General features: G+C 68.8%; 107 protein-coding genes, 3 tRNA genes, 1 other RNA gene and 3 pseudogenes. 58 read left to right on the forward strand and 56 right to left on the reverse strand.

Features of this window, described 5'->3' with window-relative positions:
* Window positions 1-24: 24 nt before the first annotated feature.
* Window positions 25-993: a prephenate dehydrogenase gene (locus tag ACRXBZ_RS20935; protein WP_433880535.1), complete on the reverse strand. Its 969-nt coding sequence runs from the start codon at window positions 991-993 to the stop codon at window positions 25-27.
* A gap of 122 nt (window positions 994-1115) precedes the next feature.
* Here ACRXBZ_RS20935 and ACRXBZ_RS20940 point away from each other — a divergent pair, with 122 nt between their 5' ends.
* The 5 genes from ACRXBZ_RS20940 to ACRXBZ_RS20960 all read left to right on the forward strand — a co-directional run bounded on the left by ACRXBZ_RS20940 (window position 1116) and on the right by ACRXBZ_RS20960 (window position 3611).
* A complete protein-coding gene (locus ACRXBZ_RS20940) occupies window positions 1116-1604 on the forward strand; it encodes a tRNA adenosine deaminase-associated protein (RefSeq protein WP_010307658.1) in 489 nt (162 codons plus the stop codon).
* Window positions 1601-2077 (forward strand): nucleoside deaminase, encoded by a 477-nt coding sequence (locus tag ACRXBZ_RS20945; protein ID WP_433880536.1) that lies wholly within the window; start codon window positions 1601-1603, stop codon window positions 2075-2077. The genes ACRXBZ_RS20940 and ACRXBZ_RS20945 overlap by 4 nt, the downstream gene beginning before the upstream one ends.
* On the forward strand, window positions 2073-2327 hold the full coding sequence (locus tag ACRXBZ_RS20950; RefSeq protein ID WP_433883931.1) for a zinc ribbon domain-containing protein: 255 nt from the start codon (window positions 2073-2075) through the stop codon (window positions 2325-2327). The genes ACRXBZ_RS20945 and ACRXBZ_RS20950 overlap by 5 nt, the downstream gene beginning before the upstream one ends.
* Window positions 2328-2473: 146 nt before the next feature.
* Entirely contained in the window at window positions 2474-3481 is a 1008-nt protein-coding gene (locus ACRXBZ_RS20955) for an RNA polymerase sigma factor (protein WP_433880537.1), read from the forward strand.
* A gap of 44 nt (window positions 3482-3525) precedes the next feature.
* A tRNA-Ser gene (locus tag ACRXBZ_RS20960) sits at window positions 3526-3611 on the forward strand.
* 218 nt (window positions 3612-3829) lie between these two features.
* Here the strand turns inward: ACRXBZ_RS20960 and ACRXBZ_RS20965 are convergent.
* The gene (locus ACRXBZ_RS20965) at window positions 3830-4360 is read right to left on the reverse strand and encodes a hypothetical protein (RefSeq protein ID WP_433880538.1); all 531 of its coding nucleotides are present in this window, start codon (window positions 4358-4360) and stop codon (window positions 3830-3832) included.
* A gap of 379 nt (window positions 4361-4739) precedes the next feature.
* Here ACRXBZ_RS20965 and ACRXBZ_RS20970 point away from each other — a divergent pair, with 379 nt between their 5' ends.
* Window positions 4740-6479, forward strand: a complete 1740-nt coding sequence (locus ACRXBZ_RS20970; protein WP_433883932.1) for a DUF8508 domain-containing protein — start codon at window positions 4740-4742, stop codon at window positions 6477-6479.
* A gap of 208 nt (window positions 6480-6687) precedes the next feature.
* On the opposite strand, the gene ACRXBZ_RS20975 is transcribed toward ACRXBZ_RS20970, so the two are convergent.
* From ACRXBZ_RS20975 to istA, 5 genes are all read right to left on the reverse strand, one after another.
* The gene (locus tag ACRXBZ_RS20975; protein ID WP_433880539.1) at window positions 6688-8055 is read right to left on the reverse strand and encodes an FAD-binding oxidoreductase; all 1368 of its coding nucleotides are present in this window, start codon (window positions 8053-8055) and stop codon (window positions 6688-6690) included.
* Window positions 8056-8818: 763 nt separating this feature from the next.
* Window positions 8819-8904, reverse strand: a tRNA-Ser gene (locus ACRXBZ_RS20980).
* 551 nt (window positions 8905-9455) lie between these two features.
* On the reverse strand, window positions 9456-10229 hold the full coding sequence (gene istB / locus ACRXBZ_RS20985) for an IS21-like element helper ATPase IstB (RefSeq protein WP_433878885.1): 774 nt from the start codon (window positions 10227-10229) through the stop codon (window positions 9456-9458).
* Window positions 10226-10510 (reverse strand): hypothetical protein, encoded by a 285-nt coding sequence (locus tag ACRXBZ_RS20990; protein WP_433878884.1) that lies wholly within the window; start codon window positions 10508-10510, stop codon window positions 10226-10228. The genes istB and ACRXBZ_RS20990 overlap by 4 nt, the downstream gene beginning before the upstream one ends.
* Before the next feature lie 2 nt (window positions 10511-10512).
* Window positions 10513-12018 carry an IS21 family transposase gene (istA, locus tag ACRXBZ_RS20995; RefSeq protein WP_433878883.1) on the reverse strand — a complete coding sequence of 502 codons (1506 nt, stop codon included), beginning with the start codon at window positions 12016-12018 and terminating at the stop codon, window positions 10513-10515.
* A 247-nt stretch (window positions 12019-12265) separates the two neighbouring features.
* On the opposite strand from istA, the gene ltrA (ACRXBZ_RS21000) reads away from it, so the two are divergent.
* From ltrA (ACRXBZ_RS21000) to ACRXBZ_RS21010, 3 genes are all read left to right on the forward strand, one after another.
* Complete coding sequence (gene ltrA, locus ACRXBZ_RS21000; protein ID WP_433878466.1) at window positions 12266-13774, forward strand: group II intron reverse transcriptase/maturase; 1509 nt, start codon at window positions 12266-12268, stop codon at window positions 13772-13774.
* A gap of 657 nt (window positions 13775-14431) precedes the next feature.
* Window positions 14432-15706 (forward strand): group II intron reverse transcriptase/maturase, encoded by a 1275-nt coding sequence (gene ltrA, locus ACRXBZ_RS21005; protein WP_433878272.1) that lies wholly within the window; start codon window positions 14432-14434, stop codon window positions 15704-15706.
* 170 nt (window positions 15707-15876) lie between these two features.
* Window positions 15877-16338 carry a tyrosine-type recombinase/integrase gene (locus ACRXBZ_RS21010; RefSeq protein ID WP_433880540.1) on the forward strand — a complete coding sequence of 154 codons (462 nt, stop codon included), beginning with the start codon at window positions 15877-15879 and terminating at the stop codon, window positions 16336-16338.
* 781 nt (window positions 16339-17119) lie between these two features.
* Here ACRXBZ_RS21010 and ACRXBZ_RS21015 read toward each other — a convergent pair.
* Together ACRXBZ_RS21015 and ACRXBZ_RS21020 are read right to left on the reverse strand one after the other, a co-directional pair.
* Window positions 17120-17515 (reverse strand): Imm1 family immunity protein, encoded by a 396-nt coding sequence (locus ACRXBZ_RS21015; protein ID WP_433880541.1) that lies wholly within the window; start codon window positions 17513-17515, stop codon window positions 17120-17122.
* Between the two features lie 102 nt (window positions 17516-17617).
* The gene (locus ACRXBZ_RS21020; RefSeq protein WP_433880542.1) at window positions 17618-18250 is read right to left on the reverse strand and encodes a DddA-like double-stranded DNA deaminase toxin; all 633 of its coding nucleotides are present in this window, start codon (window positions 18248-18250) and stop codon (window positions 17618-17620) included.
* A 224-nt stretch (window positions 18251-18474) separates the two neighbouring features.
* Between ACRXBZ_RS21020 and lysX the strand changes: the two genes are divergently transcribed.
* The 3 genes from lysX (at window position 18475) to ACRXBZ_RS21035 (ending at window position 22887) form a co-directional block, all read left to right on the forward strand.
* Window positions 18475-19983 carry a bifunctional lysylphosphatidylglycerol synthetase/lysine--tRNA ligase LysX gene (gene lysX / locus ACRXBZ_RS21025; RefSeq protein WP_433880543.1) on the forward strand — a complete coding sequence of 503 codons (1509 nt, stop codon included), beginning with the start codon at window positions 18475-18477 and terminating at the stop codon, window positions 19981-19983.
* Window positions 19984-20480: 497 nt separating this feature from the next.
* Window positions 20481-20575: signal recognition particle sRNA small type (gene ffs, locus ACRXBZ_RS21030), an RNA gene on the forward strand.
* A gap of 95 nt (window positions 20576-20670) precedes the next feature.
* On the forward strand, window positions 20671-22887 hold the full coding sequence (locus ACRXBZ_RS21035; RefSeq protein WP_433880544.1) for a DNA polymerase III subunit gamma and tau: 2217 nt from the start codon (window positions 20671-20673) through the stop codon (window positions 22885-22887).
* Window positions 22888-22975: 88 nt separating this feature from the next.
* Here ACRXBZ_RS21035 and ACRXBZ_RS21040 read toward each other — a convergent pair whose 3' ends face one another.
* On the reverse strand, window positions 22976-24787 hold the full coding sequence (locus ACRXBZ_RS21040; protein WP_433880545.1) for an alpha/beta fold hydrolase: 1812 nt from the start codon (window positions 24785-24787) through the stop codon (window positions 22976-22978).
* 166 nt (window positions 24788-24953) lie between these two features.
* Between ACRXBZ_RS21040 and ACRXBZ_RS21045 the strand changes: the two genes are divergently transcribed.
* The 8 genes from ACRXBZ_RS21045 (at window position 24954) to ACRXBZ_RS21080 (ending at window position 32802) form a co-directional block, all read left to right on the forward strand.
* Window positions 24954-25277 (forward strand): YbaB/EbfC family nucleoid-associated protein, encoded by a 324-nt coding sequence (locus ACRXBZ_RS21045; protein ID WP_433883933.1) that lies wholly within the window; start codon window positions 24954-24956, stop codon window positions 25275-25277.
* An 89-nt stretch (window positions 25278-25366) separates the two neighbouring features.
* Window positions 25367-25963 carry a recombination mediator RecR gene (gene recR / locus ACRXBZ_RS21050; RefSeq protein ID WP_168586131.1) on the forward strand — a complete coding sequence of 199 codons (597 nt, stop codon included), beginning with the start codon at window positions 25367-25369 and terminating at the stop codon, window positions 25961-25963.
* 455 nt (window positions 25964-26418) lie between these two features.
* The gene (locus ACRXBZ_RS21055; protein WP_433880546.1) at window positions 26419-28119 is read left to right on the forward strand and encodes an ABC transporter substrate-binding protein; all 1701 of its coding nucleotides are present in this window, start codon (window positions 26419-26421) and stop codon (window positions 28117-28119) included.
* Between the two features lie 145 nt (window positions 28120-28264).
* Window positions 28265-29275, forward strand: coding sequence for an ABC transporter permease (locus ACRXBZ_RS21060; protein WP_433880547.1), 1011 nt, complete (start codon window positions 28265-28267; stop codon window positions 29273-29275).
* A gap of 4 nt (window positions 29276-29279) precedes the next feature.
* Entirely contained in the window at window positions 29280-30212 is a 933-nt protein-coding gene (locus ACRXBZ_RS21065; protein ID WP_190819501.1) for an ABC transporter permease, read from the forward strand.
* 14 nt (window positions 30213-30226) lie between these two features.
* Entirely contained in the window at window positions 30227-31225 is a 999-nt protein-coding gene (locus ACRXBZ_RS21070) for an ABC transporter ATP-binding protein (protein WP_433880548.1), read from the forward strand.
* 166 nt (window positions 31226-31391) lie between these two features.
* On the forward strand, window positions 31392-32504 hold the full coding sequence (locus ACRXBZ_RS21075) for an ABC transporter ATP-binding protein (protein WP_433880549.1): 1113 nt from the start codon (window positions 31392-31394) through the stop codon (window positions 32502-32504).
* A gap of 121 nt (window positions 32505-32625) precedes the next feature.
* The gene (locus ACRXBZ_RS21080; protein ID WP_168586137.1) at window positions 32626-32802 is read left to right on the forward strand and encodes a hypothetical protein; all 177 of its coding nucleotides are present in this window, start codon (window positions 32626-32628) and stop codon (window positions 32800-32802) included.
* 169 nt (window positions 32803-32971) lie between these two features.
* Here ACRXBZ_RS21080 and ACRXBZ_RS21085 read toward each other — a convergent pair whose 3' ends face one another.
* From ACRXBZ_RS21085 to ACRXBZ_RS21095, 3 genes are all read right to left on the reverse strand, one after another.
* On the reverse strand, window positions 32972-34612 hold the full coding sequence (locus ACRXBZ_RS21085) for an alpha-amylase family protein (protein WP_433880550.1): 1641 nt from the start codon (window positions 34610-34612) through the stop codon (window positions 32972-32974).
* Entirely contained in the window at window positions 34588-34842 is a 255-nt protein-coding gene (locus ACRXBZ_RS21090; protein ID WP_223839672.1) for a hypothetical protein, read from the reverse strand. Before ACRXBZ_RS21090 ends, ACRXBZ_RS21085 begins: the two co-directional genes overlap by 25 nt.
* 484 nt (window positions 34843-35326) lie before the next feature.
* Entirely contained in the window at window positions 35327-36496 is a 1170-nt protein-coding gene (locus ACRXBZ_RS21095) for a mandelate racemase/muconate lactonizing enzyme family protein (protein ID WP_433880551.1), read from the reverse strand.
* Window positions 36497-36710: 214 nt separating this feature from the next.
* Here ACRXBZ_RS21095 and ACRXBZ_RS21100 point away from each other — a divergent pair, with 214 nt between their 5' ends.
* Entirely contained in the window at window positions 36711-37406 is a 696-nt protein-coding gene (locus tag ACRXBZ_RS21100; RefSeq protein WP_433880552.1) for a DedA family protein, read from the forward strand.
* 223 nt (window positions 37407-37629) lie between these two features.
* Here ACRXBZ_RS21100 and leuA read toward each other — a convergent pair whose 3' ends face one another.
* On the reverse strand, window positions 37630-39423 hold the full coding sequence (gene leuA, locus ACRXBZ_RS21105; protein ID WP_433880553.1) for a 2-isopropylmalate synthase: 1794 nt from the start codon (window positions 39421-39423) through the stop codon (window positions 37630-37632).
* 306 nt (window positions 39424-39729) lie between these two features.
* Here leuA and ACRXBZ_RS21110 point away from each other — a divergent pair, with 306 nt between their 5' ends.
* The 3 genes from ACRXBZ_RS21110 to ACRXBZ_RS21120 all read left to right on the forward strand — a co-directional run bounded on the left by ACRXBZ_RS21110 (window position 39730) and on the right by ACRXBZ_RS21120 (window position 42459).
* Complete coding sequence (locus ACRXBZ_RS21110) at window positions 39730-40011, forward strand: hypothetical protein (protein WP_190819482.1); 282 nt, start codon at window positions 39730-39732, stop codon at window positions 40009-40011.
* A 40-nt stretch (window positions 40012-40051) separates the two neighbouring features.
* Window positions 40052-40390 carry a hypothetical protein gene (locus ACRXBZ_RS21115; RefSeq protein ID WP_246868984.1) on the forward strand — a complete coding sequence of 113 codons (339 nt, stop codon included), beginning with the start codon at window positions 40052-40054 and terminating at the stop codon, window positions 40388-40390.
* 275 nt (window positions 40391-40665) lie between these two features.
* Window positions 40666-42459 carry an FUSC family protein gene (locus ACRXBZ_RS21120; protein WP_433880554.1) on the forward strand — a complete coding sequence of 598 codons (1794 nt, stop codon included), beginning with the start codon at window positions 40666-40668 and terminating at the stop codon, window positions 42457-42459.
* Between the two features lie 157 nt (window positions 42460-42616).
* Here the strand turns inward: ACRXBZ_RS21120 and ACRXBZ_RS21125 are convergent, their stop codons facing one another.
* Complete coding sequence (locus ACRXBZ_RS21125; RefSeq protein ID WP_433880555.1) at window positions 42617-42847, reverse strand: hypothetical protein; 231 nt, start codon at window positions 42845-42847, stop codon at window positions 42617-42619.
* 53 nt (window positions 42848-42900) lie between these two features.
* On the opposite strand from ACRXBZ_RS21125, the gene ACRXBZ_RS21130 reads away from it, so the two are divergent.
* Together ACRXBZ_RS21130 and ACRXBZ_RS21135 are read left to right on the forward strand one after the other, a co-directional pair.
* Window positions 42901-43359, forward strand: a complete 459-nt coding sequence (locus ACRXBZ_RS21130) for a hypothetical protein (protein WP_433880556.1) — start codon at window positions 42901-42903, stop codon at window positions 43357-43359.
* On the forward strand, window positions 43275-43847 hold the full coding sequence (locus tag ACRXBZ_RS21135; RefSeq protein WP_433880557.1) for a TetR/AcrR family transcriptional regulator: 573 nt from the start codon (window positions 43275-43277) through the stop codon (window positions 43845-43847). The genes ACRXBZ_RS21130 and ACRXBZ_RS21135 overlap by 85 nt, the downstream gene beginning before the upstream one ends.
* 239 nt (window positions 43848-44086) lie before the next feature.
* On the opposite strand, the gene ACRXBZ_RS21140 is transcribed toward ACRXBZ_RS21135, so the two are convergent.
* The 3 genes and pseudogenes from ACRXBZ_RS21140 to ACRXBZ_RS21150 all read right to left on the reverse strand — a co-directional run bounded on the left by ACRXBZ_RS21140 (window position 44087) and on the right by ACRXBZ_RS21150 (window position 45737).
* Entirely contained in the window at window positions 44087-44359 is a 273-nt protein-coding gene (locus ACRXBZ_RS21140; RefSeq protein WP_433883934.1) for a kynureninase/PvdN C-terminal domain-containing protein, read from the reverse strand.
* Between the two features lie 995 nt (window positions 44360-45354).
* Window positions 45355-45615, reverse strand: a pseudogene (locus tag ACRXBZ_RS21145) (substrate-binding domain-containing protein); the annotation flags it as partial.
* Window positions 45600-45737, reverse strand: coding sequence for a hypothetical protein (locus tag ACRXBZ_RS21150; RefSeq protein ID WP_433880558.1), 138 nt, complete (start codon window positions 45735-45737; stop codon window positions 45600-45602). The pseudogene ACRXBZ_RS21145 and the gene ACRXBZ_RS21150, both read right to left, overlap by 16 nt.
* On the opposite strand from ACRXBZ_RS21150, the gene ACRXBZ_RS21155 reads away from it, so the two are divergent.
* The 4 genes from ACRXBZ_RS21155 (at window position 45736) to ACRXBZ_RS21170 (ending at window position 47184) form a co-directional block, all read left to right on the forward strand.
* Entirely contained in the window at window positions 45736-46110 is a 375-nt protein-coding gene (locus ACRXBZ_RS21155; protein ID WP_433880559.1) for an adenine deaminase C-terminal domain-containing protein, read from the forward strand. The two genes, ACRXBZ_RS21150 and ACRXBZ_RS21155, sit on opposite strands and share 2 nt — an antisense overlap.
* 405 nt (window positions 46111-46515) lie before the next feature.
* Window positions 46516-46713, forward strand: a complete 198-nt coding sequence (locus ACRXBZ_RS21160; RefSeq protein ID WP_433880560.1) for a YciI family protein — start codon at window positions 46516-46518, stop codon at window positions 46711-46713.
* Window positions 46656-46913, forward strand: a complete 258-nt coding sequence (locus tag ACRXBZ_RS21165; RefSeq protein ID WP_433880561.1) for a YciI family protein — start codon at window positions 46656-46658, stop codon at window positions 46911-46913. The genes ACRXBZ_RS21160 and ACRXBZ_RS21165 overlap by 58 nt, the downstream gene beginning before the upstream one ends.
* Before the next feature lie 118 nt (window positions 46914-47031).
* The gene (locus ACRXBZ_RS21170) at window positions 47032-47184 is read left to right on the forward strand and encodes a hypothetical protein (RefSeq protein ID WP_433880562.1); all 153 of its coding nucleotides are present in this window, start codon (window positions 47032-47034) and stop codon (window positions 47182-47184) included.
* Between the two features lie 249 nt (window positions 47185-47433).
* Here ACRXBZ_RS21170 and ACRXBZ_RS21175 read toward each other — a convergent pair whose 3' ends face one another.
* Both ACRXBZ_RS21175 and ACRXBZ_RS21180 read right to left on the reverse strand, forming a co-directional pair.
* Window positions 47434-47625 carry a DUF397 domain-containing protein gene (locus tag ACRXBZ_RS21175; RefSeq protein ID WP_433880563.1) on the reverse strand — a complete coding sequence of 64 codons (192 nt, stop codon included), beginning with the start codon at window positions 47623-47625 and terminating at the stop codon, window positions 47434-47436.
* A complete protein-coding gene (locus ACRXBZ_RS21180) occupies window positions 47622-48479 on the reverse strand; it encodes a helix-turn-helix domain-containing protein (protein WP_433880564.1) in 858 nt (285 codons plus the stop codon). Before ACRXBZ_RS21180 ends, ACRXBZ_RS21175 begins: the two co-directional genes overlap by 4 nt.
* Window positions 48480-48704: 225 nt before the next feature.
* Between ACRXBZ_RS21180 and ACRXBZ_RS21185 the strand changes: the two genes are divergently transcribed.
* On the forward strand, window positions 48705-48860 hold the full coding sequence (locus tag ACRXBZ_RS21185) for a hypothetical protein (protein WP_433880565.1): 156 nt from the start codon (window positions 48705-48707) through the stop codon (window positions 48858-48860).
* A 140-nt stretch (window positions 48861-49000) separates the two neighbouring features.
* On the opposite strand, the gene ACRXBZ_RS21190 is transcribed toward ACRXBZ_RS21185, so the two are convergent.
* The 7 genes from ACRXBZ_RS21190 to ACRXBZ_RS21220 form a co-directional block, all read right to left on the reverse strand.
* Window positions 49001-49318, reverse strand: a complete 318-nt coding sequence (locus tag ACRXBZ_RS21190) for a hypothetical protein (protein WP_433880566.1) — start codon at window positions 49316-49318, stop codon at window positions 49001-49003.
* 395 nt (window positions 49319-49713) lie between these two features.
* Window positions 49714-51036, reverse strand: coding sequence for a hypothetical protein (locus ACRXBZ_RS21195; RefSeq protein ID WP_433880567.1), 1323 nt, complete (start codon window positions 51034-51036; stop codon window positions 49714-49716).
* A 368-nt stretch (window positions 51037-51404) separates the two neighbouring features.
* Window positions 51405-52445 (reverse strand): IS630 family transposase, encoded by a 1041-nt coding sequence (locus tag ACRXBZ_RS21200; RefSeq protein WP_433880568.1) that lies wholly within the window; start codon window positions 52443-52445, stop codon window positions 51405-51407.
* Between the two features lie 234 nt (window positions 52446-52679).
* Window positions 52680-52919, reverse strand: a complete 240-nt coding sequence (locus tag ACRXBZ_RS21205) for a helix-turn-helix domain-containing protein (protein WP_433880569.1) — start codon at window positions 52917-52919, stop codon at window positions 52680-52682.
* The gene (locus tag ACRXBZ_RS21210; protein WP_433880570.1) at window positions 52919-53524 is read right to left on the reverse strand and encodes a hypothetical protein; all 606 of its coding nucleotides are present in this window, start codon (window positions 53522-53524) and stop codon (window positions 52919-52921) included. Before ACRXBZ_RS21210 ends, ACRXBZ_RS21205 begins: the two co-directional genes overlap by 1 nt.
* Window positions 53525-53595: 71 nt before the next feature.
* Window positions 53596-54219 carry a nitroreductase family protein gene (locus ACRXBZ_RS21215; RefSeq protein ID WP_433880571.1) on the reverse strand — a complete coding sequence of 208 codons (624 nt, stop codon included), beginning with the start codon at window positions 54217-54219 and terminating at the stop codon, window positions 53596-53598.
* A 112-nt stretch (window positions 54220-54331) separates the two neighbouring features.
* Entirely contained in the window at window positions 54332-55573 is a 1242-nt protein-coding gene (locus ACRXBZ_RS21220; protein ID WP_433880572.1) for a hypothetical protein, read from the reverse strand.
* 273 nt (window positions 55574-55846) lie between these two features.
* Between ACRXBZ_RS21220 and ACRXBZ_RS21225 the strand changes: the two genes are divergently transcribed.
* From ACRXBZ_RS21225 to ACRXBZ_RS21250, 6 genes and pseudogenes are all read left to right on the forward strand, one after another.
* Window positions 55847-57112, forward strand: coding sequence for an aspartate kinase (locus tag ACRXBZ_RS21225; protein WP_433880573.1), 1266 nt, complete (start codon window positions 55847-55849; stop codon window positions 57110-57112).
* Complete coding sequence (locus ACRXBZ_RS21230; protein ID WP_433880574.1) at window positions 57112-58179, forward strand: aspartate-semialdehyde dehydrogenase; 1068 nt, start codon at window positions 57112-57114, stop codon at window positions 58177-58179. Before ACRXBZ_RS21225 ends, ACRXBZ_RS21230 begins: the two co-directional genes overlap by 1 nt.
* Before the next feature lie 232 nt (window positions 58180-58411).
* Window positions 58412-60130, forward strand: coding sequence for a bifunctional metallophosphatase/5'-nucleotidase (locus ACRXBZ_RS21235; protein WP_433880575.1), 1719 nt, complete (start codon window positions 58412-58414; stop codon window positions 60128-60130).
* 161 nt (window positions 60131-60291) lie between these two features.
* Window positions 60292-60861, forward strand: a complete 570-nt coding sequence (locus ACRXBZ_RS21240) for a Uma2 family endonuclease (protein WP_433880576.1) — start codon at window positions 60292-60294, stop codon at window positions 60859-60861.
* A 49-nt stretch (window positions 60862-60910) separates the two neighbouring features.
* The gene (locus tag ACRXBZ_RS21245; RefSeq protein WP_433880577.1) at window positions 60911-61450 is read left to right on the forward strand and encodes a hypothetical protein; all 540 of its coding nucleotides are present in this window, start codon (window positions 60911-60913) and stop codon (window positions 61448-61450) included.
* A gap of 31 nt (window positions 61451-61481) precedes the next feature.
* A pseudogene (locus tag ACRXBZ_RS21250) lies at window positions 61482-61616 on the forward strand (IS982 family transposase); the annotation flags it as partial.
* 238 nt (window positions 61617-61854) lie between these two features.
* Here ACRXBZ_RS21250 and ACRXBZ_RS21255 read toward each other — a convergent pair.
* The 4 genes and pseudogenes from ACRXBZ_RS21255 to ACRXBZ_RS21270 all read right to left on the reverse strand — a co-directional run.
* A pseudogene (locus ACRXBZ_RS21255) lies at window positions 61855-61947 on the reverse strand (IS982 family transposase); the annotation flags it as partial.
* 325 nt (window positions 61948-62272) lie between these two features.
* Window positions 62273-63883, reverse strand: coding sequence for a dynamin family protein (locus tag ACRXBZ_RS21260; RefSeq protein WP_433880578.1), 1611 nt, complete (start codon window positions 63881-63883; stop codon window positions 62273-62275).
* Complete coding sequence (locus ACRXBZ_RS21265) at window positions 63880-65655, reverse strand: dynamin family protein (protein WP_433880579.1); 1776 nt, start codon at window positions 65653-65655, stop codon at window positions 63880-63882. Before ACRXBZ_RS21265 ends, ACRXBZ_RS21260 begins: the two co-directional genes overlap by 4 nt.
* A gap of 206 nt (window positions 65656-65861) precedes the next feature.
* Entirely contained in the window at window positions 65862-67031 is a 1170-nt protein-coding gene (locus ACRXBZ_RS21270) for an IniB N-terminal domain-containing protein (RefSeq protein ID WP_433880580.1), read from the reverse strand.
* A gap of 284 nt (window positions 67032-67315) precedes the next feature.
* Here ACRXBZ_RS21270 and ACRXBZ_RS21275 point away from each other — a divergent pair, with 284 nt between their 5' ends.
* The 5 genes from ACRXBZ_RS21275 (at window position 67316) to ACRXBZ_RS21295 (ending at window position 73092) form a co-directional block, all read left to right on the forward strand.
* Window positions 67316-68677 carry an Hsp70 family protein gene (locus ACRXBZ_RS21275; RefSeq protein WP_433880581.1) on the forward strand — a complete coding sequence of 454 codons (1362 nt, stop codon included), beginning with the start codon at window positions 67316-67318 and terminating at the stop codon, window positions 68675-68677.
* Between the two features lie 23 nt (window positions 68678-68700).
* Window positions 68701-71154, forward strand: a complete 2454-nt coding sequence (locus ACRXBZ_RS21280; RefSeq protein ID WP_433880582.1) for a LuxR C-terminal-related transcriptional regulator — start codon at window positions 68701-68703, stop codon at window positions 71152-71154.
* 425 nt (window positions 71155-71579) lie between these two features.
* On the forward strand, window positions 71580-72134 hold the full coding sequence (locus ACRXBZ_RS21285) for an NADPH-dependent FMN reductase (RefSeq protein ID WP_433880583.1): 555 nt from the start codon (window positions 71580-71582) through the stop codon (window positions 72132-72134).
* A 228-nt stretch (window positions 72135-72362) separates the two neighbouring features.
* Entirely contained in the window at window positions 72363-72863 is a 501-nt protein-coding gene (locus ACRXBZ_RS21290) for a Dps family protein (protein WP_433880584.1), read from the forward strand.
* Window positions 72864-72954: 91 nt separating this feature from the next.
* Window positions 72955-73092, forward strand: coding sequence for a hypothetical protein (locus ACRXBZ_RS21295; RefSeq protein ID WP_433880585.1), 138 nt, complete (start codon window positions 72955-72957; stop codon window positions 73090-73092).
* 333 nt (window positions 73093-73425) lie between these two features.
* Here the strand turns inward: ACRXBZ_RS21295 and ACRXBZ_RS21300 are convergent, their stop codons facing one another.
* Entirely contained in the window at window positions 73426-74499 is a 1074-nt protein-coding gene (locus ACRXBZ_RS21300; protein ID WP_433880586.1) for an NADH:flavin oxidoreductase/NADH oxidase, read from the reverse strand.
* Window positions 74487-75035, reverse strand: a complete 549-nt coding sequence (locus ACRXBZ_RS21305) for a hypothetical protein (protein WP_433883935.1) — start codon at window positions 75033-75035, stop codon at window positions 74487-74489. Before ACRXBZ_RS21305 ends, ACRXBZ_RS21300 begins: the two co-directional genes overlap by 13 nt.
* On the opposite strand from ACRXBZ_RS21305, the gene ACRXBZ_RS21310 reads away from it, so the two are divergent.
* From ACRXBZ_RS21310 to ACRXBZ_RS21320, 3 genes are read left to right on the forward strand one after another with little or no spacing between them, the layout of a single operon-like run.
* Entirely contained in the window at window positions 74964-75410 is a 447-nt protein-coding gene (locus ACRXBZ_RS21310; protein ID WP_433884155.1) for a hypothetical protein, read from the forward strand. The two genes, ACRXBZ_RS21305 and ACRXBZ_RS21310, sit on opposite strands and share 72 nt — an antisense overlap.
* Window positions 75365-76054 carry a class I SAM-dependent methyltransferase gene (locus ACRXBZ_RS21315; RefSeq protein ID WP_433880587.1) on the forward strand — a complete coding sequence of 230 codons (690 nt, stop codon included), beginning with the start codon at window positions 75365-75367 and terminating at the stop codon, window positions 76052-76054. Before ACRXBZ_RS21310 ends, ACRXBZ_RS21315 begins: the two co-directional genes overlap by 46 nt.
* A complete protein-coding gene (locus ACRXBZ_RS21320; protein ID WP_433880588.1) occupies window positions 76039-76527 on the forward strand; it encodes a DUF1059 domain-containing protein in 489 nt (162 codons plus the stop codon). Before ACRXBZ_RS21315 ends, ACRXBZ_RS21320 begins: the two co-directional genes overlap by 16 nt.
* A 138-nt stretch (window positions 76528-76665) precedes the next feature.
* Here ACRXBZ_RS21320 and ACRXBZ_RS21325 read toward each other — a convergent pair whose 3' ends face one another.
* The 4 genes from ACRXBZ_RS21325 to ACRXBZ_RS21340 all read right to left on the reverse strand — a co-directional run bounded on the left by ACRXBZ_RS21325 (window position 76666) and on the right by ACRXBZ_RS21340 (window position 79923).
* A complete protein-coding gene (locus ACRXBZ_RS21325; protein ID WP_433880589.1) occupies window positions 76666-78501 on the reverse strand; it encodes a S9 family peptidase in 1836 nt (611 codons plus the stop codon).
* On the reverse strand, window positions 78498-78821 hold the full coding sequence (locus tag ACRXBZ_RS21330; protein WP_433880590.1) for a hypothetical protein: 324 nt from the start codon (window positions 78819-78821) through the stop codon (window positions 78498-78500). The genes ACRXBZ_RS21325 and ACRXBZ_RS21330 overlap by 4 nt, the downstream gene beginning before the upstream one ends.
* Window positions 78822-78835: 14 nt before the next feature.
* A tRNA-Pro gene (locus tag ACRXBZ_RS21335) sits at window positions 78836-78909 on the reverse strand.
* A gap of 51 nt (window positions 78910-78960) precedes the next feature.
* Window positions 78961-79923 (reverse strand): metallophosphoesterase, encoded by a 963-nt coding sequence (locus tag ACRXBZ_RS21340; protein WP_433880591.1) that lies wholly within the window; start codon window positions 79921-79923, stop codon window positions 78961-78963.
* A 115-nt stretch (window positions 79924-80038) separates the two neighbouring features.
* Between ACRXBZ_RS21340 and ACRXBZ_RS21345 the strand changes: the two genes are divergently transcribed.
* Window positions 80039-80509 (forward strand): GatB/YqeY domain-containing protein, encoded by a 471-nt coding sequence (locus tag ACRXBZ_RS21345; RefSeq protein ID WP_433880592.1) that lies wholly within the window; start codon window positions 80039-80041, stop codon window positions 80507-80509.
* Window positions 80510-81174: 665 nt separating this feature from the next.
* Here ACRXBZ_RS21345 and ACRXBZ_RS21350 read toward each other — a convergent pair.
* Window positions 81175-81945, reverse strand: coding sequence for a siderophore-interacting protein (locus tag ACRXBZ_RS21350; protein ID WP_433880593.1), 771 nt, complete (start codon window positions 81943-81945; stop codon window positions 81175-81177).
* 146 nt (window positions 81946-82091) lie between these two features.
* Window positions 82092-84509: a penicillin-binding protein gene (locus ACRXBZ_RS21355; RefSeq protein ID WP_433883936.1), complete on the reverse strand. Its 2418-nt coding sequence runs from the start codon at window positions 84507-84509 to the stop codon at window positions 82092-82094.
* Between the two features lie 248 nt (window positions 84510-84757).
* Here ACRXBZ_RS21355 and ACRXBZ_RS21360 point away from each other — a divergent pair, with 248 nt between their 5' ends.
* Window positions 84758-85057: a WhiB family transcriptional regulator gene (locus tag ACRXBZ_RS21360; RefSeq protein ID WP_010307833.1), complete on the forward strand. Its 300-nt coding sequence runs from the start codon at window positions 84758-84760 to the stop codon at window positions 85055-85057.
* Window positions 85058-85114: 57 nt separating this feature from the next.
* Here the strand turns inward: ACRXBZ_RS21360 and bagB are convergent, their stop codons facing one another.
* Together bagB and bagA are read right to left on the reverse strand one after the other, a co-directional pair.
* Window positions 85115-86254 (reverse strand): ATPase BagB, encoded by a 1140-nt coding sequence (bagB, locus tag ACRXBZ_RS21365; protein WP_168586175.1) that lies wholly within the window; start codon window positions 86252-86254, stop codon window positions 85115-85117.
* Window positions 86251-87252, reverse strand: coding sequence for an ATPase BagA (gene bagA / locus ACRXBZ_RS21370; protein ID WP_433880594.1), 1002 nt, complete (start codon window positions 87250-87252; stop codon window positions 86251-86253). Before bagA ends, bagB begins: the two co-directional genes overlap by 4 nt.
* 295 nt (window positions 87253-87547) lie before the next feature.
* Here bagA and sp36 point away from each other — a divergent pair, with 295 nt between their 5' ends.
* From sp36 to ACRXBZ_RS21390, 4 genes are all read left to right on the forward strand, one after another.
* Window positions 87548-87706, forward strand: coding sequence for a Sp36 family protein (gene sp36 / locus ACRXBZ_RS21375; RefSeq protein WP_010307841.1), 159 nt, complete (start codon window positions 87548-87550; stop codon window positions 87704-87706).
* A 1-nt stretch (window position 87707) separates the two neighbouring features.
* Window positions 87708-88166, forward strand: coding sequence for a RidA family protein (locus ACRXBZ_RS21380; protein WP_433880595.1), 459 nt, complete (start codon window positions 87708-87710; stop codon window positions 88164-88166).
* 344 nt (window positions 88167-88510) lie between these two features.
* Window positions 88511-89125 carry a hypothetical protein gene (locus tag ACRXBZ_RS21385; RefSeq protein ID WP_433880596.1) on the forward strand — a complete coding sequence of 205 codons (615 nt, stop codon included), beginning with the start codon at window positions 88511-88513 and terminating at the stop codon, window positions 89123-89125.
* A gap of 28 nt (window positions 89126-89153) precedes the next feature.
* Window positions 89154-90275, forward strand: coding sequence for a hypothetical protein (locus ACRXBZ_RS21390; protein WP_433880597.1), 1122 nt, complete (start codon window positions 89154-89156; stop codon window positions 90273-90275).
* Window positions 90276-90637: 362 nt separating this feature from the next.
* On the opposite strand, the gene ACRXBZ_RS21395 is transcribed toward ACRXBZ_RS21390, so the two are convergent.
* Window positions 90638-91528, reverse strand: a complete 891-nt coding sequence (locus ACRXBZ_RS21395) for a Gfo/Idh/MocA family protein (protein ID WP_433880598.1) — start codon at window positions 91526-91528, stop codon at window positions 90638-90640.
* Between the two features lie 139 nt (window positions 91529-91667).
* On the opposite strand from ACRXBZ_RS21395, the gene ACRXBZ_RS21400 reads away from it, so the two are divergent.
* Together ACRXBZ_RS21400 and ACRXBZ_RS21405 are read left to right on the forward strand one after the other, a co-directional pair.
* The gene (locus ACRXBZ_RS21400) at window positions 91668-92498 is read left to right on the forward strand and encodes an NUDIX hydrolase (RefSeq protein WP_433880599.1); all 831 of its coding nucleotides are present in this window, start codon (window positions 91668-91670) and stop codon (window positions 92496-92498) included.
* Window positions 92498-93295, forward strand: coding sequence for an MBL fold metallo-hydrolase (locus tag ACRXBZ_RS21405; RefSeq protein ID WP_433880600.1), 798 nt, complete (start codon window positions 92498-92500; stop codon window positions 93293-93295). Before ACRXBZ_RS21400 ends, ACRXBZ_RS21405 begins: the two co-directional genes overlap by 1 nt.
* Before the next feature lie 33 nt (window positions 93296-93328).
* Here ACRXBZ_RS21405 and ACRXBZ_RS21410 read toward each other — a convergent pair whose 3' ends face one another.
* The 11 genes from ACRXBZ_RS21410 to ACRXBZ_RS21460 all read right to left on the reverse strand — a co-directional run bounded on the left by ACRXBZ_RS21410 (window position 93329) and on the right by ACRXBZ_RS21460 (window position 104005).
* Window positions 93329-93820 (reverse strand): Pycsar system effector family protein, encoded by a 492-nt coding sequence (locus ACRXBZ_RS21410; RefSeq protein ID WP_433880601.1) that lies wholly within the window; start codon window positions 93818-93820, stop codon window positions 93329-93331.
* Window positions 93821-93822: 2 nt separating this feature from the next.
* Entirely contained in the window at window positions 93823-95178 is a 1356-nt protein-coding gene (locus ACRXBZ_RS21415) for a DUF4407 domain-containing protein (RefSeq protein WP_433880602.1), read from the reverse strand.
* On the reverse strand, window positions 95171-96160 hold the full coding sequence (locus tag ACRXBZ_RS21420; RefSeq protein WP_433880603.1) for a hypothetical protein: 990 nt from the start codon (window positions 96158-96160) through the stop codon (window positions 95171-95173). The genes ACRXBZ_RS21415 and ACRXBZ_RS21420 overlap by 8 nt, the downstream gene beginning before the upstream one ends.
* Window positions 96161-96180: 20 nt before the next feature.
* Entirely contained in the window at window positions 96181-98199 is a 2019-nt protein-coding gene (locus ACRXBZ_RS21425) for a hypothetical protein (RefSeq protein WP_433880604.1), read from the reverse strand.
* A gap of 17 nt (window positions 98200-98216) precedes the next feature.
* Window positions 98217-98948, reverse strand: coding sequence for a hypothetical protein (locus ACRXBZ_RS21430; protein WP_433880605.1), 732 nt, complete (start codon window positions 98946-98948; stop codon window positions 98217-98219).
* A gap of 88 nt (window positions 98949-99036) precedes the next feature.
* A complete protein-coding gene (locus tag ACRXBZ_RS21435; protein ID WP_433880606.1) occupies window positions 99037-99891 on the reverse strand; it encodes a Crp/Fnr family transcriptional regulator in 855 nt (284 codons plus the stop codon).
* The gene (locus ACRXBZ_RS21440; RefSeq protein ID WP_433880607.1) at window positions 99863-100393 is read right to left on the reverse strand and encodes a hypothetical protein; all 531 of its coding nucleotides are present in this window, start codon (window positions 100391-100393) and stop codon (window positions 99863-99865) included. The genes ACRXBZ_RS21435 and ACRXBZ_RS21440 overlap by 29 nt, the downstream gene beginning before the upstream one ends.
* A gap of 167 nt (window positions 100394-100560) precedes the next feature.
* Window positions 100561-101796, reverse strand: coding sequence for an MFS transporter (locus ACRXBZ_RS21445; RefSeq protein ID WP_433880608.1), 1236 nt, complete (start codon window positions 101794-101796; stop codon window positions 100561-100563).
* A gap of 415 nt (window positions 101797-102211) precedes the next feature.
* Window positions 102212-102523 (reverse strand): hypothetical protein, encoded by a 312-nt coding sequence (locus ACRXBZ_RS21450; protein ID WP_433880609.1) that lies wholly within the window; start codon window positions 102521-102523, stop codon window positions 102212-102214.
* Window positions 102524-102982: 459 nt separating this feature from the next.
* Complete coding sequence (locus tag ACRXBZ_RS21455) at window positions 102983-103657, reverse strand: Crp/Fnr family transcriptional regulator (protein WP_168586181.1); 675 nt, start codon at window positions 103655-103657, stop codon at window positions 102983-102985.
* Window positions 103658-103750: 93 nt separating this feature from the next.
* Complete coding sequence (locus tag ACRXBZ_RS21460; RefSeq protein WP_029535541.1) at window positions 103751-104005, reverse strand: hypothetical protein; 255 nt, start codon at window positions 104003-104005, stop codon at window positions 103751-103753.
* A 336-nt stretch (window positions 104006-104341) separates the two neighbouring features.
* Between ACRXBZ_RS21460 and nth the strand changes: the two genes are divergently transcribed.
* The 4 genes from nth (at window position 104342) to ACRXBZ_RS21480 (ending at window position 107750) form a co-directional block, all read left to right on the forward strand.
* On the forward strand, window positions 104342-105079 hold the full coding sequence (nth, locus tag ACRXBZ_RS21465) for an endonuclease III (protein ID WP_371812893.1): 738 nt from the start codon (window positions 104342-104344) through the stop codon (window positions 105077-105079).
* On the forward strand, window positions 105076-105714 hold the full coding sequence (locus ACRXBZ_RS21470) for a TlpA family protein disulfide reductase (protein ID WP_433880610.1): 639 nt from the start codon (window positions 105076-105078) through the stop codon (window positions 105712-105714). The genes nth and ACRXBZ_RS21470 overlap by 4 nt, the downstream gene beginning before the upstream one ends.
* Complete coding sequence (locus ACRXBZ_RS21475; RefSeq protein ID WP_433880611.1) at window positions 105711-106421, forward strand: NUDIX hydrolase; 711 nt, start codon at window positions 105711-105713, stop codon at window positions 106419-106421. The genes ACRXBZ_RS21470 and ACRXBZ_RS21475 overlap by 4 nt, the downstream gene beginning before the upstream one ends.
* A gap of 144 nt (window positions 106422-106565) precedes the next feature.
* Window positions 106566-107750: a MarP family serine protease gene (locus ACRXBZ_RS21480; RefSeq protein ID WP_433880612.1), complete on the forward strand. Its 1185-nt coding sequence runs from the start codon at window positions 106566-106568 to the stop codon at window positions 107748-107750.
* A gap of 55 nt (window positions 107751-107805) precedes the next feature.
* On the opposite strand, the gene ACRXBZ_RS21485 is transcribed toward ACRXBZ_RS21480, so the two are convergent.
* From ACRXBZ_RS21485 to acs, 3 genes are all read right to left on the reverse strand, one after another.
* Window positions 107806-108309 carry a phage holin family protein gene (locus ACRXBZ_RS21485; protein WP_433880613.1) on the reverse strand — a complete coding sequence of 168 codons (504 nt, stop codon included), beginning with the start codon at window positions 108307-108309 and terminating at the stop codon, window positions 107806-107808.
* A 161-nt stretch (window positions 108310-108470) separates the two neighbouring features.
* Entirely contained in the window at window positions 108471-109706 is a 1236-nt protein-coding gene (gene nhaA, locus ACRXBZ_RS21490; protein WP_433880614.1) for a Na+/H+ antiporter NhaA, read from the reverse strand.
* A 244-nt stretch (window positions 109707-109950) separates the two neighbouring features.
* Window positions 109951-111933, reverse strand: a complete 1983-nt coding sequence (acs, locus tag ACRXBZ_RS21495) for an acetate--CoA ligase (RefSeq protein WP_433880615.1) — start codon at window positions 111931-111933, stop codon at window positions 109951-109953.
* A gap of 215 nt (window positions 111934-112148) precedes the next feature.
* Between acs and ACRXBZ_RS21500 the strand changes: the two genes are divergently transcribed.
* Complete coding sequence (locus ACRXBZ_RS21500; RefSeq protein ID WP_433880616.1) at window positions 112149-112895, forward strand: Fic family protein; 747 nt, start codon at window positions 112149-112151, stop codon at window positions 112893-112895.
* Window positions 112896-112985 lie beyond the last annotated feature (90 nt).

Raw genomic sequence — 112985 nt, forward strand, 5'->3', positions numbered from 1 at the left:
TGATTTCAATGGAAATTGCGGTGATCAGGCCACCGGGAGCTCCACGGCGGCGGCTTCCGCCGACAGCGCGACGACCCGTCCGCCGCGCTCGCCAAGCTCCCGCAGGCGCTCCAGCGCGGCGCCGTTGAGCTGCACGGTCGCGCTCGCGCGCGCCGTAGTCGCGAGTTCGTCGAGCGTCTGCCGCGCGTCGTGTCCCGCATCCACTGTGGACTTCAGGCCCCCGGTCGAGGCGAGCGACCCGCGGGCCGCGCCGAGCCGGCCGAGGGCGTCGTCCACGGCGTCGAGCAGCGCGATCCGGTTGCCTTCCGTCATGGCCCGCACCAGCTCCGGCGCGCTACCCGCGACCCGGGTGCCGTCGCGGAACGAGCCGGCGGCCAGCGAAAGCGCCAGCGGGCCGCCATCGGCCCCGACCGACGCGAGCACCGCGGCGAACACGTGCGGCAAGTGCGAGATGCGCGCGACCGCGAAGTCGTGCGAGGCGGCGGAGGTGGGCACCACCTGGGCGCCGCAGTCCAGCGCGAGCTGGGCGGCCTCCCGCCACGATGCGAGCGTCGTGTCCTCCTCAACGGTCACCGCCCAGGCGGCCCCGGCGAACAGCTCGCTAGACCCGACCGACCAGCCAGAACCCGACACCCCGGCCATCGGGTGGCCACCGGCGTACCGGGCGCCGGGCAGCAGGCTGCGGACCTCGGCGGCGACCGGGTCCTTGACGCTCACCACGTCGGTCAGCCAGGCCTCGGGGGCGTGCTCGGCGACCTTCCGCAGCACCTCGCGCACGGCGGTCAGCGGCGTCGCGACGACCACGAGCGCATCCTCATCGGCGGCTCGGCGCAGGGCCGGGTCGATGTCGAGGACGTCGAAACCGTCGGCCCGCGCGGCGGCGGCGTCCGCCTCCGACTTGGTGGTCCCCCAGGCGGGGCGTCCGGCGGCTTTGGCGGCTCGCAGCACCGAGCCACCGATGAGTCCCAGTCCGATCACGCACACGGCACGCATCGGTCCATCCTGCCCGACTTCCCGGCAGGCCACGCACCCGGTTGAGCGGCAAACAATGCCCGGAAGGTTACGAGCCCGCAATAGTGCTTTCGGGTGGCGTTCGTACGCTCTACGGTGTCCTCATGACGGTGCAGGAGCCGGTCGCTGGCTTCGCCGTCGCCGTGGTGCGGGAGGACGGGCGGTGGCGGTGTAGCACGATGGACAAATCGGTGCTGACCGGCCTGGACGCCTCGATCACGGCGTTGCGCGAGCTGCGTTCCACCGGCGCGGTGTTCGGTATGTGCAATGTGGACGACGAGTTCTTCGTGCTGATCAGACCGGTGCCCGGAGGGGTGGACCTGCTGCTGTCGGACGCCGCCGCGGCGCTGGACTACGACATCGCTGCGGACGTCCTCGACCTGCTGCGCATCGACCCGCCAGATGAGGACGACGAAGAGGTGTGGCCGGAAGGCAACCTGGCTATCCTGTCCGATCTCGGGCTGCCCGAGGGCGAGCTTCTGGTGATCATCGAAGAGGTCGACCTCTACCCGGACGAGCAGCTGGAGATGATCGCCCAGCGCTGCGGCTTCGGGGACAACTTCGCGAAAGTGCTGGAGAAGCTGGACCAGTGAGCACATCCGGTTCCCGCGCCGGGGACGCCGACCTGGTGCGGGCCGCGTTGCGAGTCGCCGCCGAAGCACCGTCCACTGGGGATGTTCCGATCGGCGCGGTCGTGATCGATCAGGAGGGTCGGCTCCTAGCCAGCGCGCACAACCAGCGCGAGGAGCTGCAGGACCCCACGGCGCACGCGGAGATCCTCGCGTTGCGGGCCGCAGCCGCCGCGCACGGCGACGGTTGGCGGCTGGAGGGTTGCACGCTGGCGGTCACGGTGGAGCCCTGCACGATGTGTGCGGGGGCATTGGTGCTGGCCAGAGTGGCCAGGGTGGTGTTCGGGGTGTGGGAACCCCGCACTGGCGCGGTGGGCTCGCTGTGGGACGTGGTGCGGGATCGCCGCCTGAACCACCGGCCGGAGGTGGTCGGCGGCGTGCTGGCCGACGAGTGCGCGGCGGTGCTCGAGGACTTCTTCGCCGGCCACCGCGATTAGGAACCCGCATCACCACGACCGACCCGCACCCGGCGGCCCCGTTTCAGCATCTTCAAGCGAGGAATCCACATCACAGATGTGCGCCGAGTGCGGGTACACGGACAAGAACAACCGTGTGTCGCAGGGGTCTTTCACTTGCCGGTCGTGCGGCCACGCTCAGCACGCCGACCGCAACGCTTCCCGCATCGCCCAGCGGGGCAATGCTGTGTGGAACGCGGGGCGTGAGTCACGCGTCCCGGTCGGCGCATAGCCGATCAAGATGCGGCAGCCTCAGCTAGCCGCAAGCTCGGCCCTTCAGGGCCGAGAAGTTGACCCGTCCTATTCGACCAAGGGGCGCGACGTCGACGCTGCCATAGCGGGCGGGGGAGCTTCTCGGCCCACGCGGTCGCGGCGTTGATGTCGACTGCATCGACGACGTACAGCCTGGCGACGACCGCCCCGGCGGGCTGGGCGACGCTGTCGTTCACGATCGCCGAGCCGTCCTGCACGCTCACCGTGCGGGCGGTGGTGGCGGGTGGTGGCGTCGTGGAAACGAGCCTCGTAGACGAAGGCGCTGGCGTCGCGGTGTTCGATCTCGATCACCAGAGCTCCCTTCTCGGCCGCCTCGCGCGCCAGATGCACGATAGGCAGTGCGGGAAAGCCGTAGTAAAAGGATGTTTGTGGGTATCCGCGGCCACATCCTCGTCGACTGCGCCGCCCGAACCCAAGGTGGGCGGCAGAGTGGATCTGGGAGCTTCCACCGGTTCGGGCGGCCTGTCCGCACCGCGATCGGTGTCCCGGCCTGTGACGATGAGCCCGTCCGCTTGCGACGGGCGGACTGATCGCGTTGCAGGGGAGTGTGACGTGGAGCCGACTGACGCAGTCCTGGCCACGCGCATCGCGACCGGCGACACCGGTGCCTTCGAGCTGGTGGTGCGCCGGTATTCCGACGGGATCTTCGGCATGGCGCTGCGGATGCTCGGCGACCGGGCCGAGGCGGAGGACGTGGCGCAGGACGCGTTCATCGCGGTGTGGCGGCGGGCCGGCGAACTCGCCGAACCGGCCGCCCTGCGGACCTGGTTGTTCAAGGTCGCCCACCGGAACTGCCTGATCGTGCTGCGCCGCCGGCGGACGCGCCGCACCGCTCCTGTCGGCGTGATTCCCGAGCACCGGACCGCGGTCGGGTCCGCCGCGCTGATCGCCGATCCGCAGCGGGCCGCGGAGGCGGAGGAGGGTGTGCTGGCGCTGCAGCGCGCGCTCGCGGTCCTGCCGAGCCGGCAGCGCGATGTCTGGCTGCTCGCGGAGGTCGACGGGCTGTCCTACGTCGAGATCGGCCAGCGCGTCGGGGCCGGTGAGCAGGCGGTGCGAGGTCGGCTTTCGCGGGCCAGGGCCAGCCTCGCCAGCATGATGCGGGCCTGGCGTTGACCCCCGCTGTCAAGCGCTGTCGGGTGACCGGTAGCCTAGCTGGCGGTAGCGTGTCCGAGCGGCCGAAGGAGCGCGCCTCGAAAGCGCGTGTGGTTAACAGCCACCGTGGGTTCGAATCCCACCGCTACCGCTCGCAAGGGCCGGTTCCCCGTGAAGACGGGGACCGGCCCTTGATTATGCGGTCTCGATTATGCGGTCTCGGTTGGTCTTGTTAGGCGGGCATCAGGGCACCGGTCACAACCCGGTCGGCTTGCGTGATGCCACTCAGGTAGATCAGCTCGTGCTCACCGGCCGGGAGCTAGCTCTACCTGCACGACACACGGCGGCACGAACCCCCGGCGGTTCTGGTCAGGGTTGGTACCGTGCGGCGATCTTGGTGACCTGGCCGTTTTCATCGAGCCAGATCTTGGCCGACTGGTTGCTCTGCCGGATGTAGTCGTCCAAGGTGACCGGCACTGCGCCCAGTCCCTCCGAGTCGATCTGCGGTGAGCCGGCCGGCGTGGCGCCTTCGAACGGGCTGAACAACTGGACATCCGGAGCGAGCGCGGCGACCTGAACCGGTCCGCCGGTGCTAACCGGGTGGGGCGCCGCCATGGAGGAGTCGTCCATCCTGCCTTCGACCCAGGAGACCATCCATTCCCCGTTGTTCTTGGCGAACTCCAGATCGACGGCAATGTCGACGGCGTGGTTGTTCGGGGCCACGGCGCCTGCCCCGGCGTCCGTCTCGGGGTTGGCAATGCTCGCGGCGCCTGCCGCGGATCCGGGTGGCGTCGGCGCCTGTGTCGCCTGTCCGGCCAGCGACGTGCACCCGCTCACGAACACCGCTGCAGCCAGCAGCCCGCCGGGGATCAGAACGGCCATGCGGCTGATCTTGCGCATCTGTTTCTCCTACCACCGGGTTGTTTCCGACTCTTCGATCAGACAGACGTGCCGGGACCGTGGCGGTTGTCAGCGGTCGGCAAAATCGATCACCCAAAGCGGTTCCACCACCCGAACGGGTGCCTAGATGGCCAGGATCGTGCGGAACAGTTGGCGGATCGCGGCCTTAGCCGCATCGGGGCAAGAAGGTCCCCTGGTGCGGAGAGTCTTAGTAGGGCAACGGCAGGTTGAGATACTGGCATGCTCACGTGATCGTGTTTTCCCGCTCGCTTTGCGGCGGTAGCTTCTCGTCGACCACGTCGCTTGGCGAGGGGAAGCCGAAGTGCGCATCACGTCGTTGCTGACCGCCACCGCAGTGGCGGTCCTGATCGCGCCGACCATGGCGGCCGCGGCGCCGCAGCAGCAGGCCCGCATCCACGACATCCAGGGGACCACGCGGGTTTCGCCGCTGGTCGGCCAGCGGTTGGCCGGGGTGCCAGGCGTGGTCACCGGCGTACGCGGTTTCGGCTCGGCCCGCGGGTTCTGGCTCCAAGACCCGGAACCCGACGCGGACCCGCGCACCAGCGAAGGGCTCTTTGTGTTCACCGGGAAGCAGACCCCGGCGGTGGCGGTCGGCGACGCGGTCGCGGTCTCCGGGCTGGTCGCGGAGTACTACCCGACGGCCGAGGGCGAGACGCCGGAGACCACGCCGAACCAGTCGGTCACCGAGCTCACCGAGGCGACCTGGCAGGCCACCGGCAAGGGCAGCGTCCCGGCCGAGGTGCTCCGGGCGGACACCGTCCCTGTCGAGTTCGCGCCGTTGGAGGGAAACATCGACAAGCGCGAGCTGGAGCCGCAGCGATTCGCGCTGGACTACTACGAGTCGCGCGAGGGGATGCTGCTGCGCGTCGACGACGTCCGGGTCGTCGGGCCGACCGATGCCTACCGGGCGCTGTGGATCAGCAGCAAGCCCGAGCAGAACGCGAACGACCGCGGCGGCACCACCTACACCGGCTACGCCGAAGCCAACGCCGGGCGGCTGAAGGTCGAGTCGCCGTCGGACGCGCCGTTTCCCACCGCGAACGTCGGCGACCGGCTGCGCGGCAGCACCGAAGGACCGCTGGACTACTCGCGCTTCGGTGGGTACGTGCTGGAGGCCGGGCGGCTGGGCGAGCACGTGCCGGGCGGCCTGCAGCCGGAGACGACGCGGCCGCAGGGACGCGACGAGCTCGCCGTCGCCACGTACAACGTCGAGAACCTCGCCCCGAGCACCGACCAGGCCAAGTTCGACCGGCTAGCCGAGGGCGTCGTCGACCGGCTTGCCGCGCCGGACATCATTGCGCTGGAAGAAGTCCAGGACAACTCCGGGCCTACCGACGACGGCGTGGTGGCCGCGGAGCAGACGCTGCAGCAGGTCACCGACGCGATCGTGGCGGCGGGCGGGCCGCGCTACCAGGGGCGGCAGATCGACCCGCAGAACAACGCCGACGGCGGGCAGCCCGGCGGGAACATCCGGGTGGCCTTCCTGTTCAACCCGGCCCGGGTGTCCTTTGTGGATCGTCCGGTTGGCGACGCGACCACGCCGGTGCATCCGGTGGCCCACGGCCCGCGGATCGCGCTGAGCGCATCGCCGGGGCGCATCGACCCGGCCAACGAGGCGTGGCGGGACAGCCGCAAGCCGCTGGCGGGCGAGTTCCTGTTCCGCGGCACGCCGGTGATCGTGGTGGCCAACCACTTCAACTCCAAGGGCGGTGACCAGCCGCTGCACGGTCGCCTCCAGCCGCAGGCGAGGTCGTCGGAGGAGCAGCGGGAGCGGCAGGCCCAGGCGGTTCGCACCTTCGTCGACGAGGCACGGGCGGTCAACGACGAGGCGGCGGTCGTGGTGCTCGGAGACCTCAACGACTACGGCTTCGCCCCGGCACTCGCGCCGCTGACCACCGGGGGAGCACTGGTGCCGCTGGCCGACTCGCTGCCGCCCGCCGAGCGCTACAGCTACGTCTACGAGGGCAATTCCCAGCAGCTGGACCACATCCTGGCAACCCCGTCGAGCACGGCGGAGTACGACGTCGTCCACATCAACGCGGAGTTCGCCGACCAGGCCAGCGACCACGACCCCCAGGTCGCCCGCCTCCGATTCTAGCGTGTTTCCAGGCTCGTTCCTGCCGGGCGGTTCCGGTTGCCGCCGCAGCGGGAGCGCCCTGGTTCTGCCTCGCAACCGCTGTGAGGCGAACGGACTGTTCACTTCAATAGGCGAGGCGAATGGTCCGTTCGCTTCATGCCGGCACCTTCCAAAGCAGCCTGTTCAGCACCCACGGGTGCTCACAGGCCGCCACCTGCGAATACGTAGTTCAAGGGCGGATGTTCTGGTTGAGGTGGAAGAGGTTTTGCGGGTCGTACTCGCGCTTCACCTGGACCAGCCGGTCGTAGTTCCCCTTGTAGTTCGCCTTGATCCGGTCCTGGTCGTCGCCGGCCATGAAGTTGACGTACCCACCCTCCTCACTGTGCGGCGCGGTCCCGGCGTAGTAGTCGCGCACCCAGGCGATGTTGGCTTCGTTGTCCGCCGGGTTGGGCCACATCCCGGCGATGACGGCCGCGAAGTTCGCATCCCGGTAGGCGAACGCCGTCGCATCCGCCGCGACCCGGTGGCAAGCGCCGTCGATCGGGTAGATGTGCACCGTCGAGTTCAACGCCGGCACCTTCGGGCCGAACCGGGCGTGCGCGGCGATCATCTCGTCGGTCAGCTCGACGACGAAGTTGGCCTTCCAGTAGTGCTGGAGACCAGGCGGAACGAGCGCGTCGAAAGCGCTGTTGAGCCGCGGATAAGGCGTCGGGCCCACGTGTTCGGCGACGATCGGCGCGATGTCGCGCAGCGGCTGGACGACGGCCGGGCCCGCGTCCATCGGCCCGGCCCAGCAGGCGACAATCGCGATCAGCACGTCGCCGTGCCGGTTCTCGGGGATGAACGGCAGCGGTGGCGCGATCTGGAAAGCGGGGAACGCGCTGAACTCTTCCGGGGCGCGGGTGATGATCTCGCGGAAGGCCCGCAGCACGTTCGGGGCCTGGTCCACCTCGAAGAAGATCAGACCGCCGTAGATGTCGCGCACCGGGGCGAGCCGGTACTCGAACGAGGTCACCACGCCGAAGTTGCCGCCACCGCCGCGCAACGCCCAGAAAAGGTCCTCGTGCTGCCGCTCGTCGGCCACGACCAGCTCACCGGCCGCGGTCACGACGTCCGCGGAGACCAGGTTGTCGCAGGACAGGCCCAGGCCGCGGGCGAGGTGCCCGATGCCGCCGCCGAGGGTGAGCCCGCCGATGCCGGTGGTGGAGATGAGGCCGCCGGTGGTGGCCAGCCCGAAAGCGTGAGTGGCGGCGTCGAGGTTGCCCCAGGTCGTGCCTCCTTCGGCCCGCGCGGTCCGGCCGCCCGGCGAAACCCGAACACCGTGCATCGGAGTCAGGTCGAGGACTACGCCGTCGTCGCAGGTCCCGAACCCCGGCACGCTGTGTCCACCGCCGCGCACGGCGAGGTCAAGCCCGTTCTCCCGCGCGTAGTCGACGGTGGCGACGGCGTCCCCGGCGTTGACGCACCGCACAACGACCTGCGGCCGACGGTCGATCATGGCGTTGTAAACGCTTCGGGCCTGCTCGAAACCGTTGTCCTGCCGGCTGATCACGGTCCCGCGAACCCGCTCCCGCAACGTCTCGATCGTCAAGTCCATCGGAGCCACCCCGCCCGGGAAATCAGTTTCATCGCCACCAACGGTGCGGCGAGCCGACCATGCAGGACAGGGACGTATGGCCCGCGAGCACACGAAAGAGCCCCGGTCGCGGTGTCGCGTCCGGGGCCCTGACCAGCGGAGGATACGGGATTCGAACCCGTGAGGGCTATCAACCCAACACGATTTCCAATTCCGATGGCGAGGTCAACAGGGGTGCCCAGCCGTGCGTTCGCACTGGTCAGCATTACAGAGGGAGTGGTTGGTGTGGGGACGAACCGAGACGGGAACTGAGACGGCTACCGCCTCTCCTCTGCCACGAGTGCCGAGACCACTCAGCACCCGTTCGACACCAGCCAACTACTGGTGGCCCGCTCGCCCTCGATCACTGGTCGGACCCACGACAGGCGGCGGTCCGGCGCGTACTTCGTGCTGCCCAGCGGCGTCCGCTTCGGATCACTTGAACTGCTCGGCCGTTTCGAAGAAGTCGCCTGATCGCAGCATCGGGCGGGATGCCTGACCGCAGGTCGAGGCTCGGCGAAGGTCGCCACCTGGCCGTGAGTGATTTTGGGTGCCATAGCACCGAAAAACGCTCACGGGCCTTGGTCCCGCGGCTGCCCGAGACGTCCCGACCGCTTCCGCCGGCGCCGTCGTCCCCGCGTAGCGCAGAGCGGGAGACCTCTCTCAACGGGGGCGACTGAGACGGAAACTGAGACTGGACGTAAAAGAGCCCCGGTCGCGGTGTCGCGTCCGGGGCCCTGACCGGCGGAGGATACGGGATTCGAACCCGTGAGGGCTATTAACCCAACACGATTTCCAATCGTGCGCCTTAGGCCGCTCGGCCAATCCTCCGTGCGGAAGCCTAGCAGGTGGGCTTCTGAGCAGGGGTTACGGGTCTTGACCTGGGGTGACGGGTGGACGTCGGGATCTTGCACAGCGCTCGGAGACAACACGATTCGAGGATTTGTGACATGTTGCGTCCACCAAGCTGCGTCGAGCTTGCGGGTGGGAGTCCCGTCCCGGTAGGTATCGGAGCGCCGGGTAGCAGGCCCCGGTTCGTCGTTGAGAAGCGGCGGGCTGAGCGGGGTGTCAAAAGCCTCTTTGGAGGGAGCAAGCGCGCGGGCCGTAGTGCCATCAGGTGCGAGTCCTGCAGCCTCGTCAGATTCACAATGGGAGAGCCGAGCCGCTCATGTCACGGTGAAGGCCATGCCCGCCAAGCCTCGTTCCGGGGTCAAGCTTGGTGGGTCTCTCCGGGGTACGGGGAGCGGCACGTGCGCATAGTTCGATGCGGAAGTGGAGAGGTGTCAAGGGACATGAGGATCTGCCCATAGACGGTCACGAAAGCTGCCCGGTGGTGGCCACGAGATCTGCCCGCTCGTGGCCACCAGATGTGCCCGGGCTGGCTAGTTCAACGCGATCACCCCTTGTCCGTTCATGGCTTGGGAGAGCCGGACGCTGTCGCCGTTGGTCTGGCAGACGTGGGCGTGGTGGAGCAGCCGGTCGACGGTGGCGGTGGCCAGCGTTTTGGGCATGAGCTCGTCGAAGCCGGCCGGGTGCAAATTTGATGAGACCGCGACGGCCCGCTTCTCGTAGGCGGCATCCACCAACCGGTAGAGCCCTTCGGCAGCGTCCGCGCCGACCGGGAGCAGCCCGATGTCGTCGACCATGACGATGTCGGCGCGCAGGATGCGGCCGATGGCCTTGGTGACGGTGTCATCGGCGCGGTGCCGCCGCACCAGCACCCCGAGCGATTCCAGGGTGAACCAGGCGACGTTCAGCCCTGTCTCGACGGCCTGCTGGCCGAGCGCTTCGAGCAGGAAAGTCTTGCCGGTGCCCGAGGGGCCGCAGACCACGAGGTTCTCCCGCCGGTGCACCCATTCCAGGGTGCGCAGCGCCTGTTGGGTGGGTGCCGGGATCGACGATAGCTTCTCATCCCAGGCGTCGAACGTCTTGCCGGTGGGGAACCCGGCCCGAGCGCGGCGGGTGGCCAGCGAGGACCGGTCCCGACCAGCGACCTCCTCGGCCAGCAGCGCTTTGAGCACCTCGGTCGGGTCCCAGCGTTGTGCCTTGGCGGTGGCCAGCACCTCCGGCGCGGCTTTGCGGATGTAGGGCAGCCGCATCCGCTTGAGTAGCCGTTCCAGCTCCGAATCCAGCGGCGGCGCGGTGGGGGCGGTCATGGTTGTCCCCGATCACCGTCGAGCAGGTTGCCGATGCGTTCGCTGATCATCGCCAGGAACAGCGTCACCTTCTCCGGGGCACGGAACCCGCCGAAGAACCGGTCGAAGTCCGCGCGGGTCGCCGGGTCGGAGTGGTCGAGCCAGTCGGCCAGCTCAGCCAGCAGCCAGTGCCACTCGAACAGTTCCCCGGCGGCGACGCCGACGAGCTGGTCAGGGTCGGCGGCGCCGTCGCGACTGCGCATGATCTGGGCGATCTTCGACGGGGAGTTGACGGTGCGCATGGTCAGTTCACCCCCTGCTCGCCGAGCCCGGCCCACCCGGCGGTGCCCTGGGCCAGGCTGTTGCCCTCACCGGCCCGCTGCACGCCTGCGTCACCGGCCGCGGTGACGCCGTGGGTGAGGATGGCGGCCAAGTCACCGTGCCCGAACCGGCCCGCGGTGGCCGCATGCCCCAGCGCCCAGTCCACGGCGGCCCGGCCGTGCAGCGCGGCCAGATCGACCGCCTCGGCCATCTTGACCCGCATCCGATGCGCGCCCGCTGCGGCGGCCTCAACCAGCCACAACCCGGCACCCTCACCCAGCGCGAGGAATTCCGCCTCCGCGACCGTCCTTGCGCGTGGCCTACGGTGTAGCGGACCCTCCGGCTGCGGCGGGAAATGCTCGTCCACCACTTGTGGGTTGCCGGGGGTGGTGCGGACGTGGCGGGCGACCTCGACCGGGCCGTCCACCCTGACGTGCACGATCACCACCTGATCGCCATGGGGCCGCACCCACACCGTCTCGCCGAGCAACTCGTGTGGCACCGAGTACTGGCAGGTGTCGAACGCGATCATCGGGGTGTTGGTCGGCACGGTGCGGGTCACCCCGAACGCCGCCGTGTACGGGTGTTCCGGCAACGGGTGCAGCCGCTGTTGTTCCTCGGCCAGCATCTCGGCCGGCGCACGCCGCGTGATGCGGTGCGGACGGGTGTTGACCTGCTCGCAAAACACCCGGCAGGCCTCTTCGAGTTCGGCGAAGCTGCCGTAGGCGGGCAGCAGGTTCGCGTCGGTGGGCACCAGATCGGCTTTGGCGATCTTGACCGCGTTCTCGCTGCCGCCCTTGCTGGCCGGGTCAGCTGGCACACACGTCGCGAAGGTCAGCCCGTAATGCTTGCCGAACTCCAGTATCTGCTGGTTGCGCACCGCGATCCCGGCCACATGCTCCACGGTGACGGTCTTCTCGTTGTCGGTCAGGGCGTAGGTCGGACAACCACCGAACGCCCGTAGGGCCTGGTCGATCGCGGCCATCACCGACGGCAGCGTCTTGTCCAGCAGCGGCAGCACCACCCGGAACCGGCACCACGCCAGCCACGCGCAAAACAGCTGCGTCGCCGTCCCAGCCACGAGTGGGCCGGTGCCGTAGTCATACTGAAACCACATACCCGGTTCCGGGACCCACGGCCGGTGCACCCGCCGGTGACCAGCCCGCCAGGACCGTTTCACCCGCTCCACCGCCCGACGGGTGGTGCGCTCCGAGCCCGCATAGCCCAGCGGCAGCAACCGCTCATGCACCACATCGGCGCGAACTTTGCCCTTCGACCGCTCGACCCACTCCTCGATCTTCGGCAGGAACGCATCGATCAGCATCGGCCGCGGCTGCGCCCGACCCGGCGTCAACCGGCCCTCCTCACGCGCCGCCACATACTGCGCGACCGTGTGATGCGAACACCCCGCCAACTCCGCCGCAGCGCGACACGAGCCGGTCAAGTCATACGCTTCCAAGATCTCCATGATCTCCTCGTCAGACTTCACGCATCCCTCCTCGGGAACGTGCTCGAACAACACAGACGAGGGCGAGCACACCCGAGGAGGGACCCCACACCCCGAAGGCGCGCGGGTAAATCAACAAGACATGGGCAGATCTCGTGACCGCCAACGAGCAGGTTTCATGACCGCCAGCGGGCAGTTAAATGGCCGTCACTGGGCAGTTTCTCGTGGCCGCCGACAGAGAGGCCCGTCTGGCCCGCCGACGTCCGGCAAAGACCCGAGGTATAAGCCGATGGTGAAATCCGAGGGAGGCCAGCGGGAGTCCGACGGGGTCGTAGTACCGCTGAGCGGCGTGAGGAACACGCCGGGAGGGAAGGACCCCGGCTTTGATCATGCTTGGGAAGTGGGTAAGCGTCAGGGCATGACCGGCTTGGTCCGGTCCAACAACCCCGGCCGGTCACAGCCGGTCGTAGCTGGGGAAGGGCCGCTGGAGCGGCCGTCGCCGGTGAAGGTGCGAGAACTGCAACGCAAGCTATGGGCTGCGGCCAAGCAGTCTTCGGGTCGGTGTTTCCACGCCCTGTTTGACCGTATCCACAGGGGTGACGTCCTGTGGGAGGCGTGGGAACGGGTGAAAGCGAACAAGGGCGCGGCCGGGGTCGATCGGATCACCCTGGACGTGGTGGAGGCCTATGGCGTGGACCGCATGTTGCGTGAGTTGCGTGATGACCTCCGGGCAGGTCGGTATCGTCCCGCGCCGGTGCGGCGTGTGGATATCCCGAAACCACAGGGCGGTAAACGGCCGTTGGGTATTCCCACGGTCCGGGACCGGGTGGCCCAGCAGGCGACCAAGATCGTGCTGGAACCAATCTTCGAGGCGGATTTTCTGCCGTGCTCGTATGGGTTCCGGCCGAAGCGGTCGGCCACGCAGGCGATGGAACGGTTGCGGACCGGGTTCATCGAGGGCCACGTGTTTGTTGCGGAGTTCGATATCCGTAACTTCTTCGGCGGGATCGACCATGAGCGGCTGCTCGCGGAGCTCGGCCGGAGAGTCTCGGATCGGCGGGTGCTCAAACTGCTGCGATTGTGGCTGCAAGCAGGAGTGATGCAGGCTGATGGGGCGCTGGAGCGGACGGTCGCGGGCACCCCGCAGGGCGGTGTGATTTCACCGTTGATGGCGAACGTCTTCCTGCACGTTCTGGACACCGAACTCACCCGCCGTGGGGTGGGTGAGCTGGTGCGCTACGCCGACGACGGCGTGGTGCTCTGCCGCGATGAGCGGCAGGCCAGGGCGGCCCTGAACGCGGTGGGAGAGATCCTCGGCGGACTGGGGTTGCAGCTGCATCCGGACAAGACGCGAGTAGTGGACCTCAGGCAGGGCCGCGAGGGCCTGGATTTCCTCGGCTGTCACTTCCGTGCCTGTATGTCGGGGCGGTTGTGGGAACGGAAGCGCATCGTGCGCTACTACCTGCACCGCTGGCCGGGTCAGCAGGCGATGAAGCGGCTAAGGGGCAAGGTTCGGGATCGCACCGGCCGCAACCGCGCAGGAACGGATATTCGCATCGTGATCGCGGATCTGAATCCGGTCCTGCGTGGCTGGGGCAACTACTTTCGCACCGGGAACGCCGCCAAGAAGTTCCGGCAGGTTGACAACTACGTGGTGACGCGGCTTCGTGGCCTCATGGTCAAGAAGCGGGGCCGAAACCTCCATGCAGGTCAGGCTGCGCAGTGGAACGAGGACTGGTTCAACGGGCACGGCCTGCACCGACTTCGCGGCACCATCCGTTATCCGAAGGCGGCGTAACCATGCCAAGAAGATCATCGGTAAGCCGTATGCGGGGTGTGTCCTGAAAGGGAAGTGGTGACGGTGTAGAAGATCGCCAGCATGATCCGTGCTGTGCCAGTGATGGAGGTAGGCCCTCCGGGATCGCCGTGCAGGCGGAGGTCCCAAACCGCCGCAGTGTCATGTCGGTCAAGAGCCGGGGTGGGAAGCGACTGCGGAAACGGCCCGTTATCAGCGGGTCAGGTAGGCGGCGAGAAGACGAACGTGTGTGAACCACTGCTGACGCGTCGAAAGGCTTCTGATGACATCGAAACCGGGAAGCCCGCATATCCCGGGATCAAGGAGCGCTCTTCGGGGTGTTCCCTCAGCCAGGGAGCTGCCTGCGTGTGGCCCTGGTGGTGTCCGGCGTATAGGTGGCGTGAGCTCGTTGCAGGCGCTGGCATGGAACAGGAGAACCTGTCGTCTCGATACCGACGGCCAGTTGACAGGGCCGCTATCCGGCCTCTGGCGGTCGACAGGGAGGACCGCGAGCGGCGACAACCGCGAGCGGCAGAGTACCGATGCGAGGCACAGGGGCGGGCCGACTCGTAGTAGTGATGAAGGTCCTGTAATGGGACTAGAGCGAAGGGATCGGGCAGATCAGGTCGCCCAACGGTCAACCTTTCGGGGGATGAGCCGATGAGTGGACCACAGTTGACGGTGAAGTCGTTTGACATTTCGAAGCGCCTCGTATTCGAGGCGTGGGAGAAGGTTCGGGTCAATCAGGGTGCGCCGGGTGTGGATGCTGTCAGCATCACCGAGTTCGCCAGTAACGAGAAGCCTAACCTCTACAAGCTGTGGAACCGGATGAGTTCGGGAAGTTACTTTCCTGGGCCTGTGCGGGCGGTGGAGATACCAAAGGATCATGGGGCGGGTGTCAGGGTGTTAGGCGTGCCCAACGTGGGCGACCGAATCGCTCAGACCGCAGCGGCGATGCTGCTGGAAGAAAAGCTGGAGCCGATCTTCCATCCTGACAGCTACGGCTATCGTCCGGGGCGTTCGGCCCACGACGCGCTGGCCGCGGCGAGAAAGCGCTGTTGGAAGCAGGACTGGATTGTCGATCTCGATATTCGGGCCTTCTTCGACAGTGTTCCGCATGATCTGTTGCTCAAAGCTGTGGCCCACCATACAGACGAGCGTTGGGTCCTGCTCTGCATCCGACGGTGGTTGAGCGCCCCTATGCAGATGCCGGACGGGACTCTCGTGCGAAGGGAGAAAGGAACCCCGCAAGGTTCCCCGATCTCGCCCCTGCTGGCCAACTTGTTCATGCACTATGCGTTCGATCGTTGGATGGGCCAGGAGTATCCTGGCTGCCCCTTCGAGCGCTACGCTGACGATATTGTTGCCCACTGCAACACCGAGAGGCAAGCCCGGAATCTGAGGGCTGCTATCGCTACCCGGCTCGGGGCTCTTGGCCTTGAACTGCACCCCGACAAGACGAAGGTCGTGTATTGCAAAGACGGCCGCCGTCGAGGGATGGCAGAGCACACCAGCTTTGACTTCCTCGGCTATACCTTCCGGGCGCGCTGCTCCCATGGTCGGCAAGGGTTCTTTGTGGGCTTTCTGCCGGCCATGAGTCAAAAGGCGAGGAGAGCGGTTGGCCAGAAGATCAGGGCATGGCATCTTAACCGTCGTAGTGGCACGGACCTGTCCAGTCTTGCCCGGGAAATCAACGCCCAGGTGAGAGGCTGGATCAATTATTATGGGGCCTTCTATCGCTCCGAGTTGTACTCCCTCGTAATGCGCATCAACGAGCACATCGTTCGGTGGGCAATGCAGAAGTTCAAGCGATTGAGGGGGCAGCCGGCCAGGGCATGGGCATGGTTGGACGCTGTTCGACAGTACCGGCCTCGGCTTTTCGCGCACTGGTACATGCTCCCGTTCATCAACAGCCGATCTGTGGGGGCCGGATGACGGGAGACTGTCACGTCCGGTCCTGCGAGAGCGGGAGGGTGAGATTCCCTCCCGCTACTCACCAAAACCGCACGTACGGATTGAAAGGGGGATGGGGAAACGGGCCGGCAACGGCACCGCGCCCCTGACTACCAATGGGGACGACGAATACGACAGCCGCGGTCTGGGACATGCTGGCGCAGCACTGGCGCAAGACGATCAAGGCCACGAACCTCTCGGCGAACACGGAGCGTGGCTACCTCTACACCGCACAGCGGTGGGCCGAGTGGCTCACCGAGCAGGGGCTCGACTTCGAACCGGACCGGGTCAAGCCGCACCACGTCGACGACTTCATCGTCGACATCATCGAGGCGACCAGCGCCGCCAACGGCGCACACCACTACCGCAACCTCCGCGTGTTCTTCGGCTGGCTGGTCAAGCGGGACGAGATGCCGTCGAATCCGATGGACAAGACCGAGCCGCCCCAGGTGCCGGAGAAGATCACGCCGCTGCTGTCCGACGAGGAACACGCTCGGGTGCTCGCGGTGTGCCGCGGTCGTGACTTCGCTTCGCGGCGAGACACCGCGATCATCCTGCTGTTCATTGACACGGGGCTGAGGGTGTCAGAGGTGGCCCCGCTGAAACTTTTCTGAAGTCGATTCTTCAGACGCGCCGGATTCAAGTCCGGGGCAAGGGAGACAAGGTTCGTGTTGTCGGGTTCGGCAATAGCGCCGGGCTCGCGCTCGCTCGCTATCTCAAGGAGCGGGAGAAGCATTCGCACGGGAACTCGCCTGCGCTGTGGCTATCCGCGCGCCGCGATCTTGCACTCAAGGCAGACGGCATCAAGAATCGCAGCAAGCTCGTGATGGTGTCGCGGGTCAGCGGGTGGCGGCGAGCTTGCCCGGGTGCCACCTCGCGGGCAGCTAGGAGCGCGTCGAGGGCGTGCTCAGGGCGGTTCATCCATCGGAAGGCGCGAGCAAGATCGAGATAGTGACCCGGTAGCCGGGCGGCCTCAGCCGCCCGGCACCCGAACCACAACACGCCCACGCGGCGCAGGCGGGTGGTTCGCGTCACGGATGTGGGCCAGCAACTGTTCGTCAGGGGCCAAGCCATGCTGCTCCAGGTAGCCGGTCGGCGGTTGCGGCCATGCTTGCTGAATGCGGGATAGACGTTGCGACTTGGCACAAGCAGTTCTAGGTCACCATGCTGACGCGGCGATGGCTGACGATGGTCGCTGACCGGTACATGACGCTACTGCGGCGGTACTCCGACGAAGAGATCGCCAAAGGCATCGCAGAGATCCGCAGATGTCATCCCGAGGACCAGGTCAGCTTCCAGGATCGCTACGCCTTCATAGTGGCAAAGGCGCCCGGCCCGACCGACAATCACCGGCCCGAGTATTCACAGGCCAGGCAACGGAAAGGGATCGGGTTGTCACTCCACGACCGTCGGCCGCTGTGCAGTCCGCAGAAATTCCTCCAGCGCGCGCTCGACAACGTTGCGGGACACCCAGGCGTCGGCAGGAGGCGCGATGTTCTCGTCTTCCCAGCCTTCGACAGCGGGACCGCTGCCTCGGCTGTAGTGTCGCGCTGTTTCCCCGTCCCAGTACGACAAAGCAGCCCGCCCGTCCGTGCCGAACGCCACCACAAGCTCGTGGTCGGGGCCCTGCTCGTTCCATCTGGGGCGGTCCTGGTGCGTGATGATCGCGGACCCGGTGTCCTCGGCGGCGAGCTGGTCGATGAGCGCGGGCAACTGGTCGACGTGCTCTACGACGGCATGTCGTTCGTGTCCACCTTCAGAAAAGACGCGGACCGAGACGTCAAGCTTCATTGCGCTGCTCTCCCTGGTATGTGTAGGTCTCCCGGCGCTGGTGATCACGGTAAGTTCGGCCCCCGGCGGCAGAAACCGAGGTAGCTGCCGATGGCACCGTAATCACTCCTGGTCTGCCAGTCCGCACGGCGGCCGGTCGATCACAATCGTCTCGCGTTGACCGGCCCGCATTTGCACCGCCATCTTGATCTCGACATGTCCCGCTAGCCTTGGCGGCGCGGTCGGTGGCACAAGTTTGAGCTCCCAGGCCCGCCGTGCGGCGGCGACGAACGCTGGGTCGTACTCGCCGTTGCTCAGTCGCTCGCCGCTGCGGATCGGTTCGTCATGGCCGTCTGAACGAAGCCGCCAGCCCTCTGTCCGGGCACCGGGCTTGGCCTTCGGCAGTGCGTCGCGCGCTCGGCGTACTCGGGTCTGCATGGTCGTGGTCGATGATGTTTGTTGCGAAGGCGACGCCGTTTCCAGCGGATCGCCCGCCGCACCGATGCTGACGAGATAGTGCTGGCAGATATCGCGGATGCGGGTGCACAGCTGCCATGCCAGGTCGATCTCTTCCCGTGCACTCCCCATCGCTGCGATCGCTTCGGCCAGTTCGGCATCGTTGGTCTCCTCGGCGAGCGGATATAGCACCGTACCCGCCTCATCCAGGCATTCCCCGGCCTGTTGTAACGCGGCAGGCGGCATCGTTGCTATTGCCGCACGGATCTTCGCGGCAACCGCCGCGACGTCATCGCCCACGCGAGCTGATACTCAGCACGACCACGACAAAATCTCGGCACAGCGGCAGACCGTCACCGAACCGGACGAGCAAAATCGCCCGAACAGCCCCGAGAGCACAGGGTCGTGTTACGCCGCGTTGTCGCGCCGCTTTCGACCCGGTGTGTGAGCAGTGCCCCTTCGTTTGTCCGGGCGGGCGGTGCTCATGAATCGGAGGTTTTCGCAGGCTGGATACACTGGCCGCCGTGACTGACGCGCCTGACGACAACGCGGACCTGGCGGACCTTCCCGAGCAGATTCGAGTCCGCCGCGAGAAGCTCGACCGGCTCCGGGCCGCCGGGGCCGACCCCTTCATGGAGCGGTCGCCCCGCACGGTCTCGATCGCTGACGTCCGCGAAAAACACGGCCACCTCGACCCGGACCAGGCCACCGGCGAACGGGTCGGCGTCGCCGGTCGCGTCATGCTTTACCGCACCGGCGGCAAGCTGTGCTTCGCCACGATCCGCGACGTCACCGGCGATCTTCAGATCATGCTGTCGCTCGACCGGCTCGGCGAGGAGTCGCTCGCCGCGTGGAAGTCCGACGTCGACCTCGGCGACCACGTCGGCATCGAGGGCGAGATCATCACCTCGCGCCGCGGCGAGCTGTCGATTCTGGCCGAGCGGTGGGTGCTGACCGCGAAGTCGCTGCGCCCACTACCCGAGAAGCACAAGGGCCTCACCGACCCCGAGGCGCGGGTTCGGCGCCGCTACGTCGACCTGATCGTCAATCCCGAGGCGCGCGAGATGGCGTTGCAGCGCTCGGCAGCGGTGCGCGCGATGCGCGACGGCTTGCACGATCAGGGGTTCGTCGAGGTCGAAACACCGATGTTGCAGCAGGTGCACGGCGGCGCGACGGCACGGCCGTTCACCACGCACATCAACGCCTACGACCTCGATCTGTATCTGCGGATCGCGCCCGAGCTATACCTCAAGCGCCTAGTCGTCGGCGGACTAGAAAAAGTATTCGAGATTAACCGGAACTTCCGCAACGAGGGCGCGGACAGCACGCACAACCCCGAGTTCACGATGCTGGAGTTCTACCAGGCGCACGCCGACTACGACGAGGTCGCGCGAGTCACGCAGGAACTCATCCAGAAGGTGGCGCGGGCCGTCCTCGGGGGCACGGTGATCGAGCGCGACGGCACCGAAGTCGACATCGGCGGCGACTGGCCTTCGATCACGCTGTACGGCTCCGTGTCCGAAGCACTCGGCGAGGAGGTCACCCCGCACACCTCGGTCGAAGCCCTCGCCAAGCTCGCCGATGCCCGCGGCCTGCCGCATGATCCGCGCTGGGGCAACGGCAAGTTCACCGAGTACCTGTTCGAGGAACTCGTCGAGCACGCCATTGTCCACCCGACGTTCGTGCGGGACTTCCCGACGGAGACCTCCCCGCTGACCCGACAGCACCCCGACGAGCCGCTGCTCACCGAGAAATGGGATCTCATCGGGTGGGGCATGGAACTCGGCACCGGCTTCACCGAGCTGACCGACCCGCTCGAACAGCGCCGCCGACTCACCGAGCAATCCCTGCTCGCCGCCGGTGGCGATGCCGAAGCCATGCAGCTTGACGAGGATTTCCTCGAAGCGCTGGAGTACGGCATGCCCCCCACCGGTGGGGTCGGAGTCGGGATCGACCGGCTGCTCATGGCCTTCACCGACAAGGGCATCCGCGACACGATCCTGTTCCCAATCGTCAAGCCCCAGCAGCAGTAAAAGCCCCACAACGACGACAGCGCCCCCGCTCCCGGTCAGTCCGGGAGCGGGGGCGCTTCGTATAGCGGTGCGGCGCGGTTACCGGCGAGCCCGCCGGTTGTCGAGCCATCCACGGCAGTCCTTGCCATCAGACCCTGCATGCTTCGTGGGACGGTAATCCTTCGTATCGTCCACCCGTTTGCCACAGGGCGGGTACGGGCAACGGATGCCCCATTTCTTGCCATCGGCGATGGTCACAGCTGACGGCATAGAGCCTTCTGGTGTGGCGCCCCTACAGTTCAGCATTGTGCCGCTGCTCGACGGCGTCGCGAATCAGCCGGTGCCGGGTTTGGGTCGTGACTCGGTGCCCTCGTCCGCCGGTTGTCCGGAGGTTCGGAAGATCGAGGTGGCGGATCTGGTTGAGCGTGCTGAACAGGTCGAACGGCGTGCTGTGGGCGCGTGGAAACGTTGCGGCGGGGTCGCGTTCCGGGGCTATCGGGGCTTCGGGTTACACTGAATACGGACCTCGTGCGGCGTCCATCCTGTGAACTCCCCCAGGGCCGGAAGGCAGCAAGGGTAAGCGGGCTCTGGCGGGTGCGCGGGGTCCCCTTATTTTTTCCGGGGACCGCTCTCCCGGCTGGACCGGCAGGTCCGGGCGGGTTTCAGGCCGTGTTCGGGCTGTCGTGCTCACCGCGTAGGGTTTCCACCGTGGCGCTCGCCCTTTACCGCAAGTACCGGCCGGCGACCTTTGCTGAGGTCGTCGGGCAAGACCACGTCACCGAGCCGCTGCGGACCGCGCTGTCCGCCGGCCGGATCAACCACGCGTACCTGTTCTCCGGGCCGCGCGGTTGCGGCAAGACCTCCAGCGCACGCATCCTCGCCCGCTCGCTGAACTGCGCGCAGGGCCCGACCGCCGACCCGTGCGGCGAATGCGACTCGTGCGTCGCGCTCGCGCCGGAAGGCGGCGGCAGCGTCGACGTCGTCGAACTCGACGCGGCCAGTCACGGTGGCGTCGACGACACCCGCGAGCTGCGCGATCGGGCTTTCTTCGCGCCCGCCCAGTCGCGGTACCGGATCTTCATCATCGACGAGGCCCACATGGTCACCACGCAGGGCTTCAACGCCCTGCTGAAGATCGTCGAGGAACCGCCGGAACACCTGATCTTCGTCTTCGCCACCACCGAACCGGACAAGGTGCTCACCACCATCCGGTCCCGGACCCACCACTACCCGTTCCGGCTGATGCCGCCGGGCGTGATGCGCGAGCTGATCGACCGCATCTGCCGCGACGAAGGCGTGCAGGTCGAGCCCGCGGTGTACCCGCTGGTGATCCGGGCCGGTGGCGGGTCCGCCCGCGACACGCTGAGCGTGCTCGACCAGCTGCTCGCCGGGGCGGGGCCCGACGGCGTCACCTACGAGCGCGCGATGGCGCTGCTGGGGGTCACCGACGTCGCGCTGATCGACGACATGGTCGACGCGCTCGCCGCGGGCGACGGCGCCGCCGTGTACGGCACGGTCGACCGGCTCGTGGAAGCCGGGCACGATCCGCGCCGGTTCGGCTCCGACCTGCTCGACCGGCTGCGCGACCTGGTGCTGCTCAACTCGGTGCCGGACGCCGCGCAGCGCGGACTGGTGGAGGCCACCGGGGACGAGCTCGCCCGGATGCAGAGCCAGGCCGAACAGCTCGGCGCGGCAACGCTTTCCCGGTTCTCCGAGATCGTCCACACCGGACTTTCCGAGATGCGCGGCGCCACCGCGCCCCGGCTGCTGCTCGAACTGCTCTGCGCGCGGATGCTGCTGCCGGCCGCAGCCGACTCGGAAACCGCCCTGCTGCAACGGTTGGAGCGCGTCGAGCGCCGCATGACCATCGCGCCCGGTGAGGGTGCTCCCGACCTCGCTCCGGCCGGGCAGGCTGCTGCGCCAGCGGCGGACGCCGATGCGCGGCCGAAGCGCGTCTTCCAGCGGCCGCACGAGCGCGCAGCGCAGGAGGCAGCCGCGTCGCAGGCGTCGGCGGAGCCACGCCCAGCAGCGGCGGCAGCGCCTGCCGGGGCAGCCCCGGAGCGTGCGACGCCTCCGCAGGAGGCCGAGCCGCGGCCGACCGCCGAGCCGCGCCCCGCGCCTGCGACACCGCCGCAGGCGGCTGAGCAGGCGCCGCGTCCCGCTGCAGCGGCGGCGCCGCGTCCGGCGGCAGCGCCGGCAGCGCCCGCTGGGGCTGCCGAGGTGCGGAGAGTATGGTCGGACGTCCTGCAGGCCGTCGCTAAGCGGAACCGGCCGACGCAGGCGTTGCTGCTCAACGCGACGGTGCAGGACCTCAACGGTGGCACGCTGGTGCTGTCGATGCCGACGTCCGGGCTGGTCAAGCAGCTCGCTCAGCAGCGGCGGCTGGACTTCGTCCGGGACTCGCTGCGTGAGGTGGTCGGCGGCGAATGGGAAGTCCAGTGCGTCGAGGCCGGTGCCGCACCGCCGCCTCCGGCTCGACCTGCCGCGCCCAAGCAGCCGCCGCAGCGCCGGTCGACCCAGCAGAGCGAGTCCAGTGCCCAGCCGTCCAACGGTCAATCCGCGAATCCACAGGTCGGTGGCCAGGCCGCCAACGGTCGGGCGCCCTCTCGGCCGCAGGCGGGTTCGCCCGCGCGCCAGGGTTCGGTGCCGCGTCCGCCGGAGCCGGACGACATCCCGCCGCCGCCCGAGCCTCCGGACGACGAGCCCCCGCCGCCGGACGACGTGCCGCCGCCTCCGGAGCCGCCCAAGCCCCCGGAACCGTCGCGGGCACCGCGTCCGCCGGTCTCCGACGACGAGGAAGACCCGGAGACGATGCTCGCCGAGTCGTCCCCGATGGACGCCGACGTCCAGGTGGGGCCGGACCCCGAAGCGGCGGCGGTGGAACTCTTCGAGCGCGAGCTCGGCGCCCGCCGGATCGACAACTGAGCCCTTCCGCGAAGCGGCACCGTGCTCTCGGCGCCCCCCGGGAAAGGGGCGGCGGTTTCTCGTCCGGCCAGCCGCTCGTCGGGTGAGGTCAGGCTTGTTTTGCCAGGTGGCGGGCCAGGAAGGCCACCGCTCCCGGGTAGGCGTCGAGGCGGTTGGCGCGTTTGGCCAGGCCGTGGCCCTCGTCGTCGTAGACCCGGAGCTCGCACTCCAGGCCCTTGGCCCGGACCGCCGCCGCGATCTGCTCCGCCTCGGACAACGGCACCCGTGGGTCGTTCGCCCCGTGCAGCACGAACAGCGGCGCCGTGATGGATGCGACCTCGGTCAGCGGCGACGCCTCGCGCAGGAATTCGGCATCGGCCGCGAGCGAACCGTATTCGCGCTCGCGGTGCGCGCGCCGGTAGGCGGCGGTCCTCTCCAGGAACGTGACCAGGGACGAGATCCCGACGATGTCGACTCCGGCCGCCCACCGCTCCGGCTGGAACGCCAGCCCGGCGAGCACCATGTACCCGCCGTACGAGCCGCCCCACAGCGCCGCGCGCTTCGGGTCCAGTCCGATCGACGGCAGCCAGTCGTGCAGGTCGCCGAGGTCGGTCACCGACTCCAGCCGGTTGCGCCCATCGTCGGCCGAGTACCAGCGCTTCCCGTAGCCGGTGGAGCCGCGGACGTTGGGCACCAGCACCGTGTGCCCCTGGGCGACGAGGGCCTGGACGATCGGGTTGAACGTCCGCACCGACTGGCTCTCCGGGCCGCCGTGGATGATCAGCACCGCCGAGCCGGCCAGTCGCGGATCGGCCTCGCGCGGCGGGTAGACGAAGCACGGCAGCTGCTCGCCGTCGCGGGTCGGCACCCGGTGCGCGCTCGGCTCGACCGGGCGCTGGCCGCGGAGCTGCTCCGCGGAACCGGTCAGCGACTCGCATTCGCCGGTCGCGGCGTTCATCAGTAGGGCGTCGCCCGGAACCGTTGCGGCGCTGAAGGACAGCGCGACGAACCGCGAGTCCGGTGACCAGGCCGGGGTGGGCAGCGGGAACGCGCACCAGCCGTCGGCGGGCAGCCGGACGGCCCGCAGCAGGTACCCGGTCGCGTCGTGCAGCGCGAGCCGGCTCGCGCCGTCCTCGTTGGCCTGCACGAGCAGCGTCGAACCGTCCGGGGAGAGCCAGCCGGTGAGGTCGTGCTCGTCGGAGGTCACCAGCCACCGACGCGCCCCGGTCCGCGGGTCGAGGTGCGCGATGCCGGTGAGGTCCCGGTCGGCGTTGGTAATGACGACCAGCCCGTCGGGCAGCCAGCCGAGTGGGACGTGCCGGGCCGGCACGTCGCGGCCGGTCAGCGCGAGCACGTGCCCGGGTGCTGTCGTGTCGACCAGGAGGAGCTGGTCGGACATCGGCGGGTCGGCGGGCACCGTCAGCGCCAGGTGGCGGCCGTCCCGCGAGGCCGCCGCCTCCATGACCATGCCGCCACCGTCGTAAGCGACCTGCTCGTCGCCGGTGGCCACGTTGCGGATCACCACGTCGAAGTCCACGCCGTTGCGGCGGTTGGTCGCGTAGACGATCCGGCCGGGCAGGACGTCGAGCAGCCGGTGCACGTGTTCGGGGTCGCGGACCAGCGGCTCCAGGTCGCGCAGCTGCGCCGGGCGGGCGCGCGGTTGGTCCCTGCGCAGCAGCGAGAGCTGGCCGCGCTCGTTGCCGTTGGTGTCGTGCTGCACGACCACGGCGCGCTCGCCGGGGAGGTAGCGGCCGGTCACCGCGCCGGGCAGGGCGGTCAGCGGGGTCTGCTCGCCGTCGGCGAGCTCGACGAGCTGGGTGGAACCGGACTCGTCGGAGCCGGCCAGGACCCGGCCGGTGGCGGACACGTCGAAGGCCCGCCAGCTGGTCAGCTCCAGCAACCGCACGATGTCCAGCGCCATGCGAGCACCATGTCATGCCTCGCCCCCACCGCCCAGGGCTCGCCGCCACCCGCACCGCCAGGCAGCGCGGGCCGCGCATTCTCTAGGCTGGTGGCGTAGCCCGAATTGGGGTACGCGCACGCGTCAGCCGGAGGAGGATCACGTGCAGCCTGGTGGCCAGCCGAACATGCAGCAGATCATGGAACAGGCGCAGAAGATGCAGCAGCAGCTGATGACTGCGCAGCAGGAGCTCGCCGTCGCCGAGGTTACCGGCAGCGCCGGAGGCGGCCTGGTCACCGCGACCGTCAGCGGTGCGGGTGAGCTGAAGGGGCTGTCGATCGACCCGAAGGTGGCCGACCCGGAGGACACCGAGACGCTGGCCGACCTGGTCATCGCGGCGGTCCGCGACGCCAACCGGGCGGCGCAGGAGCTGCAGGCCGAGAAGATGGGTCCGCTCACCGGTGCGCTGGGCGGTGGGGGCCTCGGCGGTCTCAGCCTGCCGGGCATGTGATCACAGTTTCAGCTGGAACCGCGCACCGTCATCGGCGGGGAGTGCGGTTTCAGTTGAAACTGCACCGAATCCCTGGAAACGAGCGATAAGTGTACGAAGGTCCGGTTCAGGATTTGATCGATGAGCTCGGCAGGCTGCCGGGCATCGGTCCGAAGAGCGCGCAGCGCATCGCCTTCCACCTGCTCGCCGCGGAGCCCGCGGACGTGACCCGGCTGCAGGAGGTCCTGCAGAAGGTCAAGGAAGGCGTGGTGTTCTGCGACGTCTGTGGCAACGTCTCGGAGGAGACGACCTGCCGCATCTGCCGGGACGCCCGGCGGGACAGGGCGCTGGTGTGCGTCGTCGAGGAACCCAAGGACGTGCTGGCGGTCGAGCGCACCCGCGAGTTCAAGGGGCGCTACCACGTGCTCGGCGGCGCGCTGGATCCGCTGTCCGGGGTGGGGCCGGACCAGCTGCGGGTGCGCGAGCTGCTGGCCCGCATCGGGCAGGACGACATCACCGAGGTGATCATCGCGACGGACCCGAACACCGAGGGCGAGGCGACCGCGACGTACCTGCTGCGAATGCTGCGGGACTTCCCCGGTCTGACGGTCACGCGGCTGGCGTCCGGCCTGCCGATGGGTGGCGACCTGGAGTTCGCCGACGAGCTGACGCTCGGCCGCGCCCTCTCCGGCCGCCGCGCCATGTGATTCCCGAGCCACGCGCGTTTCTCCTGGTAAATGCTCGGGAGTACTTGGGGTTGTGATAATGACTGTTGAGTTTGGCCCAAAGCACTCACGAGCATTTTGCTGCGGTGACGCCGATTCGGTTAATTTGCGCTGGCCCGGAGTCCCGGCATCGCGACCCGGTCGGGTTGAAGGCGGGCCGCGGGCGGTACCGCCGGAGGTATTCGCCCATCGCCAGAATCGCTCGTGATGGGCGCGAGTTTCCGCAATTTTTAACGGATTTCCCGGCTTGTCCGATAGTTCTTCCGGGTCGTCCAGGCGGCTCAATACCCTCGCCCACGTGGGTGAATGCCCGATAAATCGGGTTTTCCTTAGGCGCGCATAAGTAGCTGGATCGTAACCTCAGGTGCTCCACCCCAACTCCGAATGCGAGTTAGTCTCACGGAACTTTGAGACCTGAGACACACCGAGGTGCTTCCATGAGTAGAGCTCCATCGGCGGGGCCGCGTCGCGGATCAAGCACGCGGCGTCGTGTTGTGACCGCTGGCGTCGCCATCGTCGCGGCGACCTCGCTGGCGGCCTGCGCGCAATCGCAGCGCGAGGCCGGCGGCGGCGGTGAAGGCGGCACGCTCACCTTCGGCGCGGCCGGCGCACCCGACCTGTTCGACCCCTTCTACGCCTCCGACGGCGAGACCTTCCGGGTCACCCGTCAGATCATGGAAGGTCTCGTCGGCTTCAAGCCGGGTTCGTCCGACGTCCAACCGGAGCTCGCCGAGAGCTGGGAGCACAGCCCGGACGGCAAGACCTGGACCTTCAAGCTCCGCCAGGGCGTGAAGTTCCACGACGGCACCGACTTCAACGGCGAAGCGGTGTGCAAGAACTTCCAGCGCATGTTCAACCAGACCGGCGCCGGTCAGAACAACGCGCTGTCCTACTACTGGATCGAGAACTTCGGTGGGTTCGCCGATGGCAAGACCCCGTCGCTGTATCAGGCGTGCGATGCGCCGGACGCGGCCACGGCCGTGGTCCACCTGACCCGCGCCAGCTCGAAGTTCCCGGACATCCTCGGGCTGCCGTCGTTCAGCATGCAGTCGCCGACCGCGATGGACCAGTACCAGGCCAACAACGTGCAGGCGCAGGGCGACAGCTTCGTGTACCCGGAGTACGCCAAGGCACACCCGACCGGCACCGGCCCGTTCAAGTTCGCGTCCTACGACGAGAGCAACGGCACCATCAAGCTGGTCCGCAACGAGGAGTACTGGGGCGAGAAGGCCAAGCTCAACGAGCTGATCTTCCGCATCATCCCGGACGAGACGGTGCGCAAGCAGGAGTTGGAGTCGGGTGCCATCGACGGCTACGACTACCCCAACGCCGCCGACCTCAAGGCGCTGCGCGACGCAGGCAACAACGTCCAGGTCCGCGACCCGTTCAACATCATGTACCTGGGCATCACCCAGAAAAACAACCCGACGCTGCAGAACCTGAAGGTGCGGCAGGCGCTGGCGTACGCGGTGGACCGGGAGACGCTGGTCAAGTCGAACCTGCCGGAAGGCGCCACGGTGGCCACCCAGTTCTACCCGAAGACGGTGGACGGCTACGCGGAGGACATCCAGCAGTACTCGCACGACCCGGCGAAGGCCAGGCAGCTGCTCGCCGAGGCGGGCGTGCCGAACCTGACGTTGAACTTCTACTGGCCCACCGAGGTGACCCGGCCGTACATGCCGGACCCGCAGGGCATCTACAACGCCCTCGCCGAGGACTTGCGCGAGGCGGGCTTCACCATCAACCCGGTGAGCAAGCCGTGGAACGGCGGCTACATCGACGACGTGGACAACGCCAAGGCCGATATCTTCCTGCTCGGCTGGACCGGCGACTACAACACGCCGGACAACTTCATCGGCACCTTCTTCGGCACGCCGGCCAACCGCTTCTACACCGCGGCCTCGCCGTGGGGCGAGGAGCTGGCAGCGCAGCTGAAGGCCGCCGACGGAGAGCCGGATGAGGCCAAGCGCAACCAGATGTACCAGGACATCAACCGGAAGCTGATGTCCGAGTACCTGCCCGCCGTGCCGCTGTCGCACTCGCCGCCGGCGATCGTGACCAGCCCGCGGGTGCACGGGTTGCAGACGTCGCCGTTGACCGCCGAGGAGTTCGCGTCGGTGAGCGTCTCGGAGAAGTGAGTTGACGATTTCGCGCGAAATCGGCGTGGCTCTCGCATGGGGGCCGTCGGTTTCGCGCGAAATCGGCGTGGCTTCCGCATGGGGGCCGTCGGTTTCGCGCGAAATCGCGCGCTCACGTCCGGACTGACGAAACGGGGGTTTCGTGGTGCTCCGCTTCACGATCCGACGGCTCGCGCAGCTGGCGCTGGTCGTCGTTGTGCTGTCGATGCTGCTGTTCGCCTGGCTGCGGATGTTGCCCGGCGGCCCGGTGTCAGCGCTGCTGGGGGACCGCGCCACGCCGGAGGCGCGCGCCAGGCTCGAGGCCGATCTCGGCCTGGACCAACCGATCTTCGTGCAGTATTGGCGCTTCCTGGGGCGCGCCATCACCGGTGACTTCGGCACGTCGACCGGCGTGCAGCGCGGGTCGCCGGCGCTGGAGGTGTTCCTGACCCGCTTCCCGGCCACGCTGGAGCTGTCGATCCTGGCGCTGCTGCTAGCGGTCGCGGTCGGCATCCCGCTGGGCTACCTGGCGGCCCGCAAGCGCGGCAGCTGGCTGGATAACGTGAGCATCACCTGGTCGCTGATCGGTGTTGCGGTGCCGGTGTTCTTCCTGGCGTTCCTGCTGAAGTTCGTGTTCGCCATCCAGCTGGGCGCGCTGCCGGCCTCCGGCCGCCAGGACGTCGGGCTGAACGCGACGCGGGTAACCGGCTTCTACATCCTCGACGGGCTCCTGACCCGCGAGTTCGACGCCGCGTGGAACTCGTTCGTGCACCTGATCCTGCCGGCCATTGCGCTGTCCACCATCCCGTTCGCGGTGATCTTCCGGATCACCCGGGCCGCGGTGTTGGACGTGATGGACGAGGACTACGTGCGCACCGCGCGGGCGAAGGGCCTGACGGGCATGGTGATCCGGCGTCGGCACATCCTGCACAACGCGATGCTGCCGGTGGTGACGACGATCGGCCTGCAGACCGGCGCGCTGCTGGCCGGGGCGGTGCTGACCGAGCGGGTGTTCAACATCGCGGGGGTCGGCCAGGCGGTGGCGATCGGGTTCCAGCGCAAGGACTTCCCGGTGCTGCAAGTGGTGATCCTGGCGTCCGCGATGGTGTACGTCCTGGTCAACCTGATAGTCGACCTCTCGTACGCGTTGATCGACCCACGACTGCGGACACGGTGAGGTCATGGTGCTGAAAACGCAGCGCAAGGAACGGATCGACGCGCTGGCGGAGACGGCGTCGGACGCCGGGGTGAGCCTGGCCGCGTCGGCGTGGCGGCGGCTGAAGCGCAACCCGGTGTTCGTGGTCGGCGCGGTGATCATCGCCGCGTTCGTGCTGCTGGCGCTGCTCGCGCCGGTGCTGGCCCCGCACGACCCGGCGCAACGCCTGCTGGAGCAGCAGGTTTCTCGCGCGGACAACACGATCCCGCCGCCGCAGGAGGGTTTCCCGCTCGGCGGCGACCAGTACGGCCGGGACCTGTTCTCCCGGCTGCTGCTGGGCTCCCAGCAGACGCTGCTGGTCGCCGTGCTGGCCACCGTGATCGGGCTCGGCGGCGGCCTGGTGCTGGGCATCCTGGCCGGCGCGTTCGGCGGCTGGGTCGACGCGGTGGTCATGCGGATCGCGGACGTGATGCTGTCGGTGCCGTCGCTGCTGCTGGCGGTGTCGATCGGCGCGTTGTTCGCGCAGCAGACCCAGTTCACCGTGATCCTGGCGGTGGCGATCGTGCAGGTGCCGATCTTCGGGCGGTTGCTGCGGGGCACGATGCTGGCGCAACGGGCCAGCGATCACGTGCTGGCCGCGCGGGCACTGGGCGTGAAGGAGAGCGCGATCGTGTTCCGGCACATGCTGCCGAACGCGCTCGGCCCGGTCATCGTGCAGGCCACCCTGGTGCTGGCGGTGGCGATCATCGACGCGGCGGCGCTGTCCTTCCTGGGACTGGGCGCGGCCGACGACTCGGTGCCGGAATGGGGGCAGATGCTCGGCGGCGCGCAGAACATCATCGACTCGCACCCGCAGCTGGCGTTCTGGCCGGCCGGTTGCATCATCCTGGTCGCGCTCGGGTTCACGCTGGCCGGCGAATCGTTGCGGGACGCCTTGGACCCCAAGCGCCGGCGCTAGAGGTGAGGAAACTAATGGCACTGCTGGAAGTTCGCGACCTCTCGGTGGTCTTCGCCCGCAAGGGCGAGCCGCCGGTCACCGCCGTGGACGGCATCTCCTTCGACGTCGATCCGGGCCGCACCGTCGGCCTGGTCGGCGAGTCGGGATGCGGGAAGTCTGTCACCTCGCTGGCGATCATGGGCCTGCTGCCGAGCACCGGGGCGGAGGTTTCCGGTTCGGTCAACTTCGACGGCACCGACCTGCTGCAGCTGCCCCGGCGCGAGCTGGACCAGCGCCGCGGCCGCGACCTGAGCATGGTTTTCCAGGACCCGCTGACCTCGCTGAACCCGGTTGTGCCGATCGGCCTGCAGGTGTCGGAGGTCGTCGAGCGGCACCGCGGGCTGCCGCGCAAGGAGGCGATGCCGGAGGCCGAGGACCTGCTGCGGCGGGTGGGGATCCCGGACCCGAGGCGGCGGTTGAAGGAGTATCCCCACCAGCTCTCCGGCGGCATGCGGCAGCGCGCGCTGATCGCGATGGCGCTGGCCTGCAAGCCGCGGCTGCTCATCGCCGACGAGCCGACCACCGCGCTGGACGTGACGATCCAGGCGCAGATCCTGCAGCTGCTGGCCGAGCTGGTCACCGAGACCGAGACCGCGCTGATCATGATCACGCACGACCTGGGCGTGGTGGCCGGGCTCTGCGACGAGGTGAACGTGCTTTACGCGGGCCGGGTGGTGGAGCGGGCCGCGCGGCACGTGTTGTTCGCCCGGCCCCGGCACCCCTACACGGCGGGCCTGCTGGCCTCGATCCCGCGGCTGGATTCGCCACGCGGCCTGCGGCTGTCGCCGATCAAGGGTTCGATCAGCGACAACATCCCGTGGGACGCCGGTTGCGCTTTCTGCCCGCGCTGCCCGAACGCGAAGGAGATCTGCGAGCAGCAGACCCCGGACGTGAGCATCGATGTCGGTGCGCGGCTGCTGCGCTGCCACAACCCGATGCGCGAGACGATGTCGACCCCGGTGGAGGCGTCATGAGCTCTCCCCTCCCGCCGCACACCGCTGGTTCTGCCGCAATTTCAATGGAAATCGGACCTTCGATTTCCATTGAAATTGCGGCGGGGGCACCGGCGCGACACGACCAGACCATGCACCTGTTGACCGCATCGGATGCCGGTGCCCGGCGCCGGACCCTGGAGGCGTCATGACCGAAACCCCGGAAACTGTGGGGAATTCCCGGGAAGTGCTCGTCGACATCGACCAGGTCGAGGTGCACTTCCCGATCAAGCGCGGCGTGGTGCTGGACCGCACGGTCGGCCACGTGTACGCCGTCGACGGGGTGTCGCTGCGCATCGAAGGCGGCGAAACCTACGGCTTGGTCGGGGAATCCGGCTGCGGCAAGTCGACGCTGGGGCGCGCGGTGCTGCGGCTGGAGAAGCCGACCGGGGGCCGGGTGGTGTTCGACGGCGTCGACCTGTCCGGGATGAAGGGCGAGCAGCTGCGCCGGATGCGCCGCCGGATGCAGATGGTCTTCCAGGACCCGCTGTCGTCCCTGGATCCCCGGCAGTCGGTGCAGTCGCTGCTGGTCGAGGGCATGCGGGCGCACGGGATGGACACCGGCCGGGCAGCCACCGACAAGCGGCTGCGCGAGCTGCTGTCGGCCGTGGGCCTGCCGTCGACCTCGCTGCGCAAGTACCCGCACGAGTTCTCCGGCGGCCAGCGGCAGCGCATCGGCATCGCCCGGGCGCTGTCGGTTGGGCCGGACCTGGTGGTGGCCGACGAGCCGGTGTCCGCGCTGGACGTGTCGGTGCAGGCGCAGGTGCTGAACCTGCTTGAGGACCTGCAGGCCGAGTTCGGGTTGACGTACCTGGTGATCGCGCACGACCTCGCGGTGGTGCGGCACATCGCCGACCGGGTCGGGGTGATGTACCTCGGCGGCATCGTGGAGGAGTCCACATCGGACGAGCTGTACGAGGAGCCGCTGCACCCGTACTCGAAGGCGCTGCTCTCGGCGGTCCCGGTACCGGATCCGACGGTGGAGGACGAGCGCGAGCAGATCCTGCTCTCCGGCGATCTGCCGTCGCCGGCCGCGCCGCCGTCGGGCTGCCGCTTCCACACCAGGTGCCCGTGGCGGCAGTCGACCCGGTGCGACACGGAGCGGCCGGAGCTGCGGGAGCTGAAGCCGGGACACCGGGTGGCGTGCCACTACGCCGAGGACATCCGCGACGGCCGCCTGAGGCCGCACGAGGTGCCGGCCGAGGCGGTGAATCCGGCGGACTTCGGCGACCTCGACGTCACCTCGGCCCACCCGGCCTGAGCGCGATTTCCATCGAAATCGGACCTTCGATTTCCATTGAAATCGCGCGTTGTCTGCTGCCGCCGGGGTCCGAACATCTAGGTTTGCAAGATCGCTAGGTCCGGTCGAACGGAGGCAGTGGGTGAGGTACAGCAGTGCTGCGCGGTGCTCCGCGTGCGAGCACCGGGCGATCCTGGAGCGGGCGACCGCGGAACGCCTGATGACCGAGACCGACCGGCTCCTGGTGCCCTACGACTGCCCGGAGGGCAACGGCATCCACGTCTGCAACCCGGACTTCGAACGCGGCCCAACCCGTTAGGGCTGGTCAGGGCCGTGAGTGTTTCTGGGTGTTATAGCACCCAAAAGTGCTCACGGACGGTGACCAGCCCACCGAGCCGGCATCGGCCGTGTCGGCGTCGTTGGGCTCGAATCTGGCCGCGGGACTGATGATGGCCAGTGACCTGGCGCAAATGTTGATCTTCTGCGCATTACTTCGGGGCGTGATCGCGGGCCCAGCGGCAGATCGCCGCCACCTCTTCGGCGTGGGAGGGGAGGGTGTCGTCGGCTATGCCGACCACCGGGATGTGGGCTTCTCGCGCCACATCGGACGGACGGCGCAGGAACCCCTTCTCGTGCACACCGGTGCTGCCGGGGCCCGGCGTGCCCTCGGCGAGGTGTCCGGTGGTGCGGGCGTAGCGGGTGAGGACGCGGGGCTTGCGCAGGTCGCGGTCCGCGCCGTACCACTGCTGGCTCAGCGGGAAGATCGCCGACAGCGCGTCCCACCAGCCCTCCGTCGCCAGCACCAGCTCGGGGTGGCGGCGGCGCAGCTCGTCGGCCATCCGGCGGTATCCGTCGATCACCTCGTAGCGCGGGTCGTTGAACCAGTAGCCCAGGGTGTCCAGGAAGGCCGCGTCGACGCCGAAATCTCGCACCAGCGCCGAGATCGACGTCACCAGGTGGGCGCGGAACTCCGGCTCGGCCGGGTTTAGGAACACCTGGTCGCCCTCGCCGACCCGGTCGCTGTCCCAGTCCGGCCGGTTCAGCAGCTCCACGTAGCGGTTGGTGTCGTTGCGCAGCACCGACTGCTCCCATACCGGGTACTCGAGCACGTTCGCGCCGTGCCCGCCGAACATCGGCATCAGCCGCACGCCCAGCTGCCGCGCGGTGTGCGCGAGCGCGGCGAATCCCTCGGCGCCGCCCAGGTCTTCGCCGGGCCGGTACCGCGGGTAGGCGTAGTAGTAGCGGCCTTCCCAGCCGGGCAGGTAGGCCAGCACGCGGTGCGGGTCGATGTGCTGGGCGACGAACCGCAGCGCCTCGGCCATCTGCGCGAACGTGTTGAATACGTAACCCGTCCAGTGCTGCCCGTGCAGGGTCACCACCAGCGCGGTCTGCCGCAGCCACTCCGGCACGTCCTTGCGGGACGACCACGGCACCAGGTTCTGCGCACCCTCCACGAAGGACAGATGTTCGTCCAGGTCAGCGTCGGCGCTGTGCTCGGTGGTGCCCAGTCGCAGCCGGATCGACGGAACCCGGCAGGTGGTCGAGCGCGCGGTGGCCGAGGGCACGTGCACTAGCTCCGCGATCGGGCCCGGCGCGTATGGCGGCTGGTGGACGTGCAGGATCTTCCGCCGCACCAGCGGATCGCGGACGCTTAGCGCCAGCCCGTTCGGTTCGTCCCCGGCCGCCACCCACGGCGTCGCCCAGTCCGAGCCGGGGTACTCCAACTGGAATCGCTGGCCGTTGACGCCGTGCGCCCAGCCGCGACCGGTGTTCGGCGCCCACCAACCGGCCCGCAGCTGGTGCGCAGGCAGGCCACGCAGCAGGAGCTTCACCGCCTTCACCGGCTCGTCGTGGCGCACCGTGATCGACCACTCCAGCACGCCGGCCGTGCGGGTCACCTCGATGTCGGCCTCACCGGCCTCGACCGGCACCTGCTGCCCGAGCCGCGCGTACCGGTCGGCGTGCACGTGGATGCGGTCGCCCTCGCGGACGTGCGTCCGCTCGATGTCCATGCCGTAGCCGTTGGCCGTGGTGAACACTTGCAGCGCCCACTCCACCCCGGCCGCGCCGGGAACGGGGAAGTAGGGGTCTTGGGGATCGAAGCTCAGGTCGGTGTCGATGAGGGCCACGACGTCGCCTCCGGTACCTCGGCACCGCGGGCCAGGTAGCCCGCGGCTCGATCCAGCAGCGCGGCGAGGTCATCGGCTTCGTCGGCGGTGAAGACCAGCGTGTCACCAGGGGGCAGCACCACCGCGACCCGATCGCCCACCACCAGCACCGTCATGGTGCCCGAACCCAACGGTGCGATGCACGGGATTCGCCAGCGGAGCTTCTCGGTCGGATCCTCGGTCGGCCACATGTCCACCTCAACACTGCTGAACTTTGGTGCCTGACGTAACCCGGTGATCCGCCCATCATCAAGCCCCGTAGACCGAACGAGTGATCAAAGACGGGGACTCGGCTGGGAAGGAACGACCAGGAAACGGAGGCGAGCAAGGGCGGAAAGCAGGGATCGCGGAGTCGAACATACGTAAATCGGGGATCCCGCAGTCCAGTCGGCGCCTGAGGTTCCGCTACCCCGCACCGCTACGCAAGAAGAGCCTGGAACCACCAGGACACCCTGGAACCACCAGAAACCAGGGGGAGGGGCCGTGCCCCGACGTTTCCCAGTCCTACGGCCGCTCCCCCTGATCCTCTGTTCCCCAGGGGCGTCGCCTGGCGTCCCGCGACGGTGTCAATGGTGCCGATTAGGAGGAAGGCGCAATACCATCTTTGGTCGAGTGTGTTCACCGTACCGGGCGCTGCTCTTCGGCCCAGCGGATTGCGATTCCGGCGTACTCCGCTCACCGGTTCGGCGCTTCCGGGGTGCCGTCCGCCGGGTCGGCGTAGCCGTACTCATGGCCTGCGACCTGGTACAACTCCGCGTAGCGGGCCAGTCGGTCGCGATCGAGCAGGACTCCGATGCCCGGCCGGTCCGGTACCCGCAGCCTGCCACCCGGATAGGGCAAGGGGCCGCCCTCGACGACGTCGTCGGCGAGCAGCCGGCCGTAGGACTGGTTGGCGCAGCGGAATCCCGGCGTCGCGGCGATCAGGTGGGCCGCGGCGTACGTCGCCACCCCGAGCTCGCCGAGGCTCTGTTTGACGACCGGGAGGCCCGCCGCCTCGCAGATCCCGGCGGAGCGCTTCAGGTTCAGCAGGCTGCCGTCCAGCATGTTGTCCACCGAGATCGCGTCGGCCGCACCCTGCCGGATCACGTTCAGCTGGTCGTAGCGGGTCCGCGACGCTTCGTCGGCAAGCAGCGGCACCCCGGCGCGGGCGCGCAGCCGGGCCATCTCGGGAAGGTTCCGGCCGGACACCGGTTGTTCGGCGAACTCGATGTCATATGGCTCCAGTGCGCGCAGGACCCGCAGCGCCGCCGCAGGGGACCAGGACTCGTTGGCGTCGATCCGCAGCGACGGCCCGGCGCCGAGGCCGTCGCGGATCGCGGCGACCCGTTCGACGTCGGTGGCCTGGTCCGCGTCGCCGACCTTCACGTAGAAGCTCTCGAAGCCGGCCGCCGCGCCCCGGGCGGCCTGCTCCCGCATCCACTCCGGGGTGCCGTGCGGGACGTAGTGCAGGTATTCGACCTCCTCGCGCAGCGGGCCGCCGAGGAGGTTGACCAGCGGCTGGTCGCAGGCCTTGCCGACGATGTCCCAGCAGGCCATGTCGATGGCGGCCATCGCGGGGCTGGTGGTGCCCACGTGGTGCCAGGTGCCGACGATGTCGATCAGCTTCGCGATCCGCTCGGTGCGGAACGGGTCCTCTCCGATGGCGAACCGCTCTACCGAGCGCAGCACGGCGAGCACGATCTCGGCCGACGGGTACGCCGGGGCCTCGCCGAGGCCGGTGATGCCTTCGTCGGTGTCGATCTCGATCAGCACGCTGACCAGGCCGCGCCGACTTCCGTAGGCCCACTTCTCGTCGGTGTTGAACGGCACGGCGACCGGGATGCTGCGGATGCCGATTATGCGCAAAACGCCCTCCCCCCAGGGCGTCGTGAGCGGCTCGGAGCTGCGCCCGCTCGCGACTGTTGTGTGGTTACCGTCACATCAACCTTCGTGCTGCGCCAAAGATGGACATGCCTTCCTCGGCCGTCGATGGCGCCAAGCGCGATTCGCATACGTACCCTGACCGGGGGCCGGTCGGCCCAGACGACCGCGACGCGTTCTCGAATCGAAATGGGCGTTCATGATCGAGTGGCTGGACACGATCCCACCCGGGGTGATCTACCTCGTGGTCGGATTGATCATCGGGCTGGAAAGCGTGGGGATCCCGCTGCCCGGCGAGATCATGCTCGTCAGTGCCGGCGTCGCGGCCTCGCAGGGCGTCGTCAATCCGGTCGTGCTCGGCGCGATCGCCGCGAGCGGCGCGATCATCGGTGACTCGATCGGCTACGCGGTCGGCAAGCGCTACGGGCGCACGCTGCTGGGTTGGCTGGGGCGCAAGCTGCCGAAGCACTTCGGGCCGAAACCGGTGCGCCAGGCGGAACGGGCGTTCGACCGCTACGGCGCTTGGGCGGTGTTCGGCGGCCGGTTCGTGGCGCTGCTGCGCATCCTCGCAGGTCCGCTGGCGGGCATCCTCGGCATGAGGTACCGCAAGTTCCTGATCGCGAACGCAACGGGCGGCATCGCGTGGGCGGGCACGGTGACGACGCTGGCCTACGTCTTCGGCGTGGTGGCCGGGCAGTGGTTCCACCGGTTCTCGTGGGTCGCCCTCATCGTCACCGTCGTCGCCGGCTGGCTGATCGTGCACGTGTTGCGCCGCCGCGCGGAGAAGGCCGACGAAGCCGAGGATCTGGAAGAAGCGGAGAAGCCGGAAGGATCCGGAGAACCACCGGTCGAGGCCGAACGCACCGAACCCGAAACCGACGCTCCAGTGCGCTGAGCTGCCAATTTCGCGAGAAATTGCACAAAGCCAGGATGACGCTACTGCTGACACTCCGTAATCTACTGCTGCCGTTCCGCAGGCGGAGTGCAATTTCGCGAGAAATTGGCGTTCACCCGGGTGACGGTCGATTTCTCGCGAAATTGCGCATCCCCTGGGTGAGAAGCGAACGGCCCGTTCGCCCCGATCGACGGGGTGAACGGGCCGTTCGCGCCTGCGTAGGTCAGCGGTTGGCGCGGTTCACCGCGGACACCACTGCGCGCAGCATCGCGGTGATCGTCGAGGTGTCGACGCCGGCGCCCCAGTAGATCTTGTCGCCCACCGCGCACTCCAGGTAGGCCGCGGCCCGCGCGTCGTCACCGGCCGTGAGCGCGTGCTCGTGGTAGTCCATGACCCGCACGTCGTAGCCGATGCTGCTCAGCGCGTCGACGAAGGCCGATACCGGGCCGTTGCCGTTGCCGGTGATCTCCTGCTCCTCGCCGTCCACGACCACGGTCGCGGTGATGCTCTCGTTGCCGTTCTCGCCTGCCGCCCGCTGCCGGACCAGCTTCAGCGGCGCGGTGGCCTCCAGGTACTCGCTGGAGAACGCCGACCACATCGCCGTCGGGCTGACCTCGCCGCCCTCGGAGTCGGTGTGCGCCTGCACCACCTTGGAGAACTCGATCTGCAGCTTGCGCGGCAGGTCCAGCTGGTGCTCGGTCTTCATGATGTAGGCGACGCCGCCCTTGCCGGACTGCGAGTTGACCCGGATCACGGCCTCGTAGGTGCGGCCCACGTCCTTCGGGTCGATCGGCAGGTACGGCACCTCCCACGGGTAGTCGTCCACGCCGGTCCCGGCCTTGTTCGCCTCGTCGCGCAGCGCGTCCAGGCCCTTGTTGATGGCGTCCTGATGGCTGCCGGAGAAGGCCGTGTAGACCAGTTCGCCGCCCCACGGATGCCGCTCCGGCACTGGCAGCTGGTTGCAGTGCTCGACGGTGCGCTTGACGTAGTCGATGTCGGAGAAGTCGATCTGCGGGTCGATGCCCTGGCTGAACAGGTTCATGCCCAGCGCCACCAGGTCGACGTTGCCGGTGCGCTCGCCGTTGCCGAACAGGCAGCCCTCGATGCGGTCCGCGCCGGCCTGGTAGCCCAGCTCGGCGGCGGCAATGCCGGTGCCGCGGTCGTTGTGCGGGTGCAGCGACATGATCACCGAGTCGCGGCGGGCCAGGTTCCGGTGCATCCACTCGATGGAGTCGGCGTAGACGTTCGGGGTGGCCATCTCGACGGTGGCGGGCAGGTTCAGGATCACCGGCCGCTCCGGGGTGGGCTGCCAGATCTCGGTGACCGCGTCGCACACCTCGGCGGCGTAGGACAGCTCGGTGCCGGTATAGGACTCAGGCGAGTACTGGAAGCGGAAGTCGGTGTCGGAGTACTTGCCGGCCAGTTCGAGGGTCAGCTCGGCGGCCATCGTCGCGATCTTCTTGATGCCCTCGCGCTCCTCCCGGAACACCACGCGGCGCTGCAGGATCGAGGTCGAGTTGTAGATGTGCACGATCGCCCGCGGCGCGCCTTCCAGCGACTGGAAGGTCCGCTCGATCAGCTCCGGGCGGCACTGGGTCAGCACCTGGATGCGGACGTCCTCGGGGATCGCGCCGTCCTCGATGATCTCCCGGACGAAGTCGTAGTCGGTCTGGCTGGCGGCCGGGAAGCCGACCTCGATCTCCTTGAAGCCCATCTGCACGAGCAGGTCGAACATGCGGCGCTTGCGGGCCGGCGACATCGGGTCGATCAGTGCCTGGTTGCCGTCGCGCAGGTCGACCGCGCACCACAGCGGGGCCTTGGTGATGCGGTTGTCCGGCCAGGTCCGGTCGGGCAGCGATACTTTCTCGACCAGCTCGTGGAACGGGCGGTAGCGGTGGTAGGGCATGGCGCTGCCCAGCTGCGTGTTCCACGGAGCCTGATCGGCGGGCGCTGGCCGGGACGGCTTGCGCACCTTGCCGACGAACGGGGCTTGGGCGTCGGGGGTGTTGCTGCTCATGCGAGTGGTTCTCCTGCTCGGTTACCGGGTCTGGACCGACGACCGGCACGTTCGAACCCCGCGACGAGGGGCCGGTCTATGAGACCCCGTCGCGGCGGCGAAGCAGGAGAACGCGAGCCACGGCCCTAGGCTAACCGCAGTAGTGGCCCGAAATGCAAGCGGGACGTCCAGATGGTGGGAAATGACACGTGGTGATCAGGGGAATCCCGGCAGCACACCGCGTGTCCGCCGGTTTCGGGCGATTTCTGACTTCCCGATCTCCGCGCCTGGCAAAGTGGTCGGAGGATCAAGGGGAGGGGCGGTCGGATGGCGGCGAAGAAGGGGCGGTCCGCGGTCGCGGCGCTGATCAACGGCGCGGGATTCCTGTTCGCCGCGCTGCTGGTGCTGCACATCGTGTTCGTGGTGACCGGTTTCCCGGCGGAGAACGGGTTGGCGCAATCCGTGGCGCAGGCGGCCGAGCCGCTGGCGTTGTTCTTCCCCGGTCTGGTGCAGGCGCCGGGCGAGGTGCTGCAGGTGCTCCTCGACTACGGCCTGGCGGCGGTTTTCTGGGTGCTGGTGGGCGGGGTGCTGGCTCGTGTGTTCGGCTGACCCCTCCGGTCGTGCCAAACTGGAGATCGTGGCGGATGACGTGAGCACGGAAGCGCAGGAGGGCGGCGTGCGTCGCGCTGACCTGCGACGGGCGCGGGCCCGTGTGGTCGGTGTGCTCGTCAACGTGGTCCGGTGGGCGGGCAACCTCGGTGCCGCGCTGCTCGTGATCCACGTGGTGTTCACCGTCGCCGGCGCCAACCCGGACAACGGCATCACCCAGTTCGTGGCGTCCTGCGCGGAGACGCTGGCGCTGGGTTTCCAGGACCTGTTCATGCCGGACGACCCAACGCTCGCGGTGGCGGTCAACTACGGCGTGGCGTCGCTGTTCTGGCTGATCGCCACGTCGATGGCCGTGCGGATCCTCCACGCCCTCGCCTGAAGGTCCACTTCGGACTTCTACTGGAATCTCTTCAGGGAAAGATCCGTGAGCGGTTTTTGGCGCTATAAGCCCAAAAACCGCTCACGGACCCACCCCGCTCCCGGCACCGTCACTCAGAACGAGCCTGGATGCAGTCCCGGGTGTGATCGAACCCAAGGTGTGACGCCGATGGCGTTCTGCGGTGCCGTGGCAGTTGCCGCGTGACAATCGGAAGCATCCTCAATGCCGCTCGGTGTGGAGCGCGCTGGTCCCCCCGTCACCGAAGGGATGTGCGTGTGACGACCGAAGCGCTCCCCAGGCTCGTGCTGCCGCAGTGGTTGCCGCGGCTGCTGCGCCCGATACCGATTCCCGCCGACTGGACGCGGGCGTGCGCGGCGAGCATCGGCGTGGGTGCCCCGCAGGTCGTGGGCCTGCTCACGGGCCGGATCGACGAGGCCGTGCTGGCATCGGTCGGCGCGCTGTGCGCGAGTTTCTCGGACCTGACCGGCTCGTACCGGTACCGGCTGCTCCGGGTGGGCCTGGCCGCGATCCTCGGCGCGCTCGGGTTCGCGGCCGGAGCCGCCGCGCCGGGGCCGTGGTGGGCGGCGGCGATCGTGCTCGCAGTGGCGGTTCCATCGGTCCTGTCCAGCCGGATGGGCGACCTGTGGTCGTCCGGCGGCGCGCACATGCTGACGTTCTGCGTGGTTGCGACCGGGGAGAAGTCGACGCTGCCGCTCGGCGCGCAGGTCTGGTGGTTCTTCGCCGGTGAACTGCTGGTGCTCGCGATCATCGCGGCCACCTGGCCGTTCCGCGGCACGGCCCCGGCGCGCGGCGCGGTCGCGGCGATCTTCGAGACCACGCTGCGCATGTTCGACTCGCCGATCACCGCGAGGCAGGAGCTGACGAAGGCGCTCGACAACGCGCACGACGTGCTCGTGGGCGGAGGTTCGATGTCACGCAGCCGGGTGCGCGACCGCCTCTACCTCGTCTACACGTACGCCACGCCGATCGTCGAGGCGTCGGTTTCCTTGGCGCACGCGGGAAAGCAGCCGCCCGAGCGTGCCCGCGAAGCGCTGCGAACGCTGGCGCGTTGCATGCGCACGGGCGACGTCCCGCCGCCCTACCAGCCAGGCGTGGACGAGTCGCCGCTGGTGCGCGCACTCGACCTGGGCATCGCGGAACTGATCGCCGCGTTCCGGCGCACGAAGCATCCGCAGGTGTCCGGCGAACACCACGAGCGGCTCCGGCTGACCTTCGGCCGCTCCACCTGGGTCCAGGTCTGCCGGATGCTGCTGTGTCTGGCGCTCGCGGAGGGGCTCGGGCTGGCGACGGGCATGGCCGAGCCGTACTGGATAGCCCTGACCGTCGCGCTCGTGCTGAAGCCGAACTCCGGCTCGGTGCTCGCCAGGGTCCTGCTGCGCGCGGTCGGCACCATCATCGGCGTGCTCATCGCGTTCGCGCTGATCGCCCTGGTGCCGGCCGGCTGGTGGCTGCTGCCGTTCATCGTCGCCCTTGCCGCCAAGCTGCCCGTCGCGCTCAGCCGCCACTACGGCCTGTTCAGCGCGGTCGTGACGGCGCTGGTCCTGCTGCAGATGAGCCAGAACCAGCAGTTCTTGCCCGCGGCCAGGCTGGTGGACACGGTCGTCGGCTGCGGGATCGTCCTGGTCGTCGGCTTCCTGCTGCGCCCGCTGAACCGGGGTCCGGCGCTGCCGGGCCGGTTCGCGGACGCGGTGGAGGCGGTCTCGGAGTACGTGTCCCAGTCGCTGGCCGGAGTCCACCACGGCCGCTCGGCGCTGCGCCGCCGCACCTACCGCCAGCTGGCGGATCTCCGCGCAGCCCTCCAACAGCAGCTGATGGACCCGACGGCAGCGGCGGAGGCCGAACGTTGGTGGCCGGCAATCATCCTCCTGGAGCGGGTGGTCGACGCCGCCACGGAGAAGGCCGTGCGGAACGAACCCCACGACCTCCAAGAAGCCCAACGCCTGGTGTCGACGATGCGCACCACGACCCGCCAACTCCGCACGACCCAGGTACCTCCCGCGGAACTCCGCGAAGAACTGGAACGGATCTACACCGGCGTCGGCTCGTGAGCGGCCGAAGTGGAACGGGCAGTGCGTGCCGCCCAATCCGATGGCGGTGCCGCGTTCGAACCGGAAGCCGTGCTCGCCCGGGTCGATAGCGTCGAAGAGGTTGGAAGTCGAGTTTCGCAGTTTCGTGGTCGTCTTTGTGCGTGGTGGCTGGGCGTTGTCAGGGGTGGAGGCTGGGGCCTGCGTAGAGAATGAAGGTGTGGTCGATGCCTTGTTCCGGGGTGCCGGTTTTGGGCCCGAAGCTGGTAGGTAGCTCGGATTCGGTGTAGCGGTCTTTGCTGGCCAGGTAGATTCCGATGGCCCAGCGGTCGGCTGATCCCTGGTAGCGCAGGCGCAGGATCGGTGTGGGGTCATGGTCGCCGGGTAGGACGGCGCTTGCAGAACTGTCCACGGTGGCGCACGACGGGCTCGCCGAGGTCGGGCCAGCCGCGGGTGACGTGCGCGGTGATCCGCTGGGTGACGGCGGTGCGGGTGAGCTCGCTGGGTGTGTCAGGCACGACCCGCTGCTGCTGGCCGCCGGACAACTTCGCTGGCCGCGCATCCGCGTGGCCGCCGATCCCGAGCCGTGCCAGCACGTCGCGGACGGCCGAGTCCGCGATCCGCCGGGACGCGAGTTCCGCGGGCAGTGTGACGTTCTGCCGGACGGTCAGCGTCGGAAGCTCGCGGGCCTGCCACGCGCGGGCCTACCGGGAGCGGGTTGCGGAGAAGCAGCAAGAGGGCTCCGAGCCGCCGGACGAAGCTGGGCCCGTGCTCACCGTGGAGCGCATCGTGGCCGCCGCGATCGCATTGGCGGACCGGGACGGTGTGCTGGGCTCTCGATGCGGCGCACGGCTGCCGAGCTCGGCGTCGGTGCGATGTCGCTGTACCGCTACGTTCCCGGCAAGGAGGAACTCGGCGGGTTGATGATCGACGAGGTGTTCGGGGAGCGCCCGCTGCCTGAGCCCGGACCGCCCGGCTGGCGGGCGAAGCTCGAACTGTCGGCGCAGCACGAATGGGAGATCTACGTCGAGCACCCCTGGGTGCCGCAGCTGTTCGCGCTGACGACCCGGCCGCCGATCGCGCCCCGGATGATGGCCTACACGGACTGGCGGATGCGAGCCGTCGACGGGATCGGCCTCGACTTCGAGACCATGGTCCGGGCGGCGATCATGGTCTCGGTGCACACGCAAAGCGGGGCGCTCCCCCTGGCGTGCGAGATGCACGCGAAGGACACCCGGGAGCACTGGCTGGGCATGCGGAGCGCGAAGCTCCAGGAGGTCTTCGACGCGGGTGAGCCGACGATGATCGCCCGCTTCGGCGCCGAATCCGTCCAGGCCTCGGAACCGGCCAGCATCTTCGAGTTCGGCCTCCAGCCCCTGCTCGACGGTGTCGCCGAATTGATCCCGGAGTGAGTTAATCCCGCTTCTCCGCAACGCGTTTGGCTTCGCATCCAGGAGCTCGCAGATCGAGTTGGCCGTTTGGCCTTTCGTTGCCCAGGGCAGTGCTCCCGGCGGTGCGGGGCTCCGATCTTGGCTGGAACCGGAAGGCTCCGCCGATTTCGCAGGTCCCGATCCCGCAGGTCCCGATCCCGCAGGTCCCGGGGCTGCCGGGCATCGGCCGCTCCTGTTGTGGCGGGCGGAACCCCCGCGGTTCAGGCGATTTCGTGGAGGGTCGTGTGGAGTTGTTCGGTGGCTTCCCAGATGTCCACGTAGCGGAGCCAGGACGGGGCGAAGCTCAGGCGGAGCAGGTCCGGTTCGGCGTAGTCCACCAGCACGTCGCGGACGAACAGCGCGTCCGCGATCCGCTGGGCCCGGTCGTGCCGGAAGGTGATCTGCGCGCTTCGGCTCAGTTCTTCGGACGAGGTCGCGACCTCGATCTGCGCGTCCGAGCAGAAGTCGCCCAGCCGCTCCAGGAAGAAGTCCACCAGGCCGGCAGTCTTGGCCGCCAGCGCCCTCGGCGACACACCATCCAAAATGGACAGACCGGCGCGCAGCTCGGCCACTGAGAAGCTGGAGCCGGAGCCCGCGAACCCGCCGGCCAGCGGGTGCAGCACGCCGCCCGTGTCGCAGGTGCCCGTCGAGAACGCGTCGCGGTGCCGGCCGGCGACGAAGCAGTACGACGGCGCCCCCGCGCCGCCGCCGAGGTACCGGTGGCCGCAGCCGATGGCGAAATCCGCGTCCCAGCTGTGCAGATCAACGTCCAGCGCCCCGGCCGAACCGCTCAGCTCCCACAGCGCCAGCGAGCCGTGCCCGTGGATCTCGGCGGTGAGAGCGGCGGCGTCGCGCACGCCTCCGAACCGCTCGTCGGTGTGCGACGCGGCGACCACCGCCACCTCGTCCCACGGCAGCAGGTCCAGTTCGTCCCTGCTGCGGAGCAGGTGTAGCCGGCCGCCGATGAATTCGGCGGCGGACCGCGCCAGCCAGCAGTCGGCGGGGAAGCAGTCTTTGCCCACCGCGAGGACCGGCCGGTCCGGGCGCAGCCGGGCCGCCGCGAGCAGCGACTTGAACAGGTTTATGGACGTCGTCTCGGCAACGGTGATCTCGCTCGGTGCGGCACCGATCAGCGGCGCGAGCGCGGCCGCAGCGCCCCGGGCCTCCCCGCGCCAGTCGGATTCCCCGCGCGGGCGCCCGGTTTGCTGCTCCCAGCGGTGCTCGACGAACCGGCGCAGCCGGGCAGGAGTGGTGCGCGGCAGCGGTCCGCCGCTGTTGCCGTCGAGATGGATCAGGCCCGGCGGCAGGTCGTAGCGGACGCGCAGGCCGGCGAGCGGGTCGGCCCGATCGAGCGCCTCCGCCGTCGGCCTGGTGCTAGTCCACACGAGTGAAGTAATACCGCATTACCCGGCGGTAGGTAACGGGTGGCGGGGTCGCCGCCGAACATCGGCCCAGGTCATGGTGCTCTCGGCGCAGCGTTTTGCGCCGTTTAGCAGGGTTCGGCCGAAGTCCTGCCGATCACGAGCTCGACCGGCACCAGCTGGTGCCGCGGTTCCGGTGGCCGCCCGTCGACCAGGCCGAGCAGCGTGCGCACCGCCGACACCCCGGCGTCATCGGCCGGGACGTGCAGCGTCGTGGCGTCTGGCACGGCGAGGCCGAGCTCCGCCAGATCGTCGGCGCAGCAAACGCTGAGCTGGTCCGGAACCCGCACGCCGAGCGTGGCGAGCTGGTACATCAGGCCCAGGAAAAGGGCGCTGTTGTACGCGACGGCAGGCCGCGCATCCGCCGGTCGACCAGCACCAGCGGCACGTCCGCGGCGCCGAACAGCGAGGCCGGGCCGCGCGGGGTGATGGCCACGACCCGGCGAGCCATGCGAGCCACCGCGGAAGCGGTGCTAGCCGACGACGGCGGCGTCGCGGTCGCCCATGCCGGAGGAGTGGCGGCGCGACTGCCGCTGGCCGTTGGAGGCGTCATGTCGGCGGAGCCGACGGCGAACGTCGTGGCCGGCAGCCGCCGAGTGCGCGAAGCGCTCGAGGCGTGGGGGTGGCGGCACGCGAACCCGTTCATGAGCGTGTCGACGCTGACCCTCGCGGTCTCGCCCAGCGTCAAGATCACCGACCTCGGCCTGGTCGACGTGCTCGCCCGGGATGGACCCCCCAAGTCCTCGACTGCTGCCACTGACCGGCGAATTTTCCTTCACTCATCACTGGGATCGGGTGGCGGCCGCGTTGGCCCCGGTCGATGACGGCCATGTGCTCCTCGGGCCACTCGCTGCGGGCGCGCCATGCCCACCAGCACGCGCCAGATCCGCGACGCCGTCGCGGCTGCTCACCGTGCCCACCATGGCGCTTGGCGCACATCCGGGACATCCGGTCGGAAACGCCCTCGAGCGCCAGCTGCGTCCGATCGCCGACGATCTCGTAGCGCACCTCGTCGAGGACTGCGTGCACATCATCCCGCTCAACCGCCCCCCAAGCCCTAACGTCCCTCCTGGTCCCCTTCCTGGACGACGACCGATTTAGGCTGGTCAGCGGCGAGATCTGAAAAAGTTGGGGAAGGTTCGCCGCCCGATGTCGAGGATCCGCCGCGGGCTCCGACTGAAGGGTGACAGCGCGCCGGCGGGGCGCGCGGGACGGGAAGGACACCCGAGATGAAGTACGTCGCGATGATCTACGGCAACCAGGGCAAGTGGGACTCGTTTCCGGCCGAGGCGTGGCCGGAGGCGATCGCCAAGCAGGAGGCGTTCAACGCGAATTACCGGGAGACGGCGAGCTGCTGGGTGCCTACGGCTTGGCGGACGCGGCGAACGCCCAGCTCATCCGCCGCAAGGACGGCGTCCCGGCGGTGACCGACGGCCCGTACCTGGAGACCAAGGAGTACCTCGCCAGCTTCTACCTGCTCGACTGCGAAACCCTGGAGCGGGCGCAGGAAATCGCGGCAGACATGCCGTTCGCCGACGTGGAGCCCGTCGAGTTGTGGCCGGTGCTGCACGAGTCCGCGGGGGACATGTTGAGCGTCGAATCTTGCGTGACGCTGGTTGGGCCGTGAGTGATTTTGGGGGCTATAACGCCCAAAACCACTCACGGGTAGACCGGCACCGTCGCAGATTGGCTTTCCTTTGGGAGAAACGGGTTCGTGCGGTCGGCGTCTGGGGCAGGGGCTCGCGGTGCTCTGGTGGTGTTGGTGCTGCTACGCGTGGCTCGGCAACACCGTGCACGCCGATCGCGGGATCGGGGTGTGCGCCGTGCTCGCCGCGCTGGTGACCTTCGAACGTCTCCGCTTCGGCGAGTTCCGCCGAGAGGTCCTCGCTCGGAGCTAGCCCAGCTACGCACTCCATAAGGCTGGGTGAAAGACGCCTATTTGCAGGCACTAGCGCACGGTGCGCTGGGGCTCCTTTATGCCAAACTTGATCGGTTCGAAGAGGTGTACCCGCACTTCCACCACCGATGCTCCTATCATGATCACCTCAAGGCCACGCCGCCGTGCCGCGCCCGATCATCAAAACCGCGAAAGCCTGGGCAACCCCAAAAGACCTCACGACCCCGTGGCCAGCGGCAAGGCCAATACCTCAGCACTCGAACCGCTCATTCTTGACGGAGGCAACGAAGTCGGCCCACCGAGCCCGGCCGACGACGAAGAACCCACTATCCCGGTCCTTGGTATCCCGCACAGCGGTACCGCCGGATAACCACCCGACCTCAACACAGTTGCCGTTCGGGTGGCTGTAGGTGGACTTCTTCCAACCCTGGACCGTGGTCATCTCGCGTGCTCCATCCCGTCGATGATCTCTGCGATAAGTTTCGCCGTGATGTCTGGGCTACGGGAAATTTTGAGGATGCTGTCGATTGCATGCCGATACGCCTGAACGTCGTCCTCATCCGGAACGAAGGCGCCGGAGCTGTAGTGCTCGAAGTGCACGACCGAAGGCGCATCTGGAAAGTCGTAGAGCACGAACGGCCCAACCAGTCCCGGGTGCCAGCCGATTCTCGGTGGCACCACATGGACCGATACGTTCTTCCGCGTGTTGAGGTCCAGCAGATACTGGAGCTGTTCACGCATCGTCTCGGGTGCGCCGATGTTGTCGCGAAGGGCGTCCTCGCCGATCAGCGCTAGGAAATGCACAGGGTTCTTGCGCACGACAACCTCGCGACGGGCGATCCGCAGCATTACGCGGGATTCAACCTCATGAGCCGGTAGCCCACCCACAGTCGAAATCGCGCGGGCGTACTCGGAGGTCTGCAGCAGCCCAGGAATGACCGATGGTGCCCACTCGACGATTGACGAGGCTGATCGTTCGCACTCCACGGCACCTGCAAGTTGGTGCGGGATTCCTGGCATGCCAACGGTAAGCCAGTTCGGCTCGCTGGCGTGCCGCGCCAGCTCGACCAACCGCTGCTTCTCCTTGCCGGTCACCCCGGCGGCGGTCAACAGCGAAGCGACGTCCTCCGGAGTCGGCACCCGGCGTCCGGTTTCCCAGTGCGACACCGTGCCGTGGCTTAACCCCAGGCGTCTGCTCAACTCACGCCCGCTGACGCCCGAACGCTCTCGGACGGTGCGGATGGCTGCTGCAAGTGCGCGAGCGCGTGGTGTCACGCCGTTTGTGTCTACAGGCACGAGACGCAGCGTAGGCAGATTCAACTACCAGGCGCTTCGCCTAATCGTGTAATTGATCAGTGTCTACTAGACGGGCAATCTGGCTACAGACAGCGCCGAACCGGCTTCGCACGTTCGACTTCGAGCCAGAGAGGCAGCATCGATGCACCCGTTTCACTGGGTACCTGCGGAAGGTGAGCGGCACGCGAGCCTGGATTCCCGCCGGGCGGCGGTTATCCGACCGGCATGTTGGTGTTGACGTTGTGCCGGAAGCAGCTGTCGGCGGACAACTCGCAGCTGGGCTGGCTGTGGTCGACCTGCCGCGACTGCAACGCGGAGGCGCACCGCATCGCTGCGAGTCAGGTGTCGGTGGTTCCGGGCGACGGAACTTTCGCGCCATAGAACGAGGCGAAAGTTCCTTTCGCCTCAACACGTCCCAGCCGAAGCCGCCACGAAATGGGCGCTGAAAAAGGAGGTCTCGCCGTCCTGTTGCGGCGAACCCAGTGGCTGCTCGATGACCTCGCCTTCCAGGTCGGCGCGGGTCACCGCGACGCCGAAGACTTCGCGGCCGCAGCCACCGCACTTGACGAAATCTCCCTGCTGCTCAGGGAAACAGCCCCGACTGCGAACATCACCGAAAGGTCACCCGGATGCTCACCACGCTCCCAATCATCGTCGCAATCGCCGCCGCTGCGTCCTTCTTCGTCATCGCGATGTATTGGAAGTCCGACCGCCCCCAACACGCCGGAGGCGGCGAAGGTGCCCTCACGGTCTGGCAGTTGATAGCCCACGTCGAAGCCGAGCGACAACAGCGGGAACAAGGCGGTAGGCATCGCCTCCGCGAACCCGCCGATGCCCACGATCCGCCGCGAACCTCCACATCGGACACTTGCGATCCCGTCGGGCCGTCACCGGAGGTCCAACGCCGGATCCTCGAAGCCCTCCACCGCCTCTGACAACCCGAAACCTCGGGCCCGGAAGCCGACGTGCCCCCGATCTCCGGCACCGGGTCCCTGCGGGCCGGTCGGTGCGTTCCCCTCCCCACGCACCGATCGGCCACCCCAAAAGTTCCCTCCCTGCTGCTCAGGGCCCGCGAGTACTTCGCCGTTTCTGGTTCCCGCCCTGTCCTCGCAACTCCCCCGCCGCCTGCACGACATCTTCCCCGTCCAACCCGCAACGATCCTCGCCTGGCACCGCAGATTCATCGCAAGGAAGTGGGACTACAGCGCATTCCGACGCCACACCGGACGGCCACCTAAACCCGCGGTGAGGGCAAAGAAGGATCCAGGGCGAACTGGTTGGACTCGGACATCCGATCGCCGCATCGACGGTTTGGGAGATCTCGGACTCGGCCGGCATCGATCCCGTGAACGACCAGGGTACAGGCGGGGCGCGGACGCCGACCGAGTTCGGTTTCGGCCGCCACCAAGCTTTTCGGGTCGACGTGCCGGAGGATGTCGTCGAACACGCCGCGCAGACGCTGCTCGGCCAGGCGTACGAGGTCCTGCTCGGTCATCCCGGTGATGCCCAAATCGTTGGACACCGCGGTCGGGGGCGTGGACGTGCGTGCCTGCTTGCGGAGGTGGCTGAACAGGAACTTCCGCGCCAAGCCGAGGTGCGCGGACGAGCACCGGCCGGTCGCGCGCCACAGCGACCGGGCGGCCATGGTGGTGGCGGCCAGCCTCGCCTTGGTTGCCGCGTCAACCTCGTCGCGCAGGTCAGATCGCCATGCCTCGCGTAACTTTTCCGCCAACGACGGTTGTCCGATTGCCTTCTCGATGGCGTGGACGTCCGGCTCCAGCAGCATCGGATACCTGCGGCGAACGTCCGCGAGGTAGTTCGGGCTCCTGAGCCCGAGCATTACGTCCCGATTGATCCACTCGGCCTCATGGGGACCGCTCGGCGCCTCTGCACCGTCCTCCCAGGGGACACCGAACTGGCGGATTCCATATATGAAGACCTCCGCGGACATACCCCCGGCGCGGTTGCCGGCCATGCTGAAGATCCGCATCTGATCCTGCATCTCCTCCATGGCCGCCGTAGCCACAGCGAGCCTGCCCGGCGCGTCAGGGGAGTCGACCGGGAGGTCGCCGAAGACCACGGGCGCGAGTGCTACGTTGGCGACCGCACCGAGACCGGCGCACTTCTTGAACAGGAGCCACAGGCTTGCCTCATCCGAGGTTCCGGTCCACGTCCTCGTCCGCTGATCGTCGAACACGCTCGGCAAGGTCGCGGCGACGGTATCGTCCACCCGGACTTCGACCGTTGGTGCGTTCCAGGTGATCGTGGACACGAACGTCTGCCGTGGTGGGTGACCCACGCCCGATCGCGTCGCGAGATCCGCGTAGTAGTCACGAAAAGTGCGTCGGTGCGCACCTACACCAAGCCTGCCGAGCAGGTGGGCGACGTCGTGACCGCTTTCCGTCGCGACCCTGGCGACAGCGCTACCGCAGAAACCCAGGTCAACCAGGAGGCGTCGAGCGTCCACCTGGTTGAGGTCCACCACGTCCGGGAGGTCGGCGAGCACTGCCGAATCGATCTCGGCGAGGAACGCGGAGGACACGGAGTCGTCGTCCAACGCCCGTTTCGTGGCTTCTGGTAGACGTTCGAGCGTCCACTCGCCAACTTTCTTGATGACATCCGGTGAGATCGGTCCAGCTGGCTGGGCACATAAGGAATCCACGTACATGGCAGTCCTTGTCAATGACGTCACATAGGGCGATGACCGAATGTCCACGCCCGCGCGGGCGGTTCCGTCAGTCGACAGTGTACTTTGTGGTATATGCCAGAGGGAATAGTCAAGATCCGTGGATCGAGATTTCCTAGGAGGTGGTGGATCCGACGTGGCCGAGGGCGCTGTGCGGGTTGAGTCGGACCGGGGCCCGGTGCCAGCGTTTCGGCTGGTCCGTTTCTAAAAATATTGATCCGGGTGGCAAATGTATGATGTCAGGCGGCGTAGCGAACTTCGGGTTTGCCGAAGTAGGAGCGAACTCGGTCGGGCAGCTTCTGGAGGCGGTGAAGGAAGGAGCGGACCGCTTGTTTCAACTCGGCGCGGGTTTTCGGGGCTGTGCTGGTGGAAACGGTGCGTTTGAGGTCGGCATTGAGTATCTCGTCGGGGTTGAGTTCGGGGCTGTATCCCGGCAGGAAGTGCATCTCGATCGCCTCAGCGTGCTTGGTGATCCATTGCTGGATGGTCTTGCGGCGGTGGACGGGGTGTCCGTCAACGATCAGGTGGACCTTGCGGTCCAGATGGCGGGTCAGCCGGTCCAGGAACCGCAGGAACACCTTGCCGTTGAACGAGCCGGTGTAGACGGTGAAGTACAGCTCGCCTTTGTTCCCGATCGCGCACATCGCGTTCACGCTGAATCGTTTGCCCGTTTTGCCCACCACCGGTGTCTGGCCCGCCGGTGCCCAGGTGCGGGCTACGGTGGCGTCGGAGCGGATCCCGGTCTGGTCCAGCCACAGGATCTGTGCGCCCTCGCGGCGGGCGCGGGCGGCGATGGCCGGGTAGTCCTCCTCCAGCCATCGGCGTACGGACTCGGGGTCCTGTTCGTAGGCCTTGCGGATCGGTTTCTGCGGCGACAATCCCCAGGAACGCAGGTAGTTGCCGACGGTGCGCAGGTTCAACACGATGCCGTGGCGCACCCGGATCAGCTCGGCCACTGTCTTGCGGGTCCACACCAGGCCGGTCAGCCCGAACGTGGCCGGGGTGTGCTCGGCCACCGCATACCGCAGCTTGCGCTGCCGGCGGGCACTCAACGCTTTCTGCTCGCCGGGCTTGCGACCCCGGCGACGCCCGGTGAGACCCTTCGAGCCACGTTTCCGCCACGCCTGCACCCATCTGGACACCGACTGCGGGGCCACCGCGAACACCCGGGCCGCCTCGACCTGCGTCATCCCACCATGAACAGCAGCGACCACCCTGCGCCGCAGATCCTCCTGCGCCTCAGGCGACAACCTCCGCGTGTCCCGCACACCAGCGATCATGCCAGAACAACGAAGATCACACCTATAAGTTCCCGATCAATAACCCCGGAGTTCCTGCCAGGCGGACACGTCAGCTTGGTCAGCCATCCCTGGGCCGTTGGTCATCGAGTTCGGCCGCCCGGTAGGCGGCCAGCCACTGCTGTTCGGCGGCCAGTTTGGCCCAGCGCGTAGTCGAAGATGGCGCGGACGAAACCGAGCGCGTCAGGTTGGGCACCGTGTGGCGAGCCAAAGCGCTCACGACCCCGTGCGTCGGTCCGATGTCCGGTAGGAGAGGACGTCGCCGGGTTGGCAGTCGAGCTCGCGGCAGATGGCGCTGAGGGTGCTGAAGCGGATCGCCTTGGCCCTGTTCTTCAGGATCGAGAGGTTGGCGATGGTCACGTCGACGCGCGCGGCGAGCTCGGCCAGGGTCATGCCGCGCTCGGCGAGCAGGCGATCGAGGTGGCACTCGATCTGGTGCGGCTGCTCGGGCGGCATCAGACCAGTCCTTCGGTGTCGGTGCGCGGCCGGATGCCGTTGCGGAAGGCCATCGCGGCGGCGGCGATGAGCAGCCCCAGGAGCAGCGGGAACTCGAACTCGAAGACCGTCCGGATCGACTGCGCCACCTCAGTCCCGGACACCAGGAGATCCGTGGTGATCATGTCCGCCAACGGGACGACCAGGCCGCTCGACGTGACGATGGCCGCGATTGCGAACAGACGAGGTGCGTTCGCTGGCACGAAGAAGTCGCCGTCGCGGAAGGTTCGGCCGACTCGGAGCAGGATCGACAGGGCCGCCATCAGCAGCAGGTTGCCGGCGAGCGTCGGGAGGGCCAGCAGCAGCCGGTCCGCGAAGCTGGGATCGGTGAAGATCAGCACTGCGTCGTGGGTGCCGCGAAGCGCCACGGGGTCGGCGGGCGCGGTGCCAGGCAGGATCGCGGGCGCGTTGAGCTGCACTTCGCGCGTGTCGGTCGGCGGCAGCGGGCCGGTCGCGCCGAGGACCGGGAAGAGGGCCCCGAACAGGCCGACCAGCAGCATGGCGAGCGCGATCGCAGCCTCCAGGACGTGGTTGTCGAGCCGAGTCCACCGTGACGTGCTTCCCATGTTCGTCACCTTCCGAAGCCATATCGTTTCTCGATACTATCGAAAAACGATATGTCGCGGGAGGGTGGTCGTCAGAACAGCGGTTCGCCCCAGGTCTCGGTGAAGACCAGCTCGGACAGCGGCTTTCGGATCCTCGGCCGCAGCTCCTTCTCCTGCAGCCGCTCCGGCATGCCGTCGAGCGTGCCGAGGCTGCCGACCGCGACGGCGACGATCGGCTCGAACTCGGCCGGAACCCCGAACTCCGCCCGCGCGGCGTCCCGGTCGAAGCCCGCCATCTGGTGCGCGTACAGGCCCTCCGCGACGGCCTGTAGCACCAGGTTCTCGGTCGCCAGCGCCAGCCCGTACTCGCCGTAGGGCATCGGCTCGCCGTCCTCGTCGACCACGCGCGCAACGCCGATCGCCAGCGCCGCGGCATTGCTGGTCCAGCCCTTGTTGCCGCGCGACAACGTGCCGTGGATCCGCTCGAAGGTCGCCTCGCCCCGGCGCGCTGCGATGTACCGCGCGGGCTGGGTGTTGCCCCACGAAGGAGCCCACCGGGCCGCCTCGAACAACGCGGTGAACTGCCGGTCGCTCACCGTCGCATCCGGGTCCAGCGCGCGCGGGCTCCACCGCTCGGCCAGCAGCGGGTGCAGCGGCACCGATGTCTCCGCGGGCTTGCTCGCCGGAACCTCGGCGATGTATTCCTCGGCAGTCATGGACACCTCCTGGATCGCTGGTGGCGAGTCTGTCGACCACGCCCGCCGATGTCCACCGGTCAGCCGGTCGTGAGTGCGCGACCGGGTTCGAGCCCGGTTACGCACTCACGACTCAGATCGCGTACTGCCACGCCGTCAGCGAATAGGCACCGAACCACGAACCGAAGAACACCAGCAGCACCGCAGTTGTCACCGCCGTCGTCGTCCGCCGTCGCGACAACCCGATCGCAACCGGGATGAGCAACGGGAACGCGGGCAACATCAAGCGCACCTTGGAGTACATCAACCCGTCGGAGCCCAGGTCCAGCACCACCACCGCGGCGGCGAACGCCACCAGCGGCCACGGCATCCGCTGCCGCACACACAGCACCAGCAGCACCAGCGCGGCCAGCACGATCCACACCGTGAACGTCTCCAGCACGGACCGGTCCGTGGTCAGGGTCTTGATCATGAACGCCAAGGTGGCTTTGCCGCCGTCGAACGCCGACGACCAGCCCCGCTGCTGGAGCTCGAAGTACCCGGTGAGGTTGCTCGTCTGCAGCCCGACCCAGCCGATGTAGAGCAGCGCCCCGGCCGGTGCGAGCACGATCGCCAGCCACGGGCGCCAGGTGTCCCGGCGGCGCACGATGGCGACCAGCGCCGCCAGCCCGACGGCCGCGATCAGCGCGGCAGCAGTCGGCCGCACGAGCCCGGCGCCGGCGCAGCACAGCCCCGCCAGCAGCCAGTTCCGCTCGACGACCCCGATCAGCGCCCAGATCGCCAACGCGCAGAACAACGCCTCGGAATACGCCATCGACAGCACCACGGACATCGGAGCCGCCGCGAACAGCACGACCAGGAGCAACCCGACCCCGTGCGAGCCGCCGATCCGGCGCCCCAACCGAGCCAGCCCGAACGCGGCGACGACACCGCAGCCCAGGCTCGCGGCGACCGCCGCGCCGGTGACGCTGACCCCCGGGATCCACGAAAGGGCCATGATCAGCAGCGGGTAGCCGGGGAAGAACGCCAACGGCGTCTCGGGGTAGCGGTGCCCGAAGCCGTCCACCATGTTCTGGTCCACGCCGCCGTAGCCGTGCGCGGCGATCTCCAGGTACCACTGACCGTCCCAAGCCCGCAGGTTGTCGACCAGCGCCTCGTCGTTGGCGGCCGACAGCCACGCCAGCACCAGTAATCCGACCAGCCGGATTGCGAGGTAAACCACAGCCGGGCCCAAAGCGATGATCAGCCGGTGCCCTCGGGGCGCCCCCCCACGCAGCCGGTCCAGCAACCCCGGTTCCGGTTGTTTCCGCTGCGTAGCCGCGGTGTTTCCGATGTCCGCCAGGGGTGGGTCGATCGCTCCTGGAGTGGTGGACAACCCGGTCCTCCGCTCTTGTCGACAATCGCCTCCAACAGGGTAGTGGCGCGTTCCGGGGTTGGGGTCGGGCGGTGTCGGTTCGGTAGGCTAGTCCGGCAGCGGAGCGACCTGGTAGGAGGCCGTTTCGGCCCGGTGGGCCGACGCTGCCACCTACCCGGTCGCGGGGCCCTCCGGCCCGCCACGCGGTGTGCCGGGGCTCCTTCGTCCACTCGGTGTCAGTGCGGGGACAACCCGCGCCCGGGACGGCCGCACGGTCGAGGAGGTTTGTTTCACGTGGCGCTCGTCGTCCAGAAGTACGGCGGTTCCTCACTCGAAAGTGCTGATCGCATCAAACGGGTCGCCGAACGCATCGTTGAGACCCGCAAGGCGGGCAACGATGTGGTCGTCGTGTGCTCTGCGATGGGCGACACCACAGACGAGCTGCTCGACCTCGCCAAACAGGTCAACCAGGCTCCGCCGGAGCGGGAACTCGACATGCTGCTGACCGCCGGGGAGCGGATCTCCAACGCGCTGGTCGCGATGGCGATCGAGTCGCTCGGCGCGGAGGCCCGCTCGTTCTCCGGCTCGCAGGCCGGTGTGATCACGACCTCGGCGCACCAGAACGCGCGGATCATCGACGTCAGCCCGGGCCGGGTGCAGGAGGCGCTGGAGCAGGGTCAGGTCGTCCTGGTCGCCGGCTTCCAGGGCGTCTCCCAGGACACCAAGGACATCACGACGCTCGGCCGCGGCGGCTCGGACACCACGGCGGTCGCGGTGGCTGCCGCGATGAACGCAGACGTGTGCGAGATCTACACCGACGTCGACGGCGTGTACACGGCCGATCCACGCATCGTGCCCAACGCCAAGCACCTGGAGCGCATCACCTACGAGGAGATGCTCGAAATGGCGGCCACCGGCGCGAAGGTGCTGCACCTGCGCGCCGTGGAGTACGCGCGCCGCTACGGCGTGCCGCTGCACGTCCGCTCTTCCTACTCACCCAAGCCCGGAACGATCGTGTCCGGCTCAGTGGAGGACCTTCCCGTGGAACAGGCGATGATCACCGGCGTCTCGCACGACCGGTCGGAGGCGAAGGTCACCGTGCGCGGTGTGCCCGACAACCCCGGTGTCGCGGGGCGGATCTTCCGCGTGGTCGCCGACGCCGAGATCGACATCGACATGGTGCTGCAGAACGTCTCCAGCACCGCTTCCGGGCTGACCGACATCACCTTCACGGTGGCGCGCAGCAACGGCGCGGTGGCGGTCGCCGAGCTGGAGAAGATCAAGAACGAGGTCGGCTTCGAGCAGGTCGTCTACGACGACCAGGTCGGCAAGGTCTCGCTGGTCGGCGCCGGGATGCGGTCGCACCCGGGCGTCACCGCGACGTTCTGCGAGGCGCTGTCCAATGCCGGGGTGAACATCGACATCATCAACACCTCGGAGATCCGGATTTCGGTGCTGATCCGCGACACCCAGCTCGACGACGCGGTGAGCGCCCTGCACGACGCGTTCGAGCTCGGTGGCGACGAGGAAGCCGTGGTTTACGCGGGGAGTGGCCGCTGATGGCCCAGGAGAAGAAGACACCGACGCTGGCAATCGTGGGTGCGACCGGCGCGGTCGGCACCGTCATGATCGACATCATCAACCACCGCGAGTCGGTGCCGTGGCGCGAGATCCGGTTGATCGCCTCGGCCCGGTCCGCGGGCAAGAAGATCACCGTGCGCGGAAAGGAACTCACCGTCGTCGAGCTCGCGCCGGAGGCGTTCGACGGCGTGGACATCGCGCTGTTCGACGTGCCGGACGAGGTCTCCGCGCAGTGGGCGCCGGTGGCGGCCGAGCGCGGCGCGATCGCGGTGGACAACTCCGGCGCGTTCCGGATGGACCCCGAGGTGCCGCTGGTGGTGCCCGAGGTCAACCCGGCGAAGGCGCACGAGCGTCCGAAGGGGATCATCGCGAACCCCAACTGCACGACGCTGTCGATGATGGCCGCGCTGGGCGCGCTGCACCGCGAATTCGGCCTCCGCGAGCTGGTGGTCTCGTCCTACCAGGCGGCTTCGGGCGCCGGGCAGGAAGGCATCGACCGGCTGTACGCGGAGATCGCGGCGGTGGCGGGCAAGGGCGTTGGCTCGCGGGCCGGCGACGTCGCCGAGGCGCTGGCCGCGGCCGGGCTGCCGGAGGAGACGCCGTTCAAGGCTCCGCTGGCGCTCAACGTGGTGCCGTGGGCCGGTTCGCGCAAGGACGACGGCTGGACCTCGGAGGAGCTGAAGGTCCGCAACGAGTCCCGCAAGATCCTCGGCATCCCGGACCTGAAGGTGTCCGCGACCTGTGTGCGGGTGCCGGTGGTGACCACGCACTCGCTGGCGGTGCACGCCACCTTCGAGCGCGAGGTGACCGTCGAGCAGGCGCACCGCGTGTTCGAGGCGCAGCCGACGATCGTGCTGCAAGACGACCACGACAAGGGCGTGTTCCCGACCCCGGCGGGTGTGGTCGGCGGCGACCCGACCTACGTGGGCCGGGTCCGGCAGGCGCTGGACTTCCCGAACACGCTGGACTTCTTCGTCTGTGGTGACAACCTCCGCAAGGGCGCGGCGCTCAACACCTACGAGATCGCCGAAACCCTGGCGAACTGATCCACACTCCAAAGTGGATCTAAGTTGAGTGAGGGGCACGAGGGGCACCTTGACCAAGTCGGTCAAGGGTGCCCCTCACTCATGACCCGATCAGGTTGGTTTGGTGCGAAATGTAGTTCTCCGTTCAGTCACGGTTCGCGGAGCCGTCTGGTTCGGATAGCCCACATTGGGCAGACTCCAGCGCCGAGCGCATTTTCCGCTGCGATGCGGCGTGCGTGTTTGGAGGAACCCAATGATTCGTCATCCCCGGTCGTTGCGGCGAGTTGCCGTTTCGGCCGCCGCAGTTTGCGCCGTCGTCGGCGTCGGTCTCGGCGCGGTGCCTGCCGCCGCCGACCCTGCCGTCACGGACATCCGGCTGCTCAGCTTCAACGACCTGCACGGCAACCTGGAACCGCCGACCGGGTCGTCCGGGAGGGTCACGCTGGCCGACGGCAACACCGTCGACGCTGGTGGCGCCGCCTACCTCGCCGCCCACCTGAAGAACCTGCGCGGCCAGGTGAAGAACTCGATGGTGCTCAGCACCGGCGACAACATCGGCGGATCGCCGCTGTCTTCGGCGCTGTTCCACGACGAGCCGACCATCGACGTGCTGAACACGATGGGCATCACGGCTTCCGTCGTGGGCAACCACGAGCTTGACGAGGGTTACGACGAGCTGAACCGCATCCAGAACGGCGGCTGCCACCCCGTCGACGGGTGCCAGTTCCAGCCGGCGTACAACGGCGCGAACTTCCTCTTCCTCTCGGCGAACGTGACCGCCGAGCAGACCGGTCAGCCGGCTTTCAAGCCCTACACCATCAGCAACATGAATGGCATTCCCGTCGGCGTCATCGGTGCGACGCTTGAGGATCTGCCGACTCTGGTGTCCCCGGACGGGATCAAGGGGCTGAAGGTCGGCCCGGAGATCGACGCGATCAACCGCTACGCCGACGAACTGGACCGCCAGGGCGTCAAGACCATCGTTGTGTCGCTGCACCAGGGCGACAACACCGAGGGTGGCGGACCGGATGACTGCCGCACGGCCCCCGGCCCCGCCCGGCGGATCGCCGAGCAGGTCTCGCCCAAGGTGGACGTGGTCTTCACCGCGCACAGCCACCAGCAGTACGTGTGCAGCGTCACCGACCCGGCCGGTCAGCCCCGGACGATGATCCAGGGCTCGTCGTTCGGTCGGATCATTTCCACTGTGGACCTCCAGGTCGACCGACGCACCAAGGACGTCGTCCGGTCCACCATGAAGGCGCAGAACAACGTCGTGACCCGGGACGTCACGGCCGACCCCAAGGTGCAGGCGCTGGTCGATCAGGCCGTGCAGAAGTCGCAGCCGATCGCGAACCGGCAGGTAGGCACGATCGGCGCGGACATCGTGAAGACCACCACGCCGTCCGGTGAATCGCCGCTGGGCAACCTGATCGCGGATGCGCAACTGGCGGCCACCAGGTCCGCCGGTGCCCAGATCGCCCTGATGAACCCGGGTGGCGTCCGCGCCGACCTGACGTACGCGTCCTCGCCGGCCGAGGAGGGCAACGGCGTGGTGACCTACGGCGAGGCCTACACCGTGCAGCCGTTCGCCAACATCATGCAGACGATCACCCTGAGCGGTGCGCAGCTCAAGGCCGTGCTGGAGCAGCAGTGGCTGCCGAAGCCGGACGGCAGCGTCCAGGCTCGGATGCTCCAGCCGTCCTCGACCCTGCACTACACCTGGTCGGAGTCCGCGCCGATCGGATCGAAGATCTCCGGCATCACGATCGACGGCCAAGCGGTGCAGCCGGACGCGACCTACCGGGTCAGCGTGAACAACTTCCTCGCCGCCGGCGGGGACGGGTTCAGCGCGTTGACCGGCGGCACCGAGCTGACCGGCGGCCCGATCGACCTGGACGCGTTCAACGAGTACCTGAGCGCGAACCCCGGCATCGCCCCACCGGCGACCGACCGGCTCACGCGCGTCGGCTGACCTCGCACGCCGGCTGAAGGGCGCCTTTCCTCCTGGCCACAGGAGGGAGGCGCCCTTATCGTTGCGGGTGTAGCGACGGGGAGATCCACTCGAACGTGTGTTTGTGAACTTCAATTCTCAAACTGGTGTTCGATGGAGTCGATATTGGAGGCATGTCCGTGATGACTTGGCCCGACCATCTGTTGACCTTGGAGGAGTTCGACCAGCTCCCCGAGGACAACTCGCGGCGCTATGAGCTTCAGGAAGGCGTCCTCCACGTGACCCCGAAAGCCGCCAGCCTTCACCAGCGCGTTGTGGGTGCGCTGGTGTCCACGCTGAATCGCCAGCTTGCACATGAATGGGAAGCGGTGGCAGATGTCGAGGTGGTGGTAACCCCAGGCTGGCCGCCTACGCTTCGTGTTCCCGATCTTGTGATCGCTTCGACGAGCTTGATCGACCAGAATCCGAACAGACTGCATGCCAAAGAAGTTCTTGTCGCGGTCGAAGTGGTATCCCCAGGTTCAGGCCGGACTGATCGGGTTCTGAAGATGTTCGAGTACGCGAAGGCGGGCATTCCCTTTTATTGGATTGTGGAGTTGGCGGGCTCTGTCACGCTGGCCGATCATCGGCTGATCGACGACGTGTACGAAGTTGTTTCTGCTTGCGACAGCAGCTTTGAGACGATCGAGCCATTCGAGTTGAGCATCGATCTTGATTCGCTTGCTCGTCGGTCACGCCGAGCTCCGTCCTGATCAGCCTGGATTGACTGGGCCAGGATGCCCAGCGGATAGGTTGCGGGGTATGGGGCATGCTCCGGTCGTCCTCGGAATCGATCTCGGCATCACCGCGACGCAGGACGCCGTCCATGTCCGGGACGCGGCGATCGAGGCGTTGGCCGAGTGCGTGGCTTGGGCGAAGGAACACGACCACCCGGTCGCGGCGCTGTCGTTCAGCACCTCGATGCACACCTTGGTCGGGCTCGACTCGGCCGGTGCTCCGGCCACGCGGTCGTTCAACTGGGCCGACACCCAGGCCGCAGAGGTTGCGGCGCGGCTGAGGTCCGAGGGGGACGCCGCAGCGGCCCTGCACCGGGCAACCGGGACGCCCGTGCACACGCAGTCGGTCGACCTGGAGCTGGCCGAGGGCAGCGGCGGGTCCGGGCTCGGCGCGGTGCTGCTGGCGTGGCGGGCGCTCGGTGAGTTCGACTCGTTAGAGCGCGCCGCCGAGTTGGTGACTCCTGAGCGCAAGGTCTCACCGGATCTGGCGCCGGCCCGGGAGATGGCCCGCCGTCGGCCCCTGGTCGAGCAGCTCCACGCGACGCTGCGCGACTTGGAGCTCTGAACGAGGCCGGCCAGGCGCGTAGGCAGTCTGGACCGTGGCTGTGTGCTGGCCATCCTGGTTCGACGACCTGTGGATCATCGACGCCACTGCTGTGCCCTGCCGGATGTCCCGCGAGACCGTCAAGCGCTCCGACCTCGCCGGACAATGGTCCACAGGCCGGGCCGCCGTCGCGGACGCTCGCGGCCGCGACTTTCCGCTACCGACCCCACGCGCCGCCGCGGCGAAGGCCGCCACCTGGCCGTGAGTGATTTTGGGTGCCATAGCACCGAAAAACGCTCACGGTCCTTGATCCTGCACCGCACAACAACTAACCGTCCGATGTGGACATCGCTCGACCGGCTGCCTGAGACGTCGCGACCGCTTCCGCCGACGGCTCGGGCGGCGTGGAGCCCGAACCCGTCGGCAATGAGCTCACTGTCGGTGAGTAGCGGTTGACGACCTCGTCCTGTGCGGGCGGGAACAACGTGGTCGTCGACGAGCACGTAGAGTGCGGTCAGGAGGGTGTTTAGTTCTTTATTTCACATTGATCTTGAATACCCTCGTCCTCTACCCACTCACCGACCCCCCTTCACGTGATCTTCACGGAATCAATCATCTAGGTGGATGAAGCGGACGGACCGTTTGTGCCGCCTATCGACGTGAACAGGCCGTTCGCTGCACAGCAGCAGCGCGCACGTAAACCACCGCCGCACAACGAGTTCCCCAAACAGCCTCTATAGCTGCGGTTTTCGGGCTGGTTTGCGTGGTGGTGCAAGGCGCGGGCGACGTGGAAGTCTTCGTTTCCGCTCGACACCCACCTCCTCCGAGGTAGCGGATCTCTCGTCAGTCACGCGAGTGGGCGCCCGAGGCGTTCTGGGGCGGATGCGGGCGCTGCGCGGCCGGGTGGCCCTGCTGGTGCTGCGGGCCTTGCTGGTGGCGCTGCGAGTCCTGCTGGTGTTGCGGATTCGGTTGGCGCTGGGGCGTTTGCTGCTGCGGGCCGTGGACTTGGTCGATGATCAGGCGTTCGCAGCTGCGCAGGACCGTGCGGACCGCTTCGCGGTGCTGCCGGTCGTGCAGCGGGTTCACCGACTGCTCCCGCCAGCGCGCCAACGCTGCCACCGTCTCATCGGCCAGGTCCACCGCCAACGCCGTCTCGTCCAGGCCGAGCCGCGCGTGCGGCGCATTGCCGAGCGCTCCCAGCAGCCGCTTCGCTTCCGCCTGGAGCGGGCGGGCGAACCGCACCTGACCGGAATCCAGCGCCGACAGCAGCCGCAGCTCGTTCCACTCGTGCGCGTTTGCCAGCAGTCGCTCGAACTCGCCGCGCAACTGCTGCACGCCGGGCCGGGGATTGGCGCGCGACACCATGTCGACGGCCAGCAACGCCGATCGCGCCCGCAACGCGTCCTGCCGCTCCACGAACTGCTGGTGCACGGTTTCCTGCAGCAGGTTCAGGCCGCTTTCGTCGAGCAACGCGGCCTGCAGCTTCTTCCGCTCCGTCACGCCGCTGCGCATCAACGCCAGCGCCCGCTCGATGCCGTAGTGCCCGAACCGTTCGAGCAGCCGCTGCCGGACGGGGCCCGGCGTCGATTCCATGCCGCTGTTGATGAACCGGTCCGCCGACAGCAACAGCTCGTCCTGGTCGCTCTGGGACAGCCGGGAAAGGTTGCCCAGCGCCAGGAAGTCCTCGTCGGTCATCGTCGCGACGGCCTGCCCGAGCAGCCCGATCACCGGGATGAGGTGCTGGGCGAAGGACCGCAGCGTGGGGTCGTTGCGGTAGCGCTCGGCGATCCGCTCGGCCGCTTGCAGCGCTTCCGGTCCGCCGCTGCCGGTCTCGTCGGCGCGCGAGAACGCGACGATCGTGTTGATCGGCACGCACCGGGCGGTCTGCAATTCGTTGACGGACTGCAGGAATTGCAGGTCGGTCTGCCGCGGGTACCGCGTCAGGTACAGCACCGCGTCGGCTTCGGAAAGGATCTGCGCGAGCGCCGACCGCCCGGTCTCCTGCACCGCCGCGGACGCGACGCCGGGCGTCTCGATCAGCGTGATGGCCCGCAGGCCCGGCGTCGGTGCCTCGATTACCAGCCGGGCCACCTCGTCCGGTCGCCAGTGCTGCAGGTCGCGGATGGTGGCGGCATCCAAAGTGGACACGGGAACGTTCTGCACCGCGCCGTGCGGGGTGTGCACCAGGATTTTCGGTTCCGGCCCGTACTGGTAGAAGGTGTTGACCTGGGTGCGCTCCTCGGCATCGGTGGGCGCGAGCTCCGCACCGACCAGCGCGTTGATCAGCGTGGACTTGCCCGCCTTCACCCGTCCGCCGACGGCGATGCGCAGCGGCTGGTCGAGCCGTTCCAGCCGGCCGCGCAGCCACGTCGAGGTGCGCGGATCGTCCCGGTAGAACGTCATGGTGCGGATCAGCAGCGCTCGCGCGCGATCCAGCAGGGCATCGCCGCTCATGCCGCGGTGATCCGGTTCTGGGTCAGCATCGTGGCGCGCCGCTGCAGCACCGCGATCTCCTCCAGCTTCTGCCGGATGTCCCTGGCTCGCTGGTCGCGGTCGACTGCGCTGCGCTCCGCGGATCGCTTGATCTCCTGGATGGCCCGGCTGATCTCCATCTGGGCATCCTCGGTCATGCGCATGTAGTGCGTGTGCAGGCCCCGGTGGACGCCGCGGATGGCGGCCTTGGCCTCCCTGTTCACGTGGAAGACGACCTGCTCGACGTAGCGCTGCACGGCGCTCTTGGCTTCGACCTGCCGGCGGCGCAACCGCGTGTCCTTGTCCTCGCCGAGGCTCTTGAGGCCCAGCAGCACGCCCGCCGAGATGGACACCACGTTGATCAGGCCCAGGCCGAACACCGCCGTGGTTAGCATGCCGAACATCAGCACCCCGCCGTAGGACCCGCGCAAGCCGGTGAGGAACTGGTCGAAACGCTTGTACTCGGAGCCGCGCGGCAGCTTCGGCTCGGGCACCTCCTCCAGCGGGTCCGGTCGGGTGAGCCGCTCCAGCTCGGGGATGGCCCCGCCGTGCTCGGCCAGCATCTCGTCGGCGACGTGCTCGGCCAGCCGGGCCTGGCGCAGCTCCATCCACTCGAAGGTTTCGACGATCGCGTCGGTGAGCCGGGCGGAGAGCCAGTCCAGGAATTCATCCCAGACCTCGAGGGGATCCGCGGTCTCGAAGGCCTCGTTGACCTGGTGCAGCACCGCCCAGCTGCGTTCCCGGAAGTCGAACTCGATGTCGGTGAACAGCTCGGAGATGCCGTCGTTTAGCGCCTTCTGCCAGCGGCTCGAGACGCGCCGGAGGTCTTCGGCGCGGCGCTGCGCGGTTTCCAGCTCGACCAGGGTTTCCGCCGCGGTGCGCGGGTTCTGCGCCGCGAGTTCGGTGCGCAGCGCGTCGTTGATCTGGGTGAGCGCCTCGGTGACGTTGTGCGCCACCAGGCGCCGGGTCAGGTTCTCGTGCTTGCCGGCCATCTCCTTGAGAAATTCCAGCAGCGGCGGGAATCCGGATTCGGCGTTGAGGTTGGTGTTCTTGGCCTGCATCGCGCGCATCCGGATGTTGGCCGAAACCGGGAAGATCTTGGCCGCTATACCGGCGTTGTCCAGGTGTTTCCGGTTGACCTCGAGGACTTTCCGCCAGTGCGGGGTCCGGTCGATCTTCGGCAGCACGAGCGCGACGTTCGGGCACAACGCGGTGGCCTGCTTGAGGAACGCCAGCTCGTTTGTGGTGAGTTCCTGGGTGGCGTCGGAGACCATCAGCAGCGCGTCGGCTTCGGCGACCACGGCGAGCGTGGTGGAGGTCAGCGACGAGGACACGCTGCCGACGCCGGGGGTGTCCATCAGTGCGAGGCCGTTCTGCAGCACGGCGCGGGGGATGCCGATCTCGCTACGGGTGACCGGGCGACCGTGTGCGAGGGCGCGTTCCAGCTGCTCGCTGACCTGCTCGATGGGGACCGGAACACGATCAAGGGCGGCCTGGCCCTGCGCCGGCTCGTGCTCGATGAGCAGGGCGCTCGGTTCGTCGGAGTGCCGGACGAGGGTGGGCACGACGGTGGTGACGTCGTCGCCAGAGGCGCACACGGGCGCGTTCACGATCGCGTTGACCAGGGCGCTCTTGCCCTGCTTCGACTCGCCGACGACCAGCACGAGCTGCGTCGGGTCGAGCACGCGGGTGCGGATCTGCCGCAGTCGACCGTGCAGATCGGCGCGTTGCTGCTCGGCACATTCCGCAGTCACGCGATCGATCAGTTCCACCAACGCTGTCTCGATCACGGCGTCGATTGTCGCGTGCTGCGGCGAATAGAGAAACCCAAACGGCTGAACTCACATCGTCGACGGGTACGGGAAGTGCAAAAGGCCTGTAACTCGGGGATCGAATGCGCGGAATGCCGGGATCCGCTATGTCGCGAATCCCGGCATTCAGTCGCTCACTGCGTTCAGGCTCAGAGACCCAGGTCCAGCGGCGCGGCCGAGGTGGCGGTGTGCGCCACGCTCTCGAGGCCGCCACCGACGACCGGCAGGTCGCTCGGGGCCGACAGGGTAGAGGTCGCGTGCTCGACCGGCAGGGCGGAGACGTCGCCAGCCGGCAGCCCGGAGGTCACGTCCTCGACCGGCAGGGCGGAGACGTCGCCAGCCGGCACGTCGCCGACGACCGGCACGTTGCCCACGACGTTGGTCGCGTCGCTAACGACGCCGCCCACGTTGGTGATGTTGCCACTGGCGACGTTGGCGACCACGTCGTCGACGACCGGGGCGGTGGCAACGATCGAGGTGACGTCGCCGACGACGTTGCCCGCGACCGGGACGTTGGCAACGATCGCGTTGACGTCACCAACGGTCACGTCGCCCACCACGTGGGTGACGTTGGCGGTGATGTCGCCGACGACCGGGGCCTCGTTGGCGATGTTCAGGACGTCGACGTTGGTCGAGTTGCCGACGATGTTGATCACGTCGCCGTGGACGATGGAGGCGGCACCGGAGGTCAGGTCGACGCTGGTGTCGAAGACGTGGGTGGCGGTCTCGTTGGCCTGGGTGACGTTGCTGCCCACGATGCTGCCGACGATGTTGCCGTTGGCGATGTCGTTGTTGCTGGCGACGTCGTGGACGCTGATCAGGTTGAACGAGTCCGTGTAGTTCTTCTCGACGTCGACATCGACCTTGTTCGACGGAGCCGGGGCCGGCGGCAGGGTGGCGTCGACGTCGTTGTCCTTGCCGTAGTCGGCGGGGGTGGGCTTCAGCATGGTCAGTTCTTCCTGCTCGATTGGATGTGCGGGATGCAGTTGGTTGATCGCGACGTGCTGGGTGCTCGCAGCGAACTTCTCGACGCTGCTCTGGAGTGAGCGGTCGTACTTCGCCACGACCTCGACCGGCGCGTAGTCGAGAACCAGTGACGTGGCTTGGAGTACGTCTGTCGCGGTCATGCCCCCGAGGCCGGCCTGACCCAGCGTGGCTTGCGGATCGGCGTCGAAGGCCGACCGGGCGGCCGGGTCGCTGACGAGGCGCGTGAGGAACTCGTACAGCGTCGGCTCATCCGATTGGCCGGTGGTGGAGTGCTTCCCGGGGCCGGTGGTGGAGGACTCGGCATGACCGCTCGTGTGCTGAGGGTTCACCATCGTTGGGCCTCCCGATGCTCAGCGGTACTCGGATGGGTGTCCGAGTGAGGTCATGCGGTCCCTCACTCCTGTGTTGATCACCGTAGGGGCGTGAGCCTCCCGGGCCATCGGGAACGACTCCTAGTTATCAGGATCTCTATTAGGGGGTCGGGTAGGTGATCCATTGGGGGGTAGCTTGGGGTGTCCGACACCTGTGTGTAACCGCGTGCACGCTAAATTGTGTCCACCCTGCACCACGCGGGCATCGCCCGTTGGTGGCCGATTCGGTAACACGAAGGGATTGCATGCCTTACGTCCTGGGCATTCATCTGGGCGCCACGGCGACCACGGCTGCCATCGCCCGCCGCGACGGCAGCCGGTGGGCGGCGGCCGTGCCGGTCCCGCTGGAGGCCGGTCCGGTGGTGCCGACGGTGCTGTGCAAGGTGCAGGACGGGTCGTTCCTGGCCGGGGAAGCGGCCCAGCGGCAGGAGATCGCCCACCACGAATGGGTCACGCGCGGCTTCACCGCGCGGCTGGGCGACGACCTGCCGGTATTGGTGGGCAGCGAGTTCATCCCGGCGCAGCGGCTGGCCGCCACCATGATCGAGTGGGTGGCCGACGCGGTCGCGCACCGGCAGGGGCATCCCGCCGAGCACATCGCCATCGCGCACAGCGCCACCTGGGGTCCGCATCGCACCCGGCTCGTCCACCAGGCGTTGGTCCAGCTGGGGCTGACGGACGTCACGATGGTGGCCGAACCGATGGCGGTCGCCCTGGACTACGCGGCCAAGCAACACGTTTCCGAGCACGAACCGGTCGTCGTCGCCAACGTCGGCGGCAGCGGCTTCGACGTGACGGTGCTGCGGCGGCGAGAGCCCGGGTTCGAGGTGGTCGGCTCGCCGCTGAACGCCGATCACCCCAGCGGCCAGGACCTGGACGACGAGATCTTCGCCGTCGTGCGCGCCGAATTCGGCGACCGGCTGGACACGCTGGACCTCGGCGACCTCAACCATCGGGCTGCCCTCGCGCACCTGCGTGCCGAGTGCGTTCGGGCAAAGGAAGCGCTGTCGCACCAGCCGGGCGTGCAGCTGCGGGTAGAACTGCCAGGGGTGCGAACAGAATTCGCGTTGTCGCGCTCGCGGTACGAGCAGCTCGCCCGGCCGCACCTGGAGCGGGTGCCCGAGCTGATCTTGCAGGCTGTGCAGTCGGCAACGCTGGCGCCGGACGACCTCGATTCCGTGGTGCTGGCGGGCGGAACTTCGCGCACCCCGCTGCTGAAGAAGCTGGTGGCCGAGCGGTTGAAGCTGCAGCCGCAGGTCGACGTCGCGCCCGAATTGGCCGCGGCCGGCGGGGCGGCGCTGGCGGCGGTGCAGGTGCTGTCGACCGACACAGACGAGGGTTCGGTGGCCGAGACCAGCGTGCTGATGCGCATCGAGGGCCCCGACGAATCGTTCGACCTCGACGCCGAATTGGTTGCCGCGCCGCGTCCGCCGGTCGAGGTGGAGCCGATGCCGGTGGAAACACGGGACGAGGATCGCGCCCGCCGGATCAAGATCATTAAGCTGTCGATGGCAGCCGCACTGATCATCGGCGGCCTGCTGCTCACCTTCTTGCTGCCCAATGGTTTCAGCGGCGTGCTCGGCGCGATCCAACACATGCGCCAGTGACCCGGATGACAAGGACTCCAGGCGTGAACCAGTCGACGACCTCCCGGCCCGCCCCGATGCCGGACGGGCACGCGGCCGGGCTGCGGTCGGCGATCGCCGCAGACCCGACCGCGTCGCTCGTCGCCGGGATCCAGGGCGCCGGGGGATATGGAAAGACGGTGCTGCTGGAGCAGCTCGCGCGCACCTACCGCGACGCTGGGGTGGCGGTGTTCGGCGCGAACGAGCTCGCCCGGGCCGACGAAGGCGCCGTGCTGGTCGACGACGCCCACCGGCTGGACGCAATGGTGCTCGGCGAGCTCCGCGAGATCGCTCGGCGGCCCGGGGCGCGATTGGTCTTCGCCTACCGGCCGGGGCCGCGACCTGCGGCGTTGGCGGAGCTGATCGGCGACCTCGGCGCGCCGGTGCTGCTCGCCGCGCTCGGGCGCGAGGAGATCGCGGCGCGAGCCGGAGGGGCGGCGCCGGAGTGGATCGGCTGGTTGCACGCGCAGACCGGGGGCGTCCCGCGCTACGTGAGCAGGGTGCTCGCGACCGCCGAGCCGGGCACGGCGGAGCTGCCGCCCCGCGCGCTCGACCAGTTCCAGCACGACCTGGACCAGCTCGGCGGAGCCGGCTCGGAGTGCGTGACGGCGATGGCGGTCGGCGCGACCCCGCACCCCGACCTGCTCGCCGCGCTGCTGGAACTCACTCCAGAGGCGGTCGGTTCCGCGCTGCTGGCGATCCGGGCCAGCGGATTGGTCGGCGCTGATGACGTGCTGCTGCCGATCGCCCGGGCGGCCGCGCTGCGGCTGACGCCGTGGGAACTGCGGCTGCGGGTGACCCGTCGCCTCGTCGAAATCCAGCTGGCGCGCGGCGGTTCGGTGCTGCCGCTGGTCCGCCCGCTGCTCGGGGCAGACATCGCGTTGCTGCCGGAATCGACCCTGGCGGCGGCGTTCGAGAAAGCCGGCGAGGAGGCCTTGCAGTCCGCGCCGCACCTGGCGCGACGGCTGCTCGCCGCTGCGGTGTCGGCCGGAACTCCACCGGCTTCGGTGGCGGCGCGGCAGGCACGTGCCGCCGCGGTGGCCGGTGATCTGGACGAAGCGCTGCGGCTGGCCGATCAGGTGATCGTCGATGATTCGGTGCCGGACAGGGAGCTCGGCGTGCAGGTCGCGGCGAGCGTCCTGGCGCACCGGGGGCTGCTCGAGCGCTCGGCGGAACTGTGCCGGTGGTCGGTGGGGCGCTTGCGCTGGCCCGGAGACCGGGCGTTCGCCGCGGTGGGCCTGATCGGAGCCGGTCGGTTGGGCGACGCCGAGGAGCTGCTGCGTTCCTCCGACGACGCCGGGCCGCCGACGTCGATGACCGGTGCCGCCGCGCAACTCGCCGCCGGAGTCCGGGAATCGGTCGTGGGATCGGCCGCGACGGCACTGTCCACATTGGTGCGATCCGCATCGCTGTCGGAGCCGGTGGGGCGCGGTGCCCTGGTGCCGGACAGCCCGGCGGCGGTCGCCGCACTGGTCGCGCTGCACTGCGGCGAACTGGACGTCGTCCAGTCCACCTTGGACAAGGCGATCGGCTCCGGCTCCGGCGGCCCACTGCTGCACTACCGGCACCGGCTGCTGGCGGCGTGGTTGCCGCTGTTGCGGGGCGACACGGTGGCCGCCCGCGCGAACCTCCCCGTGGCCGAGCTGGCGGCGCGAGATCGGCTGCTGGCAACCGCGATCGAGGCTGGCATCGCGAGCCGGGACAACGACACGGCGGCCCTGGCCGCCGCCCGCGGTCGGGCCCGGCAGGCCGTCGCCGAGCACTCGGTGGACCTGTTCGCCCTGCTGCCGTTGGGAGAACTCGTGGTTGCCACGGCGCGGCTGCGGGACCAGGACTGGATCGCGCCGTACCTGGCGGAGGCGCGAGCGCTGCTGGACCGGCTCGGCAACCCTCCGCTGTGGACATCGATGCTCACCTGGAAGCGCCTGCAGGCCGCGGTCGTGCTGGAGGAGCTGGACGAAGCGCAGCAGCTTGCGGCGGAGCTAGGCGGCATGGCGCACCACAACCCACTGGCGGCGGCGATGGCCGATGCCGCCGGCGTGTGGCTGCGAATACTAGCGGGGCAGGTGGACCAGGACGAGGCGGAGCAGGCGGCGCGGGCGCTGCACGCGGCCGGGCTGGCGTGGGACGGAGCGCGGCTGGCGGGGCAGGCGGCGATCCGCACGGCGGATCGGCGCGCGATGCTCGCGCTGCTGGAATGCGCCCGGGCGTTGCAAGGCAAGCCGCCGCGGCCGCGTGCGGTACGTGGCGCGATGTCGGCGGAGACCGACCTGCTCAGCGAGCGGGAGAAGGAAGTCGCGGAACTGGTGCTGGCCGGGTTGACCTACAAGCAGGTCGGCAAGCGCCTGTTCATCTCGGCGAAGACGGTGGAGCACCACATAAGCCGCATAAAGCAACGCCTCGGCTGCGCCAACCGCGAAGACCTCCTCAACCGCCTCCGCGAACTCCTCGGCCACTGACGAAACGGGCCCGTCCGCCTTTTGAGCAGCTATACCAGCAGCTATGTCAACGCAACGGACTCACCTGGAAGGTGTGCCGTCTATGAGCGTGTAGGTTCCGTTCGCTTCATCCGTTTCCTGCTGCTCTCACGCTGTCGTGGTGTGAGGTTCACTGTCCGTTCGCCTCACTGGCTGCGGGGTGTGGGCAGGTCGAGAAGATGCCGCGGAGGGCGGCGGCCTCCAGCGTCGGCTGTACCAGTTCGAGGACCTTCGACATCGGCGTGACCTCCCCGGGAAGGCGACAGGTCCTGCCGGAGGTTACCCGCAGGTAGCTATGGTGCGGGACACGGCGGGTCGGCTTTGACCTCGAGCAAGCTCTAAGTCGTAGCGTGGCGTGGAGTCCTGCGAGGGGCGACAGGCGCAGCTCCGGGTGAAAGGATCAGTGCATGACGGTGACCGTGGTGGGGATCGGCGGATCGGTCCGGCCGGATTCGCAGTCCGAGCGAGCCCTGAACGCCGCGCTTGCCGGGGCGCGTGAAGCGGGGGCGAAGGTCCACGCGATCACGGGCAGCAGCCTGTCGATGCCGTTCTACGACCCGCAGCTGACCGAACGCACCGACAACGCGCTGGAGCTGGTGGACGCCCTGCGCACTGCGGACGGCGTCATCCTCGCCTCGCCGGGCTACCACGGCACGATCTCCGGGCTGATCAAGAACGCCCTGGACTACGCAGAAGACCTGCGCGGCGACGACCGCCCTTACCTGGACGGGCGAGCGGTGGGTTGCATCGGCATCGCGTACGGCTGGCAGGCGACGGTCACCACGCTGCAGGCGCTCCGCTCGGTGGTGCACGCCCTGCGAGGCTGGCCGACGCCGCTCGGCGGAGCGGTGAACTCGGCCGAAACGCAATTCGAGTCCGGCGGCGAGTGCGCAGAAGAGAAGGTGGCGAACGTCCTCCGCGCCATCGGCCACCAGGTGGTCGACTTCGCCAACCGTGGCTGATCTCCTGCCTGGCGGTGGGGGTGGCGGAACCACGCACGCAAGCCTGGGCGCGTCCAAGACCTGCGGCTTCGACGTTGCCCTCGCCGGACGACGTCCGCGCAGGTGGGTTGAGCGGTGTGGCGCTCGCAACAGATCCCCACGGCCCTGCATACCGCTTCGAAGTGCGCGGGTACCTCACGGGCCGCACCCTCGAAGGGTCTGCTCGCGTTGGAGGAGGTAGCAGCGCTCATGGCTCAGAAGACCGCTTCGAAGAAGGCCCCGATCACCAGCCCGCTGGGCGACGACCAGGACCGGGAGATCACCGGCAAAGTGCTGCAGGGCACGCTGGTGGACATGATCGACCTGCACCTGGTGGCGAAGCAGGCGCACTGGAACGTCGTCGGCAGGTTGTTCCACGACGTGCACCTTCACCTGGACGAGCTGGTCACCACCGCGCGCGGCTTCGCCGACGACGTCGCGGAGCGCGCCGCCGCCATCGGCATCTCGCCGGACGGGCGCGCCCCGACGGTTGCCGACGGCTCCGGGGTGCCGAAGTTCGACTCGAACTGGCGCAGCGATCGCGAGGTGGTCGAGGCGATCACGACGACGTTGGCGGAGCTGAACCGTCGGCTCCGCGAACGCATCGACGAGACCGACAAGACCGATCTGGTGACCCAGGACCTGCTGATCGGCATCGCGCGGGAGCTGGAGAAGTCGCACTGGATGTGGCAGGCCCAGCTCGCCGAGTAGCGCCGGACCCGTGGGTGCCTTCGGGCGTGGTGGGAACTCGTCCTGAACCAGCGCCTCGTCGTCGACCACCAGGACGCGCCTCCGAGGCCGGTTGGGCCGTGAACTCGCCCTCGAGCAGCTCGACGCGTTCCCGCGGGCGACGAGCCCCGTGCCGCTGCCGGGCAGCGGCACGACCGGGTTCGGCGGCACCTCGTTGATCACCTTGACCTCCAAAACCGCTTCCCCGTAGCGCAATTCGACTTCGGCGCGGGCCGCGACGGCGTGCTTGTGGACATTGGTGAGCGCCTCCTGCACAACGCGGTACGCGGCCTGCTCCAGCACCGTCGAAAGCCGCTGCGGCGTCCCGAAGTCGTGGCGGATCACCGGATTCCCGGCCGCCGCCCTGGACTGGTCGAGCAGCCGGTGGAGGTCCGCCAGCGTCGGCTGCGGTCCGAGGTGAGGGGCACCCTTGAGTGGTTGTGTCGCCTCTTCAGGCTCAGTTGTGCCGCCCGAGGGTGCCCCTCAGCTCGAAAAATTCACCCGGATCGGCTTGGTCGTTGGCCTTCCCGGCGCCCGCAACGGGTCAGGCGCGGCGGGCTCGTTCGTATTGCTTGGGCCAGATGTTGTCTGCGTGCAGGCGGTCTGCCGCTCGCAGCGGCCAGTGCGGGTCCCGGAGGAGTTCGCGGCCGAGCAGCACCGCGTCCGCCGAGCCGGACGCGACGATCTCCTCCGCCTGCTCCGGCGAGGTGATCAGGCCGACCGCCGCCGTCGGGACGTCCGCCTCCGCGCGGATCTGGCGGGCGAAGCGCACCTGGTAGCCAGCGCCGATCGGAATGTCGGCCTTGGGCACCGCGCCGCCCGTCGAGACGTCGATGAGGTCCACCCCGCGCTCCGCCAGCAGCGCCGACAGCTTCACCGAGTCGTCTCCGGTCCAGCCGCCGTCGGCCCAGTCGGTCGCCGAGAGACGGACGATCAGCGGCTTGTCGGCCGGCCAGGCCGAGCGCACGGCCTCGGTGATCTCCAGCAGGGCTCGCACCCGGTTGTCGAAGTCGCCGCCGTAGCGGTCGGTCCGGTCGTTGACCAGCGGGGAGTAGAACTGATGCGCCAGGTAGCCGTGTGCGAAGTGCAGCTCGACGACGTCGAAGCCCGCCGCTTCCGCCCGGCGCACCGCCGCCGCGAACTGGTCGGGCAGCTCGGCGATCTCGCCTTCGGTCAGCGCGCGCGGCGCCGCCTGGGTGCCGAAGGCGTTGCCGGTCGAACTGACCGTCTGCCAACCTCCCTCGGACGGCGACACCGACTGGCCGCCCTCCCACGGCGGGGTCGTCGACGCCTTGCGGCCGGCGTGCGCGAGCTGCACCCCGGTCGCCGCGCCCTGCGCGTGCAGGAAGTCGTTGATGCGCCGCCACGCCGCGACCTGCTCGTCGTTCCACAGCCCGGTGTCCTGCGGGCTGATCCGGCCTTCCGGGACCACCGCGGTCGCCTCGCTGATGATCAGCCCGGCGCCGCCGGTGGCGAACTGGCCGAGGTGCACCAGGTGCCAGTCGTCGGGCACGCCGTCGGTGGCCGAGTACTGGCACATCGGCGAGACCCACACGCGGTTCCGGATGACGACGTCGCGCAGCTTGATCGGTTCGAAAAGATGGCTCACGAGCGGCATTGACGCTGCGGCGGAACGAGGTATTCCCACGAACCGTCCATCTCACAATGCGGGCTCCCGGCGCGCCTCAGAGCTTGTCCAGCAGCTCCTCGAAGGCGGCCGCGACGCGGGCGGTGTCGCCGGTGGCGAGCAGGTCGAGCAGCAGGCCGCGCAGCGCCGCGAGCGCCAGCGTCGCCTCGGCATCCGAGCCGCCGAGGGCCTACCGGAGCCGGGACAGCCATTCGCGGACGCTCGTCTCGCCGAAGCCGTCCCACGCGCCGCCGCGGGCGTGCAGCGAACGCGCATAGCTCTCGAAGAAGAACCGGATCACGTTTTGGTGCGCCGGGTCGCTGAGCCAGCGCCACAGCGCGCGCAGCGCCTCGGTCCGGTCCGTGCAGTCGTCGAGGGTGTCGGCGAGCAGCCGGAGCTGGGCGTCGCGGGCGTGCCGGTGAACTTCCTTGACCGGGCCGCCCGGCTGTACCTGGATGCCGACCGAGCGCGCGCATCCGGGCGAGCCGGTCCCGCCCGTGTTCGGGGTGGGTGCGGAAGTAGTGCATCTCGCCGGCGATGATCTCGAACGGTTCGCCGTCGAGCAGGAACTCGTCGCCGCGCACGGTCAACCCGGACGACTGCTGCGCATGCGCGACGACCCTGTTGGTGCCGACGACCATGCCGCTGCCCAACGCGAGCCGCGGAGCGCGATCGAGACGAGGGATCCCCGTCGGTTGACGCCCATCGCCACCCCTCTCTTCGATATTGCGCGAAACGACCTCCTCGATTCCTGCGACTTCGAGCATCCGCCAGCCGGGATCGCTACCGGATCGGACCGGTCGCCGGGGTCGGAAGCCCCTGGCGTCAGCCGCCGCGCCGTGCCCATGCTGCTGGCATGCCGTCGGACGATGTCCACGCCGTCCGCTCAGCCACCACCGTGACGTGTCACTACAAGCGCGCCGGGGTGTCGCCGCCCATCGAGATGCTGGAGCGGTTCCGGGTGCTGGCCCGGAAGCGGGCCGCCGGGCGGGTGCTGGACATCGGGGCGTTCCGTCTCGAAGACCTGCTGGCCTACCACCACGTCTCCTACCTCGCGATGCTCGACGCGAAACCCGACCTGCGCGGCGAACGTCCCGACTTGCCCACCGAATTCATCGACGGAGACCCGGCGAGCCTGCCGTTCCCGGACCGCGCCTTCGACGTGGTGGTCTGCCGGTTCTCCCTGTGCAGTACGGGAAAACCGGAATCGGCGCTGACCGAGATCGGCCGGGTGCTGCGGCCGATCGGCCAACTGCTGTTCCTCGAGCACACCCGGGCGCCCGGCGTCGTCGGCGAGGCGCAGGACCGGGCCCAGGAGATGCTGCACGGCTGCCGCCGCTGCCGTCTCAACGTCGAGGTGCTGGTGCAACTGCAACGCGCCGGCCTGGTGGTGCGCCGCGCCGATTGGTACTGGCCGTCCGCGCACGTGCGCGCGCCGCTGGTGCAGGGCGTCGCCACCCACCCCGACCCCCAGTACGAGCGCGAACTGGGGTGGTTGCGCAACCCGATTCGTAGGACAGGAGACCCGATGTGGCCAGGAAGGTAGCGGACTGCCGCAAGTACCCGAGCGAGGTCAACTGCTCGCTCACCATCATCGGCGAGGAAGAAGAGGTCCTGCGCGCCGCCACCGAGCACGCGGTGTCGGTGCACCAGCACGAGGACACCCCCGGACTGCGGGACCAGATCCGCGAGCTGCTGGTTGACGAGCAGGCCGCCGACGGCGTGAGCTTCGTGCAGCTCATCGAGTTCAAGACCGGCAAGGGGGCCGAGCTGAACAAGCTGATGGACGACTGGGCTGAAGCCACCGGAGGCAAGCGCACCGCGAAGCGAGCGGTGCTGGCCCGGGACCACGAGTACCCGGGGAGCTACTACGAGTTCGTCGAGTTCCCGTCTTACGACGAGGCGATGCGAAATTCTCGGCTCCCGGAGACCGACGAGATCTCCCGCAAGATGCGCGCCCTCTGCGACGAGGAACCGACCTTCCACAACCTCGACGTGGTCCGAGCCGAAACCCTGTGACCCGGACAGCAGACCCCAATTCCGCATTGCGGAACCCAAGTTCATTTTGTGCAATTTCAATGGAAATCGGACCTCTGATTTCCATTGAAATTGTGCTACCTGGAACTTGGGTTCCGCATTGCGGAGTCTTATCCAGGATCAGCCGATGCCGACGGCGCGGCGGGCGAAGTGGATCTCCGCCGCGACCTGGCGGAGAGTTTCCGCCACCACCAGCGAGCCGTGGCCCGCGTCGTAGCGGTAGAACTCGAACGGGATCTCCCGCGGCCCCAACCGGTCCAGGTAGTTCAGGATCTGCTGGATCGGGCAGCGCGGGTCGTTGTCCCCGGCCAGCACCAGCACCGGCGCCCGCACCTCGTCCACGTAGGTGATCGGCGAAGCCTTCCGGTAGACCTCCGGCACGTCTTCCGGCGAGCCGCCGAAAAGCGCCCGGTCGTAGGCCCGCAGCGGCTCCATCTCGTCGGCGTACGCCGAGACGTAGTCGGCCACCGGCACGCCGGCGACGCCGCCGGCCCAGCGCTCCGGCTGCGTCCCCAACGCCAGCAGCGTCAGGTAGCCGCCCCACGACGCACCCGCGACGACGCTCAACGCCGGCGTGGTCAGCCCCGCCTCGATCGCCCAGTCGTGCACCCGCGCGACGTCGGCCAACTCCGTCAGGCCCGGCCGGCCCTCGATGGCGTCCCGCCACGCCGAGCCGTACCCGGTCGAACCCCGGTAGTTGATCTCCACCACGGCGAACCCGGCGTCCAGCCAAGCCGCCCTGTAGGCGGAGAACCGGTCCTCGTCGGCCGCGTGCGGCCCGCCGTGCAGGTTGAACACCGTCGGCAACGGCCCTTCCCCGGCGTCAGCCGGGCGCGCCACCAGCGCGTGCGCCGTCTCGTTCGGCCCGTACGGGACCTCGACGAACACGTCGTTGACGGCCTCCGAACCTGGCGCGCGGTCGCCGGGCGGCGTCAGCAGGACCCGGTCCTCACCGTCGCGCGAAACCGTCCGCACCAGCGAAGGCGTCGCCGCCGACGACCACACGTACTCCACCGAGTGGTCCGGGCGCACCGACGCGCCCGCCACCGTGCCCGGCGGGGTCGCCAGTTCGGTGAGGGTCTCTTCCGCGAGGTCGTAGCGGTGCATCGTGGTCCGCGCGTGGTGGGTGTGCGCGATCAGCAGCGCCTTGCCGTCCGGGTACCAGTCGGCGGAGACCTCACCGGGCAGGTCGAGCTTGATCTCGCTCTCGGTGTCCGCAGCCACGTCCCAGATCAGCAGCTCCTCCTTGCCGCGCCGCTCGTGCAGCACCAGCAGCCGGGGGTCGCCGGTGACCGGCGCGAACGCCAGCGCGTCCAGGCCCTTGCCAGGGCCGTCCCACTTCTCGGCGACCTCGGAGCCGTCGACGCGCAGCACCCGCAGCGCGGGGTGGCGGCTGTCGCCGTGCTCGGAGTGCGAGATCACCACCATCGACTCGTCCCAGGACATGGCGGACAACCCGCCGTCCTGCTCGTGCTGGTAGAGCACCTCCGGACGGCCGCCGTCGCGCGCCACCCACACCGTCACGCCGTCGTCGGTGGACATCCCCACGCCGATCACCGACGACCCGAGCTCCAGGCCCGCCGGGTACCCGGGGTGGGTGTCCGGCAGACCCGGCCGGGTCTCACCGGAGGCGAACGGCTCGACCACCCAGCTGCCGAACTCGTCGCCGTCGGTGTCGTCGAACCACCAGACCTGCTCGCCGTCCGCGGACAACGTGCCGTGGAACGTCCCCTGTGGACGGTCAGTGATCTGGCGATGCTCGTCGGAGTCGCGGTCCCATGCGTAGATCTCCCAGGTACCGCTGACGTTCGACACGTACAGGCTGCGTTGCGCCGCGTCCCGCGCCCAGTCCGGCAGCGACACGCGGGGCGCGCTGAACCGGGCCCGCCAGCGGGCCTCGCGATCCGGGTCGTCGAACAGCTTCTCGGGGATCTGCGCTTCGGGGTAGGTGCTCACGCGTCGATACTGCCCGATGACTGAGCCACCTGCGGAGCAGGTGCACCATCACCCGTCTGACTGAAGCGACGCGATTTCGCGAGAAATTGACCGTCACCCGGGTGAATGCCAATTTCTCGCGAAATTGCGCACCCCCAGGTCGGCGTCAGCGACGCATCTCGAACAGGGAAGCAGTCGAACTCCACGGCCCGCACGTGCACCACCGCGACCTCCGGGGCCATCAGGAGATCGCCGGCCGTGCGCTCGGACAGCTTGGTGTTGCCGTAGAGCAGAACCAGCCTGGAGAAACGAAAGTGGCCTTGGCCGAATACTCCGGCCAAGGCCACTTTCTGCGTCGGGGTGGCGGGATTTGAACCCACGACCTCTTCGACCCGAACGAAGCGCGCTCCCAAGCTGCGCCACACCCCGATCTTCCAGCGGTGAACATCTCGGGTGCTCGTCCAACCGCTGGATCATAGTCTAGCGGACGCTCTCACCTGCCCCGAACGGGGTCCTCTTATGGGTGTTTTCGCTGGTAGATGTCGGTTTTTCGGACCTCGGGAGCAAGGTCAGCAGGGTGGCCTCCGGCGGGCAGGCGAAACGCACCGGCGCGTACGGCGAGGTGCCCAGCCCGGCCGACACGTGCAGGTGCATGCGCTCGCCCCAGGTGGACGCGCCGCGCGCCCGCGACCGGTCCAGCTCGCAGTTGGTCACCAGCGCCCCGTAGCCGGGCAGCCGCAGCTGCCCGCCGTGGGTGTGACCGGCCAGCACCAGGTCGTAGCCGTCCTCGGCGAACGAGTCGAGCACCCGCGGCTCGGGGGAGTGCGTCACGCCCAGGCGCAGCTGGACGTCGGCGGGCGCGGGCCCGCCGATCAGGTCGTAGCGGTCCAGGTGCAGGTGCGGGTCGTCGAGCCCGGCCAGGTGGATCCGCATCCCGGCGACCTCGATCTCGTGCCGCCGGTGCGTCGCGTCCAGCCAACCGCGCTCGGTCATCGCCGCCCGCAGGTCGCGCCACGGCAGCGGTTCCCCGTGGATGCGCTTGGCCTTCCGCGACGGCAGCAGGTAGCGGGCCGGGTTCTTCGCGGTCGGCCCGTAGTAGTCGTTGCTGCCGAAGACGAAGATGCCCGGCCGGTCCAGCAGCGGTCCCATCGCACGCAGCACCACGGGCACCGCCTTCGGGTGCGCCAGGTTGTCGCCGGTGTTGACCACCAGATCCGGGTCCAGCTCGGCGAGGGCGGCCACCCACCGCTGCTTGGACCGCTGGTTCGGGGTCATGTGCAGGTCGGAGATGTGCAGCACGCGAAGCGGTGCCGCGTCCTCGGCGAGCACCGGCAGCGTCGCCTGACGCAGCGTCCAGTGGCGACGTTCGATCGCGGCCGAGTAGGCGACCGCGGCGGCGCCGAGAGCGCCCGTGCTGAGCAGAATCCGCCCGAACTTGTTCACCCCACCAACCCTACGACGACACCGCCTCCGGCGACCGACGGCCCGTTACCGACGGTGCCGACCCGGAGATCGAGGTCGTGGCCGGCCGGCGCGCTGGTAGCGGGATAATCGCCGCATGGCCGAGCTCAAGGACAAGCTGCGCGCGGACCTTTCCGCCGCGATGAAGCAACGCGACACCACCGTCACCGGGGTCCTGCGGATGGCGCTGGCCGCCGTCAGCAAGGAGGAGGTCGCCGGCAAGCAGGCACGCGAGCTCACCGACGAAGAGGTGCAGCGCGTGCTGAACAAGGAGGCCAAGAAGCGGGACGAGGCCGCGGAGGCGTTCCGCGGGGCCGGGCGCGCGGAGCAGGCCGACGCCGAGCTTGACGAGGCGGAGATCCTGCGGCGTTACCTGCCGAAGCCGCTGGGCGACGACGAGTTGGCGCAGCTCGTCAGGGACGCCGTCGCGGAGGTCGAGGGCGAACTCGGCGAGCGGCCGGGCATGAAGCAGATGGGCCAGGTCATGAAGGCGGCCAACGCCAAGGTGGCGGGCCGCGCCGAAGGCGGCAAGGTCGCAGCCCTGGTCAAGGCCGAACTCGCCGACTGACACCCGAGGTCTTGTTCTCGCTGGTCACGGGGTCGTGGGTTTTTTCGGGGCGCCATACCAGCCCGCAGCGAACGCGGGCGTGGGGACTGGCCTCGCCAAGAGCCCGACGGGGTGGACACGGTCTGAGATCCGGCGGCGTGCCGGTTGCGAGGGTGGGCTAAGCGCCTCCGGCGCTTCAAACGGAGAACGAAAGCTAATCGGAGATCTCGCTCGCCCGCGGCGCCGCCGGCACGGGCCTGCGCCTGTGGTGACGGGCCGCCGACCGGCCGCGAAACTTGCGCGCCGACCCGCGCGGCCTACTGCCGTGGGTCCTGGAGAACCCGGCCGTCGCGGTGATCGCCTACACCCAGCACGGGCGGCTCGACCTCCCCGAGGAACTCCCGCACGCCCTGACCGCGATGCTCGCCGCCCCCTTCCGAAGACGTCACCGCACCCGGAGGACTTCCCGATCTGCGGTGCGCTCCTGCTGGCACTGGCCTGGTGGACGTCGACCGGGCCGACCGCGCCGTCGATGCGCGGGCGGCCGAGTCGGCGGGGCGCCTGAGCGCCTTGGCGGAGCGCCTCCGCTTCCTCCGGGGCCACCAGTCCACCATGTCCCCGAAGCCGCGTATTGGTCTTGCACAAACCGGGGATCCCGCACCGCCAAACGAGCCTGGAAACGGCTTCTATTCGCCTGCGGCGTTGCGGCGCCAGTAGGCGAGGGCGTAGAGGCGACGCCGTTCCAGGCCTAATTCCTGCTGGCAGTGCTCGCGGAGCTGATGGACCACATCGGCCTCCGCGCCGATCCACAGGTGCGGGTTCGGGCCGAGCTCGGCCGACCGCAGCGCGTCCACGAGCAGCGCGCTTTCGCCCGCCGGGACGCCGTCGCGGTGCAGCCAGTGCCAGGCCACCTCGGCGTCGGAGGGGAGCGCCTGCTCCTCCGCGGCGTCGGCGACCTCGGCGAACACCTGCACGCGGGCCGCCGCGGGCAGCTCCGCCAGGATCGCCGTGATGGCCGGCAGCGCCGTCTCGTCCCCGACCAACACCAGCGGGTCGGCGTCCGGCTGCGGCTGGTACGCCGGGCTGGGACCGACGGTGACGATCTGCTCGCCGGGCGCGGCCTGCGCCGCCCAGGTGCTTCCCGGGCCGTCGTGGTCGTGCACGACGAAGTCGATCGCCAGCTCCTGCCGCTGCGGGTCGAACCAGCGGACCGTGTAGGTGCGCTGCCGCGGCTGCTGCTCGCGTGGCAGCGCGAACACTTCGGCGCGGGTCCGGCCCAGCGGCATCGGCTGGCCGGGCTGCGGCAGGCACAGCTTGATCCGCTGGTCGCTGCCGTTGCTGACGAAGTCCGAGAGCTCCGAGCCGCCGAGCGTGACGCGCACCATCCGGGGCGTGACTCGCTCGGTCGCCCGCACCTCCAGCAACCGGTAGCGGGATCGCGCGCGCCTGGTGCTCACCTGCGTGTTCGTCACGCCCCGAGTCTAAGAACCGCCGACTCGACCCATCGCGCGACGGTCCCACGGCCGCAATTTCAATGGAACTTGCGGAAGTTCCCCGCAGCCCCCGGCGTGTCGGGATCCGACACGCCGGCGGAAACGGTCGGTCACGGCGGGAAGATGCCCGGCGGCAGCACGGGTTGTTCCGGCTGCTGCGGTGGCCGGCCGCCCGGCTGCTGCGGCGGTTGGCCCTGCTGCGGCGGGCCGGGTGGAGGCTTTTCCGGCGACGGCGGCGGCACGTACCCGGTGCTGACCGAGATCGTCACGACCTCGCCGGGCAGCGCGAAGCCGCGCGGCGTCTGGCTGGTCACCGTGCCCTGCTTGCGTGTGCTGCTCACCGAGCGCTGCTGGACCGTGTAGCCCGCCTTCTCCAGCGTGTCGGTGGCCCGCTTCGCGTCCGTGCCGACGACGTTGGGCACCTGGAACTCGTCGCCGCCGTCCTCGTACCGCTTGGTGGTCGGCGGCAGCGGCAGCACCGGCAGACCCTCGTGGATGACCTTCATCGCGTCGAAGAAGGTCCGTGCCGGCACCTTGCCGCCGTAGATGTTGCCGCCGTTGACCCCGCACAACCTGGGCGGGTCGGAGTCGCAGATGCCCTGCGGCGAGGTGCCGTCGCTGAAGGTCAGCACCGCGCCCGCGAACTGCGGGGTGGCGCCCAGGAAACCGGCCGACTGGTGGGCCTCGGTGGTGCCGGTCTTCGCGGCCAGTGGCCGGTTCCAGCCAGCCGCTGCGGCCGCTGCGGCGGCGGTCCCGCCGGGCAGGTCGTCGCGGCTCATCCCGACGGCCAGCGCGTTCGCCAGGCCCGTGTCCACGGCCTGCTCGCACGGGTCCTCGGTGATCGACACCGGGTTGCCGTTGCGGTCCAGGATCTGCTCGACCGGCGTCGGCGGGCACCACACGCCGCCGCTCATGATCGTGGCGGCGACGTTGCTGAGTTCCAGCGGGCTGGTCGGCGCGTAGCCCAGCGTGAATGCGCCGATGTTGCGCTGCTTGACCTGCTCGGCCTGGGAAAGCCCGTTGGCCCCGTTCGGCGCCAGCGGGTCGCCGCCCGCGGTGTGGGCGAGCAGCGTTTCGCGCATCCCGAGCCGCGCCGCCATGTCCACCGTCTGCGCGAGCCCGACGCGTTCCTGCAACGCCACGAAACCGGTGTTCGGCGAGGTCGCCAGGGCCATCTGCAGGGTACGCGGGCCGGGCGCCACGCCTTCGGCGTTGCCCACGGTGTAGGGCGCCATGCCGTTCTTGTACACCGAGGACGTGTAGGAGCCCGGCGCCTGGATGGTGTTGTAGATGCCCATCCCCTTCTCCAGCGCGGCCGCCGAGGTGAACACCTTGTAGACCGACCCGGCGCCGAACTTGACCACGCCGCTGGGCAGCGCGTACGCGGTTTGCCCCTTGGAGGCGTCGAGCCCGAAGTCGCGGTTGGCGACCAGCGCGCGCACCCGGTGCTTGTCCTGGCCGGGCTCCACCACGCTCATCACGTTGGCGATGCCCTTGGCCGTCTTCGGCACGCCGCGCTCGGCGGCTGCCTTCGCCGCGTCGGTGGCGCGCGTGTCCAGCGTGGTGCGGATGGTGTAGCCGCCGCGTTTGAGCTGCTCCTCGGTAAACCCGGCGCGCTCCAGGTAGTCGATGACGTACTTGCAGAAGAACCCGTCCGACGGTCCGGCGCCGACGCAGCCGTTGGGGATGCCGCGCAGCGGTTGCGCGAGTCCCAGCGGCGAGTTGCGGGCCTCCTCGGCGGCCTCCGGGGTGATCCGGTGCTGGTCCTCCATCGCCTTGATCACCAGGTTGCGGCGGTTGAGCGCCTCGCTGGAGTTGTTTTCCGGGTTCAGCGCGCTCGGGCTGTTGACCATTCCGGCCAGCAGTGCGGCCTGCGCGATCGTGAGCTGGTCGGGCGTGGTGTCGAAGTAGGTGCGGGAGGCGGCGGCGATCCCGTAGGCCTGGTTCCCGTAGGGCACCACGTTGAGGTAGCGGGCGAGCACGTCCTCCTTGCTGAGCTGCTTCTCCAGCTGCAGCGCGATCCGGATCTCGCGCAGCTTGCGCGCCGGGGTCTGCTCGATGGCCTTCGCCTGCTTCACCGGGTCGTCGGCGGCGACGACGTGCACCAGGTAGTTCTTCACGTACTGCTGGGTCAGCGTCGAGCCGCCCTGCGCGATCTCGCCGGACATCTGGTTGGTCACGGCGGCGCGCACGGTGCCCGCCCAGTCCACGCCGTGGTGGTCGAAGAACCGCCGGTCCTCGATCGCCACGATCGCCGCCTTCATGGTGTCGGCGATCTGGTCCGGCTGGGCCGGGGTCCGGTTCTGGTCGAAGAGGTACGCGATCGGCCGACCGTCCCGATTTGTGACGGTCGTCACAAGTGGCGGTTCCTTGGTCATCAAGTCGGTGGAGATGCTGTTGACGGCGTCGCTGGCGCGGTTAGAGACCACTCCGAGTGACCCCGCTATCGGGAACAGCAAACCGGCCACCAGGACGCCAGCCAGCACACACAGACCGAATAGCTTCAACAAGCCGTCTCGGGCACGCACTCCGCCAGAGTAAGTCGGGGCGGCTTCGTGACGGAGTGTCACGGGCAAGATCCGCCCGATGTGATGAGTTCGAAAGATAACGGAGCGACAACCCTTGTTTGGTTATGGAACCAGCGGGCTCTACAGTCCGTCTACGTCCAGCGACAGCACTGTTGTGGTCAAAACAGTTCAGGGCACAACATCCGGTGCCGGGGGGCTCCGGACGAAATACGGTCGCCGACGATCCAGTGAGGAGCTGGGGGAACTCTATGTTCGAGCAGGGGGACTGGCGTGTTAACGCCGCATGCCGTGACCAGAATCCGGACCAATTGTTCGTCCGGGGAGCTGAGCAGCGCAAGGCGCGAATGGTCTGCTTCGGCTGCCCGGTCCGCACCGAGTGTCTCAGCGAGGCGCTCGACAACAAGATCGAATTCGGTGTTTGGGGCGGAATGACGGAGCGGGAGCGGCGTGCGTTGTTGAGGCGCCGGCCCGACGTCCGCAACTGGCGGGAATTGCTGGAAGCTGCCCGGCAGGATTATGCCGATTTCACCGAGTACCAAGTGAGCTAGTCCGTTCGAGGTCGGTCCGGGCAATTCGCAACCGCGGATTGCCCGAACCGACTTCTGCTATTCACCGGCCAGTCGGCGGCCGATCTCCCGGAGCCCGGCCAGGTCGTGCACGTCCGACGGCAGCGCCGGGACACCGACCAGCGACACGTCCGGGTGCGCCCGGGTGAACCGGGCGAGCAGCCGCTTCTCGCGCTCGGCCACCGCGACGCGGTCGGCGTGCACCCGCAGCACGGCCGCAGCCAGCGGCGCGGATCCGGTCGCCTCCATCTCCTCGGCGGCGGTGGCCGCCCGGGTGCCGGCGAGCCCGGCGACCACCGGGTGGGTCCGGTTGGCCACCAGGCCGACCAGCGGCATCCGCTCCCCGGCCAGCCGTTCCACGAAGTAGGTGGCCTCTCGCAGCGCATCCGGCTCCGGCGCGGCGACCACCAGGAACGCGGTGCCCTGGGAGCGCAGCAGCCGGTAGGTCTGTGCGGCGCGCACCCGGAACCCGCCAAAGGTCGAGTCGAATGCCTGCACGAACGCGGCGGCGTCGGCCAGCAGCTGGCCGCCGATGATGGTGGACACCGCCTTCGCGAACATCCCGAAACCGGCGCCGACGATCTTGCGCAGGCCCTTCCCGCCGACCCGGGCCGGGCTGGACAGCATCTTGATCAGCCGCCCGTCCAGCACGGTGGACAGCCGCTGCGGCGCGTCCAGGAAGTCCAGCGCCGACCGGCTCGGCGGGGTGTCCACCACGATCAGGTCCCAGGTGCCGGCGGCGGACAGCTGGCCGAGCTTCTCCATCGCCATGTATTCCTGCGTGCCGGAGAACGACGTGGAGATCGTTTGGTAGAAGTGGTTGTTCAGGATCTGCTCGGCGCGTTCCCGGCCAGCATGCGCGAGCACCATGTCGTCGAAGGTGCGGCGCACGTCCAGCATCATCGCGTTGAGGTCGCCGGCCGGTTCGAAGCCCTCGATCGACACCTGCTTGGGCTGATTGCTCAGTTCCCGCAGGCCGAGCGCCTGGGCCAGCCGCTTGGCCGGGTCGATGGTGAGCACCACGGTCTTGCGGCCGCGTTCGGCGGCGCGCAGCGCGAGGGCGGCCGCGGTGGTCGTCTTGCCGACGCCGCCGGAGCCGCAGCAGACGACGATGTGCGTGTTCGGGTCGTCCAGCAACGCGTCGACGTCGACCTGCGCCGGTCGCAGCGGTTCGCTCATCGTGGGCTCCGGATGCCGTGCTCGGTGAGTATCTCGGCGAGTTCGTAGAGCTCGGCGACGTCGATCCCGGCGGTGAGGTCGGGCAGCGAGACGGTCGGCAGGTCGAGCTCGGCGAGCTGCGCGCGGGCGTCGTCCTCGGTCTCGGCCCGGATGGCGTGCTCGATCGTCTCGTGCACCAGCCCGTCCAGGGTCTCGTCGTCGACGTGGAGCCCGGCGGCGGCCATCCCGGTGCGCACCCGCTCCGCGTCCACCCGGCCCGCTGCGGCCGCGGCGACCGAGCGGGGCGGCAGCCGGTTGGGCCGGACCCGGTTGCATACCACGCCACCCGGCCGCAGGTCGGCGGCGTCGAGTTCGGCGACCGTCTCCAGGGTTTCCCGTACCGGCAGCTCCTCGAGCAGCGTCACCAGGTGCACGACGGTGTCGCTGGAGTGCAGCAGGCGCACCACGGCGTCGCTGTGGTCCCGGATTGGCCCGACCTTGGCGAGGTCGGCCATCGCGCGTGTGACGTCGAGGAACTTGACCACGCGGCCGGTCGGCGGCGCGTCGACGACCACCGCGTCGTAGACGTAGCGGCCGCGCCCGTCGGTGCGGCCGACGCACTCCTTGATCTTCCCGGTGAACAGCACGTCGCGCAGGCCCGGCGCGAGGGTCGTGGCGAACTCGATCGCGCCCATCTTGCGCAGCGTGCGACCGGCGAAGCCGAGGTTGTAGAACATCGACAGGTACTCCAGCAGCGCCGCCTCGGCATCGATGGCCAGCGCGCGGAGTTCGCCGCCGCCGGGCGCCGCGGCGATCCACTCCTCGGCGTAGGGCAGCGGGGCGGTGTCGAAGAGCTGGGCGATGCCCTGCCTGCCCTCCACCTCGATCAGCAGCACCTTGCGTCCGCCGGTGGCCAGGGCGAGGGCGAGCGCGGCTGCGACGGTCGTCTTGCCGGTGCCGCCTTTGCCGCTGACGACGTGCAGTCGCGCCTGATCCAGTTCCCCGTCCCAGTCGGTCACACGATCAGCGTAAGTGCCGAGTTCCCCGAATGTCTGCCGACCGTGAACTCCCGCCACGCGTCGGGATCGGCGCCGATCAGCGCAGAGCGCGCTCCGCGAGGTCGCGGACCGCCGCCTGCGGCAACAGCCAGGCCGTCGCGTCGAAGTGGAGCGGCTCGGATACACCGGCGTCCGCAAGTACCGCGAAGGCATCCAGGACTGGGGCGGGGCGGGCTTGCCCAGGGCTCGCCCGTCAAGACGGGATCGTGAGCGCGGCGCCGCGGAGGGCGGGCGGCGGGTCTCCTAAGCTGCACGCATGCAGAAGTGGGAGTACGCGACGGTGCCGCTGTTGATCCACGCGACCAAACAAATCCTCGACCAGTGGGGCGAGGACGGCTGGGAGCTGGTCTCCGTCCTGCCGGGTCCGACCGGCGAGCAGCTGGTGGCCTACCTGAAGCGCCCGAAGGAGGCCTGACATGGGTCGGTGGACAGAACGCCTCGCGGACCTCGGCATCCCGCTGCCGGAGGTCGTGCCTCCGGTAGCGGCGTACGTGCCCGCCGTGCGCACCGGTTCGCTGGTGTACACGTCCGGCCAGGTGCCGATGGTCGCCGGCAAGCCCGCCGGGATCGGCAAGGTCGGCGCGGAGATCACCCCGGAGGAGGCCAAGCAGCATGCCGCGATCTGCGCGCTCAACGCGCTCGCCGCGGTGGACGGGCTGGTCGGCCTGGACTCGGTGGTGCGGATCGTCAAGGTCGTCGGCTTCGTGGCCTCGGCGGAGGGCTTCACCGGTCAGCCCGGGGTGGTCAACGGCGCGTCGGAGCTGCTCGGCGAGATCTTCGGCGAGGCGGGCCAGCACGCCCGCTCGGCGGTGGGCGTGGCCGAGCTGCCGCTCGGCGTCCCGGTCGAGGTGGAACTGATCGTCGAGGTCGAATAAGCACTCGTGACGTAATTTGCGCGGCGTTGCCCGGTTCCGGGTAACGCCGCGTTTCGAATACGTCACAACGGGTTGTTGGCGGATATCCCGGACGGCGTTTTCGGTGGCTCGGCCAACGAAGCACCGCCCACGACCAGTACGCTGCGATCACCCCCTGCTTTAGGTTGGTCAGATCTGGCATAGCCCGAATAGGGGTATCGATTCCAGTGTGTTGCGGAAAGACGGTTCAAAGGCTTGATTGATCCGGTTCTCGCGACCAAAGTTCACCTGGACGGGTGTAGCTAGCGGCCGGGGGCGGCGAGCGACACCCACATCGATGGTGTACGAGGGTGGGAGGGGCCGGCGTGGCGGTGCGCGAAACCGATCTGCGGTGCCACGAATTACTTCTTCGGCTCGCCGGGCGGCTGCCGGACCGGCGCCTGTGGCGCTTCCGCGACTGGCTGGCCGGGGACGCCGCCGACGTGGTCGCGAAGATGCTGCCGGGCACGCTCGTCCGCGAGCGGATCGCACTCGACGACGCCGAACACCAACTGCTGGCCGACGCGCTGGCGCCGCTGGGCGCCGACCTCGCGATGGTCAACGCCGTCCTCCCAGCGGAACCCGACGCCGTCCCGCAGCACGCGTTCAGTCCCGAACGCCGCGCGAGCAGCGTCGGCGACTCCGCGGTGCTGGTGCTCGGCGCCACGCTGCGCGGCCGCCCCGGGGTCCGCGAGGTGCGCAGCAGCTGGCGGCGCGACGAGGGCGGCGCGACGAAGCTGGTAGTGCTGGTGAAGGCGTCCGCCGATGTCGTCGGCCTGACCGGGGAGATCCAGCGCATCCTGCGAGCGCTCGGCGAACCTGCCCCCTGCGTCGAGGTGCTCCCGCCCGAGCTGGAACCCACCGCGTACCACCATGCCGCCCTCGCGGAATCGGTGCTGGTGTGCGCGGGAGCCGAAGAACTTGCCGGCCGCCGCGGTTGAGCGGCCGGCATCCGTGAAGGAGGCGTGCGTGGTGGACGTGGCTGAGGGGGCCGGGCCGGTGGACCGGCTGCACAACCTCTTGCTGGCCATGACCGGACGGGTGGACGACGACGGGATCAACAGCGCCCGCGAACTGCTCGGCATCGGCCAGCCGGACGCCGCGGCCGAGTTCCTCACCGGCTGCCTGCTGGCCGGCCACATCCCAGTGACCTCGTCCGAGCAGTACCACCTGCGCCGGGTGCTGGACGAAACCCGCTCCACGCAAACCCTGGCGGACCGGGTGCACGTGGTGGACTCGTTGCCGTCCGACGAGCACCGGTTCGGCGAACCGGCCGAGGACGACGGAGACCTGATAGCGGCGCTGGAGTCGGTCACCGGGCGGCTCCGGGGCGTCCGCGGGATGTGGTGCGCCTCGCGGACCACCCCGGCCGGCGCCACCTACGGAGCGGTGCCCCGGCGCATCCTGCTCGCCGAGGTGAGCCCGGAAGGCTCGACCACGGCGGTCGCCTACCAGCTGATCGAGGCCCTGCGGCGGGTCGGCATCAACTGCTCGGTCGACGTCTTCGAGAGCGGCGCCGAACTGCCCGAATACCACCGCGAAGCCCTTGCGGCGGCACACCGGGTGCGCCTCGACGCACCTGCCTCCCGGCCGGCGGAGCGCCACCGGACGGAGGAAGCGCAGCGTCCGGCGGAGCGCCCGGTCACGCGGGAGGACGCGCAGCGTCCGGCGGAGCGCCCCGCGGAGGAGAAGCGCGCGGCGGAGCCGCAGCGGCGGGCAGCACCTGCGGAGCCGGAGCGAGCGGCGGAGCCGGAGCGCTCGATCCCGCAGCCAGCGCAGCCGGAGCACGCGCAGGCGGTGGCGGTACTGCCCGCCGCTGCGGCGGCAGCCTCCGCCGAGGTGAACGCGATGCGGGTACCGCCGGCGGTCGACGCGAAGTTGACCGACCGCGAGCGCAACTTGTTGCGCAAGCTGCACGAGGAGCTCGCGCAGCGGGAGCAGGACCGGTCCGAGACGCGGCGGCCCAACGGGTCGAACAACGGCGAGGAGGCCTGGACGTCGACTATGCCGGGTGGCACCGGCGGCTTCCCGCCGATCGGCGCGGCGCCGTCGAACAACCAGGCCTACGCCCCCCAGCAACAGCGCTCCTGACCAGGTTTCCGAGGAGCGCTGTTTCAAAGCTGGTAAAAACTCATGAGCACGCTGAGTCGCCATAGAGCGCGCTTTGGATGCGGTGGGACGTGGTCGCAGTAAGGCGGTGTGTGTCTTCGAAGCGGCGAAGCCATCTGTCCACCCCGCAGCGCGTGAGGCGAACGGTCCGCTCGCCGCACGCCACGGCAGCGCAAGGCCGGTGGGGTGGGATGGAGCGAACGGACTCACTTCACCTATCGAGGCAAACAGGCCGTTCGCTCCACACCAGCCAACGGGGATGCACCACTTCGCGGAACGCAGTTCCCGAACAGGCTCTATGCCCAAACACACTCGCGGCAGCTGACCAGCAAAGCAGTGCCTCTCTAGGAGGCCGCCTGTTGGACGTCCGCGAGGACCTGCTGCAGGTGGAGGCCCCGGCGCACGTCGCACGAGTGCTCCGTGCGCTCCTCGCGGATCATCGCGAGGAGGTCGTCGAGCATCCGCGCGTAGCACTCGCGGGCCGCCGTCCGCCGACCCAGCAGCGGTGCTTGGCCGTGCTCGCCGTACACCGCGAAGTCGACCAGCGACGGCTGCACCGGCATGCGCAGCGACAGCGTCAGCGTGCTGGTCAGGTCGCCGGCGTGGCCGAACACGATCTGCCAGAGGCCGTCGCTGCTGCGGTGCGCGTAGTGCACCTGCTCGATCTCGCCGAGGGCCGCGTCGAGCAGGTCGATCGCATGCGGGCCCGCGTCGATCAACGGGCCGTACTGCTCCTGGCGCCACTCCGACATCGCGTAATCACCCGCCAGCAGCCCTCCTGCCAGCCACCGACCGGTGCCGCCCTGCCAGCCGTCGCGCTCCCGCAAGCCCGCCAGCCACTCCCGCACCTCCGGCGCGAACCGGCGCGTGAGCATCATCAGCGCGGCCACCCTGGCGTCGTCCACCGCTTCGACGATCCGGCGGGCACCGGCCGGATCGGCGGCCAACGGCTTTTCGAGCACCAGGTGCTTGCCCGCACGGGCAGCTTGCGGCGCGAACTCGGCCTGCACCGCAGGTGGCACCGCGAATGCCACCGCGTCTACTGACTCCAGCAGTTCGTCGAAACCGTCGACGACCGCCGCGTCGTACGGTTCGGCGAAGGTCTTGGCCACGTCCGGCCGTCGCGCCCACACGGCCGCCAACCGCGTTCCTGGATGTTCGTACAAACCCGGGCCGTGCACTCGGTGGGCCCAGGGACCGGCTCCGACTACGCCGACCCGCAGTGCTTCGTCCATGCCGCAATGGTGCCGTTGAACCATCGCCGTTGCGGCCATTGGGGGCCCTGGCGCGGCGGGCGTGTCGGACGCTGCGCTCTCCGTGCGAAATTGATTCTGGAATCCCATTCCAAGGGTTTTCCGGCATAGGGTGACCTGCATGTTGCAACTGCCCGAAGATCGTTCCCTGCCAACGGGTTTCGTCCCCGGAACGCCGCCCGAGCAGCCGGCTGCGCCCAAGGACGCGGCGACCGTGATGTTGCTCCGCGACGGCGCGACGGGTCCAGAGGTGTTCCTGCAGCGCCGAGTGAAGGGCATGCCGTTCGCCGGCGGCATGACGGTCTTCCCCGGGGGCGGCGTCGACCAGCGCGACGCTGACGCCTCGGTGGCCTGGAGCGGGCCGGATGCGGACTGGTGGGCCGAGCGGTTCGGCTGCTCACCGGACGTGGCCCGCGCGCTCGTGTGCGCGGCCGTGCGTGAGATGTTCGAGGAATCCGGGGTGTTGCTGGCCGGGCCGGATCACACGACGGTCGTCGGCGACACGAGCCGCTACGCCGATGCGCGTGCCGCGCTGGTCTCCCGCGAGGTTTCATTGGCGAAGTTCCTCGCCGACGAGGGCCTGGTCGTGCGTGCCGACCTACTGCGCCCCTGGGCGAACTGGGTGACCCCGGAACGCGAGCCGCGGCGCTACGACACCCGGTTCTTCCTCGCCGCGATGCCCCAAGGGCAGCGTGCCGACGCGGTCACCACGGAGGCGGCCGAGGCGTACTGGGCCACGCCGAAGCAGGTGTTGGAGGACTTCGAGCGGGGCCGCTGTCACCTGCTCCCACCGACCCGCGTCACGCTCAGCGAGCTAGCCGAGTGCGGCACCCTGCCGACGGCGTTCGCGGCCGAACGCACCCTGGACAAGATCCTGCCGAAGCTGGTGCGGCGCAACGACCGGTGGCATGCGGTCCTGCCCGGCGAACCCGGATTCCAGGAGGCGAAGTGATGCAGCACCCCGCCTACGGGGCATTCCGCCAGGTCACGCCGTACGCATCGGTCTTGCTGGCGGACAACCCGTCGCCGATGACGCTGGAAGGCACCAACACGTGGGTGGTGCGCGAGCGGGACGCGGGCGACTGCGTGGTCATCGACCCCGGCCCGGCCGACGCCGAGCACCTTCGCCGCGTCGCCGACCAGGGCTCGGTCTCGCTGGTGCTGCTCACCCACCACCACGGCGACCACACCGACGGAGTCGAGCAGTTCGTCGAGCTCACCGGCGCTCTGGTGCGCGCGCTGGACCCGGCGCTGTGCAGGGGAGCGGAAGCGATCCGGGACGGCGAGATCATCAAGGCTGGCGGCGTGGAGCTGCGTGCGGTCGCCACGGCGGGCCACACCGCCGACTCGGTGTGCTTCATCGCCGACCACGACGAACCCGCCGTGTTCACCGGCGACAGCATCCTCGGCCGCGGAACGGCGGTCGTGGCCCACCCCGACGGCCACCTGGGCTCCTACCTCAAGTCGCTGCGCCTGCTGGCCGCGCTGCCGCCCGGCCTGCGGGTGCTCCCCGGCCACGGGCCGGAGCTCCCCGACGCCCAAGCGATCGCGACGGCCTACCTGCAGCACCGCGAACAGCGCCTCGACCAGGTCCGCTCGGCCGTCCGCGACCTCGGACCGGCGGTCACGCCGCACCAGGTCGTGGAGGTCGTCTACGCGGACGTGGACCGCTCGGTCTGGTCCGCGGCGGAACTGACCGTCCAAGCCCAACTCGCCTACCTGCGAGAACAGGGCGAACTCCGGGACTGATGCCGAGATCGGTTTGCCCGCCGCCGCAGCCGATCAAGGCTGCAGCAGGCCAGCGGCGGCAGCGGTGGTGAGGCTACCGCCGAGGAGCCAGATGGACAGCGATACCTTCTGGAACTTGCGTCGGGCGATCCGGCTGTTCGTCCAAAGCTGCTCGGCGAGCAGCTCGCGCAGCTGGCCTTCGCGGTCCAACACGGGCAGGAAGGCGGCTTTGAAGTCGTTCGGCCCTGCGTAGTGGCGCGCGATGTGTCCGAAGTAGACCAGCGAAGGTCGTCCCCGCCGGTTCAGTCTGGGAGCCACGGCGGTCAGCGCCAATGCCGTGCTGATGCTGACCAGCAGCAAGCTAGCCAGCATCAGCACAGCGTGCCCCGGGTGGTGCGCCCACGCGTGCGGCCGCGGGAAACTTCGCACGAGCAGACCACCCAGCACGCCGCTTCCCGCCAGGACTGCCGCGGCCTTGGCATCGGCCACTTTGATCCAGTCGTTGACCTGGAGCAGAGCCTTCCACGCGTCGTCGATGCCCGGCATGATCAGACTCCGGCTACCGGATGCCCGTTGGTCCGCCCAGACGTTTCCGGCGCCATGCGAGCGGCCACCGCCGCGATCGTCTCGTTGATCTCCTTGGCGATGTCGGCGTCGTGCTGCCGTTTGTCCAGATCAACGCGCTCTCGGCGCTTCCGGGTGTCCAGCAGCTTCTCGTGCCGCCGGAGCGCGAGGTCGCTGAGCACGGCTTCCTCGGTGTTCTGCACGACCTCGGTGTAGATGCGTTCCTGGCTCGCGGTCCGGGTCTCCACCAGCCTGTCGTAGGCAGTCGTGCCGCCGAGCAGCTTGACCAGGATCGGCAGGCAGTCGATCAGTACGAACATCAGCCGGATCAACCAGGTCGTACCCCACAGGACCGGATTCTGGTCGGTCATCTCGTCCAACGCCCGGAACCTTTCCAACAGCCCGATTTGTCGTTGGTGGCTCTCCAGCTCGGTTCGCTGCCGCTGAATCTCGGCGTCGCGGGCCTGCTGGTAGTCGCGTTGTGCGGAACCCGCCCGGTCCCGAAGCTCGACGACCCGCGAATCCAGCGCGCGCAACTCGGTGTTGCGGGTCTCGATCGGATGGCTGGCGCGGAAATCGTCGGCCTCCCGGCGGAGCCGCCGACAGTCGGCGCCTTCGCCGGGAACACCAGTCAGCCCCGGCCCGGATGCGCCGGTGCATTCCAGGCGTGCCAAGTTCTCCAGGTTGGCGAGCTGGGCACTGTCGGCCCGGATGCCGGCGGACAGCGAGGCCACCTGCTGCTCGGTGGCGGCGAGCTCGCGCGCAAGAGCTGTCGGTTCGACGCCGATGCTGAACACCTTGCCGACACAGCCCTCCGGAAAGCCAGGTGGCTGGGGACTGTCCGGGAGCGGGTTACAGCGGACGAGTTCGTCCACCAGCTCCCGGACTTGCCGATCGCGTTCGTCGTTGATGTGCTGCTCGACGGCGGTCTGGAAAAGTCGTAGCACAACGGGTTCGGCAATGATGAAGCCGAGCAGGCCGGCCACTAACAACCGGGGGACCAATATGGCGGCGCGTCGCCCCCAGCGGATGTCCGTGGCGCTGGAAATGAGCCACCGGTCGAGGTTCAGCACCACGATCGCCCAGACCAGCGCCGGGAACAGGAGCAGTGGATTGAATCCGCCCAGCACTTGGCTCAGCGCGAACGTCATCGACAGGCCAGCGATGACTGCGGTGCTGAGCACGACTCCGCCGACACCGGTATAGCGGGTCCGGTTGTGCGGGACCCAGTCGAGCATCTTCTCGTCAGTCCCGGCCAGGACGCGCAGCTTCCTGCCATAGTCCGTGTGGCGGGCCCGGTTCCAGATTCGTCGGCCGGAGGCCTTCCAACGCTCAGTCAACGTGCCCGTCCTCGTCGACAATCGGCGGCTGATCGGCGTCCCGCGGTGCCCGGCTCAACGAGCCCTGCTGTTTTTCCTGCTCAAGAGCGGGATCTTCGGTTGCGCCGGGACGGAGACTTGCGCTGAGGGCGGTCACGAACTGCATGGCGTCGATCGGCAGGGAATCGAGGTGGCCGACCGGCAGCGTTCGGAGCAGGTCGAGCATGTGCTTGCGCCGCCTGTCCTCCGATTCGTAGGAGTCCCGGACCGCGTCGGAGGTGTGGATTTCGCGTCGGCTGATCCCCAGTGCGGTGACCATGCTGGGGCCGCCCTGCAGTATTTCGTGGATGCGCTCGATGTCGCGCTGCTCGAATGCCTGTCGCAGCTCTGCTACGTCCTGGTTCCACCGCTCATCACGGACGACGGTGGAGTGCTCGCGCAGCGGAGTTGGAGTGGGAACGCGAACCTCGCACAGCGACAGGTCCATGCCATCGACCTGAGGTGGCACAACCTTGCAGTAGGCCATGATCCGCCGTCGGACAAGGCTGCGCACCTCGTTGATCTCCTCCACGCCGCACTGGAGGCCCAACGCCAGAAGTTCCTGGTCCTGGCTAAGGTAGCCGTGCAACGTGCCGCTCAGGTCGGTAAGCCCTGCCGCTGCGACGGATTCCGGCCTGATCACCTTCGCTGAGAAGACCGCTTCGACGAAGAAGTCGTCGGCAGGGCTGTTCGACGGGATCGCCAGCCTGGTCGTGGTCAGCCGCTCCCTCATGTCGATGACGCTGATCGACACGGCTGAGACGACGGCGTCCTCGCTACCCGTCAGGTGGCGGCGTTCCCGGAACGCCTCGTAGCGTCCATTGACCTCGAAAACCAGCACCGTCCCCGGTTCCTGCGGAGGAAGCTCGGTGAGGTCACGCCTACTCCCGAGGAGCAGGCGGCGCCTGGCCGGAGGCAGGGGGTATTCGACCACCACCGGGTAGCCGGCGCGGTTCATGCTCATGCTCATTGTTTCCCGTCTTGTCAAGTGGTGATAGCGCGCCTGTTTCCGTCCAAAGAGGACAGGAATGTCGATGCGATCGATTGATCGGTTTTCACCAGGGCGAAGCGGAGATCGCGGCACAACAACGCCAGCTGCGGGGCGGGCATCCGAGTCCGGATGGCAATACCGAGTTCCGCGATGACCGGCAGGTTTTCGCCGTGCGTACCGAGTGCTTGCAGCGCGCGCCGGAGGACTTCGATCGCTTGTCCGCGATGCGAACCGCTGAACAGCACCCAGCACCAGATTTCCCCGAGCGCTTGCGCATTCGCCGGTTGCCGTCGCAGGACATGCGCGGTGATGTCTTCCCTGGAGCTTCCGCAGGTGCCGGACAGGACCGCGAGCAGCGCTTTCCTAGACAGCTTGATCCGGCGGAACTCGTCGCCGTTGGCGATGCTTTGGTGGGCGAGTCCGCGGAGGAGGTTCAGGACCCAACTGGCATCCGCCGCGGTTTCTACCGCAGATGAGAACAGCAGACCCATCGAAACCTGTGCCACCTCACCAATGCGCTGGCTGCGCGCGGAGAGGAACCACAGCACCCGCATCGCGTCGGACGGGTAGCGCGCGCCGATCTCGCTGCCCAGCGCGGTCGCTGCGGTCATCGCACGCCGCGCACCAGAGTCAGTCGCCCAGGACAACGCGATGTGCAGTGCTTGTGGTGCAAGCGAATCATCGATGCACATCCACGTCAGCACGTGCGCAGCCGTCAGCCGCATGACCGAAGTGCCGTCCGCCCACCGGAACAGGTAGTCCTGCTCCGCTTCGCGGGGCGAGTTCCTAGCGAGCAGGCTGATGCCGAGCGCGATCTGGAAGTGCAGGTCTGACAGTGGTGGCTCGGACACCAACTCGTGCAGCCAGGTGCGGATCGGTTCCCACAGCTCGAATCCGTACCGCTCGACGAGTTCGGCCATGACGCGTGCCCGGTGCTCGACGGACCGGAAAACCAGCCTGCGTTCCCCGGCTAGGCCATCCGGCCCCGGAACGTCCAGGGCGGTACGGATGAGCGGGTGGCTGTTGCGGTCCGCTCGCGATTGCCGGAGTTCGGGTTGGTCCCGCGCGTCGGCGGGTACCGGATCGGCGATCTTGAGCAGCCGCTCGAAGACAGCCTCGAAGGTGCGGTCCGGAAGCCCGTGCGCGAACGCGAGCGCCGCGATTTCCAATGCTTTCAGCCGTCCAGGATCGCGGTCGAACCAGTCGATCACCTGCTTCGTAGTGGAACCGTCCAGCCGAGCGAGCGCAGCTTCCAGGCCGCACGGCAAATTCTTCGCGAACGCCACGACTTCCGCAGGGGATTTGAGCTCAACCGCGTGTGCCCGCGCCTGGGCATCGGACTGCGGTGGGGCGTACTCGTTGAACACCGCTTCCGGGGTCGGCGGTTGCCACTCGACCGCCATGGCCCCGAGCCGGCGCATCCGGGTGGACTCGGTGACCAGCACGAGGTAGGCGCCGTGCTCCTGGAGTCGGTCGGACAACTGGGTTATCTGGAACTGCTGCACCGCGTCCGGCCCGGCGTCGTCCACCCAGTCCCGGATCAGGTATCCGCGGTTGCGCTTGAAATGCGGGTACTCGACGAGCTGAGCCAGGGTCATGGCGGGCGAAAGGCCCACCAGCGGTGCCTGCGGATCGTCCAGTGCGAGGTGCAGCAGGACCATCGCGCTCGTCGTCCGGCCGGTGTCCTTCGGTCCAGCCAGAAGCACGACGTTTGCCTGGATCAAGATTTGCGCCGCGTCGCGGTGTCGCGGCGGTGTCACGAAATGTTGGTGCGCTCGCTGCACTTCTGCATCGTCAATCGGGCCGGTAGCGCGGCGGTGGGTGACGCCGAGCGAGATGCCGAACTGAGCGCTGCCCGCATCGACGTTCCCGTAGAACTTGTTGATGACTTGCGTGGTGCGCCTCAGCTCGGCGACGTCCGCGTCGCTGAGAGAGTCCTCCTCGGCGGTGGGGAGCACCGGCGGGACAGACTCGGTGTCGATCGATTCGGGGCCGGTTTCATCCTCGGACATCGGAGCACCACCTGGCTTCAGTAGGACACGCCGAAGGTGGCGTTCTCAGCGTGCACCGTGTCGTGGAATTCGTTGTGCGTTGTCGGCTCGGGGTGCGACCGCGCCGGTTTGTCCCGGTTGCGCCGGTCGAGCGACTGATCCGCGGACGGGAGTTCGAGGCGGTGGACGTTCACCCCTGGAACGTGGATCCATGCCGTCTCCGCCAGCTCCTTCACCCGAACGGAAACCTGGCGAGCATCGTCAGGGCCGAGCTCGGTGTGTCCCTGCTTGACCGTTTCCTGGTACAGGCGGTCCGACAAGATGACTCCGAGCGCGCATTCCGGTGCTGCGGCCATCGCTTCCTTGAGAGGTTCGGCGTCGCGCAGCCTGCTCACCACGACGACGGCTCGTCCGGAGAACCCGTTGCTGGCGGGAAGGGCGACGCCGTAGTGCATCGCGAGCCGCAATCTGAGCCGGTTGCCGGGCAACATACCGTGGTTGTGCTGGGCAAGCGCCCGCCGCAGCTCGCGGACGTAGTCGTCGATGACCTGCGGCTCGGGTTCCGGGTCGTCTTCAGGCAGGAGGGCAAGCTCCCCATCTCCCTGCGGTTGCTTGTCCCAGAGATCGCGGCGCAGACCGGCGCGGTCGGCCGCTTGGTCCAGGACCGCTAGCACGCCATCCTGGATGGCCCGCTGGCGTTGGTCGTCCTGGGCCCCGTAGTTCTCCGCATCGACGGACAGACAGAACCGGCGGCTGAATTGAGCTGACATCACCCTGTTGACCCTTCTTGCAAGCTGATGAACACGGAAAGTTGCTCGAAAGGGCACTTTGCTACGGCGAATGAATGAACATTGCGCGCTACTGCGGGTTCTGGCTAAGTTCCTTCGCGACTTTATGTAGTCGACCCGGGTTCGTGATCAGTACTTTGCGGTAACCGCGCCGGACCGCGTTCAGAGCTTCCAGCTTCTGGAGGGTGTCTTGCGTGACTCGCAAGCTCGCGCCGGCCAGTGCCGCCAGGTCCTCCTGTCTCAGCGGGACTTCGCGCGGTTCGGCGTTTCGGCAGTAATGGCCGTAGGTTTCCGCGATCTGCACGAGTACCCGCACTACCCGGGTTTTCGCGTCGTGTGCGGCGAAATCGAGCCGACGCTCGTTCGCCCACCGGAGCCGTTCACTGATCATCCGGGTGATCTGGATGGAAACCCGGGGATACTGGTTCAGGAACCGCTCCAGTTCTGCGGACTCGATCCGCCGCCCCACCGTGCGGCAGCAAGCCGTCACCGTCGCGGAACGCTCCCGTTTCTCCAGAACGCCCATCTCGCCGACGAGATCACCGCCGAAGCGCACCGCAAGCAAGGTTTGGGCCCCGTTCTCCCGGACGGCCGTCACCTTTGCCATGCCATGCAGCAACACTACGACGTGCGACGCCTGCACACCCTGCCCCAGGAGCGTCTCTCCAGCTTCGAAATTCTTCCTCGAACCCAGTTCTAGCAGCGCGGCTCGGCTCTTCGGATCTAGTTTTCCGAGCAGGGTTCCTTCAGGCCATGACGAAGTCGCTGCCACAGGCGGCCGGTCGGTGTCGACCGTCCCTCCTCCCCAGAGCGGATCGGCGTAGTTCCCCAGTGCGGCGGTCGTCGCTAGCGCGCCGCCCAGTCTTGACGCCTTTCCATCCTGATACGGCCCGGAGCTACTTATCACCGCTGTCCGAGTGATCACGATGGTTACTCAACGAGATCAACAAAGCACCAGACTGACCGGAGATCACGAACGCTTCGGCATCAGGACGTAGTGCAGCTCGGCGCCGGACGGGTCCGGTTCCGCGCCGGTGATCATCCTCGAGCGGCGTCTCGGAACGCAGGCCGATGCGGACTGCCCGCGCGCCGAACGCCTGCAGCGCATCGGCGAGGTAGCGGGGCTGGTAGGCGGTGGTGAAGCGATCACCGCTGGTGGTGGCCTTGACCGCCTCTTCGGCCTCGCCGAACTGCTGATCGGCCACGCGCACCCGGACCTCGGCGTCGCCGACCTCCAACAACACCGTGCCCTGAGCCCCGGCGAACGGCGCCACGCGGCGCACCGCCCCGGCGAGCTCGGGCGCCGACACCGGTCGTTTCCGCAGCTGATCACCCGTGAGCACTGTCAGGCGCGGTACGTCTGTTGTGGACGTGGTGACGTGGTGTGGAGCGAACGGCCTGTTTGGGTCGGCTATCGAGGTGATCATCACTGTCCGTTCGTTTGACGCCAGCAGCCCGATACCGGCGTTGGGGTGGATGGAGCGAGCGGCCCGTTTGGGTCGCCTATCAGGTGAACAGTCCGTTCGCCCCGTAGCACGCGCGCTCCCGGCAGCCGCTCGGGCCGCCCAAGGGGCAATCACGGGCGCTGACCAGGTCAGATGCCAGCCAGGTTGAGGTCAGAACGGGACGTCGGGACCAGGGTGCGGCGGCGCAGCCACAGGACCGCCGCGAGTACTACGCCGACCGCGCTCGCGGTCAGGAACGACGCCGCCGGGCCGCTGATCTCGACCAGTTGACCGCTGATCGACTGGCCGATGGCCGCGCCCAGCGTCACCGAGGTGACCACCCAGCCGAACGCCTCGGTGGCGGTGCCCGCCGGCGCCGCGATCTCGATCGCCACCGAGTGCGCGGTGGACTGCGGCGTGATCAGGCTGCCCGCCACCAGCAGCGCCAGGCACAAGCCCCACAGCGTCGACGGCACGGCGAGCAGGGTGAGCAGCGCGGCGAAGCCGAACAGCAGCGCGGGCAGCCGCTGGTGCATCGGTCGCGGCCAGGGGCGCAGCCCGTAGGCGACACCGACGACCACCGAGCTCACCGACAGCAGGCTCAGCAGCAGGCCGCCGGCCGTGGGGTGGCCCGCCTCCACGGCCGCCGCGGGCACGCCGACCTCGATGAAGCCGATCAGGATGCCGAAGCCCAGCGCGGCGAGGGCCACGGTCCGCATCCCCGGGCTCGCGATCGCCCCGAGGAGGCTGCTGCCGACCCGCTCCGCAGGGTCCGGCCGGTGGCCGCGGGCGGCTCGGGTGGAGGCGAAGCCGACGCTGCCGATGACCATGCAGGCGGCGCCGACCACGACCCCGGTCCCCGGCCACGGCATCGCGACCATCAGGCCGGCCAGGCCCGGGCCGAGGATGAAGAAGACCTCCATGCTGATGGCCTCGTACGAGTAGGCCGCGTCCCGCGCCGGGCCGGGCGGCAGCAGCCGCCCCCACAGCGCCCGCGAGGCCGGGCCCACCATCGGCTCGCTGATCCCGACCAGGAACGCCAGCGCGGTCATCAGCGCCATCGGGGCGTGCAACTCGATGGCCACCACCTCGACGGTCACCAGTGCCGCGAACACGCCGGACATGACGTACAGCGGCACGGTCGGTCCCACCCGGTCCATCACCCGGCCCTGCGCGACCGAGCCGCAGGCGACACCGATCAGCGCACCCGCGGACACCAACCCGGCCGCCGCGAACGAGCCGGTCTCCTGCTGTACGTAGAGCATCAGCGCGAGGCCGACCATCGCGATCGGCAGGCGGCCGAGCAGGGAGGCGATGACGGGCCCGCGGGCGCCGGGAGCGGTCAGGGCGGTGCGGTAGTCGGTTAGGGACGTGGACTGGGACACGTGAACAGTATTCCAATTTTGGTACGACAGTACCAACTTTGATTCGGGTTATCTCTCTCACGGATTCGGGTAATCCCCTCACACGAGAAAAAAGGGACCTTCTACCCGGTTCGGCCGCCGACCGAAGAGGGCACACTTAAATAGGAGTGGCTACGCAATCCGGGTGAACTCTGCAACCGAGTTGCGGGCAGCCGCGTCCTGGAAGGTGAGAGGGGTTGCTGGCGGCACCGGCCGTCCAGCATCTTCGACAAGAAGGCTTTCCTCTGGTGCCAAGGATTCGGGGCCGACGCATCGGAGGATCGGGGGAGCGTGGTTAGTCGTCGGGGGACGAACCACGCACATGTGAAGGGGCCGGAGCGCCGCGTCGGGGGCGGCGTCCGGCCCCTTCACACATGTGCTCGAGCCGGTTCGGGCGTCAGCAGCTGCCGCCACCGCCGTCGCCGCCCCCGCTGAAACCGCCACCGCCGCCGTCGGAACAGGCCCCGAAGCCGCCGCCCCCGCTGTCACTCCCGCCGAATCCGTCGCTCGTGTCGCTGTAGCTGCCGGTGTCGCTGGTGTAGTAGGGCCCGCCGGAACTGCCGGTGTAGCCGCGGCCGCGACCACCCCTGGATCGCACGGACGCGGCGATCAAGATCGCGAACGCCGCCACGATCGCGATTGCGAAGATTCCGCCCATCGGTTTGGCCCCCTCAGGTCTCCGTTCCTCGGTCGTCCGTAGGACGCTCATCGGCCACCGGGGGTTCCAGGTCGAGCACGAAACGTGAAGGAGTCTCAGTCGCCACCGCTACCGCTACCGCCGCCGCCACCGCTGCCGCCGGAATCGCCCGAACCGCCCGAGTCCCACCCACCGCCGGAATCCCACCCGCCGTGGTGTCCGCCGCCGTGGTGTCCGTCGAACGAACTGCCTTGGCCCCAGCCCCAGCTCGTGTCGACGCCGCCGGATCCGCTGTCGCTCCGCCTGGAAACTTGCCGGCGTGCGGCGGCCCTTCGGCGCGCGGCGGCGTAGTCGGCTCCAACGCGCCGGCGATGCCGCCGGGCGCCCGATCAAGGTTTTACACGCCGCAGGCGGCCATCGGGTTGACTTTCGGGCACGAAAAAGACGCGCGTCAGCTGACAAGTCCGGGTAGAGGTCCCGAACCCGTCGGCCGACGCGCGTCAGTTCACGGCGTCGCTACTGCACCAGTGCTCAGCGAGCGCGGCGGGCCAACCGCTCGGGGTCGAGGATGAGCACGCTCTTGCCCTCGAGCCGCAGCCAACCGCGGTGCGCGAAGTCCGCCAGCGCCTTGTTCACGGTCTCCCGCGAAGCGCCGACGTACTGCGCGATCTCTTCCTGCGTCAGGTCGTGGGTGACCCGCAGCAGTCCCGCCTCCTGGCTGCCGAAGCGCTGCGCGAGCTGCAGCAACGCCTTGGCAACGCGGCCCGGCACGTCGGTGAAGATCAGGTCGGCCAGCATGCCGTTGGTCCGGCGCAGCCTGCGCGCGACCACGCGCAGCAGCTGCTCGGCGATCTCCGGGCGCGTGGCGATCCACTGCCGAAGGGCCGACCGGTCCATGCTCAGTGTGCGGACCTCGGTGACCGTGGTCGCCGTCGAGGTGCGCGGCCCCGGGTCGAAGATGGACAGCTCGCCGAACATGTCCGACGGGCCCATGATCGCCAGCAGGTTCTCGCGACCGTCGGGCGACTTGCGTCCGAGCTTCACCTTGCCGGACTGAATGATGTAGAGCCGGTCGCCCGGCTCGCCCTCGGCGAAGATCACGTGTCCCCGCGGGAACTCCACGGGTTCCAGCGACTGGGCCAGTGCCTCTGCCGCGGCCGGCTCAACGCCCTGGAAGATGCCGGCCCGGGCCAGTGTCTCGTCCACCTCGTCCCTCCATGTTGAGACGCGGCGGCTGTCTGTGGTGCCGGACCCGCAAGTGCGAATCTAGCGGTGTGCCGCCGATCACTACCAGTAATTCTAAGACTGGTCGCGGGAACGGCGAGTACGCAACCTACCTGCACGTCCCACCCTGCGGAGCTGGAACAACTCCAGCGCGCGTCCAATACCTTGCCGGAACAGCGCCCGTACCTCGTCGGGGCGAGCGTTCTCCAGCAACTCCTCCACCTCGTTCTCCTGCACCGCGACGTGCCGCAGGCGGGCCTCCACGCGCTCCATGAAGAGGGTGAAGAACATGATCACGAGCGGCACGACGATGACGAACCAGGCAGCCATCATGACTTGAATCCTCGCTCATACCTTCGGGGCGGGTGCAACCGGGGTCGGGTTCCCGGCGAGCGTGACTGTTCGGCCACCTTCCGTGATGAACTCTTCTCATGGGTCCGGCGGGGGTCCCCGGACCGTGTCGGGGCGCAGCCTAACCCGGATACGCAACGCAGTCGGCGTTGGACACACTCCGGCGGCCCTGGGCCGCGCCGGTGCGGCGGGTTTCCGGGGCGATCGGATCCGTAGGCTGGTGGGGTGTCAGACCTGGCTCGGAACAAGCGCAAGAGTGCCGCGACCCGTTCGGGTGATGAAACCCGGCTGGGGCTGGTCCGGCGGGCTCGCCGGATGCTGCGGTCGCTGACCGAGGCGTACCCGGATGCGCACTGCGAGCTGGACTTCGAGACTCCGCTGGAGCTCGCGGTCGCCACGATCCTGTCCGCCCAATGCACCGACAAGCGGGTAAACGAGGTCACCCCGGCCCTGTTCAAGAAGTACCCGACGGCCGCCGACTACGCCTCGGCGGACCGCACCGAGCTGGAGGAGATGATCCGCTCCACCGGGTTCTACCGGAACAAGGCGGCGTCGCTGATGGGCTTGGGCGCGGCCCTGGTGGAGAAGTACGACGGCGAGGTGCCGGGGAGGCTGGCGCAGCTGGTCAAGCTGCCCGGCATCGGCCGCAAGACGGCCAACGTCATCCTCGGCAACGCTTTCGACGTCCCGGGCATCACCGTGGACACCCACTTCGGACGCCTGGTCCGGCGCTGGGGCTGGACCGAGGAGGAGGACCCGGTCAAGGTCGAGCACGCGATCGGCGAGCTCATCCCGCGCAAGGAGTGGACGATGCTCTCGCACCGGGTGATCTTCCACGGACGCCGCGTCTGCCACGCCCGCAAACCCGCCTGCGGGGCCTGCCTGCTGGCCAAGGACTGCCCGTCCTACGGGGTGGGCCCGATCGAGCCCGCGCAGGCGGCGAAGCTGGTGCGCGGTCCGGAGACGCCGCGGCTGCTGGCGCTTGCCGGGGTCGTCGACGAGGTCCCGGAGCGCACCATCGAGCAGGCTGCGGCCAAGGAGCCGGTCGCGTGAACCTGCGCGCCTACCGCAATGAGATCCGCTGGACCATCGTGGTGGTCGTACTCGCGGTGCTGGGCGTGATCGCGCTCTGGCCGCGTGGCGCGGACCAGCAGCAACAGCAGTCCGCTGCACCGGCTCCGGCGCCAGCGGCCCGCGCCGTCGACCCGGCGCAGCGGGCCGCAGCGGCGCTGCAACCCTGCCCAGCTGCTAGCGGCGCTCCAGGTGGCCTGGCGGGGGTGACCGGCAGCTGCCTGGCCGACGGACAGCCCGCTGACGTGGGTGCCGCCGTCGCCGGTGGCCCCACCCTGATCAACCTCTGGGCGACCTGGTGCGCGCCGTGCCGCACCGAGCTGCCCGCGCTGCAGGCCTACGCGGACCAGCCGGGCGCGGTCCGGGTTCTGGGTGTCCAGGTCCAGAGCGATCCGGCGGACGGTCTTGACCTTCTTACCCAGTTGGGCGTTCACTTCCCCAACGTGCATGACGGAGACAGCCGCGTCCGGGCCGCGCTGAAGGCGCCGAACGTGTTGCCGATGAGCTACGTGGTGACCGCCTCCGGCGAGGTTCGCCGCATCGACCCGCCGGTCGTGTTCAAGTCACCGGACGACGTCCGGGCCGCCGTCGAGCGAACCCTGAGGAGTGACCGGTGAACCAGCGACGAACGGGCCCGCTGGTCGACCCGGTGGAGCTACCCGGCTGGTTGCAGAGCGTGGTCAAGCGCTCCGCCGACCTGGACCCGGGGCACTGCGGCTGGCCGCGCGAGAGTCCGCCGGCAGACGCCCGCCCGGCCGCGGTGCTGGTGCTCTTCGGCGAGGGTCCGAACGGTCCGGACGTGCTGCTGCTGCGCCGCGCCGACGGCCTGAGCTCGCACCCTGGCCAGGTTGCTTTCCCCGGTGGCTCGCTCGACGATGTCGATCGGGGGCCGGTCGACGCCGCGCTGCGGGAAGCCGTCGAGGAGGTGGGGTTGCGGCCGGAGGGCGTCCGCCCGTTGGCGACGCTGCCGGAACTGCACGTGGCACACAGCGGATTCCGGGTGACCCCCGTGCTCGCGCACTGGATCGAACCATCCCCGGTCGCGCCGGTGGACCCCGGTGAGACGGCGGCGGTGGCCCGGGTGCCGATCTCCTGGCTGACCGATCCGGCGAACCGGCTGCGGGTGGAGCTGGCCGGGCGGCATCCGAGCCCCGCGTTCCTGGTGCCCGGGATGCTGGTGTGGGGTTTCACCGGCGGCCTGCTGTCCGGGTTGCTGGACCTGGCTGGCTGGTCGCGCCGCTGGAACCGCGCCGACGTGCGGGAACTCGACGAGGCCTGGCGGGCCGCCGAGGAGGCGGAGAACATCGGTTTCGGACGTTCTTGAGCGGTTTGAGAGCCTGTTCTCGGAACTCGGCTGATCGCCGCGGCGGTGCGAGTCGCGCGCGTCGCGCCGGGGCTGTGCCGCTTCGAGGACGGGTTCTGAGAACGTGGTGCGGGCCGATCGTCGCGGCGAGGATGAGGTGAGCGGGTGAACTGGGTCGACCTGCTGGTGGTGTTGCTGGCACTGCTCGCCGCGCTTTCGGGGGCCCGCAGCGGCCTGGTCACCGCCCTGTTCTCGTTCCTGGGCGTGTTTGTCGGCGCGGTCGTGGGCCTGAAGGTGGCGCCGCTGCTGCTGGACCGCTTGGACAGCCCGGTCGCCCGCCTCGCCTTCGGCGTCGGGATCGTCGTGCTGCTGGTGGCTTTCGGCGAGACCTTCGGTATGTGGGCCGGCCGGGAACTGCGGGACCGGATCACCTCCCCGAAGCTGACCGGTGTGGACAACGCGCTGGGCGCGGTCCTGCAGTTCATCGCGGTCCTCGTGGTGGCGTGGCTGATCGCGTTGCCGTTCACGTCGGCGTCCGCGCTGCCCGGCCTCGCGGCCGCCATAAGCCGGTCGAAGGTGCTGACCGCGGTCAACTCGGTGATGCCCGAGTCGGCCAAGGCGCTGCCGGACGACCTGCGTGAAATGCTCGGGGTGTCCGGATTCCCGCAGGCGCTGGAACCGTTCTCGCAGACCCCGGTCGCGGAGATCGCGCCGCCGGACGCGGCGCTGGCCAACAGCCCGGCGGTGCGCAACGCGCGGACCAGCGTGGTGAAGGTCCGGGGCCGCGCCACGTCATGCGCGCGGGCGTTGGAGGGCACCGGGTTCGTGATCTCGCCGCACCGGGTGATGACGAACGCGCACGTGGTCGCGGGCACGGACCGGGTGGCGATCGAGATCGGCCGCGGCGAGTTCGACGCGGAGGTCGTGCTCTACAAACCCGACGAGGACGTCGCGATCCTGGCGGTGCCGGACCTGGACGCGGACGCGATGACCTTCGCGCCCGGTCCCGCCAGCCCGGGCAACGACGTGATCGCGCTGGGCTATCCGCTGGACGGGCCCTACACTGCGTCGGCGGGCCGCATCCGGGAGCGGATCAGGCTGCGCGGGCCGGACATCTACGACGCGAACACCGTGGTCCGGGACGTCTACACGGTGCGCGGCAAGGTGCAGAGCGGGAACTCCGGCGGGCCGCTGATCGACCCGAGCGGCAAGGTCGTGGGCGTGGTCTTCGGCGCTGCGGTGGATGACCCGGAGACGGGCTTCGCCCTCACCGCGGAACAGGTCGCCGACGAGGTGGCTGCCGCACCCCGGCTGTCCACCGAGGTCGCCACCGGCCCCTGCACCCACTGATTCAAAGGCAAAAAAGCCCGTGAGTGCTTTTGGGGGCTGTGGCACCCAAAAGCACTCACGGGCTTTTGGGTTCCTCGGCGGCGTGGTGGCGCTTGGTGATCTGCTTGGTTTCCTTGAGCGTTTCGATGGTGCGCTTCGGTGCCCGGATCTTGCGCACCCGCATGTAGCCGAGCAGCGCCAGCAGGCCCGCCACCAGCAGCATCACCAGGAACACGATGCCGAAGGCCGCCCACCGCCACAGGCCGAGCTGGGCCAGCCCCTCGGCCAGCGTGAAGAACAGGAAGAACAGGCTGAAGCCGAGCACGGTCAGCGCGAGTACGAAGTAGACGCTGCCCTTGACGGCCTTCTTCATCTCGCCGGCGAGCTCGGTCTTGGCCAGCTCCACCTCGGACCTGACCAAGGTGGACAGGTGAGTCGTGGCATCGCGGACCAACGCGCCGATGGACTGCCCGTCGGGAGCAGTGCCCTCTTCGGACAGCGGGATGGACGTGACCGCAGTCCACCCCGCACCGTCACGGCTGCCGTTGGTGCTCTTCTGGGCGCTGTTCACGTGCCCCATCGTGCCACGCGCGATCAACGGGCGACCGGGCGACTCGCGGTGCGTTACCCGTGAGTGACCCGCATCGGCAGGTGTTCCGCAGGTTCAATTGAACCTCGTGCCGGGGCCTTGCGGCGCAGTTTCGGCTGAAACTGCGTTCTCCCGAGGTCAGGCCGCGCGGTTCAGGCGTCGGTGCCGTCGGCGTTCTTGAGCTTGCGGCCGCGCCGCAGCAGGACCGCCGCGGCGAGCAGCGACGCGATGGCGGACGCGATCAGCACCGCGGCCTTGGCGCGTTCCGCCGCCGCACCGGCCAGCGACAGGTCGGCGATCAGCAGGCTGACCGTGAAGCCGACGCCGCCGAGCATCGCCAGCGCCGCCATGTCGCGCCACTGCACCGAGTCCGGTTTCGCGCCGATGCCCAGCTTCACCGCGAGGAAGGAGCTGCCGAAGATGCCGATCAGCTTGCCCACCACCAGTCCGATGATGATCGCGATGGCCACCCGGTCCGCGCCGATCGCGGCAAGCGCCTCGCCGTTCACCGGAACCCCGGCGGCGAAGAACGCGAAGACCGGCACGATGAGCCCGGCCGACCAGGGCTGCAGCCGGTGTTCCAGGCGCATCGCCGGCGACGCCGGCTCGTGCGGGTCGCGCTTCACGCGCGTGAGCAGCCCGAGCGCCACGCCGGCGATCGTCGCGTGGATGCCGCTGGTGTGCACCGCGATCCAGGTGGCCACGGCCAGCGGCACGTACAGCCACGGCGTGGTGATCCGCTTGCGCTGCAGGTACCAGTAGGCGACGCAGAGCACGACCGCAGCGAGCAACGCGATCACGCTGAGCCCGTCGGTGAACAGCACCGCGATCACCACGATCGCGCCCAGGTCGTCGACCACCGCGAGGCTGAGCAGGAAGACTCGCGCCGCGGTAGGCATCCAGGAGCCGGTCAGCGACAGCACACCCAGCGCGAAGGCGATGTCGGTGGCGACCGGGATCGCCCACGCGGCATGCGCGCCGGGCGTGCCGTGGCCGATCGAGAAGGCGAGCACGGCGGGCACGATCATGCCGCCGATCGCCGCGATCACCGGCAGCAGCGCGCTCTTGATGTTGGACAGCTCGCCGACCACGAGTTCGCGCTTGAGCTCCAGCCCCGCGACGAAGAAGAAGATCGCGAGCAGCCCGTCCTTTGCCCAGTCGCCGATGGAAAGGTCGAGGTGCAGGGCCGCCGGCCCGATCTCGAAGTCACGGATCGCGTGGTAGAGCCCCGCTGCGGGGGAGTTCGCCAGCAGCAGCGCGACGGCGGTGGCGGCCAGCAGGACCATGCCGCCGACGGTTTCGGTCCGCAAGTAGGAGCCGAAGTCGAACGTTCGCGCAGATCGCGAGGCCTTGGCGGGCCGGGACTTGTGGTGGGCGGCTTTCGACACTGGCGGCTCCGATCGCGGGTAGCACGAGCTACAACGCCGACCAGTCTTCCCGGCACACCTTTCCCGACATTTTATCATCCCCGATCCGGCTGATTGCCTTCGCAAGCACAGGGGGAGCGGTGTTCGTGCAGGTAAAGACGTATTTCTCGGGCGGTTCGGCCGGAAAGCTCACGACCCGTTGACATGGAGGGAAGCGCCGGGGACACCCTTCGAAGAGGACGTCCCCGGCGCTTCACCAGTGCGGTCAGTCGTCGCTGGACTTCTTCAGGCCCCTGGAGATGAGGTCCATGACCGAGGAGTCGGCGAGCGTCGTGACGTCGCCGACGTCGCGGTTCTCCGCGACGTCGCGCAGCAGCCGCCGCATGATCTTGCCGGAGCGGGTCTTGGGCAGCTCGGGCACGACCATGATCTGGCGGGGCTTGGCGATCGGGCCGATCTCGTGGGAGACGTGCTCGCGCAGCTCCTTGAGCGCGGCCTCGCCGCTGGCGGTGTCGTCGATGCCGCCGCGCAGGATCACGAACGCCACGATGCCCTGGCCGGTGGTGGGGTCGGAGGCCCCGACCACGGCCGCCTCGGCGACGTTGGGGTGCGACACGAGTGCGGACTCGACCTCCGTGGTGGAGATGCGGTGCCCGGACACGTTCATGACGTCGTCGACCCGGCCCAGCAGCCAGATGTCGCCGTCGGCGTCGTACTTGGCACCGTCGCCGGCGAAGTAAAAGCCGAGGTCGGCGAACTTCGACCAGTAGGTCTCCCGGTAGCGGTCGTCGTCGCCCCAGATGCCGCGCAGCATCGACGGCCACGGCTCGTCGAGCACCAGTAGTCCGCCGCCACCGTTGCCGACCTCCGCCCCGGTCTCGTCGACGACCTTCGCCGAGATCCCCGGCAGCGGCCGCTGCGCCGAGCCGGGCTTGGCGACGGTGACCCCGGGCAGCGGGGAGATCATGATCGCCCCGGTCTCGGTCTGCCACCAGGTGTCCACGACCGGCGTGCGGTCGCCGCCGATGTTCTTGCGGTACCAGATCCAGGCCTCGGGGTTGATCGGCTCGCCGACCGAGCCCAGCAGGCGCAGGGAGGACAGGTCGTACTTCGCGGGGATCTCCGCGCCCCACTTCATGAACGTGCGGATCGTCGTCGGGGCGGTGTAGTAGATCGTCACCCCGTACTTCTGCACGACCTCCCAGTGCCGGCCCTCGTGCGGCGCGTTGGGGGTGCCCTCGTAGATGACCTGGGTCGCCCCGTTGGCCAGCGGCCCGTACACGATGTAGGTGTGGCCGGTGACCCAGCCGATGTCCGCGGTGCACCAGTACACGTCCGACTCCGGCTTGAGGTCGAAGACGGTCTGGTGCGTGTAGGCGGCCTGGGTGAGGTAGCCGCCGGAGGTGTGCAGGATGCCCTTGGGCCTGCCGGTGGTGCCCGAGGTGTAGAGGATGAACAGCGGCTGCTCGGCGTCGAAGGACTCCGGGGCGTGGGTCTCCGGCTGGCCCTCCAGGACGTCATCCCACCACTTGTCGCGGGCGTCGTCCCAGGCGACCTCGCCGCCGGTGCGCTTGACCACCACCACGTGCTCGACGCTCGGGGTCTCCGCGACGGCCTCGTCCACGTTGGCCTTCAGCGGCATCGCCTTGCCGCGCCGGTACTGGCCGTCGGAGGTGATCACCACCTTCGCCTCGGCGTCGTTTATGCGGGTGCGCAGCGCCTCCGAGGAGAACCCGCCGAAGACGACGCTGTGCATCGCGCCCAGCCGGGCGCACGCGAGCATCGAGAACACCGCTTCGGGCAGCATCGGCAGGTAGATCGCGACCCGGTCGCCGGCGCCGACGCCCAGCGCGGCCAGGGCGTTGGCGGTGCGGGAGACCTCCCGCTGCAGCTCCGCGTACGTGATCGTGCGCGAATCCCCAGGCTCGCCTTCCCAGTGGATCGCGACGCGGTCACCGCTGCCGGCCTCGACGTGCCGGTCCACGCAGTTGTAGGCCACGTTCAGCTTGCCGCCGACGAACCACTTCGCGAACGGGGCATTCGACCAGTCCAGGACCTGGTTCCACTTGCTGTCCCAGTGCAGCCGCCCGGCCTGTTTGGCCCAGAACGCCTCCCGGTCCGCCGAAGCTTCCTCGTACAGCGCCGACGTGGCGTTTGCCTGCGCCGCGAATTCCTGGGACGGCGGGAATGTCCTGCTCTCGATGAGCAGGTTGTCGAGCGTGTTGCTCTGCCCGTCGGGCTGGTTCATTGCCGAGAACCTCCCTGGATATGGATGCCAGTGCCAGTGGAACCGTAATGCGGTCAGGCTCACTAACAACAGGGGGTTCGTCCGAATGGTTCAGACCAATCACGCGATACGGTCCGAAATCGCCGTTTTGCGGAGGCCGGCAGCGCCGTCACTGTGTCACATGTCGCAACCCGGGTCGGCGGCGGGGGGCTGACGTGCCGGTAGCGTCGTCGGGCGTGACCGAGAAGCCATCGCTGGTGCCGCTGCTGGAGCTGGACGGCGTCGCCGACGCCGTGACCGCCGCCCGCGCGGCGATCGACGAGGTGCACCGGCACCCGGCCAATCGGCGCGGCTGGCCCGCCACCGCGGCCGAGGCGTCCGTCCGGGCCGCCCGCGCGTCGGCGGCCATCGCGGGCGGCGCGGCCGAGATCCCGGAATCCGGCGAGGTCACTGACCCGCTACTAGCCGGTTCGCTGCGGATCGCCGAGGCGGTGGGCACGCTGCTGCCTACCTGGCAGCGCGCGCCGCGGCAGGCGCTGGCCCGGATGCACGTGCTCGCGGCGGCCGACCTGATCGACGACCCGGACCGGCTCGGCCGTCCGCAGGCAGACCCGTTGATCGCCGAGCGGCTCGACCTGCTCGCCGAGATCATCACCGACCGCGAAGCCCAGGGGCCGGGCCCGGTGCTGGCGGCGGTCGTGCACGGCGAACTCCTAGCGCTGCAGCCGTTCGGCACCGCCGACGGGGTGATCGCGCGGGCCGCGGCGCGGCTGAGCGTGATCGGCAGCGGGCTCGACCCGAAGGGCCTGGTGGTTCCCGAGGTCGCGTACTTCCGGCGGCTGGAGGAGTACGCCGAGCGGGCCCTCGGCTTCGCCACCGGCGAGATCGACGAGGTCGCGGCCTGGATCGTGTACTGCTGCCAGGCGTTGGAGGCCGGGGCGCGCGAGGCGAAGTCGATCGCCGACGCCGTCCAGGAGGGCTGAGCGGGCCGGGAACCTGGTTTTGCCCGGTCGTGGCCCGTGAGTGTTTTCGGGTGCGATAGGACCCTGGTGGTTAATTCTCGGGTTGGGTGA

Origin of the sequence: Saccharopolyspora hattusasensis (assembly GCF_050972075.1) — a bacterium.
In the GTDB taxonomy this organism is placed as follows: domain Bacteria; phylum Actinomycetota; class Actinomycetes; order Mycobacteriales; family Pseudonocardiaceae; genus Saccharopolyspora; species Saccharopolyspora hattusasensis.

Coding starts and splice junctions, on each gene's coding strand:
- ACRXBZ_RS20935 (WP_433880535.1), bottom strand. CDS start 993: ATGCGTGCCGTGTGCGTGATCGGACTGGGACTCATCGGTGGCTCGGTG.
- ACRXBZ_RS20940 (WP_010307658.1), top strand. CDS start 1,116: ATGACGGTGCAGGAGCCGGTCGCTGGCTTCGCCGTCGCCGTGGTGCGG.
- ACRXBZ_RS20955 (WP_433880537.1), top strand. CDS start 2,474: ATGTCGACTGCATCGACGACGTACAGCCTGGCGACGACCGCCCCGGCG.
- ACRXBZ_RS20965 (WP_433880538.1), bottom strand. CDS start 4,360: ATGCGCAAGATCAGCCGCATGGCCGTTCTGATCCCCGGCGGGCTGCTG.
- ACRXBZ_RS20970 (WP_433883932.1), top strand. CDS start 4,740: ATGGCGGCCGCGGCGCCGCAGCAGCAGGCCCGCATCCACGACATCCAG.
- ACRXBZ_RS20975 (WP_433880539.1), bottom strand. CDS start 8,055: ATGGACTTGACGATCGAGACGTTGCGGGAGCGGGTTCGCGGGACCGTG.
- istB (WP_433878885.1), bottom strand. CDS start 10,229: ATGACCGCCCCCACCGCGCCGCCGCTGGATTCGGAGCTGGAACGGCTA.
- ACRXBZ_RS20990 (WP_433878884.1), bottom strand. CDS start 10,510: ATGCGCACCGTCAACTCCCCGTCGAAGATCGCCCAGATCATGCGCAGT.
- ltrA (WP_433878466.1), top strand. CDS start 12,266: ATGGTGAAATCCGAGGGAGGCCAGCGGGAGTCCGACGGGGTCGTAGTA.
- ltrA (WP_433878272.1), top strand. CDS start 14,432: ATGAGTGGACCACAGTTGACGGTGAAGTCGTTTGACATTTCGAAGCGC.
- ACRXBZ_RS21010 (WP_433880540.1), top strand. CDS start 15,877: ATGCTGGCGCAGCACTGGCGCAAGACGATCAAGGCCACGAACCTCTCG.
- ACRXBZ_RS21015 (WP_433880541.1), bottom strand. CDS start 17,515: ATGAAGCTTGACGTCTCGGTCCGCGTCTTTTCTGAAGGTGGACACGAA.
- ACRXBZ_RS21040 (WP_433880545.1), bottom strand. CDS start 24,787: ATGGCGCTGGACATCGTGCGGTTGCTGGAGCTGACCAGCTGGCGGGCC.
- ACRXBZ_RS21045 (WP_433883933.1), top strand. CDS start 24,954: ATGCAGCAGATCATGGAACAGGCGCAGAAGATGCAGCAGCAGCTGATG.
- ACRXBZ_RS21055 (WP_433880546.1), top strand. CDS start 26,419: ATGAGTAGAGCTCCATCGGCGGGGCCGCGTCGCGGATCAAGCACGCGG.
- ACRXBZ_RS21065 (WP_190819501.1), top strand. CDS start 29,280: ATGGTGCTGAAAACGCAGCGCAAGGAACGGATCGACGCGCTGGCGGAG.
- ACRXBZ_RS21070 (WP_433880548.1), top strand. CDS start 30,227: ATGGCACTGCTGGAAGTTCGCGACCTCTCGGTGGTCTTCGCCCGCAAG.
- ACRXBZ_RS21075 (WP_433880549.1), top strand. CDS start 31,392: ATGACCGAAACCCCGGAAACTGTGGGGAATTCCCGGGAAGTGCTCGTC.
- ACRXBZ_RS21090 (WP_223839672.1), bottom strand. CDS start 34,842: ATGTGGCCGACCGAGGATCCGACCGAGAAGCTCCGCTGGCGAATCCCG.
- ACRXBZ_RS21100 (WP_433880552.1), top strand. CDS start 36,711: ATGATCGAGTGGCTGGACACGATCCCACCCGGGGTGATCTACCTCGTG.
- leuA (WP_433880553.1), bottom strand. CDS start 39,423: ATGAGCAGCAACACCCCCGACGCCCAAGCCCCGTTCGTCGGCAAGGTG.
- ACRXBZ_RS21110 (WP_190819482.1), top strand. CDS start 39,730: ATGGCGGCGAAGAAGGGGCGGTCCGCGGTCGCGGCGCTGATCAACGGC.
- ACRXBZ_RS21135 (WP_433880557.1), top strand. CDS start 43,275: ATGCGGCGCACGGCTGCCGAGCTCGGCGTCGGTGCGATGTCGCTGTAC.
- ACRXBZ_RS21155 (WP_433880559.1), top strand. CDS start 45,736: ATGCGAGCCACCGCGGAAGCGGTGCTAGCCGACGACGGCGGCGTCGCG.
- ACRXBZ_RS21150 (WP_433880558.1), bottom strand. CDS start 45,737: ATGGCTCGCCGGGTCGTGGCCATCACCCCGCGCGGCCCGGCCTCGCTG.
- ACRXBZ_RS21160 (WP_433880560.1), top strand. CDS start 46,516: ATGAAGTACGTCGCGATGATCTACGGCAACCAGGGCAAGTGGGACTCG.
- ACRXBZ_RS21175 (WP_433880563.1), bottom strand. CDS start 47,625: ATGACCACGGTCCAGGGTTGGAAGAAGTCCACCTACAGCCACCCGAAC.
- ACRXBZ_RS21185 (WP_433880565.1), top strand. CDS start 48,705: ATGTTGGTGTTGACGTTGTGCCGGAAGCAGCTGTCGGCGGACAACTCG.
- ACRXBZ_RS21200 (WP_433880568.1), bottom strand. CDS start 52,445: ATGATCGCTGGTGTGCGGGACACGCGGAGGTTGTCGCCTGAGGCGCAG.
- ACRXBZ_RS21205 (WP_433880569.1), bottom strand. CDS start 52,919: ATGCCGCCCGAGCAGCCGCACCAGATCGAGTGCCACCTCGATCGCCTG.
- ACRXBZ_RS21210 (WP_433880570.1), bottom strand. CDS start 53,524: ATGGGAAGCACGTCACGGTGGACTCGGCTCGACAACCACGTCCTGGAG.
- ACRXBZ_RS21215 (WP_433880571.1), bottom strand. CDS start 54,219: ATGACTGCCGAGGAATACATCGCCGAGGTTCCGGCGAGCAAGCCCGCG.
- ACRXBZ_RS21230 (WP_433880574.1), top strand. CDS start 57,112: ATGGCCCAGGAGAAGAAGACACCGACGCTGGCAATCGTGGGTGCGACC.
- ACRXBZ_RS21235 (WP_433880575.1), top strand. CDS start 58,412: ATGATTCGTCATCCCCGGTCGTTGCGGCGAGTTGCCGTTTCGGCCGCC.
- ACRXBZ_RS21240 (WP_433880576.1), top strand. CDS start 60,292: ATGACTTGGCCCGACCATCTGTTGACCTTGGAGGAGTTCGACCAGCTC.
- ACRXBZ_RS21245 (WP_433880577.1), top strand. CDS start 60,911: ATGGGGCATGCTCCGGTCGTCCTCGGAATCGATCTCGGCATCACCGCG.
- ACRXBZ_RS21260 (WP_433880578.1), bottom strand. CDS start 63,883: ATGAGCGGCGATGCCCTGCTGGATCGCGCGCGAGCGCTGCTGATCCGC.
- ACRXBZ_RS21270 (WP_433880580.1), bottom strand. CDS start 67,031: ATGGTGAACCCTCAGCACACGAGCGGTCATGCCGAGTCCTCCACCACC.
- ACRXBZ_RS21275 (WP_433880581.1), top strand. CDS start 67,316: ATGCCTTACGTCCTGGGCATTCATCTGGGCGCCACGGCGACCACGGCT.
- ACRXBZ_RS21285 (WP_433880583.1), top strand. CDS start 71,580: ATGACGGTGACCGTGGTGGGGATCGGCGGATCGGTCCGGCCGGATTCG.
- ACRXBZ_RS21290 (WP_433880584.1), top strand. CDS start 72,363: ATGGCTCAGAAGACCGCTTCGAAGAAGGCCCCGATCACCAGCCCGCTG.
- ACRXBZ_RS21300 (WP_433880586.1), bottom strand. CDS start 74,499: ATGCCGCTCGTGAGCCATCTTTTCGAACCGATCAAGCTGCGCGACGTC.
- ACRXBZ_RS21310 (WP_433884155.1), top strand. CDS start 74,964: ATGCCGACCGAGCGCGCGCATCCGGGCGAGCCGGTCCCGCCCGTGTTC.
- ACRXBZ_RS21305 (WP_433883935.1), bottom strand. CDS start 75,035: ATGCACTACTTCCGCACCCACCCCGAACACGGGCGGGACCGGCTCGCC.
- ACRXBZ_RS21315 (WP_433880587.1), top strand. CDS start 75,365: ATGCCGTCGGACGATGTCCACGCCGTCCGCTCAGCCACCACCGTGACG.
- ACRXBZ_RS21345 (WP_433880592.1), top strand. CDS start 80,039: ATGGCCGAGCTCAAGGACAAGCTGCGCGCGGACCTTTCCGCCGCGATG.
- ACRXBZ_RS21360 (WP_010307833.1), top strand. CDS start 84,758: ATGTTCGAGCAGGGGGACTGGCGTGTTAACGCCGCATGCCGTGACCAG.
- bagB (WP_168586175.1), bottom strand. CDS start 86,254: ATGAGCGAACCGCTGCGACCGGCGCAGGTCGACGTCGACGCGTTGCTG.
- sp36 (WP_010307841.1), top strand. CDS start 87,548: ATGCAGAAGTGGGAGTACGCGACGGTGCCGCTGTTGATCCACGCGACC.
- ACRXBZ_RS21380 (WP_433880595.1), top strand. CDS start 87,708: ATGGGTCGGTGGACAGAACGCCTCGCGGACCTCGGCATCCCGCTGCCG.
- ACRXBZ_RS21395 (WP_433880598.1), bottom strand. CDS start 91,528: ATGGACGAAGCACTGCGGGTCGGCGTAGTCGGAGCCGGTCCCTGGGCC.
- ACRXBZ_RS21400 (WP_433880599.1), top strand. CDS start 91,668: ATGTTGCAACTGCCCGAAGATCGTTCCCTGCCAACGGGTTTCGTCCCC.
- ACRXBZ_RS21405 (WP_433880600.1), top strand. CDS start 92,498: ATGCAGCACCCCGCCTACGGGGCATTCCGCCAGGTCACGCCGTACGCA.
- ACRXBZ_RS21410 (WP_433880601.1), bottom strand. CDS start 93,820: ATGCCGGGCATCGACGACGCGTGGAAGGCTCTGCTCCAGGTCAACGAC.
- ACRXBZ_RS21420 (WP_433880603.1), bottom strand. CDS start 96,160: ATGAGCATGAACCGCGCCGGCTACCCGGTGGTGGTCGAATACCCCCTG.
- ACRXBZ_RS21425 (WP_433880604.1), bottom strand. CDS start 98,199: ATGTCCGAGGATGAAACCGGCCCCGAATCGATCGACACCGAGTCTGTC.
- ACRXBZ_RS21430 (WP_433880605.1), bottom strand. CDS start 98,948: ATGTCAGCTCAATTCAGCCGCCGGTTCTGTCTGTCCGTCGATGCGGAG.
- ACRXBZ_RS21440 (WP_433880607.1), bottom strand. CDS start 100,393: ATGATCACCTCGATAGCCGACCCAAACAGGCCGTTCGCTCCACACCAC.
- ACRXBZ_RS21450 (WP_433880609.1), bottom strand. CDS start 102,523: ATGAGCGTCCTACGGACGACCGAGGAACGGAGACCTGAGGGGGCCAAA.
- ACRXBZ_RS21460 (WP_029535541.1), bottom strand. CDS start 104,005: ATGGCTGCCTGGTTCGTCATCGTCGTGCCGCTCGTGATCATGTTCTTC.
- nth (WP_371812893.1), top strand. CDS start 104,342: ATGCTGCGGTCGCTGACCGAGGCGTACCCGGATGCGCACTGCGAGCTG.
- ACRXBZ_RS21485 (WP_433880613.1), bottom strand. CDS start 108,309: ATGGGGCACGTGAACAGCGCCCAGAAGAGCACCAACGGCAGCCGTGAC.
- acs (WP_433880615.1), bottom strand. CDS start 111,933: ATGAACCAGCCCGACGGGCAGAGCAACACGCTCGACAACCTGCTCATC.